This window comes from Roseateles sp. GW821-FHT09H10, from assembly GCF_059415865.1.
Map to the genome: position 1 here is coordinate 54,972 of NZ_JBWKOB010000006.1, position 108,616 is coordinate 163,587.

The 108,616-nt window shown below is 70.3% G+C and carries 108 protein-coding genes (2 of these 108 only partly in view); 49 read left to right on the plus strand and 59 right to left on the minus strand.

All coding sequences use genetic code 11. The features are described 5' to 3' along the window. Positions 1–605: the end of a D-alanyl-D-alanine carboxypeptidase/D-alanyl-D-alanine endopeptidase gene (dacB, locus tag AC07OY_RS24060; protein ID WP_495045110.1), read on the plus strand. Its footprint begins 739 nt before the window's first position; 605 of the gene's 1,344 nt are visible here — the last part of the coding sequence; its start codon lies off the left edge, out of view; the stop codon is at positions 603–605. A gap of 37 nt (positions 606–642) precedes the next feature. Here dacB and AC07OY_RS24065 read toward each other — a convergent pair whose 3' ends face one another. The 6 genes from AC07OY_RS24065 to AC07OY_RS24090 form a co-directional block, all read right to left on the minus strand. Further along, entirely contained in the window at positions 643–801 is a 159-nt protein-coding gene (locus AC07OY_RS24065) for a hypothetical protein (protein ID WP_495045111.1), read from the minus strand. Between the two features lie 24 nt (positions 802–825). Further along, positions 826–2,415, minus strand: a complete 1,590-nt coding sequence (locus AC07OY_RS24070; protein ID WP_495045112.1) for an EAL domain-containing protein — start codon at positions 2,413–2,415, stop codon at positions 826–828. Positions 2,416–2,494: 79 nt separating this feature from the next. After that, complete coding sequence (locus AC07OY_RS24075; RefSeq protein ID WP_495045113.1) at positions 2,495–2,920, minus strand: SET domain-containing protein-lysine N-methyltransferase; 426 nt, start codon at positions 2,918–2,920, stop codon at positions 2,495–2,497. Between the two features lie 57 nt (positions 2,921–2,977). Further along, positions 2,978–3,385 carry a hypothetical protein gene (locus tag AC07OY_RS24080; protein ID WP_495045114.1) on the minus strand — a complete coding sequence of 136 codons (408 nt, stop codon included), beginning with the start codon at positions 3,383–3,385 and terminating at the stop codon, positions 2,978–2,980. A 37-nt stretch (positions 3,386–3,422) separates the two neighbouring features. Continuing rightward, positions 3,423–3,770 (minus strand): zinc ribbon domain-containing protein, encoded by a 348-nt coding sequence (locus AC07OY_RS24085; protein ID WP_495045115.1) that lies wholly within the window; start codon positions 3,768–3,770, stop codon positions 3,423–3,425. Between the two features lie 70 nt (positions 3,771–3,840). Continuing rightward, entirely contained in the window at positions 3,841–4,800 is a 960-nt protein-coding gene (locus tag AC07OY_RS24090; protein WP_495045116.1) for a GlxA family transcriptional regulator, read from the minus strand. Positions 4,801–4,913: 113 nt separating this feature from the next. On the opposite strand from AC07OY_RS24090, the gene AC07OY_RS24095 reads away from it, so the two are divergent. Together AC07OY_RS24095 and AC07OY_RS24100 are read left to right on the plus strand one after the other, a co-directional pair. Next, the gene (locus AC07OY_RS24095) at positions 4,914–5,213 is read left to right on the plus strand and encodes a putative quinol monooxygenase (RefSeq protein WP_495045117.1); all 300 of its coding nucleotides are present in this window, start codon (positions 4,914–4,916) and stop codon (positions 5,211–5,213) included. A gap of 3 nt (positions 5,214–5,216) precedes the next feature. Further along, a complete protein-coding gene (locus tag AC07OY_RS24100; RefSeq protein WP_495045118.1) occupies positions 5,217–5,660 on the plus strand; it encodes a thioesterase family protein in 444 nt (147 codons plus the stop codon). Here AC07OY_RS24100 and AC07OY_RS24105 read toward each other — a convergent pair. Beyond that, positions 5,657–6,157, minus strand: a complete 501-nt coding sequence (locus tag AC07OY_RS24105) for a TspO/MBR family protein (RefSeq protein ID WP_495045119.1) — start codon at positions 6,155–6,157, stop codon at positions 5,657–5,659. The two genes, AC07OY_RS24100 and AC07OY_RS24105, sit on opposite strands and share 4 nt — an antisense overlap. A 205-nt stretch (positions 6,158–6,362) precedes the next feature. Between AC07OY_RS24105 and AC07OY_RS24110 the strand changes: the two genes are divergently transcribed. Beyond that, positions 6,363–6,536: a hypothetical protein gene (locus AC07OY_RS24110; RefSeq protein WP_495045120.1), complete on the plus strand. Its 174-nt coding sequence runs from the start codon at positions 6,363–6,365 to the stop codon at positions 6,534–6,536. Positions 6,537–6,595: 59 nt separating this feature from the next. Here AC07OY_RS24110 and AC07OY_RS24115 read toward each other — a convergent pair whose 3' ends face one another. Further along, positions 6,596–7,096, minus strand: a complete 501-nt coding sequence (locus tag AC07OY_RS24115; RefSeq protein ID WP_495045121.1) for a GNAT family N-acetyltransferase — start codon at positions 7,094–7,096, stop codon at positions 6,596–6,598. Between the two features lie 110 nt (positions 7,097–7,206). On the opposite strand from AC07OY_RS24115, the gene lepB reads away from it, so the two are divergent. The 3 genes from lepB (at position 7,207) to AC07OY_RS24130 (ending at position 9,387) form a co-directional block, all read left to right on the plus strand. After that, positions 7,207–7,893, plus strand: a complete 687-nt coding sequence (lepB, locus tag AC07OY_RS24120; protein ID WP_495045122.1) for a signal peptidase I — start codon at positions 7,207–7,209, stop codon at positions 7,891–7,893. 102 nt (positions 7,894–7,995) lie between these two features. Beyond that, positions 7,996–8,328, plus strand: coding sequence for a hypothetical protein (locus tag AC07OY_RS24125; protein WP_495045123.1), 333 nt, complete (start codon positions 7,996–7,998; stop codon positions 8,326–8,328). Between the two features lie 81 nt (positions 8,329–8,409). Continuing rightward, the gene (locus AC07OY_RS24130; RefSeq protein ID WP_495045124.1) at positions 8,410–9,387 is read left to right on the plus strand and encodes a hypothetical protein; all 978 of its coding nucleotides are present in this window, start codon (positions 8,410–8,412) and stop codon (positions 9,385–9,387) included. Positions 9,388–9,393: 6 nt separating this feature from the next. Here AC07OY_RS24130 and AC07OY_RS24135 read toward each other — a convergent pair whose 3' ends face one another. Then, the gene (locus AC07OY_RS24135; protein ID WP_495045125.1) at positions 9,394–10,677 is read right to left on the minus strand and encodes an ABC transporter permease; all 1,284 of its coding nucleotides are present in this window, start codon (positions 10,675–10,677) and stop codon (positions 9,394–9,396) included. 10 nt (positions 10,678–10,687) lie between these two features. Further along, positions 10,688–11,614 carry an ABC transporter ATP-binding protein gene (locus tag AC07OY_RS24140; protein WP_495045126.1) on the minus strand — a complete coding sequence of 309 codons (927 nt, stop codon included), beginning with the start codon at positions 11,612–11,614 and terminating at the stop codon, positions 10,688–10,690. 202 nt (positions 11,615–11,816) lie between these two features. Between AC07OY_RS24140 and AC07OY_RS24145 the strand changes: the two genes are divergently transcribed. Next, complete coding sequence (locus AC07OY_RS24145) at positions 11,817–12,737, plus strand: helix-turn-helix domain-containing protein (RefSeq protein WP_495045127.1); 921 nt, start codon at positions 11,817–11,819, stop codon at positions 12,735–12,737. A 184-nt stretch (positions 12,738–12,921) separates the two neighbouring features. Here the strand turns inward: AC07OY_RS24145 and AC07OY_RS24150 are convergent, their stop codons facing one another. Beyond that, positions 12,922–14,565, minus strand: coding sequence for a M64 family metallopeptidase (locus tag AC07OY_RS24150; RefSeq protein ID WP_495045128.1), 1,644 nt, complete (start codon positions 14,563–14,565; stop codon positions 12,922–12,924). A gap of 417 nt (positions 14,566–14,982) precedes the next feature. On the opposite strand from AC07OY_RS24150, the gene AC07OY_RS24155 reads away from it, so the two are divergent. Further along, positions 14,983–15,561 carry a GNAT family N-acetyltransferase gene (locus AC07OY_RS24155; protein WP_495045129.1) on the plus strand — a complete coding sequence of 193 codons (579 nt, stop codon included), beginning with the start codon at positions 14,983–14,985 and terminating at the stop codon, positions 15,559–15,561. 16 nt (positions 15,562–15,577) lie between these two features. Here AC07OY_RS24155 and AC07OY_RS24160 read toward each other — a convergent pair whose 3' ends face one another. Beyond that, a complete protein-coding gene (locus AC07OY_RS24160) occupies positions 15,578–16,720 on the minus strand; it encodes an acyl-CoA dehydrogenase family protein (protein WP_495045130.1) in 1,143 nt (380 codons plus the stop codon). 124 nt (positions 16,721–16,844) lie between these two features. Here AC07OY_RS24160 and AC07OY_RS24165 point away from each other — a divergent pair, with 124 nt between their 5' ends. From AC07OY_RS24165 to AC07OY_RS24175, 3 genes are all read left to right on the plus strand, one after another. Beyond that, positions 16,845–19,898, plus strand: coding sequence for a DUF2135 domain-containing protein (locus AC07OY_RS24165; protein ID WP_495045131.1), 3,054 nt, complete (start codon positions 16,845–16,847; stop codon positions 19,896–19,898). A 127-nt stretch (positions 19,899–20,025) separates the two neighbouring features. Then, positions 20,026–21,780, plus strand: a complete 1,755-nt coding sequence (locus AC07OY_RS24170; RefSeq protein ID WP_495045132.1) for a PAS domain-containing sensor histidine kinase — start codon at positions 20,026–20,028, stop codon at positions 21,778–21,780. Beyond that, complete coding sequence (locus tag AC07OY_RS24175) at positions 21,777–22,145, plus strand: response regulator (RefSeq protein ID WP_495045133.1); 369 nt, start codon at positions 21,777–21,779, stop codon at positions 22,143–22,145. Before AC07OY_RS24170 ends, AC07OY_RS24175 begins: the two co-directional genes overlap by 4 nt. Here AC07OY_RS24175 and AC07OY_RS24180 read toward each other — a convergent pair. From AC07OY_RS24180 to AC07OY_RS24220, 9 genes are all read right to left on the minus strand, one after another. Continuing rightward, positions 22,126–22,599 (minus strand): MaoC family dehydratase, encoded by a 474-nt coding sequence (locus AC07OY_RS24180; RefSeq protein WP_495045134.1) that lies wholly within the window; start codon positions 22,597–22,599, stop codon positions 22,126–22,128. The genes AC07OY_RS24175 and AC07OY_RS24180 overlap by 20 nt on opposite strands. A 54-nt stretch (positions 22,600–22,653) precedes the next feature. After that, positions 22,654–23,319: an SDR family oxidoreductase gene (locus AC07OY_RS24185; RefSeq protein ID WP_495045135.1), complete on the minus strand. Its 666-nt coding sequence runs from the start codon at positions 23,317–23,319 to the stop codon at positions 22,654–22,656. Continuing rightward, positions 23,316–23,945: a LysE family translocator gene (locus tag AC07OY_RS24190; protein WP_495045136.1), complete on the minus strand. Its 630-nt coding sequence runs from the start codon at positions 23,943–23,945 to the stop codon at positions 23,316–23,318. The genes AC07OY_RS24185 and AC07OY_RS24190 overlap by 4 nt, the downstream gene beginning before the upstream one ends. Positions 23,946–23,991: 46 nt before the next feature. Next, positions 23,992–24,609 carry a hypothetical protein gene (locus AC07OY_RS24195; protein WP_495045137.1) on the minus strand — a complete coding sequence of 206 codons (618 nt, stop codon included), beginning with the start codon at positions 24,607–24,609 and terminating at the stop codon, positions 23,992–23,994. A gap of 37 nt (positions 24,610–24,646) precedes the next feature. Then, positions 24,647–25,483, minus strand: coding sequence for an SPFH domain-containing protein (locus tag AC07OY_RS24200; protein ID WP_495045138.1), 837 nt, complete (start codon positions 25,481–25,483; stop codon positions 24,647–24,649). After that, positions 25,480–25,659, minus strand: coding sequence for a hypothetical protein (locus AC07OY_RS24205; protein WP_495045139.1), 180 nt, complete (start codon positions 25,657–25,659; stop codon positions 25,480–25,482). The genes AC07OY_RS24200 and AC07OY_RS24205 overlap by 4 nt, the downstream gene beginning before the upstream one ends. A 12-nt stretch (positions 25,660–25,671) precedes the next feature. After that, the gene (locus AC07OY_RS24210; protein ID WP_495045140.1) at positions 25,672–26,220 is read right to left on the minus strand and encodes a hypothetical protein; all 549 of its coding nucleotides are present in this window, start codon (positions 26,218–26,220) and stop codon (positions 25,672–25,674) included. 37 nt (positions 26,221–26,257) lie between these two features. Beyond that, positions 26,258–27,436: an acetyl-CoA C-acyltransferase gene (locus AC07OY_RS24215; protein WP_495045141.1), complete on the minus strand. Its 1,179-nt coding sequence runs from the start codon at positions 27,434–27,436 to the stop codon at positions 26,258–26,260. 104 nt (positions 27,437–27,540) lie between these two features. Beyond that, complete coding sequence (locus AC07OY_RS24220; RefSeq protein ID WP_495045142.1) at positions 27,541–28,344, minus strand: hypothetical protein; 804 nt, start codon at positions 28,342–28,344, stop codon at positions 27,541–27,543. 214 nt (positions 28,345–28,558) lie between these two features. Between AC07OY_RS24220 and AC07OY_RS24225 the strand changes: the two genes are divergently transcribed. Continuing rightward, positions 28,559–29,467, plus strand: coding sequence for a hypothetical protein (locus AC07OY_RS24225; protein WP_495045143.1), 909 nt, complete (start codon positions 28,559–28,561; stop codon positions 29,465–29,467). Positions 29,468–29,507: 40 nt separating this feature from the next. Here AC07OY_RS24225 and AC07OY_RS24230 read toward each other — a convergent pair whose 3' ends face one another. Together AC07OY_RS24230 and AC07OY_RS24235 are read right to left on the minus strand one after the other, a co-directional pair. Beyond that, on the minus strand, positions 29,508–30,311 hold the full coding sequence (locus AC07OY_RS24230; RefSeq protein WP_495045144.1) for a hypothetical protein: 804 nt from the start codon (positions 30,309–30,311) through the stop codon (positions 29,508–29,510). Between the two features lie 20 nt (positions 30,312–30,331). Then, entirely contained in the window at positions 30,332–31,192 is an 861-nt protein-coding gene (locus AC07OY_RS24235) for an AraC family transcriptional regulator (protein WP_495045145.1), read from the minus strand. 138 nt (positions 31,193–31,330) lie between these two features. Between AC07OY_RS24235 and AC07OY_RS24240 the strand changes: the two genes are divergently transcribed. Both AC07OY_RS24240 and AC07OY_RS24245 read left to right on the plus strand, forming a co-directional pair. Beyond that, positions 31,331–32,710, plus strand: a complete 1,380-nt coding sequence (locus tag AC07OY_RS24240; protein ID WP_495045146.1) for a cytochrome P450 — start codon at positions 31,331–31,333, stop codon at positions 32,708–32,710. After that, the gene (locus AC07OY_RS24245; RefSeq protein ID WP_495045147.1) at positions 32,707–33,093 is read left to right on the plus strand and encodes a hypothetical protein; all 387 of its coding nucleotides are present in this window, start codon (positions 32,707–32,709) and stop codon (positions 33,091–33,093) included. Before AC07OY_RS24240 ends, AC07OY_RS24245 begins: the two co-directional genes overlap by 4 nt. Here the strand turns inward: AC07OY_RS24245 and AC07OY_RS24250 are convergent. Together AC07OY_RS24250 and AC07OY_RS24255 are read right to left on the minus strand one after the other, a co-directional pair. Continuing rightward, the gene (locus AC07OY_RS24250) at positions 33,090–33,890 is read right to left on the minus strand and encodes a hypothetical protein (protein ID WP_495045148.1); all 801 of its coding nucleotides are present in this window, start codon (positions 33,888–33,890) and stop codon (positions 33,090–33,092) included. The genes AC07OY_RS24245 and AC07OY_RS24250 overlap by 4 nt on opposite strands. 8 nt (positions 33,891–33,898) lie before the next feature. After that, positions 33,899–34,144 carry a DUF3297 family protein gene (locus AC07OY_RS24255; protein WP_495045149.1) on the minus strand — a complete coding sequence of 82 codons (246 nt, stop codon included), beginning with the start codon at positions 34,142–34,144 and terminating at the stop codon, positions 33,899–33,901. 89 nt (positions 34,145–34,233) lie between these two features. On the opposite strand from AC07OY_RS24255, the gene AC07OY_RS24260 reads away from it, so the two are divergent. From AC07OY_RS24260 to AC07OY_RS24270, 3 genes are read left to right on the plus strand one after another with little or no spacing between them, the layout of a single operon-like run. After that, entirely contained in the window at positions 34,234–34,770 is a 537-nt protein-coding gene (locus AC07OY_RS24260; protein ID WP_495045150.1) for an ECF-type sigma factor, read from the plus strand. Next, positions 34,767–37,310, plus strand: a complete 2,544-nt coding sequence (locus AC07OY_RS24265; RefSeq protein ID WP_495045151.1) for a protein kinase domain-containing protein — start codon at positions 34,767–34,769, stop codon at positions 37,308–37,310. Before AC07OY_RS24260 ends, AC07OY_RS24265 begins: the two co-directional genes overlap by 4 nt. 11 nt (positions 37,311–37,321) lie before the next feature. Further along, complete coding sequence (locus AC07OY_RS24270; RefSeq protein WP_495045152.1) at positions 37,322–37,612, plus strand: hypothetical protein; 291 nt, start codon at positions 37,322–37,324, stop codon at positions 37,610–37,612. Between the two features lie 153 nt (positions 37,613–37,765). Here AC07OY_RS24270 and AC07OY_RS24275 read toward each other — a convergent pair whose 3' ends face one another. Further along, complete coding sequence (locus tag AC07OY_RS24275) at positions 37,766–38,386, minus strand: hypothetical protein (protein ID WP_495045153.1); 621 nt, start codon at positions 38,384–38,386, stop codon at positions 37,766–37,768. A 166-nt stretch (positions 38,387–38,552) separates the two neighbouring features. On the opposite strand from AC07OY_RS24275, the gene AC07OY_RS24280 reads away from it, so the two are divergent. From AC07OY_RS24280 to AC07OY_RS24290, 3 genes are all read left to right on the plus strand, one after another. After that, positions 38,553–38,921, plus strand: a complete 369-nt coding sequence (locus AC07OY_RS24280; RefSeq protein ID WP_495045154.1) for a VOC family protein — start codon at positions 38,553–38,555, stop codon at positions 38,919–38,921. A gap of 82 nt (positions 38,922–39,003) precedes the next feature. After that, positions 39,004–40,419: a M16 family metallopeptidase gene (locus tag AC07OY_RS24285; RefSeq protein ID WP_495045155.1), complete on the plus strand. Its 1,416-nt coding sequence runs from the start codon at positions 39,004–39,006 to the stop codon at positions 40,417–40,419. Positions 40,420–40,436: 17 nt separating this feature from the next. After that, on the plus strand, positions 40,437–41,864 hold the full coding sequence (locus AC07OY_RS24290) for a M16 family metallopeptidase (protein ID WP_495045156.1): 1,428 nt from the start codon (positions 40,437–40,439) through the stop codon (positions 41,862–41,864). Positions 41,865–41,879: 15 nt separating this feature from the next. On the opposite strand, the gene AC07OY_RS24295 is transcribed toward AC07OY_RS24290, so the two are convergent. The 7 genes from AC07OY_RS24295 to AC07OY_RS24325 all read right to left on the minus strand — a co-directional run bounded on the left by AC07OY_RS24295 (position 41,880) and on the right by AC07OY_RS24325 (position 48,394). After that, the gene (locus AC07OY_RS24295; protein WP_495045157.1) at positions 41,880–42,464 is read right to left on the minus strand and encodes a hemerythrin domain-containing protein; all 585 of its coding nucleotides are present in this window, start codon (positions 42,462–42,464) and stop codon (positions 41,880–41,882) included. A gap of 92 nt (positions 42,465–42,556) precedes the next feature. Then, positions 42,557–42,874: a hypothetical protein gene (locus AC07OY_RS24300; protein WP_495045158.1), complete on the minus strand. Its 318-nt coding sequence runs from the start codon at positions 42,872–42,874 to the stop codon at positions 42,557–42,559. 3 nt (positions 42,875–42,877) lie between these two features. Beyond that, complete coding sequence (gene aceK, locus AC07OY_RS24305) at positions 42,878–44,629, minus strand: bifunctional isocitrate dehydrogenase kinase/phosphatase (protein WP_495045159.1); 1,752 nt, start codon at positions 44,627–44,629, stop codon at positions 42,878–42,880. Between the two features lie 13 nt (positions 44,630–44,642). Further along, positions 44,643–45,326: a carbonate dehydratase gene (gene can / locus AC07OY_RS24310; RefSeq protein ID WP_495045160.1), complete on the minus strand. Its 684-nt coding sequence runs from the start codon at positions 45,324–45,326 to the stop codon at positions 44,643–44,645. Further along, a complete protein-coding gene (locus AC07OY_RS24315; RefSeq protein WP_495045161.1) occupies positions 45,323–46,246 on the minus strand; it encodes a pyridoxal-phosphate dependent enzyme in 924 nt (307 codons plus the stop codon). The genes can and AC07OY_RS24315 overlap by 4 nt, the downstream gene beginning before the upstream one ends. Position 46,247: 1 nt before the next feature. After that, positions 46,248–47,426 carry an isovaleryl-CoA dehydrogenase gene (locus AC07OY_RS24320; RefSeq protein ID WP_495045162.1) on the minus strand — a complete coding sequence of 393 codons (1,179 nt, stop codon included), beginning with the start codon at positions 47,424–47,426 and terminating at the stop codon, positions 46,248–46,250. An 83-nt stretch (positions 47,427–47,509) separates the two neighbouring features. Further along, positions 47,510–48,394: a LysR family transcriptional regulator gene (locus AC07OY_RS24325; RefSeq protein ID WP_495045163.1), complete on the minus strand. Its 885-nt coding sequence runs from the start codon at positions 48,392–48,394 to the stop codon at positions 47,510–47,512. Positions 48,395–48,498: 104 nt separating this feature from the next. Between AC07OY_RS24325 and AC07OY_RS24330 the strand changes: the two genes are divergently transcribed. Both AC07OY_RS24330 and AC07OY_RS24335 read left to right on the plus strand, forming a co-directional pair. Beyond that, entirely contained in the window at positions 48,499–49,176 is a 678-nt protein-coding gene (locus tag AC07OY_RS24330; protein ID WP_495045164.1) for a Bax inhibitor-1/YccA family protein, read from the plus strand. 90 nt (positions 49,177–49,266) lie between these two features. Then, positions 49,267–50,151, plus strand: a complete 885-nt coding sequence (locus AC07OY_RS24335) for a hypothetical protein (RefSeq protein ID WP_495045165.1) — start codon at positions 49,267–49,269, stop codon at positions 50,149–50,151. A 16-nt stretch (positions 50,152–50,167) separates the two neighbouring features. Here the strand turns inward: AC07OY_RS24335 and AC07OY_RS24340 are convergent, their stop codons facing one another. The 3 genes from AC07OY_RS24340 to AC07OY_RS24350 all read right to left on the minus strand — a co-directional run bounded on the left by AC07OY_RS24340 (position 50,168) and on the right by AC07OY_RS24350 (position 53,710). Continuing rightward, the gene (locus tag AC07OY_RS24340; protein WP_495045166.1) at positions 50,168–52,144 is read right to left on the minus strand and encodes an OPT family oligopeptide transporter; all 1,977 of its coding nucleotides are present in this window, start codon (positions 52,142–52,144) and stop codon (positions 50,168–50,170) included. 69 nt (positions 52,145–52,213) lie between these two features. Then, positions 52,214–53,131: an SMP-30/gluconolactonase/LRE family protein gene (locus tag AC07OY_RS24345; RefSeq protein WP_495045167.1), complete on the minus strand. Its 918-nt coding sequence runs from the start codon at positions 53,129–53,131 to the stop codon at positions 52,214–52,216. Positions 53,132–53,227: 96 nt separating this feature from the next. Beyond that, on the minus strand, positions 53,228–53,710 hold the full coding sequence (locus tag AC07OY_RS24350) for an Lrp/AsnC family transcriptional regulator (RefSeq protein ID WP_495045168.1): 483 nt from the start codon (positions 53,708–53,710) through the stop codon (positions 53,228–53,230). A gap of 81 nt (positions 53,711–53,791) precedes the next feature. On the opposite strand from AC07OY_RS24350, the gene icmF reads away from it, so the two are divergent. Next, positions 53,792–57,082: a fused isobutyryl-CoA mutase/GTPase IcmF gene (gene icmF, locus AC07OY_RS24355; RefSeq protein ID WP_495045170.1), complete on the plus strand. Its 3,291-nt coding sequence runs from the start codon at positions 53,792–53,794 to the stop codon at positions 57,080–57,082. A gap of 133 nt (positions 57,083–57,215) precedes the next feature. Beyond that, positions 57,216–58,184, plus strand: coding sequence for a hypothetical protein (locus tag AC07OY_RS24360; protein ID WP_495045171.1), 969 nt, complete (start codon positions 57,216–57,218; stop codon positions 58,182–58,184). A 10-nt stretch (positions 58,185–58,194) separates the two neighbouring features. Here AC07OY_RS24360 and AC07OY_RS24365 read toward each other — a convergent pair whose 3' ends face one another. From AC07OY_RS24365 to AC07OY_RS24385, 5 genes are all read right to left on the minus strand, one after another. Further along, complete coding sequence (locus AC07OY_RS24365) at positions 58,195–58,749, minus strand: DUF4124 domain-containing protein (RefSeq protein WP_495045172.1); 555 nt, start codon at positions 58,747–58,749, stop codon at positions 58,195–58,197. Continuing rightward, a complete protein-coding gene (locus AC07OY_RS24370) occupies positions 58,746–59,636 on the minus strand; it encodes an ankyrin repeat domain-containing protein (RefSeq protein WP_495045173.1) in 891 nt (296 codons plus the stop codon). Before AC07OY_RS24370 ends, AC07OY_RS24365 begins: the two co-directional genes overlap by 4 nt. A 101-nt stretch (positions 59,637–59,737) precedes the next feature. Next, a complete protein-coding gene (locus AC07OY_RS24375; RefSeq protein WP_495045174.1) occupies positions 59,738–60,889 on the minus strand; it encodes a GGDEF domain-containing protein in 1,152 nt (383 codons plus the stop codon). A gap of 98 nt (positions 60,890–60,987) precedes the next feature. After that, entirely contained in the window at positions 60,988–62,418 is a 1,431-nt protein-coding gene (locus AC07OY_RS24380) for a serine hydrolase domain-containing protein (protein WP_495045175.1), read from the minus strand. A 40-nt stretch (positions 62,419–62,458) separates the two neighbouring features. Then, complete coding sequence (locus tag AC07OY_RS24385) at positions 62,459–63,457, minus strand: transglycosylase SLT domain-containing protein (RefSeq protein ID WP_495045176.1); 999 nt, start codon at positions 63,455–63,457, stop codon at positions 62,459–62,461. 49 nt (positions 63,458–63,506) lie between these two features. Here AC07OY_RS24385 and AC07OY_RS24390 point away from each other — a divergent pair, with 49 nt between their 5' ends. Further along, a complete protein-coding gene (locus AC07OY_RS24390; RefSeq protein WP_495045177.1) occupies positions 63,507–64,103 on the plus strand; it encodes a YdeI/OmpD-associated family protein in 597 nt (198 codons plus the stop codon). Here the strand turns inward: AC07OY_RS24390 and AC07OY_RS24395 are convergent. The 6 genes from AC07OY_RS24395 to AC07OY_RS24420 are packed head-to-tail and all read right to left on the minus strand — an operon-like array spanning position 64,100 to position 70,614. Further along, on the minus strand, positions 64,100–65,200 hold the full coding sequence (locus tag AC07OY_RS24395; RefSeq protein ID WP_495045178.1) for an ABC transporter ATP-binding protein: 1,101 nt from the start codon (positions 65,198–65,200) through the stop codon (positions 64,100–64,102). The two genes, AC07OY_RS24390 and AC07OY_RS24395, sit on opposite strands and share 4 nt — an antisense overlap. A 2-nt stretch (positions 65,201–65,202) precedes the next feature. Next, the gene (locus AC07OY_RS24400) at positions 65,203–66,012 is read right to left on the minus strand and encodes a carbohydrate ABC transporter permease (RefSeq protein ID WP_495045179.1); all 810 of its coding nucleotides are present in this window, start codon (positions 66,010–66,012) and stop codon (positions 65,203–65,205) included. Next, positions 66,009–66,875, minus strand: coding sequence for a carbohydrate ABC transporter permease (locus AC07OY_RS24405; RefSeq protein WP_495045180.1), 867 nt, complete (start codon positions 66,873–66,875; stop codon positions 66,009–66,011). The genes AC07OY_RS24400 and AC07OY_RS24405 overlap by 4 nt, the downstream gene beginning before the upstream one ends. Then, positions 66,875–68,083, minus strand: coding sequence for an ABC transporter substrate-binding protein (locus AC07OY_RS24410; RefSeq protein WP_495045181.1), 1,209 nt, complete (start codon positions 68,081–68,083; stop codon positions 66,875–66,877). The genes AC07OY_RS24405 and AC07OY_RS24410 overlap by 1 nt, the downstream gene beginning before the upstream one ends. Further along, the gene (locus tag AC07OY_RS24415; RefSeq protein WP_495045182.1) at positions 68,080–70,155 is read right to left on the minus strand and encodes a family 20 glycosylhydrolase; all 2,076 of its coding nucleotides are present in this window, start codon (positions 70,153–70,155) and stop codon (positions 68,080–68,082) included. The genes AC07OY_RS24410 and AC07OY_RS24415 overlap by 4 nt, the downstream gene beginning before the upstream one ends. Positions 70,156–70,212: 57 nt before the next feature. Further along, a complete protein-coding gene (locus AC07OY_RS24420; protein WP_495045183.1) occupies positions 70,213–70,614 on the minus strand; it encodes a RidA family protein in 402 nt (133 codons plus the stop codon). Positions 70,615–70,732: 118 nt separating this feature from the next. Here AC07OY_RS24420 and AC07OY_RS24425 point away from each other — a divergent pair, with 118 nt between their 5' ends. Continuing rightward, complete coding sequence (locus AC07OY_RS24425; protein WP_495045184.1) at positions 70,733–71,641, plus strand: LysR family transcriptional regulator; 909 nt, start codon at positions 70,733–70,735, stop codon at positions 71,639–71,641. 4 nt (positions 71,642–71,645) lie between these two features. On the opposite strand, the gene AC07OY_RS24430 is transcribed toward AC07OY_RS24425, so the two are convergent. Beyond that, entirely contained in the window at positions 71,646–72,038 is a 393-nt protein-coding gene (locus AC07OY_RS24430) for a RidA family protein (protein ID WP_495045185.1), read from the minus strand. A gap of 83 nt (positions 72,039–72,121) precedes the next feature. Between AC07OY_RS24430 and AC07OY_RS24435 the strand changes: the two genes are divergently transcribed. Together AC07OY_RS24435 and AC07OY_RS24440 are read left to right on the plus strand one after the other, a co-directional pair. Beyond that, positions 72,122–73,399, plus strand: coding sequence for a type III PLP-dependent enzyme domain-containing protein (locus AC07OY_RS24435; protein ID WP_495045186.1), 1,278 nt, complete (start codon positions 72,122–72,124; stop codon positions 73,397–73,399). Continuing rightward, the gene (locus tag AC07OY_RS24440) at positions 73,399–74,817 is read left to right on the plus strand and encodes an N-acyl-D-amino-acid deacylase family protein (RefSeq protein WP_495045187.1); all 1,419 of its coding nucleotides are present in this window, start codon (positions 73,399–73,401) and stop codon (positions 74,815–74,817) included. Before AC07OY_RS24435 ends, AC07OY_RS24440 begins: the two co-directional genes overlap by 1 nt. A 168-nt stretch (positions 74,818–74,985) precedes the next feature. Here the strand turns inward: AC07OY_RS24440 and AC07OY_RS24445 are convergent, their stop codons facing one another. Then, complete coding sequence (locus AC07OY_RS24445; protein WP_495045188.1) at positions 74,986–75,426, minus strand: hypothetical protein; 441 nt, start codon at positions 75,424–75,426, stop codon at positions 74,986–74,988. Between the two features lie 310 nt (positions 75,427–75,736). Here AC07OY_RS24445 and AC07OY_RS24450 point away from each other — a divergent pair, with 310 nt between their 5' ends. The 4 genes from AC07OY_RS24450 (at position 75,737) to AC07OY_RS24465 (ending at position 79,830) form a co-directional block, all read left to right on the plus strand. After that, positions 75,737–77,050 (plus strand): TAXI family TRAP transporter solute-binding subunit, encoded by a 1,314-nt coding sequence (locus AC07OY_RS24450; protein ID WP_495045509.1) that lies wholly within the window; start codon positions 75,737–75,739, stop codon positions 77,048–77,050. 263 nt (positions 77,051–77,313) lie between these two features. Next, complete coding sequence (locus AC07OY_RS24455) at positions 77,314–78,519, plus strand: hypothetical protein (RefSeq protein WP_495045189.1); 1,206 nt, start codon at positions 77,314–77,316, stop codon at positions 78,517–78,519. Positions 78,520–78,608: 89 nt separating this feature from the next. After that, the gene (locus AC07OY_RS24460; RefSeq protein ID WP_495045190.1) at positions 78,609–79,109 is read left to right on the plus strand and encodes an AAA family ATPase; all 501 of its coding nucleotides are present in this window, start codon (positions 78,609–78,611) and stop codon (positions 79,107–79,109) included. A gap of 208 nt (positions 79,110–79,317) precedes the next feature. Further along, entirely contained in the window at positions 79,318–79,830 is a 513-nt protein-coding gene (locus AC07OY_RS24465; protein WP_495045191.1) for an FxDxF family PEP-CTERM protein, read from the plus strand. A gap of 148 nt (positions 79,831–79,978) precedes the next feature. Here AC07OY_RS24465 and AC07OY_RS24470 read toward each other — a convergent pair whose 3' ends face one another. Genes AC07OY_RS24470 through AC07OY_RS24485 form a run of 4 tightly spaced genes read right to left on the minus strand, consistent with a single transcriptional unit; the run spans position 79,979 to position 83,693 of the window. Beyond that, positions 79,979–81,301 carry an alpha/beta hydrolase family protein gene (locus AC07OY_RS24470; RefSeq protein ID WP_495045192.1) on the minus strand — a complete coding sequence of 441 codons (1,323 nt, stop codon included), beginning with the start codon at positions 81,299–81,301 and terminating at the stop codon, positions 79,979–79,981. Positions 81,302–81,339: 38 nt separating this feature from the next. Continuing rightward, on the minus strand, positions 81,340–81,597 hold the full coding sequence (locus AC07OY_RS24475) for a hypothetical protein (RefSeq protein ID WP_495045193.1): 258 nt from the start codon (positions 81,595–81,597) through the stop codon (positions 81,340–81,342). A gap of 54 nt (positions 81,598–81,651) precedes the next feature. Continuing rightward, positions 81,652–83,031 (minus strand): sensor histidine kinase, encoded by a 1,380-nt coding sequence (locus AC07OY_RS24480; protein WP_495045194.1) that lies wholly within the window; start codon positions 83,029–83,031, stop codon positions 81,652–81,654. Further along, on the minus strand, positions 83,028–83,693 hold the full coding sequence (locus AC07OY_RS24485; protein WP_495045195.1) for a response regulator transcription factor: 666 nt from the start codon (positions 83,691–83,693) through the stop codon (positions 83,028–83,030). The genes AC07OY_RS24480 and AC07OY_RS24485 overlap by 4 nt, the downstream gene beginning before the upstream one ends. A 107-nt stretch (positions 83,694–83,800) precedes the next feature. On the opposite strand from AC07OY_RS24485, the gene AC07OY_RS24490 reads away from it, so the two are divergent. The 4 genes from AC07OY_RS24490 (at position 83,801) to AC07OY_RS24505 (ending at position 89,606) form a co-directional block, all read left to right on the plus strand. Then, positions 83,801–84,487 (plus strand): chitinase, encoded by a 687-nt coding sequence (locus AC07OY_RS24490; protein WP_495045196.1) that lies wholly within the window; start codon positions 83,801–83,803, stop codon positions 84,485–84,487. Positions 84,488–84,505: 18 nt separating this feature from the next. Next, positions 84,506–87,253: a TonB-dependent receptor gene (locus AC07OY_RS24495; protein ID WP_495045198.1), complete on the plus strand. Its 2,748-nt coding sequence runs from the start codon at positions 84,506–84,508 to the stop codon at positions 87,251–87,253. A 123-nt stretch (positions 87,254–87,376) separates the two neighbouring features. Continuing rightward, positions 87,377–88,498, plus strand: coding sequence for a DUF5009 domain-containing protein (locus tag AC07OY_RS24500; protein ID WP_495045200.1), 1,122 nt, complete (start codon positions 87,377–87,379; stop codon positions 88,496–88,498). 1 nt (position 88,499) lies between these two features. After that, the gene (locus tag AC07OY_RS24505; RefSeq protein WP_495045201.1) at positions 88,500–89,606 is read left to right on the plus strand and encodes a lactonase family protein; all 1,107 of its coding nucleotides are present in this window, start codon (positions 88,500–88,502) and stop codon (positions 89,604–89,606) included. Here the strand turns inward: AC07OY_RS24505 and AC07OY_RS24510 are convergent. Next, positions 89,603–90,793, minus strand: coding sequence for a GGDEF domain-containing protein (locus tag AC07OY_RS24510; RefSeq protein ID WP_495045202.1), 1,191 nt, complete (start codon positions 90,791–90,793; stop codon positions 89,603–89,605). The two genes, AC07OY_RS24505 and AC07OY_RS24510, sit on opposite strands and share 4 nt — an antisense overlap. A 110-nt stretch (positions 90,794–90,903) precedes the next feature. Between AC07OY_RS24510 and AC07OY_RS24515 the strand changes: the two genes are divergently transcribed. From AC07OY_RS24515 to AC07OY_RS24530, 4 genes are read left to right on the plus strand one after another with little or no spacing between them, the layout of a single operon-like run. Further along, positions 90,904–91,797 (plus strand): diacylglycerol/lipid kinase family protein, encoded by an 894-nt coding sequence (locus tag AC07OY_RS24515; RefSeq protein ID WP_495045203.1) that lies wholly within the window; start codon positions 90,904–90,906, stop codon positions 91,795–91,797. A 10-nt stretch (positions 91,798–91,807) separates the two neighbouring features. Then, positions 91,808–92,272, plus strand: coding sequence for a CreA family protein (locus AC07OY_RS24520; RefSeq protein WP_495045204.1), 465 nt, complete (start codon positions 91,808–91,810; stop codon positions 92,270–92,272). After that, complete coding sequence (locus tag AC07OY_RS24525) at positions 92,269–93,426, plus strand: GGDEF domain-containing protein (protein WP_495045205.1); 1,158 nt, start codon at positions 92,269–92,271, stop codon at positions 93,424–93,426. The genes AC07OY_RS24520 and AC07OY_RS24525 overlap by 4 nt, the downstream gene beginning before the upstream one ends. Continuing rightward, a complete protein-coding gene (locus tag AC07OY_RS24530; RefSeq protein WP_495045206.1) occupies positions 93,426–95,012 on the plus strand; it encodes an acyl-CoA dehydrogenase family protein in 1,587 nt (528 codons plus the stop codon). Before AC07OY_RS24525 ends, AC07OY_RS24530 begins: the two co-directional genes overlap by 1 nt. Here AC07OY_RS24530 and AC07OY_RS24535 read toward each other — a convergent pair. After that, positions 95,001–95,765, minus strand: coding sequence for a substrate-binding periplasmic protein (locus AC07OY_RS24535; protein WP_495045207.1), 765 nt, complete (start codon positions 95,763–95,765; stop codon positions 95,001–95,003). The two genes, AC07OY_RS24530 and AC07OY_RS24535, sit on opposite strands and share 12 nt — an antisense overlap. 118 nt (positions 95,766–95,883) lie before the next feature. Between AC07OY_RS24535 and AC07OY_RS24540 the strand changes: the two genes are divergently transcribed. Beyond that, positions 95,884–96,075 (plus strand): hypothetical protein, encoded by a 192-nt coding sequence (locus AC07OY_RS24540; protein WP_495045208.1) that lies wholly within the window; start codon positions 95,884–95,886, stop codon positions 96,073–96,075. Between the two features lie 89 nt (positions 96,076–96,164). Here AC07OY_RS24540 and AC07OY_RS24545 read toward each other — a convergent pair whose 3' ends face one another. Continuing rightward, complete coding sequence (locus tag AC07OY_RS24545) at positions 96,165–96,815, minus strand: response regulator (RefSeq protein ID WP_495045209.1); 651 nt, start codon at positions 96,813–96,815, stop codon at positions 96,165–96,167. A gap of 186 nt (positions 96,816–97,001) precedes the next feature. Between AC07OY_RS24545 and AC07OY_RS24550 the strand changes: the two genes are divergently transcribed. From AC07OY_RS24550 to AC07OY_RS24565, 4 genes are all read left to right on the plus strand, one after another. Then, on the plus strand, positions 97,002–97,331 hold the full coding sequence (locus tag AC07OY_RS24550; protein WP_495045210.1) for a BON domain-containing protein: 330 nt from the start codon (positions 97,002–97,004) through the stop codon (positions 97,329–97,331). A 122-nt stretch (positions 97,332–97,453) separates the two neighbouring features. Next, positions 97,454–97,867, plus strand: coding sequence for a response regulator transcription factor (locus AC07OY_RS24555; RefSeq protein WP_495045211.1), 414 nt, complete (start codon positions 97,454–97,456; stop codon positions 97,865–97,867). Next, positions 97,830–99,299: a CHASE3 domain-containing protein gene (locus AC07OY_RS24560; protein WP_495045212.1), complete on the plus strand. Its 1,470-nt coding sequence runs from the start codon at positions 97,830–97,832 to the stop codon at positions 99,297–99,299. The genes AC07OY_RS24555 and AC07OY_RS24560 overlap by 38 nt, the downstream gene beginning before the upstream one ends. Positions 99,300–99,416: 117 nt before the next feature. Further along, on the plus strand, positions 99,417–99,872 hold the full coding sequence (locus tag AC07OY_RS24565; RefSeq protein WP_495045213.1) for a hypothetical protein: 456 nt from the start codon (positions 99,417–99,419) through the stop codon (positions 99,870–99,872). 6 nt (positions 99,873–99,878) lie between these two features. Here AC07OY_RS24565 and AC07OY_RS24570 read toward each other — a convergent pair whose 3' ends face one another. Continuing rightward, a complete protein-coding gene (locus AC07OY_RS24570; RefSeq protein WP_495045214.1) occupies positions 99,879–102,440 on the minus strand; it encodes an EAL domain-containing protein in 2,562 nt (853 codons plus the stop codon). Between the two features lie 211 nt (positions 102,441–102,651). On the opposite strand from AC07OY_RS24570, the gene AC07OY_RS24575 reads away from it, so the two are divergent. Next, complete coding sequence (locus AC07OY_RS24575) at positions 102,652–103,107, plus strand: hypothetical protein (protein WP_495045215.1); 456 nt, start codon at positions 102,652–102,654, stop codon at positions 103,105–103,107. 502 nt (positions 103,108–103,609) lie between these two features. After that, positions 103,610–105,442, plus strand: coding sequence for a hypothetical protein (locus tag AC07OY_RS24580; RefSeq protein WP_495045216.1), 1,833 nt, complete (start codon positions 103,610–103,612; stop codon positions 105,440–105,442). Here the strand turns inward: AC07OY_RS24580 and AC07OY_RS24585 are convergent. Then, on the minus strand, positions 105,439–106,638 hold the full coding sequence (locus AC07OY_RS24585) for a PQQ-dependent sugar dehydrogenase (RefSeq protein WP_495045217.1): 1,200 nt from the start codon (positions 106,636–106,638) through the stop codon (positions 105,439–105,441). The two genes, AC07OY_RS24580 and AC07OY_RS24585, sit on opposite strands and share 4 nt — an antisense overlap. A gap of 97 nt (positions 106,639–106,735) precedes the next feature. Next, positions 106,736–108,142: a M28 family metallopeptidase gene (locus AC07OY_RS24590; protein ID WP_495045218.1), complete on the minus strand. Its 1,407-nt coding sequence runs from the start codon at positions 108,140–108,142 to the stop codon at positions 106,736–106,738. A 68-nt stretch (positions 108,143–108,210) separates the two neighbouring features. Between AC07OY_RS24590 and fusA the strand changes: the two genes are divergently transcribed. Then, on the plus strand, positions 108,211–108,616 hold the start of the coding sequence (gene fusA, locus AC07OY_RS24595; RefSeq protein ID WP_495045219.1) for an elongation factor G. Its footprint extends 1,652 nt past the window's final position; only the first 406 of its 2,058 coding nucleotides appear in the window; it begins with the start codon at positions 108,211–108,213; its stop codon lies beyond the right edge, outside the window.

A 108,616-nucleotide genomic window follows, 5' to 3' on the forward strand; every position in this document is an offset into this window, starting at 1 on the left:
AGGCTGTCGTCATCGATGCGCCACCGCCCACCGTCGCGCCGACGCAATTCTGGCCAGGACCGACGCTGGGCGAAGCCCTGCGTGACATGAACAAGGCCAGCAGCAATCTGATCGCCCAGCAGATCCTGCTCAGCACCGCCCGCGCCGCCGGCGTGCCGGCGCCCTCGCCCGATACGGCGGCGACCTGGCTGCAGGTCTGGCTGGAGGCCCATGTCGGCACGACGCCACCCAGCCGCGTCGTCAACGGCTCGGGCCTGGCGCGCGAGACCCGCATCAGCCCGGCCCAACTGGCGGCCCTGCTGCGCTGGGGCTGGCAGCAGGCGTGGATGCCGGAACTGCTCGCCTCGCTGCCGGTGGCCGGGCTGGACGGCACGCTGTCACGCCAGCCCGGTCGCTTTGGCGCGGCGGCAGGGCGGGCGCATCTGAAGACGGGCTCGCTGCGCGACGTGGTCGCCCTGGCCGGCATCGTCGACGCGCCCTCGGGCAAGCGCTGGGTGTTGGTGGCGGTCGTCAATCACCCACAGGCCCAAGCCGGGCGGGGCGTGCTGGATGCGCTGTTGCGGTGGGTGGCGCAGGACGCGCCGGAAGGGAAAGCCGGGCGATGAGAACGCGCAGATCGTCAATCAAGGAAAGGCCTTGAGCTCATGTGTACCGCGCCGCCAAGTATTTTTTCCCGGCCACGGCCTTCTCCAATGGGAGTAGCAACTCCTTCTGTTCGGCGAGCTCGAACGCCGGGCCGCCGCCGAGCAAGGCATGCCACCGCTTGGGCTCGATGCTGAAGTACTGCCAGAACATGCCCATGGGAGCGCTCCAATTCAAGGTGCGCTAAGCCGGCGGCACTTCGAGCGGCTCAACGACCTGCGCCGCGAGCCCAGCCTGCAGGTCGGCGAACGCCAGCGGCTTGCTGAACAGCCAGCCCTGGGCGTACTGCACGCCGTGGTCGCGCAGGAAGGCGGCCTGCGCCTCGGTCTCGACGCCCTCGGCAATCATCTCCAGCTTCAGGTCCTTGGCCATCTCGATGATGTGCAGGGCGACCTGGCTGGTGGCCGCCTCGGTGCCGATCTTGTCGACAAAAGACTTGTCGATCTTCAGATAGTCCAGTTCGAAGGTCTCGAGATAGGACAGGCTGGAGTAGCCGGTGCCGAAATCGTCGATGGCGACGCGGATGCCGTCGGCGCGCACCTGCCTGACCATCTCCCGCGCGACGTCGGCGTCCATGAAGCCGCGCTCGGTGGCCTCGACCAGCAGATTGCCGGCCGCCGCGCCGGTCTGCCGCCCCAGCTCGCCCAGCAGCTCCAGCGTGTCGCGCGATTGCAGGTCGGCCGCGGACAGGTTGATGCCGAGGTGGAAATGCGGATGGCGCTTGAACAGCCCGGCGGCATCGCGTCCGGCGAGGCGCAGCACCTCCGCCGTCACGCGCGTGATGAGGCCGCTCTCCTCCGCGACCGGAATGAAGAGGTCAGGCCTGACCAGCTCGCCGCTCGGCCGGCGCCAGCGGATCAGCGCCTCGGCGCCGACCCAGCGCCCCGTCTTCAGGTCGACGATGGGCTGGTAGGCGAGGAAGAACTCCTGGCGGCGCAGCGCTACCTTCAGCACGGCCGGCAGGGCCAGCTGCATGCGCACGGCGCGCAGCAGGGCCCAGACCAGCAGTGCGCTTGCCGCGAGGCCGGCCGGCACCAGCACCAGGGCGGTCGAGCGCGCACGGGCCTCCAGGTGGTGGACGGGCAGCGCGGCCACCACCACCGTCGCATAGCGCGTGGACTTCACGACGGCGACCACCTGCCGCCCCTCGATGAAGCTCGCCTCCTGGCGTCCCTCCAGCGCGTCGATCCAGTCGACGCGGATGGTGCCGCGCGCACTGCGCGTCTGGCGGTTGTCGGGCGTGATGGTCGCGATCGACAGGTCGCCTTCCCGGGTCGACACGTCGATGGGCAGGTCCTTGTGGATGATGGCCGCGAAGCCTTCGCGCTCGACGACGGTGAAGGGCACCCCCTGCGCAAAGGGGAAGACGACGTTGCGACGCACTCTCGAGCCCGTCGACGTCTGAACATCGGGCTTGCCGAGATCGAATTGAACATCGGGGCCCGCGCCTTGCGACGAGCAGATCAGGCGGTCGCCGGACACGCGGCCGATGGCCTGGATGTAGCTTGAGGCCAGATCGATCTTGCGCATCAACGCGAGTTCGGCCGGGCCGCAGGGCTGCGCGCCCGCCTCGGCCAGGCGGGCAATCCCCTGGTAGATCTGGTCGGCCGAGCTGTCCGAACGGTGCAGGGCATCCCGGGCGTAGCCCAGCACGCGGCCCAGCTCGGCTTCTTCACCCTGTCGGTTCGCGATATGCAATGCCAGCAGGATGGGCAGCGCGATCGCCAGCAACCCGGCAATGATGGTGATCAGCGTCGCGGTCGTCTTGGTCATCAGCGGCCTGTGAGCACTCCTGCGGCGGCGATGATGCCATCGGGGGTGTGCATGGCGCGGGTAGTTTTTCCAGCGGGTGTCAGCCGCTGCAGACCTCGACGCCCATGCCGGTGAACCAGGTGTTCTGGTCGGACTCGTGGCCGCCACCGACGGCGTTGTAGTTGACCGTCAGCTCCTCGTCGGCAGCGACATCGCGGATGGCGATGAAGCGCAGCAGCCGGGCATCCGCATCGGCCTCGTAACGCATATTGGCCGGGTTGGCATGGTTGTAGAGGCTGCCATAGCCCAGGGCCAGGCAATGGGTCGACCCGGTGCCGGCCAGCGCGCCCCAGTTGAAGAGCAGCTTGCGGACTTCGCCGGGCACAGAGGCGTAGGAACCAGTAAAGAGCACCACGGGGCAGGCTTCGACGATCTCCCCCTTGGCGTGCGCGCGCACCGCATAGGCGCCGCGGCCCTTGGCGGTGCCGGTGTCCTTGATGTAGACGCTGGGGGAGGAGATGGGCATGGTGGGTCTTTGCTGCGATCTGCGGTTCTAACCCATCCGCCCCTGCAGGCGCAGGCTTCACTGCAACAGGCAGGAACGGGTTCCTTCCGGCGTCAGCGGCTCCCGCGCAGGGTCCTGGCCCGGTCGGATGCGGAACAGCTCGACCTGGCAGGTCCTGCCCAGCAGGGCGTACCTGGCGATATAGGCCTGGCCCGGTTGCGGCACGAAGGAGAAGTCCAGCGAGCACTTGCCGGTCAGGATCCCGCCGCTCACATACCTGACCCAGGTCCGCTCGCCCGAAGGGACGGCCATCTTCCTGAGATCGTCTGCGCCCACCCGCTCCATCGACCCGCAATAGCCCTCCTGACCGACCAGCAGGGTGGTGACGTCACCGACCACGACGAACTGCGAGCGCGGGGCGTCCTGGGCGCTGGCCGTGAAGGTGGCCAGCAGCAGCGCAATGGCGGTGAATAGCTTGGATCGCATGGTGTTCTTCAGGAGGACGTCGTGGTGAGCCCATCCGTCACTTCAGCTCCGCGCCGCACTCGGAGCAGAACTTGGACCTCGAGATGAAGGCGCCCCCTCGGTTGGTTGCACCGCAGGCGTCGCAGAACCGGAAGGAGCGGATGTTGAGCCAAACCGCCCCGACGATCAGCGGGACGAAGGTGTAGAGGGAGGTGATCGGAAAGCCAGCCACCAACGGCACCGCCAGGAAGAGTGTGCCGAGCAGCCCCGCCAGAACGGGGAAGGCCTTTCTCTTGAGGGCTGCATTGCGGCTCCGCCACAAGAACAGGCTCACCATCAGGAAGCCGACCATCAGCGCCATCGCAACGAAATGGGCCTGCGGGGCGTTCGGATCAAAAGTTCGCATCGATGTACTCCCGCCTCCTCCCGTGTCGAGGCCGCGACTATGCCAACAAAGCAAGGGTTCCCCGGCGCATCTAGCCCCGCCCCCTGAGTTCCCTCACCCCCCGCCCCAGCTTGCGCCTCAGCAACGCCCTCAGCGTCACCGCATCCGCATAGCCCACCTGGGCCGCGATAGCCTCGACATCGCTGCGGCTGGTCTGCAGCAGATGCACGGCGCGCTGCACGCGCAGGTCCTGCACATAGGCCAGCGGCGACTTGCCGAGCACGGCCTCCAGCCGGCGCTGCAGCGTGCGCGGGCTGGTCGCCAGCTCGGCCGCCGCGGCGTCGAGTGAAAAACCCTCGGCCAGGTGCTCGCGCGCCCAGCGCTCGAAGCGGGCTACCAGCGGGTCGCTGTGGGCGAGATGGTCGGGGATCACATAGGGAGCCTGCGAGGGCCGCGGATCGACGATGAGGTAGCGGGCCGTCACGGCCGCCAGCTCCGGGCTGACCTGGCGCACCAGCGACAGCGCCAGGTCCATGTGGGCTATTGCCGCCCCGGTGGTGATGAAGTCGCCCGAGGCCACCAGCATGCGTGATTCGTCCAGGCGCACCGCCGGGTAGCGCTCGCGGAACAGCGGGCCCAGCCACCAGGAGACGGTGGCCTCGTGGCCGTCCAGCAGGCCCGACTCGGCCAGCACGAAGCCGCCGATGCAGGCCGCCGCGATGCGCGTGCCGGCGGCATGGCGCTCGCGCAGATGGGCGGTGGCGTCGCGCACCTCGCGCGTGGCCAGGGCCTCGACGAGGGCCGGCGGCATCTTGGCGCCGATGGCGGGCAGCACCAGCCAATCGGCCGCCCCATCGTCCGCCGGCTGCACCGGCACCTGCAGGCCCAGCGCCGTCTGCACGCGGCGGCGCAGGCCGACGACGCGCACGTCGAAGGGCGGCGCCGGCCAGCCCTGGGCGGCAGCCAGCTCGTTGGCGGTGGCCAGGGTGTCGAGAACGGCGGCCAAGCCGGTATCGAAGACGCCGCCAAGGGCCAGGACGGCCATTTTCATGATGGCGTGAATGATATCAAAGTTGTCGTTCGCGACGATACCTCCATGGGCAGCGCCTGCCTAGAGTGCGCAACGTCGATTCCACGACGCCAACCACTCTCAAGGAGTTCCCCATGATCAAGCTCGCCCTGTTCGTCCGCCTCGAAACCCTGCCCGGCAAGGCCGCCGAAGCCCAGGACTTCCTGCACACCGCCCTGGGCATGGCCAACGAGGAAGCGACGACACCGATCTGGTTCGCACTGAAGCTGTCGCCGACGACCTTCGGCGTCTTCGACGCCTTCCACGACGAGGCCGGCCGCCAGCGCCACCTCAGCGGCCCCATCGCCCAGGCGCTGATGAGCAAAGGTCAGGAGCTCTTCGTCTTCCCGCTGAATATCGAGCCCATCGAAGTCCTGGGCCTGAAGAACGCCTGAGCCATGTTCAGCAAGACCTTCTTCGCCGGCTGGGGCGACATGGACAGCAACGCCCATATGCGCAACACCGCCTTCCTCGACCGGGCGGCGGACGTGCGCATGCTGTTCTTCGCCGAAAGCGGCTTCGAGATGAAGGGGTTCGCCGAGCGGCGCCTGGGGCCCGTCATCGCCAAGGACGAAATCGCCTACTTCCGCGAGGTCGGTCTGCTGCAACCCTTCACCGTGACGCTGGTGCTGGCCGGTCTGGCGGCCGACGGCTCGCGCTTCCTGATGCGCAACGACATCCTCGGCGCCGGCGACCGCCTCTGCGCCCGCATCGACAGCACCGGCGGCTGGCTTGACCTGGCGGCGCGCCGGCTGGTCGCGCCGCCGGCCGAGCTGATGGCGGCGCTGAGCACGTTGGAGCGCAGCGCGGACTTTGCCGAGCTGCCGTCCAGCCTGCGTTAGAGCAGGCCGGGGTTGGCCTGCCAGACCGTCCAGGTCAGCACGGAGGCGAAGCCGACCCAGAGCGCGTAGGGCAGCAGCAGCCAGCCCGCCGCGGGGCGGATGCGCCCGAAGGCAAGGGCCGTGGCGATGACGAGGCCGAGCAGCAGCAGCACCTCGCCCATCGCGACGGCGCCGTGGTGCCAGGCGAAGAACAGCCAGGACCACAGTGCATTGGCGCCGAGCTGCACGATGAAGAGGCCCAGGGCGCCGTCCCGGGCCGGCGTCTGCGGCTCGCGCCAGATCAGCCAGGCCGCCACGGCCATCAGCACATAGAGCAGGGACCAGACCGGCCCGAAGACCGCCGCCGGCGGGGCCCAGGACGGCTTGGCGAGCTGCCCGTAGAAGGTCGGCGCCTCGCTGGACGCGATGGCGCCAAGCGCGGCCGCGACAAAGACGATGGCAACCCAGACCAGCAGGCCAACGGCCTGGGCGGAGGTGGAGCGGTGGGACAGCAGCATGGCGTGCCTCCTAACTCTTGAGATCAGCAGTCATGGGGCCACGATAGGGCGCGTGGTGCGGCGGCCGGGACGGCGCAGGCGCGCAATGCCGGTAGGAGGCCACCTACCACCGGCCTCAACGGCGTCCGACCGCCGGCGGCGCGGCGCCTCACTAGAGTGGCCTGACGGGATGGGGCAGACCGCCCCGTCGACGACAGGAGTTGCCATGTCTTTCGCGCTCTACATGTTGGGCTTGGCCGTGCTGCTCGGCGGCGTCGCCTGGGCCTTGATCACCGCCGGCCTGGCAGCCACCTATGTGGCCATCGCCTGCCTCATCGTGGCCGGTGTCGGCATCATGATGGCCGTGTCGCGCACGCGCTTCAAGGATCCCCCGGCCTGAACAGCTCGCTGGTGCGTGCGCCATCGGGTCCATGCGGCCCGCACGCCCTGGCGCCGCTCTCAGCGCGGCGCGGGGCGACGGCAGCGCATCAGCAGGGCCGGGCCGTCGGGTGTGACCACCTCGGCCACGGCCTCGAACCCGGCGGCCGCATAGCAGCGGATGGCGCGCGGGTTGTCCGGCGAGGGGTCGGTCTGTACGACGGTCACGGCCGGGTCTTCGAAGATCCGGTCGACGAAGGCCCTGACCATGGCCCGGCCCACGCCGCGATTCAGCTGGCCCTCGTGCGCCAGGAACTGGTCGATGCCGCGCGCGCCGGGGTCGGTCTCGTCCTCCCACCAGCCGTCACCCGAGCCGAGGACGACGTAGCACTGCAGAAAGCCGACTGCCTCGCCGTCCAGGTGGGCGATGAAGGCCCGCGTCGTGCCGTCGCCGAGGAAGTCCTCGCGCAATTCGTCGATCGGGTCCGCCGGCCCCCACCAGTGGGCGACGTGAGGCCGGCCCAGCCAGCCGTGCAGCATGGGCAGGTCGGCCTCCGCCAGCGGCGTGAATTCGAATGTCATGCCGGTTTGTACCCGCCATTCGCACGCGCCCGCTGCCACTCGCCCCAGCGGCGCCGCCATTCGCCCGCCTGCCCGGCACGCGAGGGTGGCGCAGCCCGAGCATGGCGGCCATGGACATCCGACGCACCCTCCGCGACAACCGCGGCTTCATCCTCTTCCTGCTCAGCTTCGCCCTCTTCCGCACCGCGGTGGCCGACTGGAATCCCATCCCTTCGGGCTCGATGCGGCCGACGCTGCTGGAGGGCGATGTCGTCCTCATCAACCGGCTCGCCTACGACCTCAAGCTGCCCTTGACCGACGTCGTGCTGCTGCCTCTGGGCGAGCCGCAGCGCGGCGACGTCGTCACGCTGAGCTCGCCGGCCGGCGGCACCCGCCTCATCAAGCGCATCGTCGGCCTGCCGGGCGACCGCATCGAGATGCGCGACGACGTCCTCATCCTCAACGGCCGGGCGCTGGGCTATGACAACCGGCAGTCGCGCGGCGAGGCCATCGCGCCGGGCTGGGTCATCGACGCGGTGCGCGCCACCGAACAACTCGAGGGCCGCCCCCACGCCGTGCAGTTCCTGCCGGCCCTGAACTCAAGGCGTAATTTCGCCGAGATCACCGTGCCGGCGGGCGAGTATTTCGTGCTGGGCGACAACCGCAACAACAGCGAGGACTCGCGCTTCATCGGCACCGTGCCGCGCGAGAAGCTGATCGGGCGGGCCCACCATGTCGTCGTGGCGGCGGACTGGCTGGGCGAGGACGGCTGGCGGCTGGCGCCGCGCTTCGAGCGCTGGATCACGGCCATCCGCTGAGCGTGACCCAAGCCACATATTGGCGAGTTCCCGCGATGCCAGGCCCCGGAAGCGGTGTTTTTCGGCAGGCATCGGAACGCTGCCCGGCCTATCTTCACGGCCATGTCGCACCGCCACCGCCGTCCCATCCCCCTGCCCAGCTTCGGCCCGCGCCGCATCGGCCTGGCCGAGGGTTCGACGCGCGTGGTCCTGGATGAGTACTGGACTCCCGAGGACCGGCCCGTGCAGGCCGAACTGCAGCTGCTGGAGCGCTTCTCGGCGCTGATGGCCGCCCAGGGCTGGCCGGCCCATGTGTCGCGCATGGCCTATGACCGCATCTACGCCGGCGAGCGCTTCGGCTTCGCCAAGCGCGTGGGCCGGGGTGAACTGCCCGGCCTGGCCCGGGAACTGATCGCCTGCTGGCGCGCCAGCCGCAGCGAGCCGGTAAAGGGCTGACTCAGCCGCAGCCTGCCCTCATCCTGTTGCTACCCTTTCGCCGATCACGACAGGAGTCGCGACGAGAACAGGGAGAGCCGGATGATCGTTCCCAGCTATTGGGCTGAGGCACATACCTCTTTGACGGTGAAAGGCCGTCGCATGACGCTGCGCCGCTTTGGCTGGTCAGACGAATGCCAGGCCGACGCGCAGACGCAGGCCGAACTGCGCGTCGCCGAGGCCGCTCAACTTGCCGCCAGTGGACAGGCCGTCCAGCACCGCGAAAAAAAGCTGGCCTACAACGGCGCGGAAGGCATCCCCATCCGGGAAGAAGTGTTGAGCCGCCACGGCGAGGCGGTCATCACGCGCAACGCCTATGGGGCGCGCTGCCTCAACGTGCCGGACATGCTGATCGCCGATGTGGACCACGGCTCCAAGCTGGATTGGCGACTCCAGTGGGCCAGCCGCGCGGCGATCCCCGTGATCGCCGGGCTGCTGCTGTTGACGGACCTCGGCTGGATGGCGATCTTCGGGATTCTTGTTGTCGCGATCTTCGGCAAGCTGCTGCTGGATCGGGCTTTGCATTGGCTGGCAGACCAGCTGGAGCCGCCGGCGGCGCGTGCACGTCGCCTCGTTGCCGACTTCCTTGCCCATCACCCCGATTGGCGCCTGAGGGTGTATCGCACGCCCGCGGGCTTGCGCCTGATCGCGACGCACGCCCGTTTGTCGCCGACCTCCGAAGCGACGCGAGCCTTTTTCCATGCCGTTGACGTGGACCCGGTCTACGCGCGGATGTGCCTGCAACAGCACTGCTTCCGCGCCCGTCTCTCGGCCAAGCCTTGGCGTGCCGGCATCAAGGACCACCTGAAACCCAGGCCAGGTGTCTGGCCCATCCGGCCGGAGCGCATGTCGACCCGCGCCGCCTGGGTGGAACGCTACGAAAGCGCGGCGGCCGGCTATGCCGCATGCCGGTATGAAGAGACGCTGGGTGCTGGCGTCGAGGATGAGGGCCTCCTGACGTGGGTTGCGCTGCACGATGCCGACTCCGCCGCCTTGATCACCACCCGGCCGCTCGCCTGAACGCCCTCACTCCTCCCAGCGAAACCGCCACACCGCGATCAGCGCGAACGCCGCGCTGAAGGCCAGCATCACGCCGCTGGGCAGCAGGGCCTCGGCAAAGGGCTGGCCGCGCCAGGTCATGGCGTCCAGCGCATCGACGGCCCAGCGGGTCGGCACGGCCAGCGACACCGTCTGGAGCCATTCCGGGAAGATGAAGGCCGGCACCCAGGCGCCGCCAAGCATGACCATCAAGAGCGTCGCCAGGATGGCCAGGCCGCGCGTGGCCTCGGGCGCGCGGCCCAGGGCCGCGACGAGCAGGCCGAAGCTGGCCGTCAGCAGCGAGAAGCAGACCAGCACCAGCGCAAAGCCGGCCGGGCTGCCCAGCACGCGCACGCCGAAGGCCGCGATGGCGACGACATAGATCACCGCGAAGACCACCAGCGAGATCAGCGTGCTGGCCAGGATGCGGCTGCCCAGCAGCTGGGCGCGCGACAGCGGGGCCGCGCGCAGCCGCTTCCACAGCCCCAGGCGGCGCATCAGCAGCAGTCCCACCGCCAGGTCGACGCCGCTCATCAGGATGAACTGCACGCCCATGCCGGCAAAGGAGTGGGCATAGCTGTTGTAGGCCACCGGCGCCTCGTTGGCGCTGGACTGCACGGCCTCGACCTCGCGTGTCGTGTAGGGCATGGACAGGCCGCCCGCCTGCGGCGCCGAGGCGGCGGCAGCCCCCGCTTCACTGCGCTGCACCTGGCTGATGGCGTCGAACATCTTCACCAGGGCGGCGCGCTGTTCGGCCGGCATGCCGGGCGCCCCGCTGACCTGCTTCTGCATGTCACCCATCGCGGCCGGGCTGAAGCCTTCGCGGCTGACCTCCTGCATGACGGTCTGGGCGAGCAGGCCCCGCACGACGGCCAGGGCGCTGGCCTGGGAGGGATCGAAATGCAGGGCGATCTCGGGCTTGCGGCCGGCGCCGAACAGGGCCTGCCCGGCCTGCTGGCCCAGGCCCGCCGGCAGGATGGCGACGGCGCGCAGCTTGCCGGCGCGCACCTGGGCCAGCAGTTCGGCCTCCTCGCCCACCGTCGTCTTCAGCGACGACTCGGCCTGCAGGGCTGCGACGACGCGCTGCGACAGCGGGCTGTGGTCCTGGTCGACGACACCGACAGGGATGCCGGCCATCTTGCTGCCGCTGCCGAACAGGCTGCCGAAGAAGGCGGCGATGAGGATGGGCGCGACGATGCTCATCAGCACGGCGCGGCGGTTGGAGAAGTGCAGCTTGATCTCTGCACGGACGAGGGCGAGCAGGGCTTGCATGTCGGTCCCTTCAGTCGCGCAGGGCGCGGCCGGTGAGTTGCAGGAAGACGTCTTCGAGGGTGACGCGCGCCGACGCCAGGCCGCGCACCTTGATGCCGCGCTGGGCCAGCGCGGCCAGCATCGGGCCGGTGTCGCGGCCGAGGTCGCCGACGCTGATGTCCAGGCGCTGGCCCGTGCGCGTGACGCCGGCCAGGCCTTGCAGCGCCATGTCGTCCGGCTCGCCATCGATCTCGACCTGCAGCAGCTGCGAGGCCGGCAGCAGTGCGAACAGCTGGGCCTGGGTGCCGCTGGCGACGACGCGGCCATGGTCGATGACGACGATGCGGTCGGCCAGGCGCTCGGCCTCTTCCATGTAGTGGGTCGTGTAGATCAGCGCCTTGCCGGCGCGCTTGAGCATCTCGAGGTTGTCGAAGATGGCATTGCGGCTCTGCGGGTCGACGCCGGCAGTGGGCTCGTCGAGCAGGAGGATCTCGGGGTCGTGGATCAGCGCACAGGCGATGTTGAGGCGCCGCTTCATGCCGCCGGAAAAGGTCGACGGCTTGTCCTTGGCGCGGTCGCTCAGCCCGACCATGGCCAGCACCTCGTCGCTGCGCCGCTTCAGCAGCTCGGGCGCCATCCCGTAGAGAGCGCCGAAGAGCTCGACGTTCATGCGCGCCGGCAGCTCCTCGTAGAGCGCGATGTCCTGCGGCACCAGGCCGATGCGGCGCTTGTAGCCGGCCTCGTCCGAGGCCAGGCTGACGCCGCCGGACAGGGTCACGGCGCCCGCATCGGGCACCGTCAGGCCGCAGATCATGCCCACCGTCGTCGATTTGCCGGCGCCGTTGGGCCCGAGCAGGCCCAGCACCTCGCCCGGCCGCAGCGCGAGGCTGACCTCGTGCACCGCCGTCCTGTCGCCATAGGCCTTGCGCAGGCCGCTCGCCACCAGTACCTCGTTCATGCCGCCCTCCCATCAAGCTGGCCGCATGCTAGGACGGGCGCCCCGGCGTGCCGAGCGGGCTGCGATGGATGGCGAGGGCGCCGCGCCAATCGACAGCCGGCGGCGTGAACGGCCAGGCCTGCCGCCGGGGCAAACCTGCACATGAATCCGGGGACGGCGGTGGATTGCCGGCGCCACGGCCGAGGCGCTAGCGTGTCGCCCCATGCCGCCCCTGCCCCAGGCCAGCCCGCCCGACGACGACCTGCAGCACTGGTGCCGCGCCAGCGGCATCCCGGGGCGGCCCCAGCTGTGCCTGGGGCCGCTGCCGGGCTCCGACGCCGGCGTGGTGCGCTGGTCGGCCCGCGAGCCGGACATGGCGCTGAAGACAGTGCATCCCCACCCGGGCCGCTACCGCATCGCCGTCATGCTGGAGCCGCTGGAATCGCAGATCTGGGTGGCGGGCCGGGCCGTCTGGGGCGGGCTGATCGCGGCCAACCGCTTTCGCATCTGCGCGCCGGGCGCCCGCCAGGACTGGCGGCGTCTGTCAGGCTGCGACATCGTCAACATCTTCATCCCCGAGGCCACCGTCGAAGCGCTGGCCACCGAGCACGGCGGCGTGCCGCGCACGCTGGCCAGTACCGGCTTCGCCGCGGACCGCATGGTCGTGGAGCTGGCCTGGAAGCTGGCCGAGGCCGAACGGCTGGCCGGCCCGCTGGCGCCGCGTTTCTGCGACGGTATCGTGCAGACGCTGCTGGCCTATCTGCTGGAGGCCTACAGCCATGCCGCCAGCCCGCCGGCCGGCCATGGTGGGCTGGGGCATGCACGGCTCGTGCGGCTCAAGGCCTTCATCGCCGAGCGGCTGCACGACGCCATCGCCAACGCCGACCTGGCCGCCCTGTGCTGCATGAGCGAGTCCCACTTCGCCCGCGAGTTCCAGCGCAGCGTGGGCGTCTCGCCGCACCGCTTCGTCACCCAGCAGCGGCTGCAGCGCGCCCAGAAGCTGCTGCGCGAGGGCCGCGAGCCCGTGGCCGCCATCGCGGCGGCCTGCGGGTTTCGCAGCGCCAGCCACCTGTCGCGCGTGTTCGCCCAGCACGTCGGGCAGCCGCCGGGTGCGTGGCGGGCCACGCAATCTGAGCCACGTTGAGTCCGTAGTACCCGGGAATTCGCGGGCCGAGCGCCGGGCCTGCCATGGGCCAGAGGCCCATGGCCTTCCGTCCGACTCCAGTTCGCCTAGCCGGCCCGCCTTGGGCGATGTGCTTGTCGGTCGAACCGGCAAGCATCGCCGTCCCCTCGGGGGACCGGTCAAGGTGCTCCTTGGACGAGAGGCTCTATTTCGGGAAGTTGTAGGTCAGCGTGAACGAGCCCGCGCCCGAAACGCTGTAGACACCGGCGATGTAATAGCCGGCGGGTCCCGTGTAGCTCAGGCTGTCGTTGCTGCCGGTCTGATTGCTGCGCGCCACCTGGGTCCAGGCGTTGTTGACCCAGCGGTAGAGCAGCAGATCGAAGTTGCTCCCCGCCGGGCCGGCGAGCGACATCTTGAAGCTGCCCCCCTGGGCGCTGCTCACATAGTTGCCGCCAGGCTGGTAGCTGATGGCGCCGCTGCCGCTCAGCGAACCGGTGACCTGCGCGCCCGTGCCCGGGTCTCCACCGCCCGGCGCATAGCTGTTGAACACCGCCGCGGCACGGCGCTCGTTGACGGCGTGCCAGGGCTGGCCGAGCTGGCGCATGCGCGAGTTCTCGGTGGGCCGGTAGACGCCGCTGGTGCAGTAGTTGGCGCCCTGGAACAGGCCCACCGTGCCATTGGCATAGCTGCCCGGCTGGGTGGGCACGGCGGTACTGGCGGCGATGAGGTCGCGCCATTTCACGCTGTTGCGCGAGGAGGCCATCGTGACATTGACGGCGCTGGGCTCGCTGCTCGTGCCGCAGCTGCCGTAGTCGTACTCGTCGGCAAGCTGGAAGGCGCTGTGGCCGATCTCGTGCAGCGCGATCTCGATGGCCTGGGGATGCATGGTCATGGTGCCCATCACGCCGAAGCTGGCGCCGCCATAGGTCTGGGTGTTGGCCACGACGATGACGATGTCGCGGCCGTCGGCCGGCGCCACCTGGCCGACGGTGGACATCACCGTCGTTTCATTGGCGCACACCAGCCGCGCCATGCCGTAGCAGCCGACCACCGTGCCCAGCGCGGTGTTGCGCGTGACGCCGTTCTCGGTGACGCCGGACTGCGGGCTGGCGACGTCGACGCGGCGCAGATTGAACTGCTGCTTGTGCGCGGCGAACAGCGGGTCGGCCAGCAGGCCGTTGGCGACCTTGGCGGCATCCGCCTGCCACTTGCCCAGCTCGGCGGCGGTGTAGCCGTCACCGATCAGCACGATGTCCATGCGCGCGCCGGTGGCGCCGCTCTGCCACAGCCAGGCCGAACCGCTGGGCGCGGCGGCGGCGCGCACGCGGCCGGTCGTGGCGGCATCGATATCGGCCCGCGTGAGGCGCAGCATCGGCGTCTGCGCATCAACTGCGGCGCTCATCGCGCGGCCTTCGCGCAGCGCCTGGGCGTGCGTGGGCTGGCGCTCCAGCACGTCCACGCTGGCCAGCGCTGCGGCGTCCGGCACCCGCAGCTCCACCACGCCGCCCTGGCGCGCCAGGGCGCGCGCCTCGACAACACGGCCGGTGCGCGGATCGAAAGTTTCTGCATGCAGCGTGGCGGCGCTTCTCACCGCGCGGCGGAACAGCTCGCGGCCCTGGGCATCGCGGCCTACCAGCACCAGGTCGCCGGCCAGGGCCTCGGCGTCGGCCTGCGCGGGCTGGGCCGCGAAACCGCCGCGCTCGGCGTGCAGCAGTTCGACCTGGCTGGGGCCGGCCTGGCGCAGGCGCAGCAGCAGCGCGTCGGCCTGCGCCAGGGCGGGCGCCGCCGCCAGTGCGGCGACCAGGGCGAGGCGATTGAGTGGGAATGGACGGGCATTCAGGTGCGGCATGGCACGGCTCCTAGCAACGGCGGACGGAGGGCCGCCGGCTGCAACGCAGGCGCCGGCGGGCCAGGCCGTTAGGGCCAGGCGGCGCGATGCTAGGCAGCGCGACCCGCCGCGATGCGGTCCGCGCTCAGCGATTGGCGGATTCCTGCAAGGACAGCAGATTCCTGCAGTCCTTCCGCGGCGGTGCGAAGCGGTGATGCAACGCAAACAAGATCAAAACACCATTCCAAATTTCGTGAATTGGCGGACCAATATTTGGAGCGCACTGCCACGGTGCGGCCTACCAAAAAAATCGATCAGCGTCACAGTTAGGGAGATGCGAAAACAGCAACAGGCGTTACGTTCCGCTACCTCGTCGAAGCCTTCTGTTGACTTGCAACGGCGATGATTTCAAAGTTTCCAGGTACGCCTTTTGCCCTGATGTTTCTCCGCCGTCTCAACCTCGACTCCGATGCCGACCGTCGCATCGCGTCGGATCTGTTTTTGTCCAATCCCGGCTACGAGCTGGAGAACTATGGCCGCCTGCCGAGTGCCGAGACGGCCGAGCCGCTGTGGCAGCGTTTCCCTGCCGAGTGCGCCCCCGAACACCGCCTCACCTTCGCCGCCTTCGAGCATGACCAGCCCATAGGCTTGGTCCAGGTCGGCCTGCACGCGCCCACGCGCGACTGCGCGGCCCTGATGCTGCTGCTGGTGCCCCAGCAGTTCCAGCAGCGTCATATCGGCTGCGAGATCGTCGAGCGGCTGAGCAAGCAGGCGCGGCGCTGGGAAGACATCGCGAACTGGTACATCACGGTGGTGGAGTCCAACACCCGCGCCCTCGCCTTCTGGCGGCACTGCGGCTTCCGCACCAAGACCCAGGGCCTGGCCTGCGAAGGCTTTGCGGCCCCCGTCACGCTGATGACGCGCGCCATCAAGGCGCGCCCCGCCTGCCAGCATTCGCGCGCGCCTGAAAACGCCAGCCAGGTCATCGCCCGGCATCTGTTCGCGCGCCTGACCTGATCAGGCCGCGCCGGCCTCAGGCCAGGGCGCGTCCGATCAGGATCTTCTGCACTTCGCTCGTGCCTTCGTAGATCTGCGTCACGCGCACGTCGCGGTAGATGCGCTCGACCGGGAAGTCGCTGAGATAGCCATAGCCGCCATGGATCTGGATGGCATCCGAGCAGACCTTCTCGGCCATCTCGCTGGCGAAGAGCTTGGCCATGGCTGCCTCCTTCAGGCAGGGCCGGCCGGCATCCTTCAGGCTGGCGGCATGCCAGATCAGCTGGCGCGCGGCCTCGATCTGCATGGCCATCTCGGCCAGCTTGAACTGCACCGCCTGGTGGTTGAAGATGGGCTGGCCGAAGGTGACGCGGTCCTTGCTGTAGCGCAGCGCCGCTTCAAACGCCGCGCGCGCCATGCCAACGCTCTGCGAGGCGATGCCGATGCGCCCGCCCTCCAGGCCCGACAGCGCGATCTTCAGCCCCTGGCCTTCATCGCCGAGGCGGTTGGCGGCCGGCACGCGGCAGTTCTCGAACAGGATCTGGGCCGTGTCGCTGCTGTGCTGGCCCATCTTCTCCTCGATGCGCGCCACCGTGTAGCCGGGCGTGCTGGTCGGCACGACGAAGGCGCTGATGCCCTTCTTGCCGGCCGCCTTGTCGGTCACGGCCATGACGATCGCGACATCGCCATGCTTGCCGCTGGTGATGAACTGCTTGACGCCGTTGAGCACATAGTGGTCGCCATCGCTGTCATTGACACGCTGGGCCGTCGTGCGCAGGCCGCCGGCCTCGGAGCCGACATGGGGCTCGGTCAGGCAGAAGGCGCCCAGCATGTCGCCGCGCGCCAGCGGCTTCAGGAAGCGCTCCTTCTGCTCGTCGTTGGCAAAGGCCATCAGGATGGAACAGACCGGGCAGTTGTTGACGCTGACGACGGTGCTGGTGCCGCCATCGCCCGCGCCGATCTCTTCCAGGATGACGGCCAGGGCCAGGTAGTCCAGGCCCGCGCCGTCCCATTCGGTGGGCACGGCCACGCCGTAGCAGCCCAGGGCGGCCAGGCCCTTCAGCTGCTCGGCCGGAAAGTGGTGGTTCTTGTCCCAGGCCGCGGCGTGGGGGGCGATCTCGGCCTGCACGAAGGCGCGGATGGCGTCCTGTACGGCGAGGTGGTCTTCGGGGAGGAGCATGGGTGGCGCTTTCCGACAACGTTGGGGATGGCGCTATTGTCGACTTGCGCGTTTGCGAACCCGTTCACCCCGTTTGCCCGCCGCCACCGTAGAAGCAGGAGCCACCCGACCACGGAGTTCCTCCATGCCCTCTGCCAGAACGCTTCGCTCACTGCTCGCGCTGTTGACGCTGGCGGCCTCGGCCGCCTTCGCGCTCAGCCCGCCGGTCCAGACACCCAAGCCCCCGCCGCCGATCGCGCCGCCCATGCCGCGCTTCGTCGTGCCCGACGCCGCTGTGCCGCTGACGCTGCAGCGCATGCAGGTGCAGGCCACGCTGGCCGGCACCCAGGCGCAGACGCGCATCGAGCTGGTCGTGCACAACCCCAACCCACGCCAGCTCGAGGCGACGCTGGAGTTCCCGCTGGACGCCGGCCAGAGCGTCGTCGGCTTCGCGCTGGACATCCGCGGCGAGATGATCGCCGCCGTGCCGGTGCCCAAGGACAAGGGCCGCCAGGTGTTCGACGACATCACGCGCCGCCGCGTCGACCCGGCCCTGCTGGAACGCACCGCCGGCAACAACTTCAAGCTGCGCATCTACCCCGTGCCGCCCAACGGCGAGCGACGCGTCACGCTGCAGCTGGCCGAGACCCTGCAGCCCAACCCGCAGGGCCGGCTGCACTACCGGCTGCCGCTGAACTTCGGCCAGCCCATCGGCCAGTTCGAAGGGCGCTTCGACCTGCGCGGCGGCGCCTCGGCCCAGGCCAGCGGCGCCCTGGCCGGCGCGGAGGCCTTCACGCGCGGCGACCAGACCTCGCTGCAGCTGCAGCGCCGCGACTGGCAGCCCCGCGAGGCCCTGGCCCTGAGCTGGGCCGGCAGCGGCGGCGACAGCGTCGTCGTGAACGAGCATGCCGGCGCGGTCTACGCCTATGCCGAGCTCGCCGCCGCCGAGGGCCCGCGCGGCCCGGCCCGTCTGCCGCGCGAGCTCAACCTGGTCTGGGACGCCTCGGGCTCCGGCGCCGAGCGCGACCACGCCCGCGAGTTCGCGCTGCTGGACGCCCTCTTCGCCGCCGCCCGCGACCTGTGCGTGCACCTGACGGTGGCGCGCGACGCCGCCGAGGCCGTGCGCGTCTTCGAGGTTCGCGGCGGCGACTGGCAGGCCCTGCGCCGCACCCTGCAGCAACTGCCCTATGACGGCGCCAGCAGCCCCGCGGCCTGGCTCGCCGGCCTGTCCGCGGCAGCACCTGGAACCCACACGATGAGCCTGCTGTTCAGCGACGGTCTCGCCACCTGGCCGGCCCTGGGCAGCAAGCCGCCCGCCGGCCCGGTGTTCGCCGTGAGCGCCGCCAACCGGGCCGACCTGCCACGGCTGCGCCGCCTGGCCGAGACCAGCGGTGCACGCCTGCTGGACCTGAACCGCATGGACACGGCGGCGGCCCTGGCCGCCCTGACGCGGCCAGGCCTGCGCATCGTCGACATCCGCGGCGAAGGTGTCGAAGGCCTCGAGGACATCGTCGCCGAATCCCTCTATCCGGAGAACGGTCGCTTCGCGATCGCCGCGCGCCAGGGCACGGTCACGGCCCAGATGCTCGTCACCCTGGTCGACGCCCAGGGACGGCGCAGCCAGCGCCGGCTGGACCTGAAGGCGCCGACCGAGGTGGCACCGTCCGACGAAGCCACGCTGCCGCTGGCGGCGCGGCGCTGGGCAGAGCTGCGCGTTGCCGAACTCTCGGCCGACGCGCAGCGCCACCGCGCGCAGATCCGCCGCCTGGGGGAGCAGTTCCGCCTCCTCAGCGACGAGACTTCGCTGATCGTGCTGGACGAGCTGGCCGACTATGTGCGCTACGAGATCGTGCCGCCCACCGCCGCCATGCGCGCGGCCTATCAGCGCAGCCTGGGCCAGCGTGACGCCACGCGCCAGGCCGACCGGGAGCGGCATCTCGAGGGCCTGGTGAAGCGCTTTGCCGAGCGCCAGGCCTGGTGGTCCCGGGAGTTCCCGCAGCGCCCGCCCGAGCCCGTGCCGGCCGTGGCGGCTCAGGCCGGCACGCCACCCCTGCCGCAGGAGCCCAGGCGCCAGCTGCAGGCCTCGCCCGCTCCGGCACCCAAGATGGCCGCCGAGGTGGCTCGGCCCATCAGTGCGCTGCCCGCCGCTCCCGCGCCGGCGGCCCCGGCTCCGGCCCTGGCGCGCGCGGCGGCCCCCGCCCTGCAATCCGCGCAGATGGCCGACGCTCGCGTGATGCGCGAGGAAGCCAGTGGCGGCCAGGCCAACGCCCCCGTCGCCAGCATCGCGCTGCGCGCCTGGGAGCCCAACGCCAGCTATGTGCGCCGCCTGCGCGAGGCGAGCGACGCCGAGCGCTATGCCTTCTATCTGGATGAGCGGCCCGCCTATCCGTCCAGCACGGCCTTCTTCATCGACGCGGCCGAGATCTTCTTCGCCAAGGGCCAGCGCGAACTGGCGCTGCGCGTGCTGTCCAACCTCGCCGAGATGGAACTGGAGAACCGCCACATCCTGCGCATCCTGGCCTACCGCCTGCTGCAGGCCAACGAGACGGCCCTGGCCGTGCCGCTGCTGGAGCGCGTGCGTGAACTGGCGCCGGACGAGCCGCAGTCCTCGCGTGACCTCGCCCTGGCCCTCGCGCCCACCCAGCCCCAGCGCGCCGTCGACCTGCTGTGGGATGTGGCCAGCCGGGCCTGGGACGGGCGCTTCTCCGACATCGACCTGATCGCGCTGAGCGAGCTCAACGCCCTCGCCGCGCGCACGCCGAAGCTGGACTTGTCGCGCGTCGATGCACGCCTGCGCGGCAACCTGCCGCTGGACCTGCGCACCGTGCTGACCTGGGATGCCGACAATACCGACATCGATCTCTGGGTCACCGATCCCGATGGCGAGCGGGCCTATTACGGCAACCGCCTGACACGCCAGGGCGGCGCGATGTCGCGCGACTTCACCGGCGGCTACGGCCCCGAGGAGTTCTCGCTGCGCCGCGCCAAGCCGGGCCGCTACGAGGTGCGCGCCCAGTTCTTCGGCCACCGCCAGCAGCTGGTCTCGCCCTACACGACGCTGATGCTGTGGCTGTCCACCGGCTTCGGCACGCCGGGGCAGAAGGATGAGCGTGTCGTGCTGCGCCTGTCCGGCAGTGGCCAGCAGGTGCTGGTGGGCAGTTTTGAAGTGGCGGGGAATACCGCCAAGTCGACGAATTAGGCACCAGCCGCGGCGGCCGTCCTCAGAATGCATTTCACGGGCGGGCGCCGGCTGGGCATACTCGGCCTTGGTGAGCTTCGCTTCCGCTTCCACTCCAGCTGTCGTGCTGCCACTGGCTGCACGGCGAGTGGCTTGGCTGTTGCTGGGCATGGCGGTGCTGCTGGCCGCGCTGGGCGTGTTCGCCGTGACCGCCCTGTCCGCGGCGCGGGCCTATGTGGCCGGCGAGAGCCAGTGGTCGCGGGCGCAGAAGAGCGCCGCCCTGGCCCTGGTGCTCTATCTGCAGACCGGCGACGAGGCGCAGTACCAGGTCTTCGAGCGAGAGATCGCCATCCCGCTGAACGACCGGCGCGCCCGCGAGGCCATGGACCGCGGCAGCGCGCATGACGACGAAGCGAGACAGGGCTTCATCGACGGGCGCAATCACGCCGACGATGTGGCCGGCATGGTCCGCCTCTACCGCTGCTGCCGCGGCCTGCCCTATATGCGGGACTCGGTGGCCATCTGGCGCGAGGCCGACGAGTTGATCGCCGAGCTGCAGGCGCTGGCCCGCCAGGCACGCACCCTGCCGGCCGCGGAACGCGCGGCGCTGCAGCATCGCGTGCTGGCGCTGGACGCACGCCTGACGCCGCTGGAGCAGCGCTTCTCGGCCAGCCTGGGCCTGGCCTCGCGCCTCACGACGGCGGGCGTCAGCGTGCTGGTCATCGTCAGCGTCCTGCTCTTCGGCCTGGCCGCCGCCGGCCTGGTGATGCGCCGCGCCCGCGAAGACCAGGCCGCCGCCCAGGCCCTGCAGCGCAGCGAGGCGCTGTTCCGGTCGCTGTGGGAGACCAGCATCGACGGCGCCGTCATCATCGACGGCGGCAGCCGCATCCGCTTCGCCAACCCGGCCATCCATGCCCTGCTGGGCCATGCGCCAGGCAGCCTGGCCGGCCAGCCGCTGGCGACGCTGCAGCCGCAGGGCTTGCGCGAGGCGCACGCCACGGGGCTGGCCCGCCACATGGCGACCGGAGAGAAGCGCCTGGACTGGCGCGGCGTCGAGACCCTGGCCCTGCACGCCGACGGCCGCGAACTGCCGGTGGAGGTGCGCTTCTCGCGTTTCGAGCTCGACGGCGAGCCGCTGTTCGTCGGCTTGCTGCACGACATCACCGAGCGCAAGGCCGCCCAGCGGGCCGCGGCGGAGCATCTGCGGCTGCAGGAGTCGGACCGGCTGAAGTCCGAGTTCCTCGCCCGCATGAGCCATGAGCTGCGCACGCCATTGAACGCCATCATCGGCTTCACCGACCTGATCCACGCCGGCCGCAGCGGCCCGGTCAGCGCCGAGCAGCAGCGCCAGCTCAGCTTCGTCGCCAGCTCGGGCCGCCACCTGCTCGCCCTCATCAACGACCTGCTGGACCTGTCGCGCATCGAGTCCGGCCGCCTGGACCTCAGCATCGAAGCCCTGGACATCGCCGCGCTGGCCGCCGAGGTGGCCGGACAGCTGCGCCCGTTGGCCGAGGCACGCGCCCTGGCGCTGAAGCTGGACATGCCGGCACCCCTGCCCTGGCGCGGCGATCGCCGCAAGCTGCTGCAGGTGCTGCTCAACCTGGTCGGCAACGCGATCAAGTTCAGCGAGAAAGGCGAAGTCGAGATCCACGCCCGGCAGCAGGGCGGTGGCCTCGTCATCGCGGTGAGGGACCACGGGCCCGGCGTCCCGCAGGAGCACCGCGCCCTGCTCTTCCAGCCCTTCCGCCGGCTCGAGGGAGGCGTCGCCCATGCCCAGGAGGGCAGCGGCCTGGGTCTGTATCTGAGCGCACAGCTGCTGGGCCGGATGCAGGGCCGCATCCGCCACGAGGCCGCCGAGGGCGGCGGCTCCCGCTTCATCATCGACCTGGAACCCCTGCCATGACGCGCCCCCGCGTGCTGCTGGTGGAAGACAACGCAGCCAACGCCTATCTCGCCCGCTATGTGCTGGAAGGTGCGGGCTTCGAGGTCGAGTGGGTGGGCAATGGCCAGCTGGCCCTGGAAGCGGCAGCCGCGAACCGGCCCGCCATCATCCTGATGGACCTGCGCATGCCCGTGCTGGACGGCTACGAGGCCACGCGCCGCCTCAAGGCCGACCCGGCCCTGCGCGATGTGCCCGTGCTGGCCATGAGCGCCGAGGCCATGCCGACCGAAAAGGCCCGCGCGCTAGCCGCCGGCTGCGCCGCCCACATCGGCAAGCCCATCGACGTGGCGACGCTGGCCGAGGAGGTCAGGCGCTGGCTGACTTGACCAGCAGGGTGCCGCGCCCGACGACGCAGGGATGGGCATGGCGTACCGTCGCCCGCCCGTCCAGCTGCGCCAGCCACCCACCCAGCGTCGCATTCCATTCCACGCTGGCCACGCGCCAGTGCACGATCAGATCCTGCTCGGCGAATACCGGCGCCTTGAAGGCGAAATTGAAGTTCAGGCACAGCAGCTCGCGGGCTTCGCCATCGTCATCGCTGCGCGAGAAGTGGCTGGCCACCAGGCCGATCATCATGGCCGTCGTCTGCTGGCCGCTGGCGATGATCTCGCCGTGGCGGGCCCGCTGGGCCGCCTGCACGTCATGGTGCAGGGGATTGGTGTCGCCGGTCAGGCGGGCAAAGGCGGCGATGTCCTCGCGCGTGAAGCGGATCTGGCGCTCGCAGGTTTCGCCCACGCGGATCAGGGCGGCGGTCTCGGCTTCGGCAAAGGTCGTGTCCATGGACCGAGACCTTAGCGCAGACCAGGGACAGGCCGCGCCGCCGATTAAGGGGACTCACCAGTCCAGGCGCTGCCCGTCGTAGTTGAAGAAACTGCCCGTATCCGCCGGCTTCAGGGTCGCCAGCACGGTGCGCATGCCGGCGATGCTGGTCGTGGCGTCGATGTCGGCACCCGCGCCCCCCATGTCGGTGCGCACCCAGCCGGGGTGGAAGCTCACGACGGTGGCCTTGCCTGCCAGCGTCAGCGCGGCGTCCTTCATCACCGAGTTCACGGCCGCCTTGGAGGCGCGGTAGAGCCAGCTCGCCGCATTGGTGCGCAGCGCGATGGAGCCCATGCGCGAGGAGATGATGGCGACACGCGCTGCCGGCGCCAGGGCTTCGGCGATCTGCGGCAGCAGCCGCATCGGCCCCAGCACATTGGTGTGCATGACCGCATCGAAGTCGGCCTCGGTGGGCGTCTCCAGGCCCTCGGTGCGGGAACCGAAGACCCCGGCATTGATGACCACGACGTCGAAGCTTTCGCCATCGACGAGCCAGGCCAGGCCGGACACGCTGGCGGCGTCGGCCACGTCCAGCTTCAGTGCGCGCGCACCATGGGCGTGCAGGCGCTCCAACGCGGCTTCGTCGCGGGCCGTGGCGGTGATGCGGGCGCCGGCGGCGCGGTACTGGCGGACAAACTCCAGGCCCAGGCCGCGCGAAGCGCCGATGATCAGAACGTTCATGGTTTGGTCAATGCGAGTTTCGCGGCCAGCACGGTGAAGAGGCCGGCGCCGCCGAGGTTGAGGCTGCGCCCCACCCAGGGCCGCGGCTGGCTGCGGCGCAGCGGCGCCACCAGCACGATGAGGGCCAGCAGGAAGAGCAGGCCCTGGACGATGAACCAGGCGCCGAGGAAGAGGAAGGCCAGGGTCTTGTCCGGCGCGGCGGCGTCGATGAACTGCGGCAGCAGCGCGAGGAAGAACAGCGCCACCTTGGGATTCAGCGCATTCGTGAAGAAGCCCTGGCGCACCGTGCGCCACAGCGAGGGCGGCGCGCTGACCTCGGCCGCGGCCGACGCCGGCTTCAGGCCCGCCTTGGCCATGCCCCAGGCGACATAGAGCAGATAGGCCGCCCCCACCAGCTTGACGACCGTGAAGGCCTCGGCCGATGTCGCCAGTAGCGCCGCCAGGCCGAAGGCCGCGGCCAGCGTGTGCAGCACGCAGCCGCCCATGATGCCGACGGCGGCCGCCACGCCCTGGCGCCAGCCGCCGCGCAGCGTGCTGGCCACCGTGTAGGCCATGTCGACGCCGGGGGTTGCGTTGAGGACGAAGACAGTGGCTGAGAACAGCAGGAGGTCGTGGGTGCCGAGCATGGAAGGCCTCAGATGGCGGGGCGTGCGCTGCCTAGTGTCACCTACGTCAACGAGGCGGGGCTTTCGAGGGCTTGCGCGGCGGCATGTCCTCGAGAACCTTCAGCATATCGTTGGCCCGGGCGACAACCCAGGCCTTCGACTCTGCATTCATGAGGCCCGAATGGTGGTCCATCGAGGCCTCGTTCAGTGGAAAGATCCATTCTTCACATACGCCTGCCGCGCTCAGGCTCGGCAGGTCGGCATCCGGCACCTGGGTAGCGACGGCACCAGGCCAGGGGTGGAAGCGGCGACGATCCTGGGTCTGGCGGAGCCGATCGGCTGGCGAGTTGATCCGCGCAAAGACGAGCAACCGTGAGCCGGGCTTGAAGCCCAGCGGCAGCAACACGCGCACTTCAGGCGCTCCACCGCCCTTGAACCAGCGCGCCACCTCCAGCCGCCCGATCGCAGATCCGGTCAGATCCTCATGATTCCCGTCGCTGATTTCAACCAGCCGGCCGACGAAAACGGCGGAGGCTGCGCTGCTGTAGGCCTGCACCTCGGCGACCGGAGCGTCCTTGTGCGGCGGGTATAGCGGCGGACACTTGATCGCCCAGGCGGCATCGACAGCACCGGCACCCAGGGCCAGCAACAGCAGGCAACTGCGGCGCCGGCGGCGAACTGTCATTCAGAGCATCTCCACGGCGGAGGCTCCCGGCAAGGCGCTACTTGCCGACGCTCACCAGCGGCTGCCCGCCCCCACCCAGCAGCACGGTGTTGCCGGCCTTGTTGGCGATGGCCAGGGCCGCGTCGCGCTGCAGCTCGGCAAGCTTGATTTCCTTCAGCGCCGGCGTCAGCGACGCGCTGATGATCTGGTTGGCGCGCGCCTGGCCCTCGGCCTCGACGATGAGGCGTTCAGCCTCGGCCTTGGCAAGCTCGACCTCCTTGCGCTTGCGCTCGATGGCCTGGTCGGTCTCGGCGCGCTGGCGGATGGCGGCCTCGATGGCCGGGTCGGTCAGCAGATTGCGCACATTGACGGCCGTCACGACGAAGGCGCCCTTGTCGGTGCCGTCCAGCTCGGCCTGCAGGCCGGCGCGCACGCGCTCGGACAGCTCGGCCCGCTTGGTGTGCATGGTCGTGGCGTCCATCTCGGCGATGGCCTTGTAGACCGCCTCGCGGGCCTCGCGCGACACGCGGCTGTAGGCGATGACGAGGTCCTTGCTGCCGTCGCGCACGACGTCGGCGTGGCGCACGACATCGCCCTGGTACTTGGTGAACAGCCCCGGAATGGCGGCCGGCATGACCTTGAAGTAGACGTCGATATCCACGTCCTTCATGGTCAGGTTGTCGCGGCTCTTGGGCGTCATGTCGGCCAGCTGGAAGCTGATCTCCTTGGCCGTGAACTCGTCCACCGTCTTGAACAGCGTCATGTAGATGCCGGGCGGCAGCGCCTCGGTGCTGACCTTGCCGAGGGTGCGCTCGACGCCGACGTTGCCGGTGTCGATCTGGGTGCAGCCGGCCAGCAGCGCGGCGAGGGTCAGCAACAGGGGTCTGAGGGTCATAGGACTTTCAGCGCGTTGGAGTGGTAGGCGACGACGAGGGCGGCCAGCAGCACGGCTGCGATCGCCGCCAGGCGCACGCCGTGGCGCGCCCAGCGGTTGAGGCTGGGGCGGCCGCTCAGCTGCCACAGGCCGTAGGCGACGAGGGCGGCGACGAAGAGGAGGATGAAATGACGCACGGGGCGGAGTATCTAGCGGCGCGGCCGGCGTTGCAGCGCAGCTTCAAGTCGCCTGAGCAAGGGTTCCTCCTGCTCCAGCGCGTCCCTCGACCCGGGCACCAGCTTCAACGCCTGCCGGTTGTGGCAAGCCCGCAACTCAACTGCGCTGAGTGACGGAAAGTCGATGTCAGGCCACGGTACTCCCTCGGAGCAGCGGCCTTCGGTGAGCACATCGCATGCAACCTGGCGATAGCGCTGCTGATCGAGCCGTCTCACCATCAACCGGTTACGCTCTTCCAGCGACAGCGCATGTGCGAAGACCAGCAGGCGCTGGCCCGGCTCAATGGATTCCGGCAGCACCAGCCGCACCTGCCCGCCCGCTTCTCCCTTGAACTCGCGTTCCACCGTCACGCGACCAATGGCAAAGGCCAGACGGTCCTGTGGATCGCCTTCGACGTCCCCCACCTTGCCCACGAAGACTGCCGACGCCTGCGCCAGCAGCGTCTCCGGCCAGGGCGGCTCTGAAGGCGAACGCATGCAGGCCAGCGGCCAAGCTTCGGCGGCAACACCACCCAGCGCCAAGGCTGTGAGGAGTTGGCGCCGGCCCCTTGTCATCGAATCAGAGCATCTCGACGGCCAGTGCGGTGGCTTCACCGCCGCCAATGCACAACGCCGCCATGCCGCGCTTGAGGCCACGGGCCTTCAGTGCGCCCAGCAGCGTGACGACGATGCGCGCGCCGCTGGCGCCGATGGGATGGCCCAGGGCCACGGCGCCGCCATTCACGTTGACGATGTCGTGCGGCAGCTTGAACTCGGCCATGGCCGCCATGGTGACGGCGGCAAAGGCTTCATTGACTTCCCACAGGTCGACCTGCCCAGCCTGCCAGCCGGCCTTGGCCAGGGCCTTCTGGATGGCGCCAGCGGGAGCCGTGCTGAACCATTCCGGCGCCTGGGCGTGCACGGCATGGCTGACGATGCGGGCGATGGGCTGCAGGCCGCGGGCCTTGGCGGTGCTCTCGCGCATCAGCACCAGGGCGGCGGCGCCGTCGGAGATGCTGGACGAGGTGGCGGCCGTGATGGCGCCGTCCTTCTTGAAGGCGGGCTTCAGCGACGGGATCTTGTCGAGCTTGGCCTTGAAGGGCTGCTCGTCGAACTTGATGACGGTGTCGCCCTTGGGGCCGGACAAGGTCACCGGTGCCATTTCCCAGTCGAAGGCGCCGCTCTCGTTGGCGGCCTTGGCGCGCTGGGTGGAGGTGATGGCGTACTGGTCCATGGCCTCGCGGCTGAAGCTGTACTTGGCCACGCACTGCTCGGCGAACACACCCATGGCCTTGCCGCGCTCGTAGGCGTCTTCCAGGCCGTCCAGGGCCATGTGGTCGTAGACGGCGCTGGCGCCGTACTTGATGCCCTTGCGGGCGAACATCAGATGGGGCGCATTGGTCATGCTCTCCATGCCGCCGGCCACCATGACCTCGGCCGAGCCGGCCGCCAGCATGTCGTGGGCGAACATCATGGTGCGCATGCCGGAGCCGCACATCTTGCTCATGGTCACGGCGCCGGCCGAGTCCGGCAGGCCGGCCTTGCGCACGGCCTGGCGGGCGGGCGCCTGGCCCTGGCCGGCCATCAGGCAGTTGCCCATCAGCACCTCGTCGACGGCATCGCCCGGCACGCCGGCGCGCTCGACGGCCGCCTTGATGGCGATGGCGCCCAGCTCCCAGCCGGCGAGGCCGGCGAAATCACCCAGCAGGCCGCCGATGGGCGTGCGGGCGGCGGAAACGATGACGATGGGGTCGGACATGGCGATGTACTCCGTTGCGAACTCAGATGCGCCATTTTGACGCCATCAATTGACGTGCACGTCAATCACCGCCGAATGCCTGGGTCATTCGCCGGGACAAGGCCTTAGCGCCGCGGCGCCGAAGGCACGACGCCGCAGTCGATGGATCGGTTTTCGGGGCTGTGGCGCCGCATGGCGTGGCAGAGTTCGGCCCAGAAGCTGCGCGTCCAGGCCGCATGGCGCTGGGCGAAGGCCGGCGTGGCCGGTGCGAAATAGGGCTCCATGGCCGCCACCGGCGTCCACTCGACGAGTTCGGCGCGCTGCTCGGCTGTGAGGGCCTCGCGCACGGTCAGCAGCACATCGAAGCGCTGGGCCTGCAGCATGGCCACCTCGCTGTCGAAGGCGCCTATGGGTTCGACCACCCAGCCCCTCTCCCTGGCCATGGCCTCCTGGATGGAGCCGCCCAGGGCGCCGACGCGCCAGCGCAGCGGCAGCTGCATGCCGTCCCAGCCGGGGTCGGGCGTGCTGCCGGCGCGGCTGAACAGGGTCAGATGACCGAAGGCCAGCGCCCAGGCCATGTCCGGCCGGCCCTGCGCGTCCAGCGGAAAGACATAGGCCCTCAGCCGCTCCGGCGTGACCCCGTAGGCCAGCGCGAAGTGCACTTCCCCCTGGGCCAGCGCCGCACTGAGCCGGCGGGCCGGCAGCCGCACCAGTTCCACCGGGCAGCCCAGACGGCGCGCCGCGTCGCGCACCGCCACGACGGCCGCTCCGGGCGGATCGGCGAACTGCGGACCGTTGCCCATCAGGCTGGGCGGCGCCGCGCGGTCGCTGAAGCCCAGGCGGACGGACTCGGGGCAGGCCTGCGCGGCGGCCAGGGTCGCGCCTCCGGCCAGGGCAGCGGCACAGAGGGCGGAACGCCAGCGCGACATGGCGCCGAGTTTAGGAAGCCGGCCGCAGGCCTGTGCCCGGGTTTGCCCAGAGTCCGGCGATCTCAGCGTCGTGCCGCCTCCGCCGGCACATGGCTGCAGTCCACAGACCGGACATCGGGCAAGAGGCGGTGGTTATGCAGGCGCGACCCCTCAAGAGTGTGGATGTAGGCCCAACGGGCGCTTCCTAATATCACCCGCCAAGGAGGACACAGCCATGCCCAGGAACGACGCCCCTATGCGCTGGGGCTTCTACGTCGCCGGCGTCGGCGCCGCGGCGGCGACCACCTTTTTCGACGGGGTCCGCAACGGTGACGCCTCGGCCATGCGCAAGACGGGCATCGCGCTACGCGCGATGGTGGACGCAGACAGCATTACGACCACGAGCGCCAGCATGATGGCCTTGATGATCTTCTGCTTCGTGGCGGCGCTGATGGTGTTTGCGTACCGTCCGAAGGAGCAGCGCGAGGCTTTCGTGCTGGGCCTGGGCGTACTGGCGGCGCTGGGCCTCACCGTGCCGCCGACGCCGTCCACCGCGTTGCCGTCCGCCACGGCGTCGCCAGCGGCAGCGCCTTCACGCGCAGCGTCGGCCACCACCCGGACTGGCTTCAGTTGGATCGCCACCGCGCACGCACAGCCGACATCCACAGAGCCCGCCAAGGCCGCGCCGGCCGCTGCGGCCAACGTCTGGGTCTTCCTGGACGGCCCGCGGCGCCTGCAGCCGATGGAGACGCGCGTGCTGGTGTTCTCGCTGAACACGCGCTCGACCGTCGTGAATGCGCCGACCAGCCCGGCGTTCATGCTGTCGCTGCCCCCAGGCCGCTACCAGTTCGAGATCAGCCACCTCGGGTACCGGAGCACAGTCTTCAACATCGACCTCGTCGCCGGCCCGCAGGCGGTTCAGTTGCGGATGGAGGCAGTCAACATGGAGCTGCTCAACTTTTTTGGCCCCGCAAAAACCCGACCCAAGTCCAAGCCTGACCTCGCCCAGCGGCTGGACAGCGCCGCCCGCGCCTGCAGCACCACGCGCGACAAGGCGCAGGCCGCCGCGCCGCTCAAGGGCGTGGACAGCCGCTGGCTGGACAACCTCTCCGACGACGCGCGCCGTCTGCTGTGCCTGGCATGAAATGGGGCAGGCGCACGACGGCGGGCTGCAGGGGTAAGCCCTAGCGCCAGGCCGTGGCCGGCACCGTGCCGCATTCGGCCGGCCGGATCTCGGGCTCCAGGCGCCGCACGGCCTGGCAGAGCTGGCGCCAGAAGGCGCGCGACCATTCCGGGTGGCGCTGGGCGAAGGCCGGCGAGGCCGGCGCGAAATAGGGCAGCTTGGCCACGCCCGGCGTCCATTCGACAAGGTCGGCCCGCTGCTCGGGCGTCAGCACCTCGCGCGTGCTCAGCAGCAGGTCGAAGCGGCGCGCCTGCAGCATGGCCGGCCCGCCATCCAGCACGCCGATGGGCTCGGTCGTCCAGCCGCGATCGCGGGCGATGCTGTCCTGCACCGAGCCCGTCAGCACGCCCACGCGCAGCGCCGGCGGCAGGCGCTGCCCGTCCCAGCCGGCATCGACCGGCTCGCCCACGCGGCCGAACAGCGCGAGGTGGCCGAAAACCGGCGCCCAGGCCAGGTCCGGCCGCCCCTGGGCGTCGAGCGGGAACCGCAAGCTGCGCAGCCGCTCCGGCGTGATGCCGAACAGCAGCGCGAGGTCGACCTGGCCCTGGGCCAGCGAGGCCGACAGGCGGCGGTTGGGCAGGCGCACCAACTCGGCCTGGCAGCCCAGGCGCTTCACCGCCTCGCGCACGGCGACGACCTCCCAGCCGGGCGGCTCGGGGAAGCCAGGCCCCGAGCCCAACAGGCCGGGCGGCGAGGCCGCGTCGCTGAAGCCGATGCGCAGCGGCTGCGGGCAGGGGGCGGCGCGGGCCGATGTGGCGGCCCAGCACAGCAGGCAGGCCAGCATCGGGATCAGCGCACGCAACATCGCGCGAGTTTAGAAGCAGCTCAGCGCCACAGCCGATAGGCCCAGAAAGCTTCTTCCGCCTGGATGCGGCGGCGCAGGTCCTCGGGGCTGAAGCCGGTCAGGCGGCGCGTCTCGCGGCAGAGATGGCTCTGGTCGGCATAGTCGTTGTCGGCGGCGATGTCGGCCCAGTTCACGCCCGCGCCGGACTGAGCACCGGCTTCTGCGGCGGCCACCGCGTAGAAGGTGTTCTCGGCCCGCGACACGGCGCGCAGCTCGCGCATCGGCAGCCCGGCCCAGGCCTTGATGCGACGCTCCAGCTGGCGCAGGCTGCGGCCGGCCGCGCTGGTGGCCGCACGCACGGCCAGCGCCTCGGTCCAGGCCGCGTAGCGATGGCCGGGGTGCTGCGTGCCCAGGGCCTGCCAGCGCGGCAGCAGGAAGGCTTCGAGCAGTTGCAGCCGCCCGTCGTCATCGGCGGCGTTCGACATGGCCTCGCCCCAGGCCAGCCAGTCGGCGGGCAGCACGTCGCGCGCGTCGACGACCTGGTTGACGTAGCGGTCCAGCGCGACGCCGGTCAGCGCGATGAAGGCATCCGACAGCAGCAGCAGCTTGAAGGCGCTCATCTCGCCGGGGTTGCGCGTGTGCGTGGGCAGCGTGAACGGCCCGCCGAAAAGCAGGGGCGCATGGCGGCGCTCGGGCGGCGGTGTCGAGAAGCCGGGGGTGGCCAGCCACTCGCTGCTGCCTTCGGCCCACCAGAACAGGGTCACCAGCGGCGACGCGGGAAAGTAGTTCTCGCGCTGCACCGCATCGAGGGCGCGGCCACGGGTGTCACGCATCATGACGCCACGCACGCAGCCGGCCAGGGCCAGCGGCGGCAGCCAGAGGCGGGTCGCTGCGTCTTCCATGTCAGCGGCGCCCGGCCGTCCGAAGCCGCTGACGCGCCCCCTCGGGGGGCCGTGAGCAAAGCGAGCGTGGGGGCTTCATCCGGTCAGTGTCGCATTCGTTCAAGACCATCAGGATCGCCGCGGAGCAGCATGCAGGCCATGACAACACTGACCTGGAACGATCTCCCGAGCCACCCGACGCGCTGGTGGGGCTTCCCCGTGCTGATGGCCATGCGGCGCGACTATCTCGCCGTCATCTCCGCCCAGCGCTCCCTGGGCGACCTGGTGGCGCAGAGCATCCTCGGCGAGCGTGGAGTCGATGTCTTCGACCCCGAGCTGCTGCGCGCCATCATGGTGGACCATGCCGATGCGCTGGTGCGCTGGGCGCGCGGGCCCGAGGTCTTCGCCGAGTTGATGGGCCAGTCCGTCCTCGTCACCGAAGGCGCGACCTGGCAGCGTCAGCGCCGCATGCTGATGCAGGCCTTCACGCCGCGCCGCGTGGCCGGCTACGCGGCGCTGATGACCGAGGCCGCCGCGGCGGGCCTGGACGCGGTGCGCGAGGGCGAGGTCGCGATGGACGAACTCTTCAGCCACCTGACCATGGACGTCATCTCGCGCACCCTGTTCAGCACCCCCATAGGCCGGGACACGGCCGCCGCCGCGCAGGCCGTGCAGGTGCTCAGCGAGACGGCCCTGGCCGAGATGTTCTGGCCCTTCACCCTGCCCGACTGGCTGCCCCTGCCCGGCAAGGCCGCCAAGCGGCGCGCGTCCCGGCTGATCCACGGGCTGCTGGGCGAGCGCATCGCGGCACGGCGGGCGTCGGGCCCGGCTTCGAGTGAAGGGCGCAACGACCTGCTCGGCATGCTGATGGCCCTGCGCGACGAGAGCAGCGGCGAGGCTCTGTCCGAGCAGGAGGTGTACGACCAGTGCATGGTGAGCTTCCAGGCCGGCCACGAGACCAGCGCGACGGCCCTGCTGTGGTGGAGCTGGCTGCTGGCCGCCCATCCGGAAGTGCAGGCGCGGGTGCGCGAGGAGGTCGATGCGGTGCTGGCCGGCCGCATGCCCGCGGCCGAGGACGCGACCGCCCTGCCCCTGCTGTCCGCCACGCTGAAGGAGGCCATGCGCCTGTACCCACCGGTCGCGGCCGTCATGACGCGGCGGCTGACGCGCGACATCACCCTGGGCGACGTGCGCCTGCCCGCGCGCACCCTGGTGCGCGTGACGCCCTGGCTGCTGCACCGCGACCCGCGCTGGTGGCCCGACGAGCCGCTGGCCTTCAAGCCCGAGCGCTTCCTGCCTTCATCGGCAGGACAGGCGTCCCACGAGATCCCGCGCGGGGCCTACATCCCCTTCGGCCTGGGCCCGCGCGTCTGCCTGGGCCAGCATTTCGCGGTGCTGGAGATGACGCTGATCGCGGCCCTGCTGCTGCAGCGCTTCGAGCTCAGTCCCGCCGGCGACGCGCCCGTCCCCCGCATGGCGGTGACACTGCGACCCGCAACACCGCTGCGGCTGCTGCTGACTTCACGGAGACCTGCATGAACGGCTACCTCGTTGCGGCCGCAGCCGTCATCGCGTTGACCGGTTTGGCCCATTCGGTGGGCGGCGAATGGATGATCTTTCGCACGCTGCGCCGCCACGGCGTGGTGCCCAGCGGCGGCCAGCCGGTGTTGCGCGGCTTTCAGACGCGCATCCTGTGGGCCAACTGGCACCTGGTGACCGTGCTGGGCTGGGCGCTGGCGGCGCTGCTGCTGTGGCTTTCGCAACCCGGGCCGCGAGCGGCGTCGGGCGGTGCTCTCGAGCAAGGTGCGGCAGCGGCGCTGGCGGCGGGCGGCACGCTGGTGCTGTGGAGCAACCGCGGCCGTCACCCCGGCTGGGCGGCCTTGTGGACGGCCGCGCTGCTGGTGCTGGCGTCGTTGCGTTAGGGCGAAGGCAATTTCGCGCCGCAGTCCTGGCCGCGCGCTTGCGGCCATAGGCGGCGCGAGCTGATGCAGAGCTCGTGCCAGAAGGTCGCGGTGAACTCGGCATGGCGGCCGAACTGCGCCCGGCTGGCGGCCGCGTGATAGGGCTGGATCAGCACCGGCGGCGACAGTTCCACCAGCGCATCCTCGCCGTGCAGCTGTTCGGGAGGCAGGGATTCGCGCGCCGTCAGCAGCAGCTCGAAGCGCCGCGCCCGCAAGGCCCGCACGCTGTTGTCGAAGGAACTGGCCGCCGCGGCCGGCCAGCCGCGTGTGCGGGCCAGGGCCTCGGCGCTGGAACTGGCCACGACGCCGACCTGCCAGCCGGGCGCCAGTGTCTGGCCATCCCAGGCCCGCAGGGCCGGGCTGCCCGCCAGCGCGTAGAAGCCGACGTGGCCCAGCAGCGGCGCCACCGAGGCGTCCGGCTGGCCGGCGGCGTCCATGGGAAAACGCATGCGCTGCTGCAGCGCGGGCGTGGCGGCGAAGAACAGGCCGAACTCCAGCCGGTTGTTTTCCAGTTCGAGCCCGATGCGCCGGCCCGGCAGGCGCAGCAACTGCAGCGGACAGCCCAGGCGCTGGGCGACTTCGCGCACCGCCTGCACGGCCCAGCCGGGAGGCTCCGCGAACGCCGGGCCAGCACCGTTCAATGCGGGCGGGAAAGGCGTGTCGTTGAAGGCCACGCGCAAGGGCTGCGGGCATTCCTGCGCGCCCGCCACGCCGGCAACCGCCAGCAGCAGCGCAGCCAGGAACGGGCCTGCGCGCATGGTGGATTTCAGCGGTAGAAGGCCTCGACCTGGCCCTTGAGCTTGATGCACAGCGGCCGGCCCTTGCGGTCCAGCGTCTTGCCGGCAGGCACCTTGATCCAGCCCTCGCTGATGCAGTATTCCTCGACGTCCTGGCGTTCCTTGCCGTTGAAGCGGATGCCGATGTCATGCTCGAAGACGGCGGCGACGTAATGGGGGCTGCGCGGGTCGACGCTGAGGTGGTCGGGCAGTTCGGGGCGGGTGGCTTCGGACATGGATTTCTGGGTGCAAGAAGGCAAGGCCGGCATTGTCGCGCGCCAAGCTGGGGATACCGCCCGGCCCCTGGGCGGCCCAGCATCCGGCCATGACCGAGATCACCCAGCTGCTGACAGCCTTGGCCAGCGGCGACGCCGACGCCCGCGACCGCCTCTACACCCTGCTCTACCCGGAACTCAAGCGCCTGGCGCGCAGCCATCTCGCCGGCCATGCGCCGATGACGCTCGAGCCGGCAGCCCTGATCCACGAGGTCTGGCTGAAGAGCGCCGGTCGCGAGGCGGCCCTGCACCGCGCCCAGTTCTTCGCCCACGCCAGCAAGGTCATGCGCAGCGTCATCATCGACCACGTCCGCGAACGCCAGGCCGACAAGCGCGGCGGCGGCGCTCAGGTGACCTTGTCCACCACGGCGCTGGAGCAGCTCGCCCCGCCCGATGTGCTCAAGCTCGACGACGTCATGCAGATGCTGGAGCGCGCCGACGGCCGCGCCCACCAGGTGGTGGAGATGCGCTTCTTCGGCGGCCTGGAGCTGGAGGAGATCGCCGCGCTGCTGGAGGTGTCGGTGCCGACCATCAAGCGCGACTGGCGCAAGGCACGCGCCTTCTTGTTCGACGCTCTGCAAGCATGAACACGTCTGAACGGGCCGGCGCGCTGGCCGCCTTCGACGCCTGGCAGGACGCGAGCCCGCCGGATCGCGAGGCCTTGATGTCGGAGCTGCCGCCCGCACAGCGTGAAAGGCTCGAGGCTCTCATCAACGCCGACCGCGCGGCCGAGGCTGGCGGCTTTCTGGATCAGCCCGCCACCCTGCCCGGCAGCCCCGAACTGGCCGGCCAGGTGCTGGGCGCGTGGACCCTCGCGGCACCGCTGGGCAGCGGCGGCATGGGCGAGGTCTGGCGGGCACGGCGCAGCGACGGCGCCCACCAGGGCGAGGCCGCCATCAAGCTGCTGCACAGCCCCTGGCGCGGCGAAGCGAACCAGGCGCGTTTTCGCCGCGAAGGCGAGTTGCTGGCGCGGCTGACCCATCCGCACATCGCCCGCCTGCTGGACGTCGGCGAGGTGCTGCTCGGCGCGGCGCGCACGCGCTACCTGGTGCTGGAGCTGGTCGAAGGCGAGCGCATCGACCCCTGGTGCGATGCGCGCGGCCTCGGCGTCAGGGAGAGGCTGCAGCTCTTCCTGCAGGTCTGCGACGCGGTGGCCCATGCGCATTCGCGCCTCGTCGTGCACCGCGACCTCAAGCCCGGCAACATCCTCGTGACCGCCGAGGGCGACGTGAAGCTGCTGGACTTCGGCGTCGCCAAGCTGCTGGCCGACGACGCCGGGGCCGAGCTGACCGCCCAGCTGCCCGCCGGACTGACGCCGGAGTACGCCGCGCCCGAGCAGCTGAGCGGCGAACCCGTCAGCACGGCCACCGACGTCTTCGCCCTGGGCCGCCTGCTGTGCCTGCTGCTGACCGGCCAGCGCGAGCCCGGGCCCGCGCTGCGCGGCGACCTCGCCCTCATCGTCGGCCGCGCGCTGAAAGTGCGCCCGGACGAGCGCTATGCCGGTGCAGCGGCCCTGGCCGACGACGTGCGGCGCCACCTGGAGCACCGGCCCATCCTGGCGCGGCCCGACTCGCTGGCCTATCGTGCGTCCCGGTTCCTGCGGCGCTACCGGCTGCAGCTCGCGGCCCTCGGCCTCGTGCTGGCCAGCCTCGTCGCCGGCATGGCCGCCACCGCCTGGCAATGGCGCGAGGCCACGCGCGAGGCCGAGCGCACGCGCCGCGTGCAGAGCGTGCTGACCGAACTGCTCAGCGGCCTGAGCCCCGACACCTCGGGCAGCGCGACGGTGCCGATGATCGAACTCCTGCGGCGCAGCTGGGCCGAGGCCAAGCGGCGGCTGGGCGATGACCCCGCGCTGCTGGCGGAGGTGGCGCGGCCGCTGGGCCTGCTGCTGAACCAGTCGGGCGACATGGCGCTGGCGGCCGAAGCCCTGTCGCTCGCGCACGGCAGGCTGCAGGGCCGGGGCGACGCGGGCCGCGAGGTGGCTTTCGAGCTGGCCAACGCCCGCCGGCGCCTGGACCAGCCGGACGCCGCTCGCGAGTTGCTGACCGCGCTGGTGACTGCCGCACCCGACCCGCGCGATGCGGTGGCCCTGTCCGCCCGAGTCCACCTCGGGGAGATGGCCCGCGATGCCGGCCACCTCGAGGAAGCGCAAGTGATGCTGGAAGGCGCCGAACAGGGCGTGCGGGAGCGCTTCGGCAGCCGCCATGAGCGCTACCGCCGCGTGGCCGACGCGCTGGCGGACCTGGCCCGCACCCAGCAGCGCTGGCCCGACGCGCGGCGCTGGACGCAAGCCCTCATCGAAGCCAGCCAGGACGGCGGGCGCCTGATCCAGGCCCAGGCCCGCATGGCCGCGGCGACCTTGGAGCTGGAGCTGGGCCGCCATGCCACCGCCGTGGAACTGCTGCGGGCGAGCGTTCAGGAGCTGCAGCAGGTGCTGGGTCCGGACGATCTCAACACCGTCTACACGCGTGCCTGGCTGGCTTCCGCGCTGTTCCACCACGGCTTGCCGCGTGAAGCAGCGCTCGCCGGCGAGGCGGCCTGGGATGCGGCCCGCCGCGGCGGCGATGCGCAGGCGACGGCCCTCGTCGGGCTGGTGGCGGCGCGCCACCAGCTCCGCGGCGGCAATGCTGCCGGCGCCGAAGCCCGCCTGCGCCCGCTGCTGGCCGAGCTGCAGGCTGCCGGCGGACCGGCCGCCGACCGTGCGCTGGCCTTGCTGGGCGAAGCCCAGTTGCGGCAAGGCCGCATCACGCAAGCCGTCGAACTGCTGCGCGAGGCCCTGGCCTCGCAGCGCCGGAACCTGGACGCCAAGGACATCGAACGCTGCTGGACGCTGGCGCTGCTGGGCCTCGCGCAGCAGGCCGCCGGACACACGGAAGCGGCCCGCGCGGCCTACGACGAGGCCTTGGCAGTTGGCGAAGCGGGCCTGCCGCCTGCCCACCCCGACCGGGCGCGGCTGCGCGCCCTCGCCGCGCTGGGCCACGGGCGAGACGCCCCGGCCGCGCTCCAGGCCTATGCCGATGCACTCGCCCAGCGCGCCGACGCCAGCGCCGTGCGCGCGCGGCTGCAGGCGCTGCAATCCCCCGCATCCAGTCCGGCGCCGCCGGGCCTGGCCCTGCTGGATTTCTGAAGGAGGACGTGATGAAGCTCAACACCCTGATGGTCTGGACGGCGCTGCTGTGCGCCGCGGTGGCGGCCCAGGCCGCCGAGGTGGCGCCCGCCAAGAGCGCCACACCCGGCAAGGCCGCCAGTTCGCCGACCGTGGTCGGCGGCGCCAAGCCCGCGGGCGCGGCACCCACGGCGGGTGGCAGCGGTGGCGGTGCAGCCACCATAGGCAGCAACACGGGCACGCAGGTCAGTCCCAAGAAGCCCAAGTGCCCCGATCCGCTGAACACCGCCTGCCCGGCGGCGCAGGTGCCGGTAAACAAGTAGCCCATGCGACCTTTGCGGGCCGAGCGCCGGGCCGCTCCCTAGCCGGCCCGCCTTGGGCGATGGGCTTGCGGCTCCATGCCGCGAGCATCGCCGTCCCCTCGGGGGACCGGCCAGACTCGCTCGCGTGCAGCGATGCGAGGCTGGGCGAGGGGTTCATCCTTTCGTCACCACCAGGGTGACCTCGTACTTGCCGCCGTCGCCCGTGATGGTCAGCGTCTTGCTCTTGGGGCCGGCGGCCACGTCGAGCAGGTTGGCGCTGAGCGTGAACTCGTGGGTCGTGCCGACGCGGTCGTCGAAGTTGGGAAAGCCGGTGGGGATGCCGAGGGCGCCGTGGATGTCGGCCTTCAGCTTGGTGACGCGCTGGGCCCGCGTCATGCCGGCCGAGGCGGCCAGCGAGCTGACGACGGCCCCCTTGACCAGCTCGCGCGCCGTGCCCGGCTTGCCGTCGTCATGTTCCATCATGGACACGAGGATGACGGCATTGGCCGGGTTGGCGATGGCCTTGGCCTGGCCCGACGGGCCCCAGGCATTGCGGCGCCAGATGATGAAGGGCATGTCGCTCGGATTGACGCCGGGGATCAGCGGCTGGGTGCTGCGCATCTCGCCCTCGTCGACGTCGCTCCAGGGGCCGTAGAGGGTCACCTCGGCATTGGGCAACAGGGGGTTGCCCAGGTCGACGGCGGTGACGAGGACATAGGGCTCGTCCGAGCCGACCTCGTCGGTCTCGATCTTGCACTTGATGTTCTTCAGGGCGATGGTGACGGGCAATGCCATGGTGGTCTCCAGTGAAGTTGAAGCGCGGCGACATGCCGGCTCGACTTGAAGGACGCAAAGCGCACCCCGCCGTGGATCACCCAGGTGAAAACTACCGCGCACCGCTGCTGACACGCGCTGTCATGCCGCGCGCCGAGCATGGCGCCCAGTTCCCAAGGAGACCGCCATGCAACCCGACTGCCTCATCCTCTATGTGCACAGCCCCGCCGAGAGCGTGCTCTTCTATCGCTCGCTGCTGGGCCGAGAGCCGGTGGAGCAGAGCCCCAACTTCGCGATGTTCATGCTCAACGACAAGACCATGCTGGGCCTCTGGGCCGCTCACGACGTGCAGCCCGTCAGCGGCCAGCGCGGCGGCGGTGCCGAGATCGGCCTCACGGTGGCAACGGACAACGAGGTCCACGCCGCCGTCGCGGCCTGGAAGGCTTCGGGCTGGCCGGTGCTGCAGCCAGCCACGGCCCTGGACTTCGGCTTCACGGCCGTGACGGCCGATCCCGACGGCCACCGCGTGCGGGTGTTCCGGCCGACGCAGGGCTGAAGAGCCAGGGGTTTCCCGGTATGGCCTGCGGCACCCCGCCGCATTGGCCCGACACTGCGGCGTTCGTCGCCCAGGAGACCCCATGTTGAAGACCACTCGCCGCGCGGTGCTCGGCGCCATCAGCGCCGCCGCCCTCGTGCTGACCGCCGGCCCCGCGCTGGCCGCCCCCAAGGACGGCGCCGACCGCTGGCAGATCCCCGTCCACACCAAGAAGCTGGCCAACGGCCTGACCGTCATCATCTCGCCCGACGCGAGCAGCCCCACGGTGGGCATCAGCGTCGTCTACAAGGTGGGCATGCGGCTGGAGCCCAGGAACCGCACCGGCTTCGCCCACCTCTTCGAGCACCTGATGTTCCAGGGCACGCCCAAGGCGCCCAAGGGCGTGTTCGACCAGGTCATCACCTCGGGCGGCGGCAACAACAACGGCTCGACCCGCCCCGACTTCACCAACTACATCGAGACCGCGCCCTCCTCGGCGCTGGAGACCATGCTGTGGCTGGAGGCCGACCGCATGACGACGCTGGACTTCAACCCAGCGACGCTGAAGAACCAGCAGGACGTCGTGAAGGAGGAGATCCGCGTCAACGTGCAGAACCAGCCCTATGGCGGCTTCATGTGGCTGGACATCTCCGACCTCGCCTTCGACAAGTGGGAGAACAAGCACGACGGCTATGGCAGCTTCGTCGACCTGGAAAACGCCAACCTGGATGACGTGCGCGCCTTCCACCGCGACTTCTACGGTCCCAACAACGCGGTGCTGTCCATCGCCGGCGACGTGACGCCGGCCCAGGGCTTTGCGCTGGCCGAGAAATACTTCGGCAAGATCGCCGCCCGCGCCACGCCCAAGCCGACGGACTTCACCGAAGGCCTGAACACCAAGGAACGCCGCCTGACCCAGCCCGACAAGCTGGCCCAGGTGCCGGCCATCGCCTCGGCCTGGAAGCTGCCCGACCGGGCTAGCCGTGACCAGGCCCCGTTCGCCGTGCTCGGCCAGCTGCTGGCCGGCGGCGATGCGTCCCGCCTGTACCAGGGCCTGGTCAAGGGCCGCGAGCTGGCGCTGAACGTGAACTCCCTCTACGGCCTGACCGGCGTGTGGGAATACGACGGCCCCAGCCTCTTCACCGTCTTCGCCCTCTACAAGCCGACCACCAATGCCGACGCGCTGCTGGCCGGCATCGACGAGGAAGTGGCCCGCATCGTCAAGGACGGCGTCGACGCCGCGACGCTGAAGAACCTCAAGACCGCCCTGCTGGCCGATTGGTACAACGGCGTCGAGATGTACCTGTCGCGCGCCGACCGCCTGGCCAAGCTGCAGGCGCTGTGGGGCGATGCCCACGTCATCAACAAGGTGCCGGGCTGGATCGAGGGCGTGACGTCGGCCGACGTGCAACGCGTGGCCGCCACCTATCTGACCCCCGCCAACCGCTCGGTCATCGACCGCAAGCCCGCCGCCATGCTGGCCGCTCCCGCCGCCGCCAAGCCGGCGTCCCAACCCTGATGCCGAGGCTGACGACGATGAAGAAGACCTCCACTCCCGCCTTCCGCCTCGGCCTGATCGCGGCCGCTCTCGCCTTTGCCGGCGCGGCCCAGGCCGCCACCGTGCCCGTGCCCGCCGAGCTGCCGCCCTTCGCCAAGGACAAGCCTCTGGCCGTGCCCAAGATCACCCAGCAGACGCTGGCCAACGGCCTGCAGGTCTGGGTGGTGCCGCGCAACGGCATCCCGCGTGTCGACTATGTGCTGGCCGTGCGCGGCGCCGGCTTTGGTGCCGACGCCGCCGATGCGCCCGGCCGCGCCAAGCTGCTGGCCGGCCTGCTGTCCGAAGGGACGGCCAAGCGCAGCTCCAAGCAGATCGCCGAGGCCGCCCAGGCCATGGGCGGCTCGATCGGGGCCGGTGCCGGCAATGACGGCGTCAGCGTCTTCGCCAACGCCCTGGCCTCGCATGCCGGCGACATGGCCCAGCTGCTGGCCGAGGTGGCCCGCCAGCCCGCCTTCCCCGAGGGCGAGGTGCAGCTCGCCAAGACCAATGCACTGCAGGGGCTGAAGGCCAGCAGCACCCAGCCGGGCTTCCGCGCCGCCAAGGCCCTGGACGGCGCCGTCTATGGCGACCACGCCTACGGCCGCACCCAGGAGACCGAAGCTGCCATCAACGCGCTGACGGCCGAGGGCCTGCGCGCCGAGCACGCCAAGCGCTTCCGCCCCGACCGCGCCCTGCTCGTCATCACCGGCCGCATCGATGCCGCCGCCGCGTTGAAGCTCGCCAAGGACGCTTTCGGCGACTGGAAGGCCAGCGGCGACGCCGCGCCGGAACTCGCCGCGCCCGCCCCGGCCCGCCCCGTGCAGCGCCTGCTGCTGGAGCGCCCCGGCAGCGTGCAGGCCACGCTGCGCCTGGGCCGCCCCGGCATGGCCGCCAGCGGCGACGAGCAGGTCGCCCTGCGCCTGACCAGCACCATCCTCGGTACCGGCTTCTCCAGCCGCATCAACCAGAACCTGCGCGAGGAGAAGGGCTACACCTACGGCGCGCGCGCCGGCGGCCAGTCCTGGCGCGTGGGCGGCGCCATCACCGGCGGCGCCGATGTGCGCAACGAGGTGACGGCGGCTTCGATGACGGAGTACATCAACGAGTACCGCCGCATCGGCGCCGAGCCCGTGCCCGAGGCCGAGATGGCCATGAACAAGCGCTTCATGGCCGGCAGCTACCTCGTCAGCACACAGCTGCAGGGCGCCCTGGGCCGCCAGCTCGCCAACAACTGGCTGGTGGGCCTGCCGGCCGACTTCCTCGGCAAGTTCGTGCCCGCCATCCAGAAGGTCACGGCGGCCGAGGTGCAGGCCATGGGCAAGAAGTACTTCAACCCGGACGAGCAGAGCTGGGTGGTCGTCGGCGATTCGAGCAAGATCGCCGAGCAGCTGAAGGCGTTTGGGGAGTTCAAGGCCTACACACCTTGACGCGCCCTGCAAGCCTCAGCGTGTACGCTGGGGCTTGCTCTTGCCGCGCAACTGGGCGCCGGCCCGCGCATTGCCGCGCGTGGCCGGCTTGTCCGCTGCAGGCTTGGCCGGCTTCACCAGACCCGTCGTCTCCGACACCGCCACCGTCTGGAACTCGTCCGCGTAGTGCTTGCGCATGCGCACGATCTCGCGGCGGTACCTGGCCGCGAGCTGCTTCTTCTTGGCATCGGACAGCAGCCGGCCGGCGACGTGGAAGAACTTGGACTCCTCTTCCTTCAGGTGATGGCGCACCTTGAAGCTGAGGGTCTTGGCGGTCGCGATCCAGCCGTCCTGCTGCTTGTTTCGCACCGACAGATCCTCGAGCAGCTCGTCGACCTGGTGGTGCTCGTGCAGCGCATGGCGCGACGAATCGAGGCCGCCGTCTTCCATCAGCAGCGGCACATACAGGAAGCGCTCCTCGGCCGCGGCATGGGCCATCAGCTCGACCTTGAGTTGCAGGAAGAGCAGTTGGCGCGCGGCCATGTCGCCGCGTGAGGCCGTGAGCTTGCGGCAGAGGTCGCGTTGCAGGTCGTGGCTTTCGCGGATGGCTTCGAAGATCATGCGGTGGTCTCCAGAGGCTGGATGCAGACGCCGCCATGTTGCTGGCTGGCCGGGCTCGCGTCTGTCAGACTGAGCCGCGCGCCAGCCCGGGCTCAGTCCGGCTTTGCGCCCCAGCGGGGCGACTTGAACACCGCGGCCGCCAACAGCCCAAGAACCAGCACGCCCAAGAGCAGCAGCGCCCCTCCCGCCGACAAGGCTTCGAGGGCCTGTTCGACGAACGGGATGGCGTAGGGCTGATCCAGCTTGCCTCCCTCACATGCACCCACCCACGGCCGGTATGAGGCCATGAAGCCCTCGCAAATGCCCACGCCGGCAAGCAGCCAGGCGATGGCGGCCAGCGCCGCCAGGCCGCAGATGACCGCGACTGCAATCGCCCTGTGAAGCGGTGAACGATCGCCGAGCGCCTTCATCCATCAACCTGCCGAAAACCGCCGCGCCGGGTCATAGGGAAACACATCATGCACATGCCCCGCCAGGATGCGCTCCTTGTGCCCCTGCCAGAAGCTGGCGTCCAGCAGATCGGCGTGATGGCGCATGAAGGCCTCGCGCACCTTGGGGTTGCCGAGCAGGAAGGGCGCGAAGGTCTCGGGGAAGACGTCGCGCGGCGCGACGCGGTACCAGACCTCGCCTGACATCTCCTCCTCCTCGTTGCGCGGCGCCGGCACGCGGCGGAAGTTGCAGTCGCTCAGGTACTCGATCTCGTCGTAGTCGTAGAACACCACCTTGCCATGGCGGGTCACGCCGAAGTTCTTCCAAAGCATGTCGCCCGGGAAGATGTTGGCGGCCACCAGGTCCTTGATGGCATTGCCGTACTCGACGACGACGCGCTCGACCTGCTCGGGCGTCGCGTCCTGCAGATAGATGTTGAGGGGCACCATGCGCCGCTCGATATAGACATGCTTGAGCACGAGGTCGTCGCCGCTCTCCTCCAGCAGGCTGGGGCAGAAATGCCTGAGCTCGGCGATGAGCTCTTCCTCGAAGCGGTGGCGCGGGAAGGCCACGCGCGTGTACTCCAGCGTATCCGCCATGCGGCCGACGCGGTCGTGGCTCTTCACGAGCAGGTATTTGCTCTGGATGAGTTCGCGCGTCGTGTCTTTCTGCGGCGGGTAGAAGTCCTTGATGACCTTGAAGACGAAGGGCCAGCTCGGCAGGTCGAAGACCAGCATGACCATGCCCTTGATGCCGGGGGCGATGCGGAAGCGGTCCGAGGAATGGCGCAGGTGATAGAGGAAGTCGCGGTAGAAGAGGTTCTTGCCCTGCTTCTGCAGGCCCAGGGCCGAATAGATCTCGGAGCGCGGCTTGCGCGGCATCAGCGAGCGCAGGAAGGCGACGAAGGCGCTGGGCACCTCCATGTCGACGAGGAAGTAGGCGCGGGCAAAGCTGAACAGGGCGAGCAGGTCGTCTTCGCCGAACAGGGCCGCATCGATGAAGAAGCGGCCATCGCCTTCACGGCGCAGGATGGGCAGGGCGAAGGGCGTCTCGGTGAAGCCGTTGATGATCTTGCCGACGACGTAGGCGCCCTTGTTGCGGTAGAACAGGCTGGACAGCACCTGCAGCTGGAAATTGGCGCGGCGGCGGAAGTCGCCCAGGCGCTGCAGCACGGCGTCCAGCACGCGGCCGACGTCGCGCTGCAGGTCGGCGAACTCGCCGTTCAGCTGGAAGTTGGTGATGACGCGCTGCAGGGTCTCGTGCAGCTTGTCAGGCGCCGGGTAGTAGGCGCGGTAGGTCGGCAGCGCGGCCGGCTCGTCGTTCTCGATGTACTCGGTCGAGACGGCCGGGCGCATGAAGATGAAGTCGTTGTGGAAATAGGCGTGGTGCAGGATGCGCGTGCACACCGAGTTGAAGAAGGTCTCGGCCAGCTCGGGCTGATGGTGGTTGATCAGCAGGCCGATGTAGTGCAGCTTGACCTGCTGCCAGACTTCCATGGGCAGGGTGGACGCCGCGAAACGCGCCTCGAGCAACTCGCTCGCCTCGGCCACGCGGGTGTCGTAGAACTCGATGCGCAGGGCCTGGGCGCGCTGCTGGCCGGCCCAGTCGCCGCGCTCGAAGCGCGCCTTGGCCTCGGCGGAAGTGGCGCGAAAGAGCTTGTAGTGGCGGTCGAACCCGCCCAGCAGGGTCTGGGCGATGCCGAAAGCACGAGAGTCAGTCAGCTGAGTCGGGAACATGCCCCGACTCTAGTCAGCCCACTGTGGCGTAGCGTGCCTTGACGTTGGCCAGCGCGCGGCGGTAGGCCGGGTCCACGTCGGCGGCGGCGCCGGCCGTCAGCGCCAGGTCTTCCAGCAGGCCGTTGTGCAGGCCATAGACCCAACCGTGCACGACGACCTCCTGGCCGCGTTCCCAGGCGTCCTGCACGACGGTGGTGTGGCAGGCGTTGCGCGCCTGCTCCAGCACGTTGAGCTCGCACAGCGCATCGACGCGCTGCGGCTCCGGCACGCCGTTCAGCCACTCGCTGTGCATATGGCGCACGTCCTGCACATGGCGGATCCAGTTCTCCACCAGGCCCACGCGCATGTCGTACAGCGCCGCGCGCACGCCGCCGCAGTTGCTGTGGCCGACGATGATGATGTGGCGCACCTTCAGGTGGTCGACGGCGAACTGCATGACGGACAGGCAGTTCAGGTCGGAGTGCACGACGACGTTGGCGACGTTGCGGTGCACGAAAAGCTCGCCCGGCAGCAGGTCGACCAGCTCGTTGGCCGGCACGCGGCTGTCGGCGCAGCCAATCCACAGGTATTGCGGCGTCTGCTGCTTCAGCAGGCGCGAGAAGAAGCCCGGCTCGCGCGCTTCGGTTTCTGCGGCCCAGCGCTTGTTGTTGTTGAGCAGGTCCTGCAGTTCGTGGTTGTTGTCGTTCATCGTCGTCATGGGTTCATTGTCGCGGGCGCGGCCCAGGAACGGAGCAGTTCCAGCGACACACCCATGCCGCCGCAGACCTCGACGAGAACCCGCTTGAAACCGCCGGCATGGCGATCCACGGCCGCCAATGCGGCCCCGCAGGCGGGCTCGACGAGCACGCGGTGGGCATCGGCGAAGCGCAGGCAGGCCAGCGTGGCTTCGGCATCGCTGACCTGCACGGCCAGCGTCGGATGCGAGCGGGCCAACTCGAAGGCCCGGGCCGCCACGCGGCGCGAACCCAGCGAGGTGGCGATGGAGGTGATGGCGGCCAGGCTGACCAGCTCGCCGGCGTCCAGGCTGGCCTTCAGGCTGGCGGCGCCCTGCGTCTCGACGGCGATGACCGGCACCTCGTTGAGCCCATGGCGGCGCAGGCCTTCGACGATGCCGCAGAACAGCCCGCCGCCGCCGACGGCCGTGATGACGGCGTCGAACTGCAGGCCCGCGTCGACGACTTCATCGATCAGCGTCGAATGGCCGGCCCACAGCAGCGGATGGTCGAAGGGATGCACATAGGCCGCGCCGCGCTCGGCGGCGAGCTTCAGCGCGAATTCATGCGCCTCGTCCCAGACCGCGCCATGGCGCAGCACCTCGGCGCCGCGTTCGGCCAGGCGCTCGGCCACGGCCGCGCTGCTGGTGCTGGGCAGCACGACAGTGACCGGCAGGCCGAGGGACACGGCCGCATGCGTGGCCGCGAAGCCGGCGTTGCCGCCCGAGGCGCAGACGATGGCCTGGGCGCCGTCCACCGCCGATTGCCGCACCAGCCGCCCCACGCCGCGCAGCTTGAAGCTGCCGCTGGGCTGCAGCGCATCCATCTTCAGCCAGACCTCGGGGTGGTCGAACAACCCCGGCGCCGCACGCAGCAGCGGCGCGTTGACGTGCAGGGCCGTCACTTCACATGGTCTCCGCGAACAGCTCCCGGCCGATCAGCATGCGGCGGATCTCGGAGGTGCCCGCGCCGATTTCGTAGAGCTTCGCGTCACGCCACAGGCGGCCCAGCGGGTACTCGTTGATATAGCCGTTGCCGCCGAAGATCTGGATGCCCTCGCCGGCCATCCAGGTGGCCTTCTCGGCCGTCCACAGGATGACGGAGGCGCAGTCCTTGCGCACCTGGCGCACATGCTCGGCGCCCAGCATGTCGAGGTTCTTGGCCACCGTGTAGGCGAAGCTGCGTGCAGCCTGCAGCACGGTGTACATGTCCGCCACCTTGCCCTGGATGAGCTGGAACTCGCCGATGCTCTGGCCGAACTGCTTGCGGTCGTGGATGTAGGGGACGATGTTGTCCATCACGCTCTGCATGATGCCCAGCGGACCGCCGGTCAGCACGGCGCGCTCGTAGTCCAGGCCCGACATCAGCACCCTGGCGCCGCCGTTCAGCGCGCCCAGCACGTTCTCGGCCGGCACCTCGACGTCCTGGAACACCAGCTCGCCGGTGTGCGAGCCGCGCATGCCGAGCTTGTCGAGCTTCTGCGCGATGCTGAAGCCCTTCATGCCCTTCTCGATGAGGAAGGCCGTGACGCCGCGCGCGCCCAGCTCGGGCTCGGTCTTGGCATAGACCACGAGGGTGTCGGCATCGGGGCCGTTGGTGATCCACATCTTGCTGCCGTTCAGCAGGTAGTAGCCGCCCTTGTCCTGAGCCTTGAGCTTCATGCTGATGACGTCGGAGCCGGCGCCCGGCTCGCTCATGGCCAGGGCGCCGACATGCTCGCCGCTGATGAGCTTGGGCAGGTATTTCTTGCGCTGGGCGTCGTTGCCGTTGCGCTTGATCTGGTTCACGCAAAGGTTGCTGTGCGCGCCGTAGGAGAGGCCCACCGAGGCGCTGCCGCGGCTGATCTCCTCCATGGCCACCATATGGGCCAGATAGCCCATGTTGGCGCCGCCGTACTCCTCGGGCACGGTGATGCCGAGCACGCCCAGCTCGCCCATCTTGCGCCACAGGTCCATGGGAAAGCAGTCGCTGCGGTCGATCTCGGCCGCGCGGGGCGCGATCTCTTCGTCGGCAAAGGCGCGTACCGCGTCGCGCAGCGCGTCGATGTCTTCGCCGAGTTGGAAATTGAGGCCGGGCAGATTCATGGGGAGTCTCCTGTCGGCCCGGCTTCAAGGCCGCCGAGCCCTCTTGATTGACGTAAACGTCAACTGTAGCAAGCGCACCTGACTCAGAGGGGTTGCGGCAGCAGCCGCCGCACCAGCGGGTGGCTGATCTTCTTGTCCGTGCCGACGGCATAGAACTGCTCGGCCAGGCCCTCCGCCAGGCCGACGTTGACGACGCCATAGCGACCGGTCAGCGCATCGTCCACCGCCGTCGCGGCGGGGAAGACGCCCAGGCCCTCGCTGCCGAAGGTGGCCAGCAGAGCACTGTCCTCGAACTCACCGGCCACGCGCACGCGCAGGCCCTGCTCGGTGAGCCACTGGTCCAGGCGCGGGCGCAGGGCGGCGTGCGAGGTGGGCAGCAGCAGGGGCACGTCGGCCAGGGAGGCCGGGAAGTCGCGCGCCGCGGCTGCAGCCCAGCGCGGGTGGGCATACCAGGCCACCGGCGACGTGCCCAGCGAATGGCTGTAGACGCGCAGGTTCGGGTTGGGCGGCGCCGGCCGGTCGGCCAGCACGACATCCAGGCGATGCAGGGCCAAGTCGCCCAGCAGGTCATCGAACTCGTCCTCGTGGCAGAGCAGGCGCAGCTGCGGCGTGTCCAGCACGGGGGCGAGCAGGCGCTGGGCCACCAGCTTGGGCAGGCCGTCCGAGATGCCGACGGCCAGGCGCACCGTCGGCACGTCGACGGCCTCGCGCACCCGCTCGGACAGGGTCTCGCCCAGCGAAAAGATCTGGTCGGCCACATCCAGCGCCGCCCGCCCCGCCTCGGTCAGCGTCAGGCCCCGGCCGGCCGGCTTGAGCAGGGCGGCGCCCAGGTTCTGTTCCAGCTCCCGCACCTGGGTCGACACGGTCTGCACCGACAGCCCCAGCTTCTCGGCGGCGCGGGTCAGCCCGCCCTCCTTGGCGACGGCCCAGAAATAGTAGAGGTGGCGGTAGCTGTATTTCAGGCTCATGGTGAATCAGCAAGTTATGTCGAAGCAACTGTTCGTGATTCTCTGCTTTTATTTGCCCCATCGCCTGCCTACGCTAGGGCCGTTTTTCCAACGGAGGTTCTGCCATGCAAACCCGCCCCACCGCCATTGCCGTGCCCTACGGCACCGCCCTTGACCGCGGCACCACCCATCGCGTGCTGCGCAATACCTATGCGCTGCTGTCGATGACGCTGCTGTTCAGCGCCGCCGTCGCAGGCGCCGCCGTCGCCTTCAGCCTGCCCGCGCCCGGCCTCATCCTGACGCTGGTCGTCTATTTCGGCCTGCTGTTCGGCATCCACAAGCTGAAAAACCGCGGCGCCGCCGTCGGCCTCGTGTTCGCGCTGACCGGCTTCATGGGCTGGACCCTCGGCCCCTTGCTGACCCGCACCCTGGCCCTGCCCGCGGGCGGCCAGGCCGTCATGCTGGCCCTGGGCGCGACGGGCGCCGTCTTCCTGGCCCTGTCGGCCTATGCGACGACGACCAAGCGCGACCTGTCCTGGATGGGCGGCTTTCTGTTCGCGGGCATGATCGTTGCCGTGCTGGCCGGCTTGGCCGCGATCTTCTTCCAGATCCCCGCCCTGGCGCTGACGGTCTCGGCCGTCGTGGCCCTGCTGTCGGCCGGCCTGATCCTGTACGAGACGCAGCAGATCGTGAACGGCGGCGAGACCAACTATGTGCTGGCCACCGTCAGCCTGTTCGTGTCCATCTTCAATCTGTTCACCAGCCTGCTGCACCTGTTCGGCTACGGCAGTTCGAACGACTGAGCCTGCCCGCACCAGCGGGATCGTCCGGGCGCAGCGACACCGCCCGGGCTTTAGCATCCCCGCCACAAGACATGTGGCGGGGAGGCCTTTTTGACACTGGTTGACGACGCGTTTTCCAAGCTGGGACTGGATGCGGATGCCGATGCCCGCGCCGTCAAGCAGGCCTATGCCCGGCAGCTCAAGCTGATCGACCAGGCCACCGAGATCGAGGCCTTCCAGGCCCTGCGCGCGGCCTATGAGCTGGCGCTGCAGGCCACACGCCAGGCTGTTCCTGCGGCCCAGGGCGAACCTGCACCCGTCCCGGAAGCTGCGCCGGCAGGCGACCGAGCCGAGCCGGTCAACAGCACCACCCCGACCGAAACGTCCTTCGACGACTTCGCGCGCGGCATGACGGCCGGCCTGGCGAATCCGCAGGAGGCGGCTACGCTGCTGAAGCAGACGCGCGAATCGCTGCTGAGCCTGGAGGCCGGCGCGCGCTTCGAGCAGCAGGTGGCGATGCTGCTGACCCGCGGCTGGCAGCCGGGTCACGAATTCCTGTTCGATGCCGCCGCCGACGCCTTCAACTGGACGGAGGATCGTCGCCACCTGCTCTCGCTGGGCGGCAGCGGCGAACGACTGCAGGAGGCCCTCATCGAGCGGGAGTTCTTCCGCAGCCAGCCCGACGACGTGGTGCATCGCCAGCTCAACCTCGTGCGCCGGCTGCGCGACGCCACGCCGCCCTCCCGCACGCTGCTGAGGGACGAGCAGCTGATGCTGCGTATCCTCGTCCGGCGCTTTCCGCACTGGCTGTTCATGGTCACGCCGATGGCCCATGTCGAGCAATGGCTGGGCGGGCCGGAAGCCGTGCAGGCCGCCCTGGCCATGCCCGATCCCAGCCAGGCCGCCTTTTCCTCCGCCAGCGGTCAGTTCTCGGTCTGGCAGGCCGTCATCCTGGCGCTCTGGCTGGGCTGGATGCTCTGGCGCCATTTCGGCTGATGCCAGAGCAGGTGCATCAGCGCTTCAGCAGCCAGCGGTACAGCCCGATGCCGATGCCGGCAAAGGCCAGCAGCCCCAGCACCTGGCCCGCAGTCGCGAAGTTCTCGCCCACCAGGGCCAACGGCGCGCCGTTGCCCGAGAACACGACGATGGCCGCGAGCAGCACGCCGAGCAGGCTCTCGCCGACGATGAGGCCGGAGGCCAGCAGCACGCCGAGCTGCTTGGTGGCTTCCGGGTCGCGGTTGTAGGAAGCGCGCTTGTCGAACCACCAGCCGGCGACGGCGCCGATGACGATCATCAGCGTGCTGTTCATTGGCAGGTAGATGCCCAGGCCGACGGCCAGCGGCGCCAGATGGGCCTTGCCACCCGAGGCGCGCTTCATGATCTCGTCGACGACGATGCAGGCCAGGCCGATCAAGGCGCCGATGCCGATCAGGTTCCAGTTCAGGTCGCCCTGGATGACGCCCTTGGCCAGGGCCGAGATCAGCGCGGCCTGCGGTGCGGCCAGGGCCTTCTTGGCGTCGGCGCCGGGCGCGCCGGCAAAGCCATAGGCCTGGTTCAGCAGGTCCAGCACCGGCGGGATGACCAGGGCGCCGGCGACGACGCCGATGATGAGCGCGGCCTGCTGGCGCCAGGGCGTGGCGTCGACCAGCTGGCCGGTCTTCAGGTCCTGCAGGTTGTCGTTGGAGATGGTGGCGACGGCGAACACGACGGCCGTCACGAACAGTGCGAAGGCCACCAGGGCCTGGCCGGTGGAGGCCGGCAGCAGCGGCTTCACGATGAGGGCCAGCAGCAGCGACACGCCGATGACGACGAGGATGCCGACGCCCGACAGCGGGCTGTTGGACGAGCCGATCAGGCCGGCCATATAGCCGCAGACGGCGGCGACGAAGAAGCTCATCAGCACGATGTAGACGACACCGCCGACGACGAGCAGGCCGATCTGGTCGCCCAGGCCGGCGGAGGTCGCGAAGCTGGACAGCATGAAGCCGATGGGCAGCATGCAGGCGAGGGTGATGAGGCCGACGGTGCCGATGGGGATGTCACGCTCGTTGCGCGGCAGGGTGTCGGCCTTGCCGGCCTTGCGCACGCGCGCCGACATGGCGGCCGAGTGCAGGCCGGCGACGACGGGCTTGGCCAGCTTGACAAGCGTCCAGATGGCGGCGACGGCGATGCAGCCGGCGCCGATGAAGCGCACCTTCTTGCTCCAGGCGAACAGGGCCACGCCCTCGGCGGCGCCCTCGACGCCGGAGGTGAGCAGGGGCACGCCGCCCAGCCAGGCGATGCAGGCGCCTACCAGGATGGCCACGCCCACCCACAGGCCGACGAGATGGCCGACGGCCAGCAGGGCGAAGCTGAAGTTCAGGTCGAAGCCGGTTGCCGGCCCATTGCCGCCCTTCTCGCCGCCGGGCAGGCGGAAGTAGTGGGCCAGGTTGGCCGCGAAGAGCTGGGTCGCGATGACGATGCTGAAGCCGGCCGACACGACGGTGCCGGCCACGATGGCCGCCAGGCCCTTGCGGTTGGCTTCGCCGCTGTCGGCGGCATGGCCGACCTTGAGCACCTCGGCGCAGGCCACGCCTTCGGGATAGGGCAGGGGCGAGTTGGTCACCAGGGCCCGGCGCAGCGGGATGGAATACATGACGCCGAGCACGCCGCCGAGGGCGCACAGCGTCATCGACATCCAGTAGGGGAAGCCCGTCCACCAGCCGATCATGACCAGGCCGGGCAGCACGAAGATGATGGAGGACAGCGTGCCCGCCGACGAGGCGATGGTCTGCACGATATTGGTCTCGCCGATGGAGTTGCCCGCGGCGCGGCGCAGCAGGGCCATGGCGATGACGGCCGCCGGAATCGACGTCGCGAAGGTCAGGCCGGCCTTGAGGCCGAAGTAGACATTGGCGGCCGTGAAGACCAGGGTGATGAGGATGCCGAGGACGATGCCGCGGGCTGTCAGCTCGGTCCCGAGCGGCGTGTTGGTGGCTGGCGTGGTCACGGTCGGAGGGCGGCAATTGAGATGGGGGCGGATCATGCCCCCTTTCGGTGCCCGGGCCGATCGGGGCCTTCAGCAGGGTTGGACGCCATTCACCGCCAGCAGCACCGAATAGACCGAACTCGTCGCGCAGATGAAGAGGCGGTTGCGCTTGGGGCCGCCGAAGACGAGGTTGGACACCCGCTCCGGCATGGCGATGCGGCCGATCAGCGTGCCGTCGTGGGCATGGCAATGGAGGGCGCGGCCGGCGCTGGTCCAGATGCGGCCCTCGGTGTCGCAACGAAAGCCGTCGTAGAAACCGGTGTCGCAGCTGAGGAAGACGTCGCCGCCGCTGAGCGAGCCATCGGCATCGACGGCAAAGCGGCGCATCGTGCCCCGCTCCACGCCGGTGTCGGCGACGTAGAGCCAGTGCTCGTCCGGCGAGAACGCCAGGCCGTTGGGGTGGACCATGTCGCCGACGACGACACGCAATTCGCCCCGTTCGGGGTCCAGGCGGTAGACGCAGCAGCCCGCCTGCTCCTGCGGTGAACGCACGCCTTCGTAGTCGTCCAGGATGCCGTAGGGCGGGTCGGTGAACCAGAGGCTGCCGTCCGACTTCACGACCACGTCGTTGGGGCTGTTGAGCCGCTTGCCGCCGAAATGCGAGGCCAGCACGGTGATCGAGCCGTCATGCTCGGTGCGCACGACGCGCCGGCCGCCCTGCTCGCAACTGATGAGGCGCCCCTGGCGGTCCAGCGTGTGGCCGTTGGTGTAGCCGGAAGGCTTGCGGAACTCGGCGACCTGGCCCGAGACCTCGCACCAGCTCAGCATGCGCTCGTTGGGGATGTCGCTCCACAGCAGGCGGCGCTGGGCCGGGATGTAGACCGGCCCCTCGGTCCAGCGGCAGCCGGTCGCCAGGCGCTCCAGGCGGGCGCTGCGGCGGATGCAGTCGTCAAAGCGCGCATCCAGGATCTCGAATTCGCAGGGCTCGCTGCCGCTCTCGAAGGCCATCGTCTGTCTTCCATGCAATGAAAGACGGCATCGTCGATTTCGAGCGCTGTCGCCCGGCGGCGTTGCGGGGCGCGCCAACGCCGCGCCGCGGCGATTTCAGTCGCCCAGCGGCAAACCAGCGTCGGGCTTGCAGTCGTCCAGCACGAAGACCGAACGGAATTTGCGGATATTGGCGTCGTCGAAGAACAGCTCGCGCGTCAGCGCCTCGAACTCGGCCACATCGCGGCAGCGGATCAGCAGCAGGAAATCGCTGTCGCCCGCCACATAGAAGCATTGCTGCACCCGCGCCTCTTCGACCATGCGGCGCTTGAAGCCGTCGATGACGGACTTGCGGCTGGCCTCGCGCAACTCCACCTCCACCCAGACCGAAAGGCCAAAGCCCAGCGCCGCCGCATTCAGAAGCAGGCGCTCACCTTGGATGACGCCCGCCTCGCGCAAGCGCCGGATGCGCCGCTGCACGGCGGTGGCCGACAGGCCGATGGCGGTGGCGATGCCCTCGGCCGGCTGGCGCGGCTCGTCCTGCAGGCGGGCCAGGATCTGGCGGTCGAATTTGTCGAGTTCGGGTGCGGAGTCCGTCATGGCGGCGAACCATACCTTTGCGCCCAATTGACGTTAACGTCAACCGACGACCTAGAATCCGGCCCGATCAAGGAGACAGCCATGACCGACCTCTCTAGCGACTACAAAGCGCTGGCCGAGTACCGCCCGACCCACAAGGTCCGTTTCGTCACTGCCGCAAGCCTCTTCGACGGGCATGACGCCGCCATCAACATCATGCGGCGCATCCTGCAAGGCATGGGCGCCGAGGTCATCCACCTCGGGCACAACCGTTCGGTGGACGAAGTCGTCACCGCGGCGCTGCAGGAGGATGCCCAGGGCATCGCCATCTCCTCCTACCAGGGCGGCCATGTCGAGTACTTCAAGTACATGGTGCAGCTGCTGAAGGAACGCGGCGGCGAGCACATCCAGGTCTTCGGCGGCGGCGGCGGCGTCATCGTGCCGGCCGAGATCCGCGAGCTGGCCGAGCATGGCGTGCGCATCTTCAGCCCCGAGGACGGCCAGCGCATGGGCCTGCAAGGGATGATCGGCGAGATGGTGATGAAGGCCGACCAGGACTTCAGCGTCTACGCCCCCCAGCAGCTGTCGGCCATCACGGGTCATTCCGAATCCGCCTGGCGCTCCCTGGCCCAGTTGCTGACCGCGCTGGAGAACGGCAAGGCCGACGCTTCCGTCGTCGACGAGCTGCGCGACCAGGCCAAGAACATCAAGACCCCGGTCCTCGGCATCACCGGCACCGGCGGCGCCGGCAAGTCCAGCCTGACCGATGAGCTGATCCGCCGCCTGCGCCTGGACCAGGGCGACGCCCTGCGCGTGGCCCTCATCTCCATCGACCCCTCGCGCCGCAAGAGCGGCGGCGCCCTGCTGGGCGACCGCATTCGCATGAACGCCATCTCGCCCTGGGGCCAGGGTGCGCGCGTCTTCATGCGTTCGCTGGCCACGCGCGACTTCGGCAGCGAGATCTCCCCCGCCCTGCCCGACGTCATCGCCGCAGCCAAGGTCGCCGGCTTTGACCTCGTCATCGTCGAAACCTCGGGCATCGGCCAGGGCGACGCGGCCATCGTGCCGCTGGTCAATGTGCCCATGTATGTGATGACGCCCGAATTCGGCGCCGCCAGCCAGCTCGAGAAGATCGACATGCTGGACTTCGCCGAGTTCGTCGCCATCAACAAGTTCGACCGCAAGGGTTCGCTGGACGCGCTGCGCGATGTGAGCAAGCAGGTGCAGCGCAACCGCGAAGCCTTCACGGTGATGCCGGACACCATGCCGGTGTTCGGCACCATGGCCAGCCGCTTCAACGACGACGGCGTGACGGCGCTCTACCAGGCGCTGAAGGTGCGTCTGGCCGACCTGGGCCTGAAGTTCAGCGAAGGCCGCCTGCCGCGCGTCGACACCCGCCACAGCACCCACCAGACCCCCATCGTGCCGGCTGCCCGCGTGCGCTACCTGGCCGACATCAGCGACACGGTGCGCAGCTACAAGGCCCGCGCCCGCCGGCAGGCCACGCTGGCTCGCGAGATCCAGCAGCTGGAAGCCAGCCGCGCCATGCTGGAGGCCGCCAACCCCGACAAGAACGGCGCCCGCACCGCGCTGGGCGACCTGGCTGAGCAGCGCAAGGCCAAGCTCGACGGCGATGCCCGCCAGCTGCTGCAGCAGTGGCCCGACATGGTCAAGGCCTATGCCGGCGACGAGTACGTCGTGAAGATCCGCGACAAGGAGATCCGCACCGCCCTCGTCACGCAAAGCCTGTCGGGCACCAAGATCCGCAAGGTCGTGCTGCCCGGCTACGAGTGCCACGGCGAGCTGCTGAAGTGGCTGATGCTGGAGAACGTGCCCGGCAGCTTCCCCTACGCGGCCGGCGTGTTTGCCTTCAAGCGCGAGGGCGAGGACCCGACCCGCATGTTCGCCGGCGAGGGCGACGCCTTCCGCACCAACCGCCGCTTCAAGCTGGTGTCGGAGGGCATGCCCGCCAAGCGCCTGTCCACGGCCTTCGATTCGGTGACGCTCTACGGCGCCGACCCGGCGCCGCGGCCCGACATCTACGGCAAGGTCGGCAACTCCGGCGTCAGCATCGCGACGCTGGACGACATGAAGGTGCTCTACGACGGCTTCGACCTGTGCAGCCCGACCACCTCGGTGTCGATGACCATCAACGGCCCGGCGCCGTCCATCCTGGCCATGTTCATGAACACGGCCGTCGACCAGAACCTCGCCAAGTTCAAGGCCGACAACGGCCGCGAGCCGACGGCCGATGAAGCCGCCAAGATCAAGGACTGGGTGCTGGCCAATGTGCGCGGCACCGTGCAGGCCGACATCCTGAAGGAAGACCAGGGCCAGAACACCTGCATCTTCTCGACCGAGTTCTCGCTGAAGGTCATGGGCGACATCGCCGAGTACTTCGTGCACCACAACGTGCGCAACTTCTACTCGGTGTCGATCTCGGGCTATCACATCGCCGAGGCCGGCGCGAACCCGATCTCGCAGCTGGCACTGACGCTGTCGAACGGCTTCACGTTTGTCGAGGCCTACCTGGCGCGCGGCATGCACATCGACGACTTCGCGCCGAATCTGTCGTTCTTCTTCAGCAACGGCATGGACCCGGAATACACGGTGCTGGGCCGCGTCGCCCGCCGCATCTGGGCCGTGGCCATGCGCGACCGCTACGGTGCCAACGAGCGCTCGCAGAAGCTGAAGTACCACGTGCAGACGTCGGGCCGCAGCCTGCATGCCCAGGAGATCGCCTTCAACGACATCCGCACCACGCTGCAGGCGCTGATCGCCGTCTACGACAACTGCAACTCGCTGCACACCAACGCCTACGACGAGGCCATCACGACGCCGACCGACGAAAGCGTGCGCCGCGCCATGGCCATCCAGCTCGTCATCAACCGCGAGTGGGGCCTGGCCAAGAACGAGAACCCGTCGCAGGGCGCCTTCATCATCGACGAGCTGACCGAACTGGTCGAAGAGGCCGTGCTGCGCGAGTTCGAGCGCATCAGCGAGCGCGGCGGCGTGCTCGGCGCCATGGAGACCGGCTACCAGCGTGGCCGCATCCAGGAAGAGTCGATGCACTACGAGATGCTGAAGCACACCGGCGAATACCCCATCATCGGCGTCAACACCTTTCGCAACCCCAAGGGCGAGGCGGTGCCGGAGCACATCGAGCTGGCGCGCTCGACGGACGAGGAGAAGCAGTCGCAGCTGACCCGCCTGGCCGAGTTCCAGGACCGCCATGCGGCCGAGTCGCCGGCCATGCTGGCGCGGCTTCAGCAGGCCGTCATCGAGAACAAGAACGTCTTCGACGTGCTGATGGAGGCCGTGCGGGTCTGCTCGCTGGGCCAGATCACCGGCGCGCTGTTCGAGGTCGGCGGCCAGTACCGCCGCAGCATGTAAGCGGAATTGCGCAGCGGCGCCCTCGGCGCTGCAAATCGTTGCAACAGGGATCGCAACAGCAAGGCCGCGGCGCTACATTCATTTCCCTAACGTTGCAGTGAACGGCATCGGCCGGCCTGCCCAGGGAGAAGAAATGAATCGAGCGACATTCGCGGGCCTGTGCCTGCTGACGGCGACCTTGTCCGGCTGTGGTGGCGGCGGGCCCGCCAGCAGCGGCTCCCCGCCCATTCCGCCACAGATGGTGATCGTCACCTCGTCACCCCAGAAGTCCAGCATCGGCGTCAACCCGGACAGCGGCACGGTGTCCGTGACCCTTTGGGTCCATGGCTATGCGAATCCGACCAGCGGCTACACGCTGACCTGCGGCGCCGACGTCATCGCCTCCAGCACCAGTTCGCTGGTCCATGACCCGGCGGCGTCGAAGGAGGAATTCGTCATCCGCACCGACTACGACAAGCTGCCCGGCAACAGCGACTGCGAATTCGCCGGCACGGTCACGGCAGACGATCCGGCCGGCGGCAAGCCCGCATCCACACCCTGGTCGCTGAAGTTCAGCACGGCCGCGGCGCAACCTCTGCGCTACACGACCACCGTGGTCGGCATCCTGGGTGGCCGCATGTTCGCCCTCACCGCCACGCCGCCCTATGCCTTGCGGCGCGAGGCCGCCGTCCCGGTCGGGCCGCTGGAGCGGCCGGCGCCCACGCCCTGGCTGCTGGGCACGACACTGACCTCCTCCGGCCTGGTGCCCGTGGCGCTGCAGGCGCATACCGCTGGCGGTCCAGCCGCGGTCTCGGGCCGCTTCAACCCGGTGTCGGGCCACAGCTCCAGCACGCTGAGCACGGATCCCCTGCCCGCCCAGCACGAGTATTCGGGCAGCGGCCCCTTCACGGTGGGCGCGGGCTGGCTGCCCAACGTCGGCGGCGCGGGCCCGGCACCGACGGCCACGGCCAAATACTGGGCCAGTGATGCCAACGGCGGCTGGTTCTATGTCGAAGCCGCCGACCTGGAGACCCTGCTGCACCGCGATGCCACGGGCGCCCCGACGACGGTCTTCCGCGAAGCGGGCGCCCAGTTCGGGCCGCTGCGCAGCTTCTCGAAATAGGCTGGCGCGCCTACAGCCCGCGGCAGCGCTGGTCGAAGGCGGCCGACAGCCGCTCCAGGTCGGCCCGCTCACCAGCCGTCATCTCGGCCTCGCGCAGGCGGCGGGCGCGCAGGTTGTTGCGCAGTTCCACGCACTGGGCGAACTCGCGCTCCTGCCTGGCCTTGGCCTGGGCCAGGGCGCGGCGTTCCTGCATCGAGCGCGAGCGCGCGTCCTCCAGCAGCTGGCTGACCTTGTCATTGGCCTCCTGCTCCTCGGCATAGCAGTCGCGCTGGTAGCGGTAGTCCAGCTGCTGGCGCGTGGCCTCGTCGATGCTGCCGTCGTTGCCGGCCTGGTTGAGCTGCTCGCGCAGGCGCAGGCAGCGCGGGCTCATGAACTGGCTGGCCTCCGGCGCCTTGGGCCCGCTGCGGGCGATCTGCGTGGACTCGGCCTCCGGGCAGGGCCGGTCGCTGAAGGCGACGGTGCCATCGGGCTTGCGGCATTTGTAGACGCCGCTGCCGTCGGCCCGGGCCGCGCCCACCAGCGCGAGCAGGGCCAGGGCGGCCCAGCCCGTGCGGGCCAGGGTCACAGCTTCTGCTCCCGCTCGCTGCCGTAACGGCGCTTGTAGCGGAACTTCTCGAAGTATTCGCGGGCCGTCAGCCCGTCGGCATTGCGCGTCGCTCTCAGGGAGCCGGCGGCCAGCAGGGTGTCGACGATGGCTTCGGAGTTGCCGACCGCGGCCAGGTGCAGCGGCGTGTTGCCCTGGCGGTCCTGGGCGAAGACCGAGGCCTGCAGACGGATCAGCTCCGCCACTGCATCGTGCCGCCCTTCCTCGACGGCCCAGTGCAGGGCCGTGCGTTCCTGGCCGTCCAGCGCATTGATGTCGGCACCGGCCGACACCAGCGGGCCGATGGACTTGAGGGCCGCGTAGTGGATGGGCAGGCGGCCACCGGCGTCGGCGGCGTTGATGTTGAGCCCGCGGCTGGTCAGGAAGATCATGGTCTGGGCATCGACGCCATTGCGCGCGGCCAGATGCATGATGCCGACGCGGTTGGGCGTCTCCTGCTTGGGGTCGAGCTTGAACTCCTCGATGAAGAGCTTCATGCGGTCCAGCGTCGGCTTGGCGGCGGCCTGCTGCAGCAGCGTGCCCTTGTCCATGGCGCCGACATTGCGGGGCTCGGCGCCATGCTTGACCATCCAGCGCAGCGCCGGCAGGCTGCCGGTGGCGGCGTTGTCATAGAGCAGGCGGTTCATGCCGACGGCGCCGACGCGCTTGGCCGTCTTGTCCAGGTCGATCATGCCGCTGGCGTCGGCCAGGCCGCCCACCAGCATCATCTCGCGCAGTTCCGGGCCGAGGCCGGCGACGTCCTGCGTGCTCTGGCGCGCCATGCTGCACCAGGTCAGCAGCGAAATGGTGACGACCAGGGCAGCCGCCCGCAGGCCGATGCCCAGCCAATTGATGCCGTCTCGCTCCAACTTTTCCCCCTGCTTTTCTGGCTGGCCGGATTGTGCAGCAGCCCCCTTGCGAAGCCGGCCCGCCAACTAGACGCCAGCCCCTGAACTCCCCCAATCCGGGGTCAGCGGGCCAGCACGACCCGGTCGCGCCCGCCCCGCTTGGCTTCGTAGAGGGCGGCGTCGGCACGGCTGAACAGCGCCTCGGGTGCTTCGTCGGCGCCGAGGGCATGGGCCACGCCGACGCTGACCGTCACCGGCAGCGGCCCGGCCGCCGTCTCGAAGGGCTGGCTGCCGATGGCCTCGCGCAGGCGCTCGCCCAGGCGCAGCTCGCCGCCGGCTTCCGGGTTGAGCCAGATGACGGCGAACTCCTCGCCGCCCAGGCGCACGGCCAGGTCCATGGGCCTCAGCGTGTCATGCAGGCGCGCGCCGACGCCGCTGAGCACGGCGTCGCCGATCGCATGGCCATGGCTGTCGTTGATGCGCTTGAAATGGTCCACGTCCAGCACGGCCAGCAGCGGCGGCCGCGGCCCGCTGCGCCTGAGCAGGCGGCGCAGGCGCTCGTCGAAGCCGCGCCGGTTCAGCAGGCCGGTCAGCACGTCGATCTCGATGAGGCGCTCGATCTGGCGCAGCGCCCGGTCCTGCAGCAGCAGCAGCATGGCCAGGGCCTGGCCGATGAACAGGGCGATGACGGCCAGCAGGCCTATCGAGTTGTACATCAGCAGTTCGGCCCGCGACTGCGAGATCAGCGGCGACACCGCCAGGCCCCGCGCCACCTCGATGACGGCGCAGACGATGAGGTCGCCGGCCAGCAGCCCCATGGGAAAGCCACGCTGCCCGCGCCAGGCCTGCAGGGCTGCGTGGGCGGCGGGCATGGTCAGCACGGCCGAGGCCAGCAGGGTCAGCGTCAGGGAAGGCCAGAACTGCCCCGTCCACGCCGTCAGCGCGAGGGAGGCGATGCACGTCAGGCCCGTGAACAGCACCGGCCAGCGGCAGCGCAGCGGCAAGCCCAGATAGACGCGCAGGCCCAGCAGCACCATCAGCGTGGCCAGCAGGCTGCCCCAATGGCCCACCACCCACAGCGTGCGCGGCGCGCCCACGGAGATGAAGGTGGCGCGCAGCGCCTGGGTCAGCGCGGCGGCGGCAAAGGCGCCGGCCCAGCACCACAGCGCGCGTTCGTGCTTCAGATGCCAGGCGCCGCCGAGCGTGGCCAGGGCCAGCATCGTGGTGACGAGCTGGAAGACGCGCAGCAGCGTGTCGGCGTGTAGGGGCTCCATCGGCGGCGGGTGGGTGCTCAGCCGGCACGATGCCTGCAGGCGCGCCCTGCGCCGCGGCGCGGCCGGGCCGCGCCATGATTTTTCTCACGCCAGACCGGCTATTCCTTGAGCCTGAGCACCAGCTTGCGCCCCGCCAGGCCCTCGACGCGCACGCTGCCGTCGGCCTGGGCCCGCCAGTCGGCCAGGCCGATGGGGGTGACCAGGGCGGCCCGCGCCATGTCGCCCTGCAGGCCGACGACGAGCAGGCGCTCGGCCGCCGGCTGCGGGCCGGGGTTGACGGTCTTGGCCAGCGCGGCCGGCAGGCCCAGTTCGCCGCGGCACAGCCCGTCGGCGTCGCGGCGGAAGCTGGCGCGGCCCTGCACGGCGGCGCCGTCCAGTTCGCCCTCGAAGCGGCTGGCCTTGAGCGGACAGGCCTGGGGCTGCAGGCCCGGCACCGGCCGACGCAGCGGCGCGCTCAGCAACTCGGCGCTGCGCTCGATGGACGAGGTCCACAGCGCGTTGGACAGCAGGCTGACGCTGGTGCCGGCGTCGGCTCCTTGCGGCCACAGCAGCAGCACGCTGCGCGCGCCCGCCGTCACGCCGGCGTGGTGCACGGTGGGCTGCCCCTCGGCGTCGGTCTCCAGGCGCCAGCCGAAGCCCATCTTGAAGTTGCGCTCGCCGACAGGCTGGCCGGCGTTGTCGAGCACCGGCTGCCACATCCAGTCGCGCGTGGCCGCGTCGACCACCCGCCCCTGCAGCAGCCGGCCGCCCCATTCGGCCAGGGCCGGCGCGCTGCCCGCCAGGCCGGCTCCACCCCAGCTGTAGCTGTAGTCGTGGGCCGAGGCCTCGCCCAGGCCCGTCCAGCCGAAGTCATAGGCCTTGGACATCAGCGGCGAGCTGCCCGTCTCGTCGGGGCCGATGGCCAGGCCGGGCGCCACCTGGATGGCCAGCAGCTCGGGATAGGGCTTGCCCCCGGCGGCCTCCGCGGCCGCGCTCAGCAGCGCGTAGCCCCAGGACGAATAGAGATAGCGGCTGCCCGGCGCCGATTTCAGCGTGCGGCCCTTCAGATGGTCCAGCGCAGCGCGCGCGGTGGCGTAGTGGCTGCCGCCCCGCATCAGGTCGCGCGGCGCCTCGTAGTGCGGCATGCCGCTCAGATGGGCGGCCAGCAGGCGCGGCGTCAGCGCCGCCAGGGCCGGCTCCAGCTCCGGCAGCAGCGCGCCGACGGGTTTGTCCACATCGAGCTTGCCCTGGGCCTTGAGCTGGGCCGCGGCCACCGCGGCGAAGGCCTTGGAAACGCTGGCCAGCCGGAAGCGCGTGTCGGCCTGCACGGGCAGCTTCTTCTCCACGTCACGCAGGCCGCTGCTGCCCTGCCAGCGCAGCTTGCCGCCCTGCCAGACGGCGGCGCCCATGCCCGGCACACCGCTGACTTCGCGCAGCGCATCGAGCAGGGCCTGGGCATGGCGCTCGGGGCTGGCCTCGGCACGCGCCGCCGCCATGGGCAGGCACAGGCACAGGGTGGCCAATGAGGCCGAGGCAACAGTCTTGAGCATGCGGCGCATTCTGCTCAGCCGCTCCACCCCTGCCGAAAGTTCAGCGCGCCTGGATGCTCTGCATCTGCGCCTTCACGCGCAGCAGCATGGGCGAGGTTGCCACCACCTTGGCGTCAAAGGGATGCAGGCGCTGGCCGCCGGTGGCCGCCATGATCTTGCGCACATACAGCCGCGTCTCGGCATAGGGCGGCACGCCGAGGTAGCGGTCCACGGCCCTCTCGCCGGCGTTGTAGGCCGCCACGGCCAGCATCACATCGCCCTCGAAATAAGCCAGCAGCCAGCGCAGATAGGCCATGCCGCCGCGGATGTTCTGCGATGGATCACGCAGCCGCGTGATGCCGAAGCGTGCCGCCGTCTCGGGCAGCAGCTGCATCAGCCCCTGGGCCCGCTTGGGCGACTCGGCCAGTGGATCGAAGTTGGACTCCGTCGCCATGACGGCCAGCACCAGGGCCGGCGCCAGCTGGTACTCGGGTGCCAGCAGCTTCACGTAGTTGACGATGGCCGGCGGCGCCTGCTGGGGCAGGGGCAGCGTGGCCCACAGCGAGACGGGCGATGGCGGCTTGGCACCGCGCACGGGCGGCGGCGCCACCGCCACCGGCGGGTCGGTCTCGGGCGGGCGCAGGCAGGGCGGCGGATCACCGAGCGGCGTGCCGCCCATGCGGTCCAGCATGTTCTGGGCCTGCTCCATGCCCTGCTCGGCGGCGGCGGCGAACAGATGGGCGGCCTCGGCGTCGTTGCGCTGGATGCCGCGTGAGTTGGTCAGCATCCAGCCCAGGCTGTACTGGGCCTCGGCATCGCCATAGCGGGCGGCCCGGCAATAGAGCTTGGCGGCGGCCACCTCGTCGCGCTTGACGCCGTCGCCGTATTCCAGCGCCTTGGCCTCCTGGCGCCAGCGCTCCACCTGGGCCGGCACCACAGGGCCGCGCTCGCCGGGCGGCATGGTCGGGCGGGGCAGCTGCTCCAGCGTCAGGGCGGGGGCCTGGGCCTGGGCCAGCGTCGAGGCCGCGGCGAACAGGAGGAACAACAGCGGGGCGCGCAAGGGTCAGTCCGGAGAGAAGGGTCAGGGGCCGGAAGTCTAGACTGGCCGCATGCCCACCCTCGACCCGCGCATCGACGCCTACCTGGCCACCGTGCCCGCGTTCGCCCTGCCCCTGCTGACGAGGCTGCGCGAGGACGTGCACGCGGCCTGCCCCGATGTCGTCGAGACCATCAAGTGGAGCCGCCCCCACTTCACGCTGGACGGCAAGCTGCTGTGCGGCATGTCGGCCTTCAAGGCGCATTGCGCCTTCGGGTTCTGGGAACGTGAGGGCGCGAGCGAGGGCAAGGGCGGCGCGATGGGCGACTTCGGCCGCATCGAAAGCGATGCCGACCTGCCCTCACGGGCGGAGATGCGCAAGCAGATCAAGGCCAATGCCGCGCTGCTGCTTTCCGGCGCAGCGCGCGCGCAGAAGCCCAACCGCGCGCCGCGGCCTCAGTTGGAAATGCCGGACGACTTCGCCGCGGCCCTCGCCAAGGTCAAGGCGGCGAAGCAGCATTACGACGCCTTCCCGCCCGGCAAGCAGCGCGACTATCTGGAATGGGTGCTGGAGGCCAAGCGCGAGGACACGCGCGCGAAGCGCATCGCGCAAGCCGTGGAGTGGCTTGCCGAAGGCAAATCGCGCAACTGGAAGTACGAGAGCTGCTAGAGGCGCTCCCCGGTCTCCGCATCAAAGATCAGCAGCGCCGCTTCCGGCAGGCGCAGCGTCACAGCATCGCCCGCCTGCAGCGTCGGCCAGCCGGCACAGCGCCAGTGCAGCCGGTGCTCGCCGAGTTGCAGCTGCACCAGGCTGTCCACGCCGGTGGGCTCGACCAGCAGCACCGGTGCCTGCAGCGCCAGCGCCGGCCCGCCCTCCTCCACGCGAAGCGACTCGGCGCGCCAGCCCAGCAGCAGGGGCCGGCCCAGCAGGCGCTCGCGCGGCACGGGCAAGGTGGCCGGGCGCCAGCTCATCGCGCCGGCACCCTGCAGCGTCAGCGTGAACTCGCCCTCGGGCTCCAGCCGCGCGGGCAGCAGGTTCATGGCGGGGCTGGACAGGAATTGCGCGACGAAGAGATTGGCCGGCTGCTGGTAGACCTGCTGCGGCGTGCCGACCTGCTGCAGGCGACCGGCCTTCAGCACCGCGATGCGCTGGCCCAGCGTCATGGCCTCGGTCTGGTCATGCGTCACATAGACGGCGCTGCGGCCGACGCGCTGGTGCAGCAGCTTGATCTCGCTGCGCATCTCGGCGCGCAGCTGGGCGTCCAGATTGGACAGGGGCTCGTCGAACAGGAAGAGGCGCGGCTGGCGGGCCAGCGCCCGCCCCATGGCCACGCGCTGGCGCTGGCCGCCCGAGAGCTGCGCCGGGCGGCGCGCCAGCAGCGCCTGCAGCTGCAGCATGCGCGCCACCTCCAGCACGCGCGCCTCGCGCCTGGCGCGCGGCCAGCCCTGCATCTCCAGACCGAAGCCGATGTTCTCCGCCACGCTCATGTGCGGATACAGCGCATAGTTCTGGAACACCATCGCGATATCGCGCTCGCGCGGGCTCAAGCCTTCGATGCGCCGGCCGTCCAGCTGGATCTCGCCGCTGCAATGCGGCTGCAGCCCGGCCACCACGCCCAGCAGCGACGACTTGCCGCAGCCCGAGGGGCCGACCAGGATCAGCATCTCGCCGGCATCCAGCTCCAGCGTGATGTCGTCCAGGATGGTGTGCTGCCCGACACGGCGCGTGAGCCCGGTGATGCGCAGGCCGCTCTCTTCTTCCGTCATTGCTAACCCTTGACTGCGCCGGCCACCAGGCCGCGTGTGAAATGCCGTCCAGCGAGCAGGTAGACCGCCAGCGTCGGCGCTGCCGCCAGCAGGGCCGCGGCCATCTCCAGCGGATAGGCGCGGGCGCCGGTCTCGGTCTGGGCACTGAGCTGGGCCAGCGCCGCCGTGATGGGCCGCGCCTCCTCCGGGCCGAACACCAGGCCGAACAGATACTCGTTCCAGATCGTCGTGAACTGCAGGATGAGCACGACGACGAAGATGGGCTTGGACAGCGGCAGCACGACGCGCCACAGCAGCCGCCAGAAGCCCGCGCCGTCCAGCCGCGCGGCCTGCAGCAGCTCGTCCGGGAAGGCCAGGAAGTGGTTGCGGAAGAACAGGGCCAGCGGCAGGCTGTAGATGACGTGGATGGCGATCAGCAGGCCCAGCGACCGGTCCAGGCCGAGGCGGGCCATGGTGATGGCCAGCGGCAGCAGATAGACCTTGATCGGCAAGAAGAAGGCCAGCACCAGCAGCAGGCCCACCCAGCGCTCACCGCGGAAGCGGTATTTGCACAGCACGAAGCCGTTCAGCGCCGCCAGCAGGGCCGACAGCAACACGGCCGGCACGGCCAACATCAGGCTGATGCCGAAGCTGCCCGACAGCTTCTCCCAGGCCAGCCGCCAGGCGGCCAGGCCCGGATCGCGCGGCAGGGCGAGAAAGCCCTGCTGGGCCTCGGCCAGGCCCTTGAAGCTGTTCATCAGCATCAGCAGCAGCGGCAGCGCGATGACCAGCGCCGCGCCTGCGGCCAGGAAATAGAGGGCGAGCCGCTTCATGCCGCCACCTTGCGCCGGGACCGCACAACGGCATAGGGCAGCGCGATGGACAGCACCATCATCACCAGCACCATGGCGCTGGCCGCGCCCAGGCCCAGGCGGCTGCGCTCGAAGGCCATCTGGAACATGTAGAAGGCCGGCAGCTCGCTGGCCTGGCCCGGGCCGCCCTCGGTCAGCACGACGACGAGGTCGAAGGTCTTGATGGCCGCCGGCAGCAGCACCAGCAGGGCCGACGCCAAGCTGGGTCCGAGCTGCGGCAGGATGACGCGCCGCAGCAGTCGCCAGCCCGTCGCGCCGTCCAGCCGCGCGGCCTGCAGCATGGACTCGTCGATGCCACGCAGGCCGGCCAGGAAGATGGCCATGACGAAGCCCGTGATCTGCCAGATGGCCGCCACCACCAGCGCGTAGACGGCCATGTCCTCCTGGGCCAGCCAGTCCCAGCGGAAGCTCGTCCAGCCCAGGGCCCGCACGCCCTCGGCCAGGCCCTGCTCGGGATCCATCAGCCAGCGCCAGGCGCTGCCGGTGACGACCATGGACAGGGCCATCGGGTGCAGCCAGACCCAGCGCAGCGCGCCCTCGCCGCGCAGCTTCTGGTCCAGCAGCAGGGCCAGGCCCAGGCCGATGACAAGGGGCAGCACGACAAAGCCCAGGCCGAAGCGCAGCAGATTCCACAGCGCGGCCTGCCAGCGCGGGTCCAGCAGCAGGCGCTCGTACTGCTTCAGGCCGATGAAGTCGCTGCTGGGCAGCAGGTTGGAGCGCGTCAGCGACAGCCAGCCCGTCCACAGCAGGAAGCCGTAGAAGAACACGGCGCCCACGAGCAGCAGCGGGACCAGGCAGGCGAGTGCGGTGCGGCGTTCAGACATCAGTCCACCTGCCGCAGCGCCTGCGCCAGCCGCGTCTGCGCCTGCTGGGCCGTCATGCGCTCGCTGGCCCAGTAGGCCGACAGCACATCGCGCAGGCCGCCGTAGGCGCTCTCGCCCAGGCGGGCACTCAGGGCCAGCACCAGCTCGCCGCGCGCCTCGCCGGCGCGGAAGTCGGCTGCCGAGCGTTGGGCGCAGGTGTTGAATCCGCTCAGGTCGGCATCGCGCCGCACCGGAATGCCCCCCTTGAGCCGTGCCAGCCTGGCCGAGGTCTCGGGCTGCAGCAGCAGGCCGGCCAGGCGCTGCTGGGTCCCGAGGCGCGCGGGCTGGGCGAAGAAGACGAGCCGGTCGAACTCGAAGTAATGCAGGCCGCCATTGCCGGGCGCGGCCGTGCAGTCATAGTCGGCGCCGGGCTGCCAGCCGGCCTTCTGGAATTCGCCATTGGCCCAGTCGCCGGTGAACTGGAACACGGCCTTGCCCTGCAGCAGCAGGGCGGTGGCGCCGGCCCAGTCGCGGCTGACCTGGCCGGCGTCGGTATAGGCCTTCAGCGAGCGGAACTCCACCAGCAGCTCGCGCATGCGCTCACCCGCCAGCAGGGCCGGGTCGGCCTGCACGACGGCGCGCTCGAAGAAGTCGCGCCCGGCGCGGCCCAGCACCACGGCGACGAAGAGGCTCAATTTCTGCCCCGCCGAGCTGCCGATGGCCAGCGGCAGCAGGCCGTGGGCGCGCAGCTGCACGGCGGTCTTGTGGAAGGCATCCCAGTCCTGCGGCACGGCCAGCCCATGGGCACGCAGCAGGCGCTGGTTGCTCCACAGCGTGTTGAGGCGGTGCACATTCAGCGGCACGGCGGCGGGCTTGTGGCGGGCGTCGCGCAGCTCGACGGCCACGGCGTGCGGCAGCGCGGCGGCGAACTGCGCGTCGACGTCGGCACCCAGGTCGGCCAGCGGCACGGCCTCGGCCCAGATACGCAGCGGCTTGTCGGTCTGGGCCAGCGTGGGCGGATGGCCGGACAGGAAGCGCGCCTTCAACAGCGTGTTGGCATTGGAGGAGCCGGCCACGGCCGTCGTCTTCAGGTCGACACCGCCACGCCTGGCCGCCGCGGCCAGTTCATTGACCATGGCGGCTTCGCTGCCCGAGGTCCAGGCATGCAGCAGCTCAAGGTCGGCGGCCTGGGACGCGCCGGCCAGCAGCAGCAAGGCCAGCGCCCTCATGACAGCGCGTCCAGGCGGCGCTGCAGGGGCTGCACCAGGGCCGGCAGCATCTCGTCGACGAGGGCCGCGGCGCTGTGCAGGCAAGTCTGCGCCGCCGCGGGTTTGCGGCAGGCCCACAGCGCCAGGCCCAGCTCGAAGAGTGCGGCCAGAGCGTCAAGCAAGGCCGGCGACACGACGGCCAAACCGCGCCAGGCGGGCAGCTGTGCGCGCGCTTGCGTCAGCGCGGCGAGCCAGGCCGGGGCCGCGTCGCCCAGCTCGGCCATCAGCGGACTTTCGGCGGGCAGGGCATCGGCCAGCCGGTCCAGGGCCTCGCCCTGGTGGTAGCGGCCGGCGCGCTTCTTGGCATGCTGGCGCGCATAGCCCGACCCCGGCTCCAGCCACAGGGCCAGGGCGCGCAGCGCGGCCTGCCCGGCCGGATCGGGGCACAGGGCCGCGAACAGCGGCGCGGCGGGGTCGGCGTCGATGCGCCCGCTGGCGACCAGCCAGCGCCGCGTGGCCGCCAGGCGCCGGCCCAAGGCCTTGTCGTCGGCCGGATCGCTCCACAGCCGCTCGGCGACGGCCAGGGCGCGCGGCCAGCAGCGCAACGCCAGCTGCGGCTCCTCGACCAGCTCCGCCCACAGTGCCGCCTCGCCGCCCAGCACGGGCGTCGGCCGCGGCGCGGCGTCGGCGGGCCAGCCGGCCGCCTCGTCCAGCGGCGTCCATTCGCAGGGTTGGCGCAGCGCGCCGAGACGCAGCCAGCCTGAGCCCCCCTCGCCTTCCGGCCCCCAGAACTCCAGTTCACCGAGATCGCTGTCCACCTGCAGGCGCAGGCCGCCAAGGCGGCGCGGTGCCAGCCATTCGTCCAGCGTGCCGCTGCTGCGCAGATGCAAGCGGGCCTCATCGCCCCACAGCCACAGCCGGCCCTCGACCGCCCAGTTGCCGGCATGGGTACGCAGCGACCAGCCGCGGGCCTCGGCCGGTGGCGGGCCGGGCCGCAGGGGCGGCCGCAGCGGCCGGCGCCAGTGGTAGGCGGCCGGGTGGATCTGGTCGAGATAGAAGCCCGCGCTGCGCAGCCGGCCCGTCAGTCCGGGTGGTGCAAAGCGCAGCGCTTCCTCGCCGCGCCAGCATTGCAGCAGGCTGCCCGGCGGCAATGCCGTGGATTGGCCCATCTCGTCCCAGGCGACCAGCTGGCGGCCATGGCGGCGCAGCACGGCGCCGACGCGGGCGAGGTAGGCCGTCTGCAGTTCGGCCAGGCTGCTGCCGCGCTCCTCGGCCAGTTGCGTCCAGGCGGCCGGCGCCAGCTCGTCGCCGCCGAGGTGGACGAAGCGGTCCGGGAAGACCTCGGCCCATTCGCCCAGCAGCCCGTCAAGGAATTCATACAGGGCACCGCTGTCGGGATCGACCGCGGCGCCAAAGACGCCGAAACCCGGCTGCGGCCCGGCCGGCGCCGGCGCGCACAGCAGTTCCGGGTAGGCCAGGCCCAGGGCCCAGCAATGCCCGGGCAGGTCCAGCTCGGGCACCACGCGGATGCCACGCTCGGCGGCCGCGTCGACCAGCTGGCGCGCCTGCTCCAGCGTGTAGAAGAAGCCGCCGCTGGCGAGCTGCTGCAGGCGTGGATAGCGGCGCGACTCCAGCCGCCAGGCCTGGTCGTCCGTCAGATGCCAGTGCAGCACATTGAGGCGGGCCGCGGCCATGCCGTCGAGCAGGCGCAGCAGGGCCTCGAAGGGCAGCGGCCGGCGCGCCACGTCCACCAGCAGGCCGCGCCAGGGATGGCGCGGCGCATCGGCAACCTGCAGCGCCGGCAGCGTGGCCAGCCCGGCCTCGCGCGCCGCATGCCAGAGCTGGCTCAGGCAGTGCAGGCCATGCTGCCAGCCGGCCGGCGTCGCGGCCTGCAGGCTGGTGGCCGTAGCGGTCAGCCGCAGGCGGAAGGACTCGTCATCGCCAAGCTGCGGCAGCCGCGGCGGCGGGCGCCTTTGCTGCAGGCCGGCCATGCCCTGGGCATCGTCGGCGGGCAAGGCCGGACCGGCGCCGGGCAGCAGGGTCAGGGCTTGAGGCTGGGGCAGCAGGACATCGGCGAACGCGGCAGCGGGCATGCAGCCATCTTCTGCCGGGTCGGCTACGGCGCACCTCAAGCAAATCTGAAGGTTGTCTCAAGACGGCTGTGCCGGCAGCTTCGCGATCACCTTGATCTCGAAGTCGAAGCCGGCGAGCCAGTTGACGCCGACCGCCGTCCAGTTCGGGTAGGGTGCCTGCGGGAAGATCTCGTCCTTGACCTTCAGCACGGTTTCGAACTGCCCCTCGGGATCGGTGTGGAGGGTCGTCACATCGACGAGGTCATCGAGGCCGCAGCCGGCCGCGAGCAGGATGGCCTGGAGGTTGGCAAACGCCAACCTGACCTGGGCCTCGAAGTCAGGCTCGGGCGAGCCGTCCTCGCGACTGCCGACCTGGCCGGAGACGAACAGCAAGCCGTTGGCTCGCACCGCGGGCGAATAGCGGTGCTTTTCGTACAGGGCCTGGCGGCCGGCGGGAAAGACGACGTTGGGTGAGGGCATGGTGAGCTCTTGAACTGCGCATGGATGCGGGAGTCGAAACTCTAGGAATGCCGCGTCTCGCGATCAACAGGCAAGGCGCACAAAGACTGTTTGGCCCGCCCAAACAACAGGAACTCTGATGGATAGATTCGACGCGCTGCAGGCCTTTGTCCGCGTGGTGGAGGCCGGCAGCTTCACCAAGGCCGCGCTGACGCTGCACATGAGCAAGACAACCGTGACCCAGCTGGTGCAGCAGTTGGAGGCGCGGCTGCAGGTGAAGCTGCTGCACCGCACGACGCGCCAGGTGACGGTGACACCCGAGGGCGCTGCCTACTACGAGCGCGTCGTTCGCGTGCTGTCAGACCTGGAAGAGGCCGACACCGACCTGGCAGGCGACCCAGGCGCGCCGAGCGGCCGCCTGCGCGTGGACGTACCCAGCCCCTTCGCCCGACTGGTTCTGATGCCGGCCCTGCCCGGCTTCCATCGCCGCTACCCGGACATCCAGCTCGACATGGGCGTCAGCGACCGCGTGGTGGACGTCATCGGCGACAACGTCGACTGCGTGCTGCGCGGCGGCGAGGTCACGGTGCCGTCGCTGATCGCGCGGCGCGTGGGCGAGCTGGCGCTGGGCGTCTATGCCGCGCCCGCCTATCTGGAGCGCGCGGGTACGCCTTCGCATCCGCTGGAACTTGAAGGCACGCACCAGCGCATCGTCGGCTTCCTGCGCTCCAGCACGGCCAGGGTGGCGACGGTGGCCATGCGGCGCGGCGAAGAAGCGCTGGAGGTGCGCGGCCGCCATGTCGTCTCGGCCGACGACGGCAATGCCTATCTCGCTGCCGGCCTTGCCGGCATGGGCGTGCTCTGGCTGCCCGTCTACATGGCCGAGCCGCATGCGGCGCGCGGCGAGTTGCTGCGGCTGTTCGAGGACTGGCGGGTCGAGCCCATGCCGATGTATCTGGCCTATCCGCCGACGCGCCATGTCAGCCCGCGGCTGCGCGCCTTCATGGGCTGGGTGGACGAGCTGATGGCGACGCTGCCGCCGCGCTGAGGGCTCAACCCACAGGCCGGTAAGCCACCACGTCGATCTCCACCTTGGCCGGAATCATCAGCCGCGACTCGACCGTCGAGCGCGCCGGCTTGCCGCCGGGGAAATAGCCCATGTAGACGCGGTTGAAGGCGCCGAAGTCGCGCGCGTCCTCCAGCCACACCGTCGTCTTGCAGACATCGGCCAGCGTCGCGCCGGCCAGGGCCAGCGCCGCCTCCAGGTTGGCAAACACCTGGCGCGTCTGGGCCTCGACGCCGCCCGCGACGATCTGGCCGCTGGCATCGACCGGCACCTGGCCGGACACATAGACGAAATCGCCGGCACGCACGGCCGGCGACAGGGGGCGGGGCTGGCGGTCGCTGGCCGTGGGCTCGGCGCCGAGGAAGGTCAAAGCAGTCATGGCGCGGCAGTCTGGTGGCCGCGGCCGGGCCGCGCAAGGGCCTCCTTTAGACGCCCTTCAGACAGCGGCGCGATGATGGCGCCATGGACAACCAAGACACACCTCGCGCGGGCTGGCTGGGCCCCTGGCTGAAAGGCTTTCCGGCAGGGCAATCGCCGCTGCCGCTCGCCGACGTGGCCGGGCGCGGCTGGCGCCTGGACGAGCTGCCCACGCCGCTGGCCGTCGTGCGCCAGGCGGCCCTCGCCCACAACATCGCCTGGATGCAGGGTTTCGCGGCGGCGCGCGGCGTGCAGCTGGCGCCGCATGGCAAGACAACGATGAGCCCCGAGCTCTTCCGCCGCCAGCTCGACGCCGGCGCCTGGGGCCTGACCTTCGCCAATGTGCACCAGCTGCGCCTGGGCCTGGCCGCCGGCGCGCGGCGGGCGCTGATCGCCAACCAGGTCGTCGGCGCGGCCGACCTGGCCGCGCTGCTCGAGCTGAGGCGGCGATACGCCGGCGTGGAGCTGGCCTTCTTCGTCGACTCCCAGGCCCAGCTCGACCTGATCGCCACGCACTGGGCCACGCTGAGCGCGGGCGAAGCCCCGCTGGATGTGCTGCTCGAGCTCGGCACCTCGCGCTGCGGCCTGCGCGAGCACGGGCCGGCACTGGCACTGGCGCGAGCGCTCAAGACCCATCCGGCACTGCGGCTGCGCGGCATCGGTTTCTACGAGGGCCTGCAGGTCGTCGGCGAGACCGAACCCGACCGGGCGCTGATGCAGCAATGGCAGGTCCGCATCGAGACCCTGCTGGCCGACATCGAATCGGAAGGCCTCATCGAGGTTCAGCCCTTGTGGCTCAGCGGCGGCGGTTCGGCGCTGTTCGATCTCGTGGCCCCCTTGCTGGCCAGCCGGCCCGAGCGCATCGGCCTGCTGCGTTCGGGCTGCTATGTCTGCCACGACCACGCCCATTACGGCCGCTACATGAAGGCCATGGACGAGCGCATGGGCACGCCGCTGGGCGAGCCCAGCCTGCAGCCGGCGCTGGAGGTGTGGACGCAGGTGCTGTCCTGCCCCGAGCCGGGGCTGGCGATGCTGAACGCGGGCCGGCGCGATCTGTCCTTCGACCAAGGCTGGCCGGTGCCGGCCTGGCATCTGCAGGGCGGTGAACGCGTGAAGCCGCCTTCGGGCTGGCAGGTCACGGGACTGAACGACCAGCATGCCTATCTGCGCTGGGACCCGGCCGAGACTGACGGCCCGGCCGTCGGTGAACGCGTGGCCCTGGGGCCCTCCCACCCCTGCACGACCTTTGACAAATGGGCCTGGATGGCCGTCGTCGACGAGGACGACCGCGTGGTGGACGCGATCACGACGCACTTCGCCTGATGCTGCTGCAGGGGGCACTGATCGTCGACGGCAGCGGCGCGCCGGGGTGGCGGGGCGACCTGCTGATCGAAGGAGGCCGCATTGCCGCACTCGGCACGGCGCTGGCGTTCGACGGCCCACGCCGTGATTGCCGCGGTCTCGTGCTCGCGCCCGGCTTCATCGACGCGCACAGCCATGACGATGCGGCGCTGATCACGTCGCCGGCGATGTTGCCGAAGCTGACCCAGGGCGTGACCACCGTCGTCACCGGCAATTGCGGCATCTCACTGGCGCCGCTGGTGACGGATGAGCCGCCGCCGCCGATGAATCTGCTGGCGCGCGAGCAGTTCCGGCATGCGTCATTTGCGGACTGGCGCGCTGCCGTCGATGCGGCCCGTCCGGCCGTGAATGCTGTCGGCTTGATCGGCCACACCGCGCTGCGGCTGCGCTGCATGCCCGACCTGAATCGCCCGGCCACCGGGGCGGAGCGCGAGGCGATGTGCGCGCTGCTCGGCCAGGCCATGTCGCAAGGCGCCGCCGGCCTGTCGTCCGGTACCTTCTATGCCCCCGCCGCCGCCGCTGACGCCACCGAGCTGCTGGCCCTGGCCCGCGTCGCGGCCCGCCACGGCGGCGTCTATTCCGTGCATCTGCGCAACGAGATGGCCGGCGTGCTGGACGCCATCAACGAAGCCGCCGACTGCGCGCACGCGGCCGGCCTGCCCCTCGTCATCTCCCACCACAAATGCGCCGGCCGCGCGCAGTGGGGCCGCAGCCTGCAGACCCTGGCGCTGATCGAGCGCCTCGCCGAACGCCAGGCCCTGGGACTGGACGTCTACCCCTATCTGGCCGGCTCCACCGTGCTGCGCGAAGACCTGGCCGACGGCCTGACGCCCATCCGCCTGACCTGGAGCGAGGCTCATCCCGAACTGGCCGGGCGCTGGCTGGCCGACATTGCGCGCGACTGGTCTGTCAGCGAACCCGAAGCCGTCGCGCGCCTGCAGCCGGGTGGGGCCTGCTATTTCCAGATGGACGAGGAGGACGTCGACCGCATCCTGACCCACCCGCTGGCCATGATCGGCTCCGACGGCCTGCCGCACGACCGCTTCCCGCATCCGCGGCTGTGGGGCGCCTTCCCGCGCGTGTGGGCCCACTACGGCCGCGAGCGCGGGCTGCTGACGCTGGAGCAGGCCGTGCACAAGATGACGGGGTTGACGGCGCAGCGCTTCGGCCTGAAGGACCGTGGCCTGCTGCGCGAAGGCTTCGCGGCCGACCTCGCGCTCTTCGATGCCGACCGCCTGGCCGACCGCGCCGACTACGGCGCTCCCTGCCTGCCGGCCACCGGGATACAGGCCGTGTGGGTCAATGGGGAATTGGCGCTGGAGGCCGGTGAAGCGCGGGCGCGTGGCGGTCGCGTGCTTGGCTGCCAAAGAACAGGGTAGCCGGCCGCTCGCGCGGCAAGTGCGGGCATGGCGCCGTCGATGTGCCGAGGTTTGGCGCTCCAGCGCAAGAGGGTCAGGTATTGCTTGATCCAGGGCTTGAAACTTGAGCCCTGCCTCCGAGCCTTGCGTGACCCAGCGCCTTCGAGCCTGATGTCTGCGGGGTTGCGCTCATACCTTGGCGAGGAAGGCCGCCGCATCACCCGCTTCACACTTCCAGTCTGCGAAGACGCCGACCAGATTGCATTCCACGCAGCGGCAAGCGATGTAGTACCAGCGCACGTCATGTGTGCCCTCGTACACGGAGACGCCGGACATCAGCTCGAACACCTCGTTCTCGCACACGCACTCGTGCACCTCGGGCGCGGCTTCTTCTGCGTAGTCCGCGCTGTCGCCCATCAGGTGTTCCTGGCCGCAGTCGGTGCAAGTGCGGATCGCCACGCCGGCTTCTTCATCGGTCTGCAGCGCGAAGGTCCGGCACCCGCAATCGCATTTGGACGCGGCAAACCGGGTGGCCTCATGGCGATTCGCAACGCTGTAGCTGCGCAGCTCGGCTTGGGTGTCGCCGGACGTCGTTCCGTACCAGAACTCGCCCTTCTTCGTCAGTGCCATTGATGCTGCTCCATTTTTCAAGGCGGGCTTCCCGGCAGGCCTGACGCCAGGCTCGCCCCGATCGTCTGGATTTTGCCTGGCGGCCCGGTGAGCCGCCGGTCCTTGACCGGCGGCGTCGCCGCGAAAGCGGAGGCAACAGTCTGGCCCGCACGCCTCGAATACGATGGGCCGCTCCCCCATCTGCAAAGACCCAGCCCATGCAATGCCTCGGCATCACGACCATGCCCGCTCAGGACGGCAAGCAGTGACCCCGATTCAGCAATGGCATGCCACCCGCAGCCTGCGCCTGCTGCTGCAGACGCTGCGCGACATGATGGTCTCGATGGGCCCTCTGCTTCTGCTCGGCGGAGGCCTGCTGGTGGCGGCTTACTGGTGGCTGGATCCGCAGCCGCCGCGCCAGGTGAGGCTGGCCACCGGCCCGGCTGGAAGTGCCTATGCCGGCTTCGGTGAGGGCTATGCGAAGGCACTGGCGCGCGAGCGTGTCCAGGTGGAGCTGATTGCCAGCGAAGGCGCGCAGGACGATCTGGCCCATCTGCGCGCCGGCACGGCCGATGTGGGCTTCGTACGCGGCGGCATGGCCGATCCGGTGGCCGACACCGAGGCCGGCATCGTCTCGCTGGGCAGCCTTTTCTACGAGCCGATCTGGATCTTCTATCGCCGCGATCTCGGCATCGCGCGCCGCCAACCCGGCGGCGAACTGCAGCGCCTGGACCAGCTGCGCGGCCTGCGGGTCAATGTGGATCAGGACGGCAGCGGTGTGCCGCAGATTGTTGAGAAGCTGCTGGCGCTGAACCAGCTGAAGCCGACCGATCTGCAGCTGTCCAATCTGGCACCCGACGCCGCCGGCGCGGCCCTGCGCCAGGGCAGCCTGGACGCCACGGTGCTGATCTCGGCGCCGCAGGCCGGCCTGATCCGCGCGCTGCTGCGCGACCCGGCCATGGCGCTGATGGCCTTCGAGCAGAACGAGGCCTATTCGCGCCACCTGCCCTTCCTGTCCACCGTGAGTCTGCCGCGCGGTGTGGTGGACCTGGCGGCCGATCTGCCGCCTCACGACGTACCGCTGCTGGCTACGACCACCTCTCTGCTGGCGCGCGAGCAGACCCACCCTGCGCTGCGCCAGCTGTTCGCACAGGCGGCCCTGGGCCAGCACAGCGGGGCGGGCTGGTTCAATGGCGCGCGCGACTTTCCCAACACCCGTACCAGCGAGCTGCCGGTCAGCGCCGAAGGCGACCGCGCGATCAACGGCACGCCGCCGGCCTGGGCGCGCTACCTGCCCTTCTGGGCCGGCAATCTGCTGGAGCGCATGTGGCTGGTCGTCGGCGGCCTGCTGGTGCTGATGCTGCCGCTGTCGCGCGTCGTGCCGCCGATCTACACCTTCCGCGTGCGCTCGCGCGTGTTCCGCTGGTATGCGCGGCTGCGCGAGGTGGAAGCAAAGCTGGAAACCGGCACAGGCGAGCGCGACGCCTTGCTCGACGAGCTGGACGAGCTGGACCGCGTCACACACGGCATTGCGGTGCCGCTGTCCTATGCCGAAGAGCTTTACGCGCTGCGCAACAACATCCATGCGGTTCGCAAGCGCCTGCTGGCGCAGCGGGCCCGGCCAACGGGCGGACCGACCACCTGAGCAACGAACGGCGGGGCGGCGTGCTGCCTGTCCAATTCGCCCTGCAGTCCGATCCCCGGCATGCGCCGAGTGTCAGGTGGGAAACGCGTCTGCTGCGGGTAGCCCTGTGACGCATCGCTTGACCGCTGGCGCCGCAGGGATCGGTGCTCGTCCCCAGGTCCGCAGCAAAAATCCACCCATCCCATCAACGGATCAGCCATGCCTCCAAGACCTTCATCAGCACCCCTGCGCACCTCGCAGCGCGCTTCGGCTGGCTGCGTCCGATGAGTTACGTCGTCCAGTGCTGGGAGCGTCCCTTTCCAGACACCCTGAAGGCCGCCGCCGCGCTGAATGATCAGCTGTGCGATGCCGCCGGGCCCGAGCCGGCTGTCTTCGCGCATCTGCGCGACGCGCTTCGTCGCGCGCTTCGCGAGGACCCCGCATTCGCCGGCCAGGGATTCGATGGGCTGGACGACGGCGGGCCGGAGGACGGTCAGGTGTTCAGCCTGGGCATTCCGTCGATATTCATCAGCGACTTGCAGCCCTTGCTGGTGCGCGAGGCACTGGCTTTGGGGCTGGTGGTTTTCGACGACCAGGAAGGCGTCTGCTACCACCCGCTGAAGGGCCGCCTGACTCACGAAGGCCCGGAGCCCATCCACCCGGCCGCATTGGTGCCGCATCCCCTTCGCCCAGCCGGCCCTTGGCTCGCTGCGGAGATGGATGTGCAGGCGGCTGAGCCCAACCCGAAGAGCCGCGCCTGGATCGCCCAGCGTCGGCAGGATCCGGCATTCCAGGACGCGCTGCTGGCCAGGCAGGGGCCCTTCGACGGCGGGTTCGACAGCGTCTGGCTGCAGGCCCGACTGCTCAGGCGCCTCGGGCCCTGGTTCGTCGCCCAGGGCTTCGTCGAGAACAGCATCGACAGTGGCTGCACGGAATTCATCCGGGTCACGGAAGGGGGGCTGCAGTGCTGGTCGGCTCAGTCGTTTCTGTGGGGCTCGACAACCACGGGCAGCGGCTCAGGGTTCTCCATCCGCTGCCAGTTGACCCCTTGGCTGCCGGCCGCCTTGGCGAAGATGGAAGGCAGCGGCTTCCCACTGGTGCTGCCACCGCACGAGCGCTGGAACTGGGCGAAGCCCCAGCACAAATCGGACATCACGGTTCTCGTTCAGGATCGCGCCACCCTGGAGCGCTTGCTGGACGACTACCGCTTCATCCTCGATGACGCGTTGGGGCCTTTGCTGACGGCATGCCAAACGCCGCAAGGCATGCTGGCGATCGCGCGTCAGCAGGACGACCCCCACAACCCGCTGGTGCCCACGGCGGCGCTGATGAAGCTGGTGCATTGGGAGGGTGCTCAGGACAACCAGGCCTTGATGCTTCGGCTGCAGCAGCGCATGCGCAAGCACGAGTTTCACCCGGCCATGTTCATCTGGGCAGCCGCCAGATTGCGGGCCTCACCCGAGACGTTCGGCACCCTGCGGCCGGCTTGAAGATCCCGCGGCATCCTGCTTCACCAACGACGGATCCTGTTCCTTCAGGCCGACAGGGCGAGAATGGCACTCCTCACCGGGGAGGCACCATGCCCAAGGTCAACAGGATCGCAACGCGCTTGGACGATATCGCTTTGCCGGCCGACAGCGTCGCGCAACTGCGCAGCGTCGCCTCGGAGCGCGCAGCCACGGTGATCCTGACGGTTCCTCCCGGCGCCAACAGGATGAAGGCTGCCGAAGCCCTGGCCCGCACGATGGGACGCAGTCTCATGCGCGTCGACCTCGGTCAGTTGGTGAGCCGGTTCATCGGCGAGACCGAGAAGAACCTGGAACGCGTTTTCTCGACGGCTGCGGCGAGCGGTGCGGTGCTGTTTTTCGACGAGGCCGATGCCTTGTTCGGCAAGCGCACGGATGTGAAGGACAGCCACGATCGCCATGCCAACCTGGAGGTCGGCTATCTGATTCGGAAGATCGAGACCTTCAGTGGAATCGTCGTCCTCGCCTCCGGCGGGCGGCGGAACCTGGACGCAGGCTTTCTGAGGCGGCTGCGTCACGTCGTCGAGCTTCCCTGGCCGCCCGAGGGGCATTGAAGCGCTCGGCCCTCAGGCCGAGAAGGGCGAGCTGAACAGCAAGCGGACGGGCGGCCCACCCCCTAAGATTTGGGATGTCGAACTGCCTTACAAAGCCGGCGCGCCGCAGCCCGCCTGCCACTGCAAACGCTTGCTGGACAAGGGTTTTCGCTGATGGCATGAAATGTGCATTAGTTCCCGCTGTCGTTCATTTCTCTAGGAAGACATCGTGAATTTGAAATCTCTCGCCCTGGGCAGCGCGCTTTCGCTCGCTGCCATGGCGGCTCAGGCAACCACCAACGACCTCGGCGCACTGGATGCGACGATCACCAGCAGCGGTGGCGTCGCAACCTCGTTCGGTGCCGTCATCAACGACAACTTCACGTTCACCATCTCGTCGGCCTCGACGGTGGAAAGCAACGTGACCACCTTCCTCGGCAACATCAACCCGGCGTTCTACGGCATCTACACCGCCGGTCTCGACGCGCTGGTGGGCACGTCCGACGACGCGCTGGTGGTGGGCCATGGCTTCTCCTCCGTGTCGACCAGCCATTTCGATGTGCTGGCTGCCGGCAGCTACCACTTCAAGGTCTTCGGCCTGTCCAACGCGGCGCTGTCGGCCTATTCGATCTCGGCCATCGCCGTGGCGCAGCCGGTGCCCGAGCCGCAAAGCTATGCGCTGCTGGGCGCTGGCCTGGGCATCGTCGGCTTCGTGGCCTTCCGCCGCCGTCGCGACCACTGAGCTGCATCGCAGGCAACGGCAGCCCCGCTGCTGTTGCAGTCCCTTCGCCGGCAACGGCGCGACAGGGCACTCCCAACCCCGGCCCCGCGCCGGGGTTTTTCATGAGCGGTACCGTCGCCATCCACAAGGCGACGGCATCCGCCTCCGGTCAGCGCGCCTGCTTTTCTGGACGAAGCGCCGAGGCGCGGCCATAGCTGCCTTGCACATGGCCCTTGATCCAGTCCGCCACCAGCTTCAGATAGCCGTCGGTAATGCGTGTCGCCGTGCGCGAGCCGTCCGCATTCACGCTGAACTCCACCATGCCGTGATCGGTGTCGGGAAAGACATAGGCTTCGAACGGGCGGCCCGCGGCGATCTGCTTCAGCAGGATGGCGCGGGTGGTTTCAACGGGCGCCTCGCGATCCTCCTGAGCCAGAACCCAGAGCAGCGGCACCTTCATCCGCCTCAGTACCGCCGTGGCGTCGTGGTCCCAGATGAGTTCCAGGTTGTCGAAGCGCGCCCGGCCTACCCTGCGCAGATCGGCGTCGCTCATGCGCAGCATGTCGCCGCTGTATTCGCCCTGGATGGTTGCGGCCCAGGACGCGGCGCCGATGTCGCGCCGGACCTTGGCCAAGGCCTCGTAGCCCTGCGTGAAATGCGAACGCACGAGCGTGGCCGTGGCCCGCGACAGCCGTTCCACCTTGGCCACCTCCGCGGCGGCCAGCTTCATCTGGCGGGCCTCGTCGAGGAGCTGCTCGCGGTCTTCCTGCACCGGAGAGACGACCAGCCCGAAACCCACGGCCACGAATTCAGCGGGAGACCGCGTGCTCGCCAGCGGTGCGACCCAGCCGCCCTGGCTGCCACCGAAGAAGCCGGCGCGCCCGAAGCGGCCGGCGGCCAGGCGGCGCGCCTCGTGCAGGGCCGACGCCGCATCGTCGGCGAGCAGCTCGAAGTTCTGGGTGTAGTCGCCCGCGGACGCGCCGGTCCCGCGCTTGTCGTAGACGAAGACGGAGATGCCCTGCGCGGCCAGCATGTAGGCATAGACGCTGCCGATCGCCGCGGTCTTCTCGGAGCCGTGCACCATCACGACCAGGGGGCGATTGCGGTCAACATCGCCCGTCGGTTCGACCAGGCGCCCGGCGAGCCGGGTGGCCGCGCTGACGAAGCTGGTGTCGGTCTCGCGGGTGGCGCTGCGCGGCCATTGGCGAACCTCGCCGCTTGGCAGCGTGATGGTCGCCACGTCAGCATCGCAGAAGACGGGCGATCCCGCAGCAGTCGTGCTGCCTCTGCGTCCGTCCCTGAACAGATAGCGCTGGCCGGATCCAGGCGCCGGCACGACCACACCCAACACCACGAAAGCATCAGGGTCCGCGCCATACACACCGGGCCGGCATGCAGTCGCGGCCTGCGTCGGCGCGGCTAACGCGCCCAGCAGCGCAACGACCACCGCGGGGCAAAGCGCGCGGCCACCTTCCTTCATTTTCAAGTTCATCGCATCCCTGCCATCTGTGACGCGGTCCGCGCCTCTGATCAGCCCTTCCTGATGAGCTGGACCCCTATCGCCGCGCTGCCTGTGCCCAGCGCGAGCCACAGCGCCGCAAGCACGCGTGGCCCGGCCTCAGCTCCCAGCAGCTCGGCTGCGATGAGGGAGAGCCCGCACAGGGCTCGGCAGGAGAGGCCTGAGGGCAGTTCTCCGCCGGAGACGGACAGCTGCCGGACGGCGATGGCCATCAGTGCGATGCCCACCGCGAGCGCCAACCAGGCGAGCCATTTGATGCCGCGTGTCATCGCGTTATGTTAGTCGGAGCCAAGCCGGCTTCCAGCATCACCCAGCGGCGGCCCTCAAGCCTCGGTCCGCGGGAATCTGACCTTCACCGTCAGGCCCTGGCCTTGCGGGCCGTCCAGCAGTTCGACGGTGGCGCCATGCTGGGCCGCCGCGCGCTCGACGATGGTCAGGCCCAGGCCGCTGCCGTGGCAGTCCTGATCGACCGCCAGGCGCACGAAGCGCTCGAAGACGCGCTCGCGCAGCTCGGCCGGGATGCCGGGGCCCTGGTCGCTGACGGTCAGCTCGAGGGCGTCGTCAGCCTCCACCAGAGCCACGCTGACGTGGCCGCCCATGGGCGAGTACTTGATGGCGTTGTCGACGAGGTTGTCGACCAGGCTGCACAGGGACTCGCGGTTCAGCCACACGGACAGCTGCTCCGGCGCCACCAGCTCCAGCTCGATGCGCCGCTTCACCGCCAGGCCGCTGGCCAGCGCGATGCGCTCGCGCACCAGGTCGACGAGATCGTGGCGGCCCTTGCTGAGGTCCAGACTGTCCGCGCCCGAGCGGGCCAGGGCCAGCAGCTGGTGCACGGTATGGGTGGCGCGCTGCACGCCCAGTCGCAGCCGCTCCCTGGCCTCGTCGCGGGCGCGCATGTCGGCCTGATCCAGGCCTTCGGCGCTGAGCTGGATGACGGCCAGCGGCGTCTTCAGCTCGTGGGCGGCGTCGGCCAGGAATTCATGCTCGCGGTCCAGGCGCTGCTGCAGCCGCGACATCAGCGAGTTGACGGCATTGACCAGCGGCGCCAGCTCCACATAGCGCGTGGCCGGCAGGGGCGTCAGGTCCTGGGCCGAGCGGGCCGAGATCTGCGCGCCGATGCGCTTGAGCGGCGCGAAGCCGAGGCGGAACAGCAGCCACAACGGCAGGGCCAGCAGCGGCAGGCCGTAGAGCAGCGGCCGCGCGTAATAGCTCAGGCCGGCGAGGCTGAAATGCCAGTCGCCCGGCCTCTCCTGCCAGCGCCGCACGGCGAGCTCGCGGGCGTCGTCGCGCACCTCGGTGTAGAGCCAGCGCTCGTCCTGGCCCGGCACCGATTCGACGGGCAGCACGCGGTCGCGGCCGGTCAGGTCGGGCTTGAGCTCGGCCAGCACGACGTCGCGCTTGAGCACCTGCAGCAGTCGGAAGGGCGTGCGGTGGCCCTTGAGCCGCCATTCGCGATCCAGCATGCCGTCCAGGGCCAGCAGGGCCTGGTCCAGCCGCGCGCTGTCGGCATGGGTGTCGCGCGCGCGCTCCAGCGCCAGCTCGGCCCACAGCATGTTCTCGGCCTGGCCGTTCCTGACCTGCAGAACGCGGATGTCGATGAGCTCGCGCGCGACCAGGAAGAGCCAGCACAGGAAGAGCACGGCGAACACGGCCGCCAGGCTGCGCCGGAACAGCGAGCGCTGTGGCGCCTCTATCGTCACGCCTCGCGCTCGACGAGATAACCGACGCCGCGGACGGTGCGGATATAGCCCTCGCCGATCTTGCGGCGCAGGTTGGAGATGTGCACGTCCAGGCTGCGGCCGTCCATCTGGCTGGGCGAGCGGCTTTCCAGCTGGCGGCGCGTGACGACGCGATCGGGCAGCTTGATCAGCGTCAGCAGCAGGCTGAACTCGGTGCGCGACAGCGGCACGCGCTCCTGGCCGCGGCGCACTTCCATGCGCGGCTCGTCGAGGATGAGGTCGCGCAGCTGCCATTCGGCCTGCTGGACCTCCTCGCCATCGGACAGGCTGCGGCGCGCGACGGCGCGCAGCCGCGCCAGCAGCTCCGAGCCTGCAAAGGGCTTGACGAGGTAGTCGTCGGCGCCGCCGTCCAGGCCGTCCAGGCGGTCCTCGATGGCGTCGCGCGCGGTGATGACGATGAGGGGCAGTTTGCGGTGGTTGCGGCGCAGCGTGCGCAGCAGCTCCATGCCGTCGCCGTCGGGCAGGCCCAGGTCCATGACGACGGCATCGAAGCCGCCCTCGGCGATCCACAGCCGCGCATCCGCGATGCGGCGCAGCCACATCACCTCGTGGTCGGCGTTCTGCAGCAGGGCCTGCAGGGAGCGGCCCAGTTCCAGATCGTCTTCGAGGAGGCAGATGCGCATGGCCCGAATTCTGCCGCCGCTCGCGTTAAGACGGCCTTAACAAGCCATTGAAGCAGCGCATAGGCATGCCGGCAGACAGTCCGCCCCAAGCTGATACGTCCCGTCACATGATTCGTGTACTCACCCGCCTGACCCTGCTGCTGCCGCTGAGCGCCGTGGCCGGCTCGCCCTTCCTGCCCAGCCGCGCGCAGTTCGACGAGCTGTTTCCCGAGCGCATCGCCTTCTACAGCTACGAAGGTTTTGCCGAGGCCGTGCGCCAGACGCCGGGCTTCGCTGACTGGGGCAGCGAGACCGAGAAGCGCCAGGAGATGGCCGCCTTCCTGGGCCAGATCGCGCACGAGTCCGACCAGCTGCGCGCCCAGCGTGAATACAAGCGCGAGAACTGGGGCAAGTACTGCCGCGACGACGCCCGCCTGTCCTGCGCGCCGGGCCAGCAGTACTACGGCCGCGGTCCCATCCAGCTGAGCTGGAACTACCAGTACAAGGCCGCCGGCGACTTCATGGGTATCGACCTGTGGAGCGACCCCGACCGCGTCGCGCGCGACTCCACCGTCGCCTGGCGCACCGCCCTCTGGTACTGGATGACGCAGCCCGGCGAGTCATCCCAGCCCTCCCACGCGGCCGTGCGCGGCGGCGCCGGCTTCGGCGCGACGACGCGCGCCATCAACGGCCCGCTGGAGTGCGACAAGCCCGCCGACCCCGATGCGAAGCGCAAGAACGAGCGCCGCGCCCAGTTCTACAGACACGCCAGCCAGCTGTTTGGCGTCCCCCTACTGCACCCGCTGGGGTGCTGATTCACCCGGAGAGAGAACATGCGAGATAAGAAGACACTGCACCGACAGTCCGCCATCGCAGCCGCCGTGCTGCTGTCCTGTGCCCTGCCCGCGCTGGCGCAGGAGGCCCCGAAGAAGACGGAGAGCCTGGAGGCCGTCGTCGTCACCGGCATCCGCGCCAGCATGGAGAAATCCCTGCAGACCAAGCGCAATGCCGACGCCATCGTCGACGTCATCACCGCTGAAGACGTGGGCAAGCTGCCCGCCACCAACGTCGCCGAGGCGCTGACCACCATCCCCGGCGTCACCATCGACAAGGCCTTCGGCCAGGGCGAGAAGGTCTCCATCCTGGGCACCGACCCGGCCCTCAACCGCACGCTGATCAATGGCCAGACGATTGCCTCGGCCGACTGGTTCATTGCTGACCAGCCGGGTCGCACCTTCAACTACTCGCTGCTGGCACCGCAGCTGATCAACAAGGTCGAGGTCTACAAGTCGCCCGAAGCCTGGCTCGACGAAGGCTCCATCGGCGGCACGGTGAACATCTCCACCCGCAAGCCGCTGGAGCAGAAGGCGCTCACGCTGGCCGGCTCGGTCGGCTACCTCTACAACGACCGCATCGGCAAGGGCGAGCCCACCTTGTCGGGCCTGGTCGGCTGGCGCAACGAGGCCAAGAACTTCGGCCTCATCTTCTCGGCCCAGCGCTCGGAAGAAGGCATCCGCCGTGACGGCGTGGAGTCCTACGGCACGGTCAAGGGCAGCAACTACATCGCCGGCGGCGGCAATGGCGGCTCCATCGGCAACGGGAACTGCGTCGGCAGCTGTGCCACGACGCTGACCGCCAACCCGAATGCCGTCGGCCCCAACGCCACCAGCGCGCACTACTTCCAGCAAAAGCGCGAGCGCGACACGCTGTCGCTGGCTCTGCAGGCCCGCGCCAGCGACAAGCTCGACTTCGAGTTCAACGCCCTCAAGGTGAAGGCCGGCTACGACAACCGCAGCCACTCGATGTTCGCCTTCCAGGGCAATGGCTGGAACAGCCTCGGCACGATGACCGACCTGACCGTGGACGGCGGCGTCATCACCAAGGGCTCGTTCAAGAACGCGCTGCTGGTGTATGACCTGATCGACCGCAAGGCCACGGTGGACACCAAGTCCTACGACCTCAAGGGCAGCTACAAGGACGATCGCTGGTTCGCCTCCTTCCACGCCGGCTTCTCCAAGGCCACCGGCGGCACCAAGCTGCAGGTGTTCGGCGAGTTCCTGGCCCGCTCCAGCTACAGCTACGACCTCACGAGCGGCACGCCCGCGCTGACCATCACCGGACCCAACCCGCTCAAGGACCCGAACGCCTTCCAGATCGACGGCGGCTGGGGCTCCGACCCCACCACGAAGGACACCTGGAACACCGGCTGGGGCGGCAACATGGTCAACAAGCCCACCGTGGACAAGGAGGAGTTCATCCAGGTGGACGGTGGCCTGAAGTTCGACGGCCCCATCTACCAGGTGCGCTTCGGCGCCAAGACCCGCACGCACAACACCACGCAGACGATGGCGGGCGTGACGCTGGCCGCCGTCGCCGGCTATGGCGATGCCAAGGCCAGCCAGTTTTCGCCCAAGCAGCTGCCGGACAACTACCTCAGCGGCTTCGGCAACGTCGGCGACCTGAACCGGCGCTACACCATCGACGGCGAGGCCCTGGCCGGCTACATCCTCAGCGGCAAGTGGCTGGCGCCCTGGCAGACCATGCCGCAACCCACCACGTTCAGCGACCCCTCCTTTGTCGCCAACACCTGGGCGGTCAAGGAAGCCGTCGATGCCGCCTACGTGCAGGCCGACTACGCGCTGAACTCGCTGCGTGGCAACTTCGGCGTGCGCTTCGTGGAAACCACCTCCAACAGCAGCGGCTGGGCCTGCACGGTGTCCACGGGCCAGGCCTGCCCGGCAGACAAGTACGTGCTGACCACGGTGACGAAGAACTACACCAACATCCTGCCCAACCTGAACGTGGCCTACGAACTGGGCAGCAACCTGGTGCTGCGCGCGTCGGCGGCCAAGGTCATGTCGCGCCCGAACTACGGCGACATGTCCAGCTACCTGTGGATCGGCGACCAGACCCTCTCCGGCGGCGGCGGCAACCCCAACCTCAAGCCCTACAGGTCCACCAACCTGGACTTCTCGGCCGAGTGGTACTTCGCCAAGAACGCCATCCTGGCCGGCACCATCTTCAACAAGAAGATCGACGACTACGTGCTCACCACCACGCAGCCGGAGGTGCACTACAACCAGAATCTGAGGGCCAACGCGGTCTACGCCGTGGCGCGCCCCAACAACGCCGGCAGCGCCACCATCAAGGGCGTGAGCCTGGCCTTCCAGGCCAACATCGCCTGGGGCTTCGGTGCGCTGACCACCTACACCTTCTCGGACGCCACGACGAGCACGGCCGGCTCGCACCTGCCGTTCAACTCCAAGCACCAGTACAGCCTCAGCCCGTTCTATGAAAGCGACCGCTTCAGCACCCGCCTGACGTACACCTACCGCTCCAAGTACTACACGCAGGCCGACCGCGGCAACTTCCTGATCACCGATGGCAGCAAGGATCTGGCAGCCAGCGCCAACGTGAAGCTGACCAACCACCTCAGCCTGGGCCTGGATGCGATGAACCTGCTGGACAGCGAGTACCGCAACTACGCGGACGTTGCCGGCGTCGCCAAGACCGAGTTGCTGACCCGCGGCATCTACCGCACCGGCAAGCGCTACCAGGCCGTGCTGCGCTACAACTACTGAGCAGCACCCACCGGGCCGGCCCCCTGCGGGCCGGCCTGTCGTTCCTCGTGGTGGCAGTCTCCTGCCTCTGCTTTTGGGCGGCCCCTGCCCGGGCCGCCCTTTTTTGTTGTGCAATCCGCGCCCATGACTTCAAGCGTCTCCGCCCCCCGCTGGCCCGGCATCGATCTGCTGCGCGGCCTGACCGTCGCGGTGATGATCCTCGTCAACCAGTGGGCCGGCGTGAGCGGCCTGCCCGCCTGGATGAAGCACATGCCGGCCAATGCCGATGCGATGAGCTTCGTCGACATGGTCTTCCCGGCCTTTCTCTTCATCGTCGGCATGTCCCTGCCCTTCGCGCTGCAGGCGAGGCTGGACAAGGAGGGCCGTGCCGGAGCGCTGCGCCATGCGGCCGAGCGTGCGCTCGCCCTGATCGTGACGGGCCTCTTCATGGTCAACGCCGAGATGGCGCCGGCGGGCTTCAACGGCTCGGCCTGGCTGCTGGCAGCCCTGGTGGGCGTCTTCCTCGCCTGGGGCAGCGTGTCCGGCGGGCCGCTGCTGGCCTGGCCGTGGCGGGCGGCGGGTGGCGTCCTGCTGGTGGTGCTGGCCGTCGTCTATCCCGGCGGCATGGGCCTGCACTGGTGGGGCATCCTCGGCCTCATCGGCTGGGCCTATGGCTTGTCGGCCCTGCTCTTCATCGCCGCGCCGCCGCAGGCCCGCCTCGCGCTGGCTCTTGCGGCGCTGCCGGTCTGCGTGGCCTGGTTCGCGCTCGCGGCGCCGCAGGTCGGCGGGGGTGGCCACGCGACCCACACCCTGCTGGTGCTGGCGGGCATGGCTTCGGCGTTGCTGTTGCACGGGCCTCGTCCGCTGCCCAAGGCGACCACCTGGGCCCTGCTGCTGGCCTTCCTGCTGCTGGCCGCCGGCTTCGCGGTGAGGCCGCACTGGCCGCTGTCCAAGATCCTCGCCACGCCGAGCTGGGGCCTGGCCTGCGCCGGCGCCTCGCTGCTGCTCTACCTCGTGCTGCGTCCCATCGCGGACGCCGCGCCAGGCCGCGCCGCCATGATCGTGCTCGGCGACGCGGCCCGCCATCCGCTGCTGGCCTATCTGATTCCCTATGTGCTGGCCGCGCTGACCACGCTCGTGCCATGGAGCTGGCCGGCCGCGCTGAGCACAGGCGCCGCCGGCCTCGCGCGCGGCCTCCTCTTCCTCGCCTGGGTGCTGCTGCTGCTCAGGCTCTCACTGCGCGCCGGTCTGCGGCTGCGCCTCTGACATGAACCGCCGACACCTGCTCACCCTGACCGCCCTGCCGCTGATGCCCGCCCTCGCCGCCCCTTCGTCCCGCTTCCTGCATGTCGGCACCTATGCGCCGGCGGGCCAGGGCCTCTACAGCTTTGCCATTGGTGCCGACGGCGGCCTGAAGCCGCTCGCCGTCACGCCCAACGCCGGCAGCCCGAGCTGGCTGGCCACCGACGGCCGCCGTGTCTATGCCGCCGAGGAAGGTGCCGATCATGTTGCCGTCTACACGCAGGACGGCGCTGGCAAGCTGGAGCTGCTGCAGCGCCTGCCCAGCGGCGGCCGCTCGCCCTGCCAGCTGTCACTGAGCCATGGCCGTGCCTGGGTGGCCCACTACGGCGACGCCCGCTTTGCCGCCCTGGCGCTGCAATCCGACGGCCGCCTCGGCGCCGCCGACAGCTGGCCCAGTTGCAGCGGCGACTGCCGCCCCGGCCCGCAGAAGGCGGCCAAGGCGCCGCCCGGCAGCCAGGCCAACAGCGGCCATGACGCCCCGCATGCCCACATGATCCAGGCCAGCCCCGACGGCCGCTGGCTGCTCGGCACCGACCTCGGCCGCGACCGCCTGCTCGTCTGGCCGCTGACCGCCGCCGCGCCGGCCGCGCCGGCGCAGGAGCTGGCGCTGAGCCCCGGCTCGGGGCCGCGCCACTTTGCCTTCCACCCGCGCGACGCCCAACTGGTCTATGTGCTGCAGGAGGAATCGTCGACGCTGACCACGGTCGAGCTGACGGCCGACGGCCCGCGCCTGCTGGACGAGATCTCGGTACTGCCGTCCGGCTTCGCCGGTACCAACTACGCCTCCGACCTCCTCGTCGCGCCCGGCGGCCGGCATCTCTATGCGCTGAACCGCCTGCACGACAGCATCGCCGTGCTGTCGCTCGCCGAAGCCCGCAAGCCGCGGCTGCTGGATCACCACTGGGTGCGCGGCAACTACCCGCGCAGCGCCTGCATCGCTGGCGCCCATATGTATGTGTGCAACCAGCGCAGCGACCAGCTCAGCCACTTCGACCTGAGCCGACCCGAGGCACCGCGCTTCAGCGGCAAGCAGATCGCCGTGCCCACGCCTGCCGGCGCCTGCGCCCTCTAGCCCACCACCGACTGCAGCGTCGAGTTCCTCATCCAGTCGTCCGCGACGACGACGCGGTTGCGGCCCTTCTGCTTGGCCTGGTAGAGGGCCTTGTCGGCCAGGTGCATCAGCGTCTCGGGCGTGTCGCTGCGCGAGGCCTCGGCCACGCCGGCCGACAGCGTCACGCGCAGCGGCTGGCCGCCATCGCCCTTGAGCTCGAGCGCCTCCACGGCCAGTCGCACCTGCTCGGCCAGATGCTTCGCGCCGGCCACGCCGGTGGCCGGCAGCACCAGGCCGAACTCCTCGCCACCCAGGCGGCCCAGCACGTCGGAGCTGCGCAGCCGCGCCCGCGCACAGGCCGCCACGGCGCGCAGCACGTTGTCGCCGACGACATGGCCGTAGCGGTCGTTGACGCGCTTGAAGTGGTCCAGGTCCAGCATGACGAAGCCCACCGGCTGGTTCTCGCGCCGGCCGCGCTCCAGCGAATGCGCCAGCAGGGACACCGTCGTGTTGTGATTCACGGCGCCGGTCAGGCCGTCGACACTGGCCAGCTCGCGCATCTGCGCGGCCATGCGCTCGAAGCCCGCCAGCACGAAGCCGAAGCCGGCCGCCAGCACGGCCATGAAGGCGAGCATGAAGATGGCGCTGCTCCAGAAGGCCGGCGTGCCGGCCGGCAGGCTGCCGCCCCCCAGCCACCAGGCGGCGAAGGCCGCGCGCAGCAGCAAGGCGGCATTGGCCAGCAACAGCATCACCGCCACGACACGGAAGGAAAGCTCGCCACGCCAGCCCTGGCGCAGGGCCGTCACGGTGGCTGGCAGCAGCAGCACGGCCATGGCGGCCGACATGGCGCCGGCGCGCACCGGCGTGCTGACGTTGAGGATGAAGGGCACGGTCAGCGCGGCGGCGACCAGCAGCCAGTGCTGCCAGACCCTCAGGCCGCGGTTGAGCAGATGCCAGGACACCGCCGACGCGAACCGGGCCAGGCCGGCCATCAGCAGCAGGTTGCCGCCCAGCAGCACCAGCCAGCCGGGCAGCCAGGGCTGCAGCGCGAAGCACAGGAAGCCGCCGCACAGGGCCTTGGCCGCACCGCCGAGGCGCTTCAACTCGCCGCGCTGCAGGCCGCCCCGCCCGGCCAGCTCCAGCAGCAGCGTGAGCAGGCCGAAGCCGACGACGAGCATCAGCACCAGCGTCGGTACATCCAGCGTCATGCGAGGCGCCTCCCTTCCCAGGGTTTGGCCCAGTGTAGGCAGAGCGCCCGCGGCCGTCGCCAGGGTCTGCGCCGATGGCGTGGCCTGGCGGCCACGGCTTCAATGCCGGAGTGAGCGCCCCTTTCCTGACCCCATCCCTGTGCCTGCTGAACCCGCACGCCGCCAATGGTCGCTGCGCCGCCCTCGCCGCGCCGCTGCGCGAGGCCCTGCCCCAGGTGCCCCTGGTGCTGCCCGAGAACGTGGCCGCCGCGCGCCAGCGCCTGCTGGCCCTGCCCGAGGGCAGCCGCGTCATCGTCGCCGGCGGCGATGGCACGGTGCACCAGCTGCTGCCCGCCCTGGTGGCGCGCAAGCTGCAGCTGGCCCTCCTGCCCGGCGGCACCGGCAACGACCTGGCGCGGGCGCTGGGCCTGGCCCGCATGGGCTGGCGCGAAGCCCTGGCCCATGCCCAGCGCGCGCCGGCCTCGGCCATGGACCTGGGCGAGGTCACGACGCCGGAGAGCGGCGCCCAGTTCTTCATGTCCAGCCTGGCGGTCGGCTTCGATGCGGCCATCGCCATCCGCGCCCAGACCGCGCCCCACTGGCTGCGCGGCCAGCCGCGCTATCTGTGGGCCACGCTGAGCGAGATCGGCCGCTTGCGCCCGCATCTGCTGCGCATCGAGGCCGACGGCCGGCTGCTGCACGACGGGCCGATGCTGTTCGCTTCCAGCCTGAACACGCCGAGCTATGGCAGCGGCATGCCCGCCGCGCCGGGTGCGCGCGTGGACGACGGCGAGCTGCAGCTGCTGCGCGTAGGCGCCTTCGGCCGCCTGGGTGCCCTGGCCATGATGCCGCTGCTGCTGGCCGGCCAGCACCTGCGCCACCCGCGCATCGCGCTGTCGGCCTTCCAGACGCTGCGCCTGGGCAGCCCCGCGCCGCTGCCGCTGGCCGTGGACGGCGAGCCCCTGCCCTCGGCAACCGACCTCACGGTCCGGGTCTTGCCGGCGGCCCTCGCCGTCGTTCGCTAGACTGGCCCGCATGAAGCTCGCCGCCGCCCTGCTGCTGCTCGCCAGCACCCTCGCCGGGGCCGAACCCATCGGTTCGGTCGACACTGCATTCAAGCTCATCGGGCCCGACCACAAGGTCGTCGTCGATGCCCACGACGATCCCAAGGTGCAGGGCGTGACCTGCTATGTGTCGCGCGCCAAGACCGGCGGCATCAAGGGCGCCATCGGCCTGGCCGAAGACAAGGCCGAGGCCTCCATCGCCTGCCGCCAGGTCGGACCGATCACGATCGGCCAGCCCCTGCCGGCGCAGGAAGAAGTCTTCAACGAACGCATCTCCCTGGTTTTCAAGCGGCTGCGCATCGTCCGCATGGTCGACGCCAAGCGCAACACCCTGGTCTACCTGACCTATTCCGACCGCCTCATCGACGGCTCGCCCCAGAACAGCGTGACCGCGGTTCCGGTGGCGCGCGAAACCCCGATTCCGGTGAAGAAATGAGTTTCACGGCAGCTCTGTTCGCCCTGATGCCCATGCAGGCGCTGGCCGCTGCGTTGGTGCTGATCACGCTGATCGGCTGGCATGGCGCGAATGCCGGCGGGCGCTGGGCCCAGGTCGGCATGGCGGCGCTGGCCCTCGGCCTGGCCATGGTGAGCCCGACCCATGGCGAGCGCATGGCGGTGCCGGCCCTGCACAGCATCGGCCTGGCCATCATCAGCCTCGGCCTGTCCGCTCTGTGGTGGGCCCTGGGCCTGTGGCTGACGCCGCGGCCGGGACGCTGGCTGATGACCGCGGCGCCTTTAGCGCTCGGCCTCGGCCATGCGCTGCTGGCGGGCGACCACGACCTCGCCCAGACCCTGGCCGACATCGTGCTCGGTGCCCAGCTCGCCTGGCTGGGCGTGGCCCTGACCCTGCCCCAGCGCGCGACCGTGCTGCAGGGCCTGAACAGCCGGCGCTGGCGGACGCTGGGCCTGGCCGCCGTGTTGCCGCTGCTGGCGGCCATGCTGGCCCGCGCCGCGGTCACCCTGCTGGGTGACACGGCGGCACCCTGGCCCGACCTGCTGCTGGCCCTGGCCGGCCAGCTCGCCCTGCTGCTGAGCCTGCCCATGCTGCTGCTGGCCTGGCGCGGCCAGACCGAGGCCGAGCTGGCCCGCCTGGCCCAGACCGACGGCCTGACCGGCCTCATCGACGCGAGCGCCTTCACCCAGCGCTCCATCGACCTGATCTCCATGGCGCGGCGCTACGAGGAGCCCCTGGCCCTGGTGGTGCTGGAGCTGGATGGCTTCGCCACGCTGCAGGCCGAGCGCGACCTGGATTTCGCCGACCGCGCCCTGGCCCTGTTCGCCAGCTGCGTGCAGGCCCAGGGCCGCCTGGGCGACCTGGCCGGGCGCCTGGCCGACGAGCAGTTCGGCGTGCTGATGGCGCGCTGCTTGCCCGAAGGCCCGCAGGCCCTGGACGCGCGCCTGCGCAAGGCCCTGGCCGAGCGCGCGCCGGCCGAGCTGGGCATGCCGCTGTCCTTCAGCGCCGGCTGGGCCAAGCTGCGCCCCGGCGACCGCGGCCTGCCCGACCTGCAGCGCCGCGCCGAGACGGCGCTTTACGAGTCCAAGCGCGCCGGCAAGGGCCAGTTGATGGCCGAGCCCGGGGTTCAAGATTGATGAGCGACAACCTCGTCGACGAATGGGTCGGCCACAACCTGCTCAGCAGCGACCCCGCCCTGCTGGCCGCCCTTCATGAAGCGGCGCCCCAGGCGATCGAGCCGCTGACCCGCTATGGCGCCGAGCTCGGCAGCGCCGAGACCGCCCAGCTGGCGCGCGATGCCAACCGCAACGGCCCCCAGCTGCGCCAGCTCGACGCCCGCGGCCGCCGTGTCGACCTGGTGGACTTCCATCCCGCCTGGCACCAGCTGCTGGCGATGTACCGCCGCCAGGGCCTGGTGGCCGACGTCTTCGCCACCGACACGCCCGGCCGCTGGGCGCGCTTCGCGGCCGGCTGCTATCTGCACGGCCAGGTCGAGGCCGGGTCCCTCTGCCCGGCGACCATGACGCAGGCCGCCATTCCCGTGCTGGCCAGGCAGCCCGAGCTGTTCGCGCCGCTGCGTGACAAGTTCTTCAGCCGCGAGCACGACCCGCTGGACCGGCCGCTGCAAGAGAAGCCGGCAATCTGGGTCGGCATGGGCATGACGGAGAAGCAGGGCGGCTCCGACCTGCGCCGCGTGACGACTGAAGCCCTCGAGCAGGCCGATGGCAGCTATGCCATCACCGGCCACAAATGGTTCTTCTCGGCGCCGACCAGCGACGCCCACCTGGTGCTGGCCCGCACCGAAGCCGGGCCGACCTGCTTCTGGCTGCCGCGCTACACGCCCGACGGCGCCCGCAACGCCGTCCAGGTGATGCGGCTCAAGGACAAGCTCGGCAATCGCAGCAATGCCAGCAGCGAGGTCGAGTTCCACGGTGCCTGGGCGAGGCGGCTCGGCGACGAAGGCCGCGGCATCCCGACGCTGATCGAGATGGCCGGCTACACGCGGCTGAACTGCGTCATCGGCAGCGCCGCGCTGCTGCGCGCCGGATTTGTCCAGGCCCTGCACAACGCCCGCGAGCGCAGCGCCTTCGGCCGCCACCTGGCCGAGCAGCCGCTGATGCAGACCGTGCTGGCCGACCTGGCCTTGGAGAGCGAGGCCGCGATGCGGCTGATGCTGCGCCTGGCGCGCGGCTTCGAGAACAACGAACCAGCCTGGCAGCGGCTGATGACGCCGGCCGCCAAGCTCTGGGTCTGCAAGCGCGCCATCGAATGCACGGGCGAGGCCATGGAGCTGCTGGGCGGCAATGGCTATGTGGAAGACGGCGTGCTGGCACGGCTGTACCGCGAGGCGCCGGTCAACTCCATCTGGGAAGGCTCGGGCAATGTGATGGCCCTGGACGTGCTGCGCGCCATTGCCCGCGAGCCCGACGTGGCCCTGGCCCTGCTCGACGAATTCGCCGCCAGCCCCGATGCGCCGGTGCAGGCCGAAGCGCAGGCCCTGCGCCGCCTGCTGGCCGGCGACCCCGCCGCGCTGGAGGCCCAGGCCCGCCGCGTCGCCCAGGGCCTGGTGCTGTGCGCGCAAGGCCTGCTGATGCGCGAGCAGTCCTCGCCGGCCATGGCCGACGCCTTCATCGCGACCCGCTTCGGCGGCGATGGCCGCATGGTCGGCACGCACGCCCTGCCGCAGGCGGCGCGGATCCTGGACGCCGCCCTAGTCGCCTAGGTAGCGGCGCACGATGCGCGCCTGGGTGCCGTCCTTCTCCAGCGCCTCGCCGGCTTCGCGGTAGCGCTGCACCAGGGCGGCGTCGACCGAACGCTTGCTGAACATGATCTGGGCTGGCTCGTGGGACAGCGCAACGGCCGTGGACACGATGCGGCCCGCCAGCCCCAGTTCGCGCAGCTCCCAACTCGCCGTCGCCTCGCTGGCCAGCACGCCGTCGACGCGGCCGATGTCCAGCATCTGCCACAGGTTGCGGCGCGCTGCGGCCTGGGTCAAGGCGGCGCGAAAGGCCGGGTTGCCCAGCAGCTCCGCGTAGTCGGGGCCATAGACGACGCCGATCTGCACGCCCAGCTTGAACCCCGGCCGCCAGGCCTCCTGCAGGCGCGTGGCGCTGCCGAAGTCGGTCTCGCGGCCGGCCCGCACGAACAGCCGGTTGGCCACCAGCACATGCTGTTCGGCCCAGTGCGCATAGGCCTCGCGCTCGGGCCGGCGCAGCGCGCCCGGCAGCACGTCCAGGCGGCCGGCCTGCAGCTCGACCAGCGCGCGCGCCCAGGGCAGCTCGACCCAGACCGCCTTGCAGCCCATGCGCTGCAGGGTCTGCTCGGTCAGTTCGGCCTGCAGGCCGACGATGCGGCCGGCCGCGTCGCGCATCGTGTAGGGCGGGTCGGGGTTCCAGCGCACGCGCAGCTCGCAGCCGCAGGCCAGTGGCATCGCCACGGCCAGCCAGGCAAGGGTGAGCAGGCGAGACAGGAACATGCCTGCATTGTGGGTGAGGGCAAGCCCTGTCAGAGCGCTCCGACAGGGCACAGCGCTGCTGGCCGATACAGGCGACGACGCTGCGCGGCCATGCTATGGCCCACATCAGGAGACGCCCATGAGCATCGACGCCCCTCTGACGCACAACCCGCTGGCCGAGGCCAATCCCCACCGCCCGCTGTGGTCCACGCTGACGCGCTGGTGGTCGCCGGCCACCTCATCGGCCGCCGATCCGGTACTGGGCTATGAATCGGCCCTGCCCTGGACGCTGGGCGACGACGCGCACACCGACGCTGTCGAGACTCACTGAACATCGAGCCCCACGGCGGTTCAAGCCCGCCACATGGGGCCGCTGATGCCATGTGCCGGCCCGCGCCCAAGCGCGCGCCGGCCATGTCTTTACTGGATCAGCCCGTTCTTCAGCGCGTAATAGGTCAGGTCGCTGTTGGTCTGCAGCTTGAGCTTCTCGAGCACGCGCGTGCGGTAGGTGCTGACCGTCTTGACGCTGAGGAAGAGCGCCTCGGCGATGTGGCCCACGGTCTCGCCCTGGGCCAGGCGCAGGAAGACTTGGAACTCGCGCTCCGACAGCGCCTCGTGAAGGGGCTTGTCGGGCGCGGCGCCGCCGCTGCCGCCCCCCACCACGCTGTCCGCCAGCTGCTCGGCCACCGCCGGGCTGATGTAGCGCCGGCCGCGCGCCACCAGGCGGATGGCATTCGCGATCTCGTCCGGATCGCATTCCTTGTTCAGATAGCCGCTGGCCCCCTGGCGCAGCAGCGTCGTCGCATAGTGCGCCTCCGGGAAGCCGCTCAGGATGAGCACGGGCAGCTCGGGGAAGCGGGCCTTGATGGCCGCCAGCGCATCCACACCGCTCTGGTCGGGCATGGAGATGTCCAGCAGCAGCACATCGACCTCGCCGCCGCGCGCCATCTCCAGCGCGTCATGGCCGCTGGCGCCTTCACCCGTGACGCGCAGGTCGACGTGGTCGGAGAGGAACTGGCGCAGGCCGGTACGCACGATGGCGTGGTCGTCGACGATGCCGATACGGATCATGATGGACGCGGTGTTGAGAGTGGCGCCAGCGTAGCAGTCCGCTGCGCGCGCCGCGAGAGTCGCAGTCCTACATCGGCGCCGGCCGAGTCCGACAGGGCGCCGCGCTTCGGGACTATGCCGCCGCTGTCGGCGCGCCGCGATAGTCATCCCAGCGGTTCCGTGAAGCCGCCATCCAAGGAGAACGCAATGCTGAACAAGTCCGTCATCACCCTCGCCGTCGCTTCCGCCCTCGTGGCCACCCTGGCCGCCACCAGCGGCTGCGCCGTCACCCGCAACCAGGAAACCGTCGGCGCCTATGTCGACGATGCCGCGCTGACCACCCGCGTCAAGGGCAAGTTCGCCGCCGACCCGACCGTCAGCGCGATGGCCATCAGCGTCGAGACGCTGAAGGGCACGGTGCAGCTGTCCGGCTTCGCCAAGTCGCACGAGGAAAAGGCGATGGCTGAAAAGCTGGCGCGTGAGACCTCGGGTGTCGTCGCCGTGCGCAACGACATCGCCGTGCGCCACCCGCAGTAATGGGCTGATCAGGGACTTCCCCTAGGAGAAGTCCTACAGCGCGATGCGCTGCCGGCACTGCCGGCCCGACGCGGAAGCAGTCCATACTCCCACCTCATCTACCCTCGCGCCGCCGTCGGGCCATGCCAGCACTCAAAGCCTTCATCGTCGAAGACAGTCCGGTGATCCTTGAGAACCTGATTGCGACGCTCGAAGAGCTGGCGCAGGTGGAGGTGGTGGGATCGGTGGCCGACGAGGCCGGCGCGGTGCGCTGGATGAGCCGGGACCCCGATGCCAATGCCGACCTCTTCATCGTCGACGTCTTCCTTCGATCCGGCACCGGGCTGGGCGTGCTGCAAGCCGCCCAGCAACTCGGTTTGCGGGCCCGGCGCGTCGTGCTGACCAATTACGCCACCGAGGAAATGCGCCGCCGCTGCGCCAGCCTCGGCGCGGAGCGGGTGTTCGACAAGAGCCGCGAGCTCGACGACCTCATCAGCTATTGCGCTGAACTGGCCGAACATGTCCCAGCAGCGCGCCCTGCAGCCGCAGCCAGTTGAACGGCTGACGGTGCTGCGTCATCTCGATCCCTGGCTGGAAGGTGCCAGCCGCAACCGCGGCCTGGCCGTCGGCTTTGCCGCGCTCGCCGCGGCCGCCGTCATGGGCGTCAGCGAGGCCGCCTTCTGGGGCGCCGACGAGGCGCTCAACCAATCCCAGGCCCGCCACCAAGCCCGCAACGACGGCCTGCGCCTGCGCGAGCTGCTGACCGACGCCGAGACCGCCCAGCGCGGCTATCTGCTGACCGGTCGCGACGACTACCTCGCCCCCATCAAGCTGGCCGAGAAGGAACTGCCCGCGGTGCTGTCCCAGCTGCGGGGCCAGTATGCGAGTTCCGAATGGGAGGCCCTGGTGGCCGACGCCAGCGGCCGCGCCAGCGAGAAGCTCTCCGAGATCCAGCTCGTCGTCAAGCTCTACCGGGAAGGCCAGGACACCGCCTGGCATGGCCTGGTCGAGTCCGACATCGGCCGCGAGAAGATGCAGGCCGTGCGCGATGCCGTCGGCCAGCTCGACCAGCACGAGCTCGCCCAGATCGCCACCGAGCGCGACGCCGTCGTGCGCTCGCTGAACTACGGCCGCATCGGCGTGCATGGCCTGACCCTGCTCAGCCTGTTCGGCCTGGCCATCTTCCTGCGCCGCAACGAAGCCCTGCATGCCGCCCGCCGCGGCCATGCCCAGGAGCTGGCCCAGGAACGCGACCGGCTGGACCGCGAGGTGGCCCGCCGCACCGCCGAGCTGACCGAGCTGGCCCACCACCTGCAGACCGTGCGCGAGGACGAGCGAGCCCACCTGGCCCGCGAGCTGCACGACGAACTCGGTGCACTGCTGACGGCGGCCAAGCTCGACGTCGCGCGCATCCGCCGCATGACGCGCACCAGCGCGCCCGAGATCGACGAGCGCCTGGTGCACATGAGCCAGCTGCTCGACCAGGGCATCGCGCTGAAGCGCCGCATCATCGAGGACCTGCGCCCCTCGGCCCTGTCCAACCTCGGCCTGATCCCGGCGCTGGAGATCCTGACCCAGGAGTTCGCCCAGCGCTCCGGCCTGCAGCTCAGCCTGGAGCTGATGGAAGCCCCGACCGACGAGGCCGGCCGCCTGGCCTTGTACCGCCTGGTGCAGGAGGCCCTGACCAATGTGATGCGCCATGCCAAGGCCAAGCATGTGCGGGTCTCGCTGGCCGAGACCGACGGCTGGCTGCAGCTGCACATCCGCGACGACGGCCAGGGCTTCAACCCGGAAGCCGTCGGTGCCGGCCACCATGGCCTGCTCGGCATGCGCTACCGCATCGAGAGCCTGGGCGGCACGCTGCAGCTGCTGTCCGCCCCCGGCCGCGGCACCCTGGTGCTGGCCCGCCTGCCGCTGCGCGAAGACCCCGAGCCCGAACCGATCGCCGTGACGGCGCCGGGCGAGCTGGGCGGCCCCAGCCTTTCCTGAATTCCTACAGGCCAAGTCTGCCCGGGCCGACACGCCTCGGTCGACCCTGCACCCAAACTTCAAGTCATGTTGCTGCGCCGTCAGAGCGTGCAACGCAGACTTAGTTTGGAGGGCCTCATGCAATTCCCGCAATCTACGCACGCAGAAGGCTGGCACGCGCAGTTGCCGGCCCGTCCGCTGGGCGACATCCCCATCGTCACGCGTGACGCCGACGCGCTGTCGCCGCCGGTAAACAGCCGCCGCTTCCATGCGGCCGCCCTGCTGGTCGCCGTCGCCGCCCTCGGCGCCAGCGCCGGCCTCAACATGGTCGACGACCCGCGCCCGCTGGACGTGCAGATGAGCGTTGCCCTGCACCGTGCCGGCGAGACCCTGCGCGGCTGGCAGGAGCAGCTGTCGCGCGGCCTGCAGGTGTCGCTGCGCGCGGTGGCCGACGGCCGTGAAACCTCCACCCCGGCGGCACCCGCGGACGCCAGCCTCGTCGCCCAGGCCGCGACGCCTGTGGCGAAATCCGATGAAGACGAGGCAGCCGTTCGGGCCGATGTGATGCCGCGCCAGTTGCAGCCGACGCGATAGCCAGGCTCAGGCCGGCACCGCCTCCTGGGCGGTGGCGGCCAGCAGCTCGGCCACCGGCTGGGGCCGGTGCAGCAGAAAGCCCTGCACCTCGCCGACACCCAGGCGCACCAGTTCCAGCAGCACCTCGGGCGTCTCCACGCATTCCGCCACCGTCGTCAGGCCCAGGGTCTGGGCCACGTCGACGAAGCTGCGCACCGCCACCTGGTCCAGCGGATCGGTCATCAGCGCGCGCACGAACTGGCCGTCGATCTTCAACAGGTCCACCGGCAGCGCCTTCAGATAGCTGTAGGAAGAGGCGCCCGCGCCGAAGTCGTCCAGCGCGATGCGCGCTCCCAGGGCCCGCATCTGCTGGATGAAGCGGACCGCCTCGCCGAGCTGGGTGATGACGGCCGTCTCGGTGATCTCCAGGCACAGGGCCCTGGCGCGCGCCGGCCCCAGTTCGGTCAGCAGAGCGCGGGCCTCCTGGTGATAGGCCGCGTCCTGCAGGGTCAGGGCCGACAGATTGATGGACAAGGCCGCGAAGCGCGGCCCGCGGTCGCGCTTGAGCAGGGCCACGGCCTGGCGCAGCACCCAGCGGTCCAGCCGCGGCGCGAAATGGAAACGCTCGGCCGCCGGCATGAAGGCGCCCGGCATCACGCGGCTGCCGTCACGCTCGCGCAGGCGCAGCAGCAGCTCGCCGCGCAACTGCCCGTCGTCCTCGCCCTGGGCCGGCATGACGCGCTGCAGGTCCAGCTCGAAGCGGTCCTCGTCCAGGGCCTGCTGCAGCCGCGTGGCCCAGCGGTGCTCGCTCTGGTGGGCGCGCAGCGTGGCGTCGTTGGGCGCCCACAGCTGCACGCGGTTGCGGCCCTGCTCCTTGGCGATCATGCAGCAGGCGTCGGCCTCGCGCAGGGCCGCGTCAGCATCGGGCCAGCGCCCGTCCAGCGGCGCCACGCCGATGCTGGTGCCGATGCGAAAACGCTGCTCCCCGTGCACATAGCGGTACTGGTCCATCGCGTCGCAAAGCTTCTGCGCGACATGCAGAGCCTCGTCCAGGGAACAGTTCTCCAGGATGGCAGCGAACTCGTCGCCGCCCAGGCGGGCCACGGTGTCGCGGCCGCGCACGCCGGCTTCCAGGCGCCGCGCCACTTCGCGCAGCACCTCGTCGCCGGCGGCATGGCCGCAGTGGTCGTTGATCAGTTTGAAGCGGTCCAGGTCGAAGGCCAGCAGCGCATGGCCGCTGCCGTCGCGCTTGGCGCGCTCCAGCGTGCGGGCCAGGCGCTGGCCGAACTCGACGCGATTGACCAGGCCCGTCAAGCCGTCGTGGCTGGCGCGCCAGCGGATCTCGTCGAACTGGCGGCGCTGCTGGGTGACGTCGCGGAACACCAGCACGGCGCCCAGCACCCGGCCTTCGGCGTCGCGGATGGGCGCCACCGAGTCGTCCACCGCGCGCAGCTCGCCGTCGCGGCTCAGCAGCATGGCGCCCGCCGGCAGGCGCGTCGGCCGGCCGCTGTCCAGGCAGCGCTGCACCGGGTCGGCGATCAACTCGCCGGTCTCCTCGCGCTGGGGCAGGAAGACGCGGCTGGACGGCTGGCCGCGCGCCTCGGTGGCGGCCCAGCCGGTCAGGCGCTGGGCCACGGGATTGAGCCAGGTCACGCGGCCGAGGGCGTCGGTGGTCAGCACGGCATCCGCAATCGACTGCAGCGTCACCTCCAGCAGCTCGTGCTGTTCCTCGAGCTGGCGCTGCAGGCGGCGTGCCTCGCTGACATCCCAGCAGACCCCCGACAGCCGCAGCGGCCGGCCAGCGCCGTCGCGCAGCACGCGGCCCGAGCCGCGCAGCACATGGCTGCTGCCATCAGGCCAGCAGAAGCGCCATTCCCCTTCGAACTGGCGCCCGTCACGCAGGGCCTCGCGCACGGCCGCCGCGGCGGCGCGGCGGTCCTGGGGATGCAGGCGCCGGCGCCAGCGCGCCAGGCTGATCTGCCCCTGGCGCGGCTCGCCATGCAGCTTCCACATGGTGTCGTCCCAGGCCAGCTGGCCATGGCGGCCGTCCTGCAGGTCCAGGCTCCAGACGCCGATGCCGCCACTGTGCGTGGCCAGGGCCAGGCGCTCCAGCGTGCGCTCCAGCTCGGCCCTCACCTCGGCGGGCTCGCTGACGTCCAGCATGACGACGCCGACGCGCCGCCCGGTCTCATCCTCGTCATGGCGGCCGACGACGCGCAGCACACGGCGGCCGCCCTCCAGACCCGTCTCGCAGGGCAGTTCAACGTCCCAGCCTTCGCCATCGGCGGCGGCGCGCTGCAGTGCGGCGTCCAGCATGGCGGCGCCGTCGGGACCAAAGCGTTGCAACAGGGCGGCCAGCGTCGGCACCTGGCCCTTGGGCAGGCCCAGCAGTTCGCAGGCCGAATCCGACAGCGTCAGCTTTTCCGTGTCCGCCTGCCATTCCCAGGCGCCGACACCAGCCAGGCGGCTGCAACGCTCCAGGAAACGGGCGTTCTGCGCCAGCGCCAGCTGGGCGGCGGTGACGGAAGCAGCCAGCCCGGCGCGCTGCGCCTCGTCTGCGGGCACACCCGTCTGCTGGGATTCGCTCATCGATGCTTGCTCCAAGCCAAGAAGGGCAAGCTTGAGTCCCGCCGCCCCGGCCAAGCGTCGGCAGTCCGGGCGCCGGCCTGTAGGACAAGGCCGCATTCGGCGGCCATCGCCGCCTGTCCTACAAGCGCCTCGGCCTCGGGATGACAACCTCCGCGCGCGACGCGGCGTTCACTGGGCACAGCGGCCATGCCGCATTCCTCAGGAGCTCCTCATGACCACGCGCAGCAACCCCGTCACCCGTTGGATCGCCCCGGCCCTGCTGGGCCTGGCCGCCGTGACCGCCCTGCCTGTCGCCCAGGCCGCCGACGTCGGCGTCTCCATCGGTTTCAGCCAGCCCGGCGTCTATGGCCGCGTCGATGTCGGCCGCTATCCCCAGCCGGTGCTGATCGCGCACCAGCCCGTCGTCATCGGCCGTCCGGTCTACCGCGCCGACCCCGTCTATCTGTGGGTGCCGCCCGACCACCGCCGCAACTGGCGCCGCCATTGCGGCCACTACGGCGCCTGCGGCGCTCCCGTCTATTTCGTCGAGGACGGCTGGTACCGCCAGAACGTCGTCGTCTACCGCGACCGCGATCGCGATCGCGACTGGCGCCACGACGACCGCCGTCACCACCATCATCACGGCCGCGGCCACGGGCATGGCCACGGTCACGGCCATCGCGACTGATAGCCGGCAAAAGGCCGCGCCAGCCCCGCAGTTCCGGCCACCGCCGGCGGGCCTGGCGTCCTAAAGTCGGGTCAACCCTGACCGTTGTGCCGCGCCCGCGCGGCTGGCCCGGATGCCCGACTCCGCCTCTGCTTCTCCCGCCCCGTTCCCGCTGACCCCGCCGCCGGCCCCGCGCCGTGTCTCGGCGTATGCCTGGCCTTTCGCCCTGGCCCTGGCCGCCTGCGGCGGCGGCGGTTCCGCCACCAGCGACCCGCCGAGCCCGCCGCCGGCCGAGGCGCCCGCGCCGCTGCCCATGCCGGTGCCCGTGCCGACGCCCAGTCCGTCGCCCTCGCCGTCACCCGCGCCCAGTCCCTCGCCGAGCCCGTCGCCATCGCCGAGCCCCAGCCCGTCGCCCAGCCCGAGCCCGTCCCCGAGCCCGAGTCCATCACCTAGCCCCAGTCCGAGCCCCTCACCGGCGCCCACGCCGACACCGCCGCCGCCCCCGCCTCCCCCGCCACCGCCCGTGTCAGGCGTCGTGGCGGCCGGCCTGGGCCTGAACGCCGGCGCCCTGGTGCGCGTGCTGGATGCCACCGGCAAGGTCGTCGCCGACAAGAAGGCCGTCACCGCCGGCACGGGCGCCTACGGCCCCATCACGCTGACCGGCGCGGGCCCCTACCGCGTCGAAGCCTGCGGCAGCGTCGGCGACAGGCCCGTCTGCCTCTGGGGCGCGACCAACAATGGCGGCACCCTGCACCTGACACCCCTGACCAGCGCCATCGCCGTGCTGGCCAGCGGCCAGCCGCCCGAGACGCTGATGAACGGCGCCGCCCAGGGCCTGAGCGACGCCGCCCTGGCCAGCGCCCAGACGCAATTGCGCACGGCCCTCGCGCCGGCCCTGGCCGACGCCGGCCTGGCCAGCGACTTCGACCTGCTGGCCGGTGCGCTGACGCCCGGCGCCCACACCGGCTATGACCGGCTGCTGGACACGGTCGCCATCGGCCTCGGCTTCGACACCAAGGCCTTCGTGACGCTGAGCTCGCGCCTCGGCTCGGGCACGGCCTATCTTGAAACCGGCACCAGCCAGGGCAGCCTGAGCTTCGACGCGGGCGCCGCCGGCATCGACCTCACCGGCCTGGACGCGCTGGTCGCCAAGCTGGCCACCGCCACGGCCAATATCGTCAATTGCCAGAGCAAGACCATAGGCCTGGAAACCCTCTTCGACGCCAGCGCGCGCGCCAGCGTCGATGCCATTTCGGCGCCCTTCAGCGGGCGCGAGAACGCGGCGCAGCTGGTCTGCCTGCGCATGGACGGCATCCTGGGCGAGGGCGAGAAGATGTTCGGCGGCAAGCTGCTGCCCGCCCTGCTCGGCCGCTGCGATTTCGGCGCCGGCGACCCGCTGTGCCGCATCGGCTTCGTCTACCAGAACACCGCCGGCTTCCAACGCCGTCTCGGCATCGAGCAGGCCGCCGTCAAGCGGCCCACGGGCTGGACCCTGCTCGGCAACCGCCTGGAGGTGCAGGCCACGGCCGCCGCCCGCCTGGTGCTGACGCGCCGCGTCGACAGCGCGGCGCCGGGCGGGTATGCGCGCTATCTCGACATCAGCATCCCGGCCATCACCGCCAGTGGCGGCGGCGTGCTGCAGTGCGCCCGCGTCAGCCAGAAGGACGCAAGCGGCGCCGACGTCGCGCTGGGCCTCTTCAAGAAGGCCGGCGCGGGCGCCTATCTGAGCCTGTGGAGCGTCAGCGCCAGCGACGCCACGCCCAGCCTGGATCCCGCCAGCGGCGCCACGCGCGGCAACAGCATCGTCAGCCTGCCGGTGCCGGCCGGTGCCGCCGGCGACGCCGTGGCGCGCAATTTCGTGCGCGCGGGCCGCGGTCTGAAGATCGAGCTGTTCAAGGACAGCGCCTGCGCCACCCCCCTCGGCGGCCTGGACGGCGACGCGCTGGCCATCGACCTGGCCGGCCAGCTGCCCATCACGGCCAGCGGCCAGAGCGGCCAGCCCTGGCCGGTGCTGGTGGCCAAGGCCGTCACCGACCTGACGGGCATGAAGGGCGCCGTCAACGCCAAGATCAGCTATGGCCCGACCTGGACGCTGCCGCGCGGCGACCTGTTGCCGGACCGCGCCCTGCTCTGCACCGACACGGCCTGCTCGGCCAAGCTCGCCGAACTGGAACTCGGCGTCAGCAGCAAGGGCGCCTTCGCGACGGGGGCTTCGCTGGCCGCCACCGTGGGCAACACGGCCCTGAACACCACCAGCTACAAGCTGCTGCGCATCCTGGGCCGCATGCCCGACGGCCTGGTGCTGCAGCTGGACAGCCAGTCCTGCTCGGCCCAGACCTCCGGCCTGCCCTGCTAACGCGCCACGCGCACCAGCTTGCCGCTGTCGGTGATCATCAGCAGGGCGCCGTCGCCGGCGGGCTTGACGTCGCGGATGCGCTCGCCGAGGTCGGCGAACATCATTTCCCGCGCCGTCACGCTGTCACCAGCCAGCGTCAGCCGCCACAGCGCCTGGCCGGCCAGGGCGCCGACAAAGAGCTGGCCCTGCCACTCGGGGAACATGCTGCCGCTGTAGAAGGCCATGCCGGCCGGCGCGATGGAGGTCGGCACCCAGTAGGTCAGCGGCTCGACAAAGCGTGGCGCATGCGCGCCATTGCCGAGGCGGCAGCCGTCGCCGACCGGATCGCCATAGTTGCAGCCATAGCTGACCGTGGGCCAGCCGTAGTTGGCGCCGGCGCGCGCGATATTGATCTCGTCACCGCCCTGGGGGCCATGCTCGCCGACCCACAGCTCACCGGTCAGTGGATGCAGGGCGGCGCCCTGGGGGTTGCGGTGGCCCAGGCTCCAGATGCCGGCGCGCGCACCGCCGGCGAAGACGGGGTTGTCGGCCGGCATGCTGCCGTCGCGCTGGATGCGCACCACCTTGCCCAGGGTCTGGGCCAGGTCCTGGGCCGGGCTGCCGAGCTGGCGTTCGCCCAGGGTCACGAACAGCGTCTTGTCGCGCGCGAAGACGAGGCGCGAGCCGTAATGGCCGCCGCCGTTGACCTTGGGCGCCTGGCGGAAGATGACCGTCAGGCCCTGCAGCGCATTGCCGACCAGCTGGGCGCGCGCGACCGCGGTGCCGGCCTTGCCCGCCTCAGCACCCGTGCCCGGCTCGGAATAGCTCAGATAGACCCAGGGCGTGCTGGCGAAGTCGGGGTCCAGCGCGATGTCGAGCAGGCCGCCCTGGCCGGCGCTGTCCACGAAGGGGGCGCCGCTGACGGGCTGGCTGCTGACCAGATCGGCCGCCACGCGCACGACGCTGCCGCCGCGCTGGGTGACCAGCCAGCCGCCGTCGGGCAGTTGCACCAGCCCCCAGGGGCTGCTGAGGCGGGCCCCCTGCACCGTGGCACGGGCTGGGCCGGCCGGCGGGGAGGGGGTTGGGGTGGGCGCGGAGGCGGGCGAAGCCACGGGCTCCGCGCCCGTGCCACCACCGCCCCCTCCACAGCCCGCGACGCCGATCACCAGGATCAGCGCAGCCACGCGGGCGCAGGACGGAACGGGCAAGGCGGTCATGCTCATACAAACAAGGCCCTGGCGGTGACGGCGGGGCCATGATGCGCCAAAGCCGCGCGCCGCGCGGTAAGCAAATCTTGCCGTTGGCGACGGCCCGTCAGCGCCGCGGCAGCGGATAGCTGGCCAGGCTGGCAAAGCCCTTCTTCGACACCGCCTGCACGCCGAAGACGACGTTGTCCTTGGACACCGGCAGGGTCACGCGGGTGGACTTGCCCACATCCTTGAATTGCTGCCAGGCGGCCGAATCGGTGTCGCGCCAGACGATGCGGTAGCCGGCGACCTCGGGGTCGTCGCTGGCGGCCCACTCCAGCGTCGAGTCATTGGTCAGCTCGCGGGCATCGAGCCTGACGGCCTTGGGTGGCGCGGGCGCCCAGGCCAGCGTGGCCAGGCCGGCCAGGTTGGCGCGCGTCACGTCGGCCACATAGGCAAAGTCTACGAACTCGGGCAGGTCGCCATAGACGACGCCGCTTTCCGTCCTCGGGTTCTGGTGCTGGTGGGCGAAGTTCTCGAAGGGCTCGCTGATGCGCACGGCCGCATAGCCGCGCTCCAGGAAGGGGATGTGGTCGCCGCCACGCAGATAGCGGTCGCGGCGCTGGATGAGCTGCACGGTGAAGCCCGGCATGGCGGCTTCGGCCGCGGACTTGATGTGGCGACCCAACTGATGGGTCGGCAGGTCTTCGTTGGCGCCGGCCTGAAGCAGCGGCAGCAGCTCGGCCTGCATGGCGGCGACGGACTTGGCGTCGGCTTCGCTGGGCGGGCGGTTGGCGTTGGCGGCCGTCAGCAGGCGAACCAGGGGATCCAGGCCGTCGGCGAACAGGCGCAGCCGCCTGGGGTCGTGCTGGCCGGCATCGCCGCGCGAGCTGCCGATGATGTCGTTGGTGATCATGGCCTCGACGTTGGTGCTGGCCGCGCGGGCCTCGCGCGCCCATTGCGCGGCACCCAGCAGGCCCTGCTCCTCGCCCGGCACGGCCATGAAGACCAGGGTGGCGTCGAACTGGCGCCGTGCCATCACGCAGGCCAGTTCCATGACGGCGGCCGTGCCAGAGGCGTCGTCGTTGGCGCCGGGCGCCTCGCCCAACGCGTCCATGACATCGCTGTTGCGCGAGTCGTAGTGGCCGCTGACGACGAGGACGCGGCCCTTGCTGGCACCGCGGCCCGGCAGCGTCGCCACAACATTGACCAGCTCGGTCGGCTGGTTGACGCGGTTGCCGGCCGGCTCGATGAAGCTCTGTTCCTCCACCTGCAGCCGGCCGCCCGCAAGCTTGGCGCAGGTCGACAGCTCGGCCGTGATCCAGCGCCGGGCCGCGCCGATGCCGCGGGTATCGGAGGCGATGTCGGACAGGGTGTGGCGGGTGCCGAAGCTGACCAGTTTGCGGATGCGCGACTCGATGCGCGCCGGGCTGACCTCGGCCAGCATGGCCTTGAGTTCGTCGGCAGGAAGGGGCTGCTGGGCCTGGGTGGAGGCGGCGAGCAGGGCGAGGGCGGCGGCGGCGAGGCGGTGCATGCAAATGATTCTGCCCTTGCCGGCTCGGCCGGCTTCTTCTACGCTGGGCCCACCACCGAGGAGGTCCGATGAGCGCTGAACAAAGCCTGGATTCACGAGTGAGCGCTATCCGCACGGTCGCGCTGGTCGGCCCCGCGGCCGCTGGCAAGACCCTGCTGCTGGACGCCCTGCTGGCCCATGCCGGCGCCATCCCGCAGGCCGGCAGCATCGAGCGCGGCAGTACGGTCTCCGACCATGACCCGCTGGAGAAACGGCTGGGGCATTCGCTGCAGTCCAGCCTGGCCCACTTCACCCACGGCGGCATCCGCGTCCACGCCATCGACACGCCCGGGGCGGCGGACTTCGTCGGCCAGGCCCTGCCGGCCCTCGAAGCGGCGGACACGGCCATCGTCGTCGTCAACGCCCAGAACGGCATCGAGCTGATGGCCCAGCGCATGCTTGGCGCGGCCGGTGAGCGAGGACTCACAAGGCTCA

What these genes read in the sequence shown, in the direction of transcription:
- AC07OY_RS24065 (WP_495045111.1), bottom strand. Translation starts at nt 801, where the DNA reads ATGGGCATGTTCTGGCAGTACTTCAGCATCGAGCCCAAGCGGTGGCAT.
- AC07OY_RS24070 (WP_495045112.1), bottom strand. Translation starts at nt 2,415, where the DNA reads ATGACCAAGACGACCGCGACGCTGATCACCATCATTGCCGGGTTGCTG.
- AC07OY_RS24075 (WP_495045113.1), bottom strand. Translation starts at nt 2,920, where the DNA reads ATGCCCATCTCCTCCCCCAGCGTCTACATCAAGGACACCGGCACCGCC.
- AC07OY_RS24080 (WP_495045114.1), bottom strand. Translation starts at nt 3,385, where the DNA reads ATGCGATCCAAGCTATTCACCGCCATTGCGCTGCTGCTGGCCACCTTC.
- AC07OY_RS24085 (WP_495045115.1), bottom strand. Translation starts at nt 3,770, where the DNA reads ATGCGAACTTTTGATCCGAACGCCCCGCAGGCCCATTTCGTTGCGATG.
- AC07OY_RS24090 (WP_495045116.1), bottom strand. Translation starts at nt 4,800, where the DNA reads ATGAAAATGGCCGTCCTGGCCCTTGGCGGCGTCTTCGATACCGGCTTG.
- AC07OY_RS24095 (WP_495045117.1), top strand. Translation starts at nt 4,914, where the DNA reads ATGATCAAGCTCGCCCTGTTCGTCCGCCTCGAAACCCTGCCCGGCAAG.
- AC07OY_RS24100 (WP_495045118.1), top strand. Translation starts at nt 5,217, where the DNA reads ATGTTCAGCAAGACCTTCTTCGCCGGCTGGGGCGACATGGACAGCAAC.
- AC07OY_RS24105 (WP_495045119.1), bottom strand. Translation starts at nt 6,157, where the DNA reads ATGCTGCTGTCCCACCGCTCCACCTCCGCCCAGGCCGTTGGCCTGCTG.
- AC07OY_RS24110 (WP_495045120.1), top strand. Translation starts at nt 6,363, where the DNA reads ATGTCTTTCGCGCTCTACATGTTGGGCTTGGCCGTGCTGCTCGGCGGC.
- AC07OY_RS24115 (WP_495045121.1), bottom strand. Translation starts at nt 7,096, where the DNA reads ATGACATTCGAATTCACGCCGCTGGCGGAGGCCGACCTGCCCATGCTG.
- lepB (WP_495045122.1), top strand. Translation starts at nt 7,207, where the DNA reads ATGGACATCCGACGCACCCTCCGCGACAACCGCGGCTTCATCCTCTTC.
- AC07OY_RS24125 (WP_495045123.1), top strand. Translation starts at nt 7,996, where the DNA reads ATGTCGCACCGCCACCGCCGTCCCATCCCCCTGCCCAGCTTCGGCCCG.
- AC07OY_RS24130 (WP_495045124.1), top strand. Translation starts at nt 8,410, where the DNA reads ATGATCGTTCCCAGCTATTGGGCTGAGGCACATACCTCTTTGACGGTG.
- AC07OY_RS24135 (WP_495045125.1), bottom strand. Translation starts at nt 10,677, where the DNA reads ATGCAAGCCCTGCTCGCCCTCGTCCGTGCAGAGATCAAGCTGCACTTC.
- AC07OY_RS24140 (WP_495045126.1), bottom strand. Translation starts at nt 11,614, where the DNA reads ATGAACGAGGTACTGGTGGCGAGCGGCCTGCGCAAGGCCTATGGCGAC.
- AC07OY_RS24145 (WP_495045127.1), top strand. Translation starts at nt 11,817, where the DNA reads ATGCCGCCCCTGCCCCAGGCCAGCCCGCCCGACGACGACCTGCAGCAC.
- AC07OY_RS24150 (WP_495045128.1), bottom strand. Translation starts at nt 14,565, where the DNA reads ATGCCGCACCTGAATGCCCGTCCATTCCCACTCAATCGCCTCGCCCTG.
- AC07OY_RS24155 (WP_495045129.1), top strand. Translation starts at nt 14,983, where the DNA reads ATGTTTCTCCGCCGTCTCAACCTCGACTCCGATGCCGACCGTCGCATC.
- AC07OY_RS24160 (WP_495045130.1), bottom strand. Translation starts at nt 16,720, where the DNA reads ATGCTCCTCCCCGAAGACCACCTCGCCGTACAGGACGCCATCCGCGCC.
- AC07OY_RS24165 (WP_495045131.1), top strand. Translation starts at nt 16,845, where the DNA reads ATGCCCTCTGCCAGAACGCTTCGCTCACTGCTCGCGCTGTTGACGCTG.
- AC07OY_RS24175 (WP_495045133.1), top strand. Translation starts at nt 21,777, where the DNA reads ATGACGCGCCCCCGCGTGCTGCTGGTGGAAGACAACGCAGCCAACGCC.
- AC07OY_RS24180 (WP_495045134.1), bottom strand. Translation starts at nt 22,599, where the DNA reads ATGGACACGACCTTTGCCGAAGCCGAGACCGCCGCCCTGATCCGCGTG.
- AC07OY_RS24185 (WP_495045135.1), bottom strand. Translation starts at nt 23,319, where the DNA reads ATGAACGTTCTGATCATCGGCGCTTCGCGCGGCCTGGGCCTGGAGTTT.
- AC07OY_RS24190 (WP_495045136.1), bottom strand. Translation starts at nt 23,945, where the DNA reads ATGCTCGGCACCCACGACCTCCTGCTGTTCTCAGCCACTGTCTTCGTC.
- AC07OY_RS24195 (WP_495045137.1), bottom strand. Translation starts at nt 24,609, where the DNA reads ATGACAGTTCGCCGCCGGCGCCGCAGTTGCCTGCTGTTGCTGGCCCTG.
- AC07OY_RS24200 (WP_495045138.1), bottom strand. Translation starts at nt 25,483, where the DNA reads ATGACCCTCAGACCCCTGTTGCTGACCCTCGCCGCGCTGCTGGCCGGC.
- AC07OY_RS24215 (WP_495045141.1), bottom strand. Translation starts at nt 27,436, where the DNA reads ATGTCCGACCCCATCGTCATCGTTTCCGCCGCCCGCACGCCCATCGGC.
- AC07OY_RS24220 (WP_495045142.1), bottom strand. Translation starts at nt 28,344, where the DNA reads ATGTCGCGCTGGCGTTCCGCCCTCTGTGCCGCTGCCCTGGCCGGAGGC.
- AC07OY_RS24225 (WP_495045143.1), top strand. Translation starts at nt 28,559, where the DNA reads ATGCCCAGGAACGACGCCCCTATGCGCTGGGGCTTCTACGTCGCCGGC.
- AC07OY_RS24230 (WP_495045144.1), bottom strand. Translation starts at nt 30,311, where the DNA reads ATGTTGCGTGCGCTGATCCCGATGCTGGCCTGCCTGCTGTGCTGGGCC.
- AC07OY_RS24235 (WP_495045145.1), bottom strand. Translation starts at nt 31,192, where the DNA reads ATGGAAGACGCAGCGACCCGCCTCTGGCTGCCGCCGCTGGCCCTGGCC.
- AC07OY_RS24240 (WP_495045146.1), top strand. Translation starts at nt 31,331, where the DNA reads ATGACAACACTGACCTGGAACGATCTCCCGAGCCACCCGACGCGCTGG.
- AC07OY_RS24245 (WP_495045147.1), top strand. Translation starts at nt 32,707, where the DNA reads ATGAACGGCTACCTCGTTGCGGCCGCAGCCGTCATCGCGTTGACCGGT.
- AC07OY_RS24250 (WP_495045148.1), bottom strand. Translation starts at nt 33,890, where the DNA reads ATGCGCGCAGGCCCGTTCCTGGCTGCGCTGCTGCTGGCGGTTGCCGGC.
- AC07OY_RS24255 (WP_495045149.1), bottom strand. Translation starts at nt 34,144, where the DNA reads ATGTCCGAAGCCACCCGCCCCGAACTGCCCGACCACCTCAGCGTCGAC.
- AC07OY_RS24260 (WP_495045150.1), top strand. Translation starts at nt 34,234, where the DNA reads ATGACCGAGATCACCCAGCTGCTGACAGCCTTGGCCAGCGGCGACGCC.
- AC07OY_RS24265 (WP_495045151.1), top strand. Translation starts at nt 34,767, where the DNA reads ATGAACACGTCTGAACGGGCCGGCGCGCTGGCCGCCTTCGACGCCTGG.
- AC07OY_RS24270 (WP_495045152.1), top strand. Translation starts at nt 37,322, where the DNA reads ATGAAGCTCAACACCCTGATGGTCTGGACGGCGCTGCTGTGCGCCGCG.
- AC07OY_RS24275 (WP_495045153.1), bottom strand. Translation starts at nt 38,386, where the DNA reads ATGGCATTGCCCGTCACCATCGCCCTGAAGAACATCAAGTGCAAGATC.
- AC07OY_RS24280 (WP_495045154.1), top strand. Translation starts at nt 38,553, where the DNA reads ATGCAACCCGACTGCCTCATCCTCTATGTGCACAGCCCCGCCGAGAGC.
- AC07OY_RS24285 (WP_495045155.1), top strand. Translation starts at nt 39,004, where the DNA reads ATGTTGAAGACCACTCGCCGCGCGGTGCTCGGCGCCATCAGCGCCGCC.
- AC07OY_RS24290 (WP_495045156.1), top strand. Translation starts at nt 40,437, where the DNA reads ATGAAGAAGACCTCCACTCCCGCCTTCCGCCTCGGCCTGATCGCGGCC.
- AC07OY_RS24295 (WP_495045157.1), bottom strand. Translation starts at nt 42,464, where the DNA reads ATGATCTTCGAAGCCATCCGCGAAAGCCACGACCTGCAACGCGACCTC.
- AC07OY_RS24300 (WP_495045158.1), bottom strand. Translation starts at nt 42,874, where the DNA reads ATGAAGGCGCTCGGCGATCGTTCACCGCTTCACAGGGCGATTGCAGTC.
- aceK (WP_495045159.1), bottom strand. Translation starts at nt 44,629, where the DNA reads ATGTTCCCGACTCAGCTGACTGACTCTCGTGCTTTCGGCATCGCCCAG.
- can (WP_495045160.1), bottom strand. Translation starts at nt 45,326, where the DNA reads ATGACGACGATGAACGACAACAACCACGAACTGCAGGACCTGCTCAAC.
- AC07OY_RS24320 (WP_495045162.1), bottom strand. Translation starts at nt 47,426, where the DNA reads ATGAATCTGCCCGGCCTCAATTTCCAACTCGGCGAAGACATCGACGCG.
- AC07OY_RS24325 (WP_495045163.1), bottom strand. Translation starts at nt 48,394, where the DNA reads ATGAGCCTGAAATACAGCTACCGCCACCTCTACTATTTCTGGGCCGTC.
- AC07OY_RS24330 (WP_495045164.1), top strand. Translation starts at nt 48,499, where the DNA reads ATGCAAACCCGCCCCACCGCCATTGCCGTGCCCTACGGCACCGCCCTT.
- AC07OY_RS24345 (WP_495045167.1), bottom strand. Translation starts at nt 53,131, where the DNA reads ATGGCCTTCGAGAGCGGCAGCGAGCCCTGCGAATTCGAGATCCTGGAT.
- AC07OY_RS24350 (WP_495045168.1), bottom strand. Translation starts at nt 53,710, where the DNA reads ATGACGGACTCCGCACCCGAACTCGACAAATTCGACCGCCAGATCCTG.
- icmF (WP_495045170.1), top strand. Translation starts at nt 53,792, where the DNA reads ATGACCGACCTCTCTAGCGACTACAAAGCGCTGGCCGAGTACCGCCCG.
- AC07OY_RS24360 (WP_495045171.1), top strand. Translation starts at nt 57,216, where the DNA reads ATGAATCGAGCGACATTCGCGGGCCTGTGCCTGCTGACGGCGACCTTG.
- AC07OY_RS24375 (WP_495045174.1), bottom strand. Translation starts at nt 60,889, where the DNA reads ATGGAGCCCCTACACGCCGACACGCTGCTGCGCGTCTTCCAGCTCGTC.
- AC07OY_RS24380 (WP_495045175.1), bottom strand. Translation starts at nt 62,418, where the DNA reads ATGCTCAAGACTGTTGCCTCGGCCTCATTGGCCACCCTGTGCCTGTGC.
- AC07OY_RS24390 (WP_495045177.1), top strand. Translation starts at nt 63,507, where the DNA reads ATGCCCACCCTCGACCCGCGCATCGACGCCTACCTGGCCACCGTGCCC.
- AC07OY_RS24395 (WP_495045178.1), bottom strand. Translation starts at nt 65,200, where the DNA reads ATGACGGAAGAAGAGAGCGGCCTGCGCATCACCGGGCTCACGCGCCGT.
- AC07OY_RS24400 (WP_495045179.1), bottom strand. Translation starts at nt 66,012, where the DNA reads ATGAAGCGGCTCGCCCTCTATTTCCTGGCCGCAGGCGCGGCGCTGGTC.
- AC07OY_RS24405 (WP_495045180.1), bottom strand. Translation starts at nt 66,875, where the DNA reads ATGTCTGAACGCCGCACCGCACTCGCCTGCCTGGTCCCGCTGCTGCTC.
- AC07OY_RS24410 (WP_495045181.1), bottom strand. Translation starts at nt 68,083, where the DNA reads ATGAGGGCGCTGGCCTTGCTGCTGCTGGCCGGCGCGTCCCAGGCCGCC.
- AC07OY_RS24415 (WP_495045182.1), bottom strand. Translation starts at nt 70,155, where the DNA reads ATGCCCGCTGCCGCGTTCGCCGATGTCCTGCTGCCCCAGCCTCAAGCC.
- AC07OY_RS24420 (WP_495045183.1), bottom strand. Translation starts at nt 70,614, where the DNA reads ATGCCCTCACCCAACGTCGTCTTTCCCGCCGGCCGCCAGGCCCTGTAC.
- AC07OY_RS24425 (WP_495045184.1), top strand. Translation starts at nt 70,733, where the DNA reads ATGGATAGATTCGACGCGCTGCAGGCCTTTGTCCGCGTGGTGGAGGCC.
- AC07OY_RS24430 (WP_495045185.1), bottom strand. Translation starts at nt 72,038, where the DNA reads ATGACTGCTTTGACCTTCCTCGGCGCCGAGCCCACGGCCAGCGACCGC.
- AC07OY_RS24435 (WP_495045186.1), top strand. Translation starts at nt 72,122, where the DNA reads ATGGACAACCAAGACACACCTCGCGCGGGCTGGCTGGGCCCCTGGCTG.
- AC07OY_RS24440 (WP_495045187.1), top strand. Translation starts at nt 73,399, where the DNA reads ATGCTGCTGCAGGGGGCACTGATCGTCGACGGCAGCGGCGCGCCGGGG.
- AC07OY_RS24445 (WP_495045188.1), bottom strand. Translation starts at nt 75,426, where the DNA reads ATGGCACTGACGAAGAAGGGCGAGTTCTGGTACGGAACGACGTCCGGC.
- AC07OY_RS24450 (WP_495045509.1), top strand. Translation starts at nt 75,737, where the DNA reads ATGATGGTCTCGATGGGCCCTCTGCTTCTGCTCGGCGGAGGCCTGCTG.
- AC07OY_RS24455 (WP_495045189.1), top strand. Translation starts at nt 77,314, where the DNA reads ATGAGTTACGTCGTCCAGTGCTGGGAGCGTCCCTTTCCAGACACCCTG.
- AC07OY_RS24460 (WP_495045190.1), top strand. Translation starts at nt 78,609, where the DNA reads ATGCCCAAGGTCAACAGGATCGCAACGCGCTTGGACGATATCGCTTTG.
- AC07OY_RS24470 (WP_495045192.1), bottom strand. Translation starts at nt 81,301, where the DNA reads ATGAACTTGAAAATGAAGGAAGGTGGCCGCGCGCTTTGCCCCGCGGTG.
- AC07OY_RS24475 (WP_495045193.1), bottom strand. Translation starts at nt 81,597, where the DNA reads ATGACACGCGGCATCAAATGGCTCGCCTGGTTGGCGCTCGCGGTGGGC.
- AC07OY_RS24485 (WP_495045195.1), bottom strand. Translation starts at nt 83,693, where the DNA reads ATGCGCATCTGCCTCCTCGAAGACGATCTGGAACTGGGCCGCTCCCTG.
- AC07OY_RS24490 (WP_495045196.1), top strand. Translation starts at nt 83,801, where the DNA reads ATGATTCGTGTACTCACCCGCCTGACCCTGCTGCTGCCGCTGAGCGCC.
- AC07OY_RS24495 (WP_495045198.1), top strand. Translation starts at nt 84,506, where the DNA reads ATGCGAGATAAGAAGACACTGCACCGACAGTCCGCCATCGCAGCCGCC.
- AC07OY_RS24500 (WP_495045200.1), top strand. Translation starts at nt 87,377, where the DNA reads ATGACTTCAAGCGTCTCCGCCCCCCGCTGGCCCGGCATCGATCTGCTG.
- AC07OY_RS24505 (WP_495045201.1), top strand. Translation starts at nt 88,500, where the DNA reads ATGAACCGCCGACACCTGCTCACCCTGACCGCCCTGCCGCTGATGCCC.
- AC07OY_RS24510 (WP_495045202.1), bottom strand. Translation starts at nt 90,793, where the DNA reads ATGACGCTGGATGTACCGACGCTGGTGCTGATGCTCGTCGTCGGCTTC.
- AC07OY_RS24520 (WP_495045204.1), top strand. Translation starts at nt 91,808, where the DNA reads ATGAAGCTCGCCGCCGCCCTGCTGCTGCTCGCCAGCACCCTCGCCGGG.
- AC07OY_RS24525 (WP_495045205.1), top strand. Translation starts at nt 92,269, where the DNA reads ATGAGTTTCACGGCAGCTCTGTTCGCCCTGATGCCCATGCAGGCGCTG.
- AC07OY_RS24530 (WP_495045206.1), top strand. Translation starts at nt 93,426, where the DNA reads ATGAGCGACAACCTCGTCGACGAATGGGTCGGCCACAACCTGCTCAGC.
- AC07OY_RS24535 (WP_495045207.1), bottom strand. Translation starts at nt 95,765, where the DNA reads ATGTTCCTGTCTCGCCTGCTCACCCTTGCCTGGCTGGCCGTGGCGATG.
- AC07OY_RS24540 (WP_495045208.1), top strand. Translation starts at nt 95,884, where the DNA reads ATGAGCATCGACGCCCCTCTGACGCACAACCCGCTGGCCGAGGCCAAT.
- AC07OY_RS24545 (WP_495045209.1), bottom strand. Translation starts at nt 96,815, where the DNA reads ATGATCCGTATCGGCATCGTCGACGACCACGCCATCGTGCGTACCGGC.
- AC07OY_RS24550 (WP_495045210.1), top strand. Translation starts at nt 97,002, where the DNA reads ATGCTGAACAAGTCCGTCATCACCCTCGCCGTCGCTTCCGCCCTCGTG.
- AC07OY_RS24555 (WP_495045211.1), top strand. Translation starts at nt 97,454, where the DNA reads ATGCCAGCACTCAAAGCCTTCATCGTCGAAGACAGTCCGGTGATCCTT.
- AC07OY_RS24560 (WP_495045212.1), top strand. Translation starts at nt 97,830, where the DNA reads ATGTCCCAGCAGCGCGCCCTGCAGCCGCAGCCAGTTGAACGGCTGACG.
- AC07OY_RS24565 (WP_495045213.1), top strand. Translation starts at nt 99,417, where the DNA reads ATGCAATTCCCGCAATCTACGCACGCAGAAGGCTGGCACGCGCAGTTG.
- AC07OY_RS24570 (WP_495045214.1), bottom strand. Translation starts at nt 102,440, where the DNA reads ATGAGCGAATCCCAGCAGACGGGTGTGCCCGCAGACGAGGCGCAGCGC.
- AC07OY_RS24575 (WP_495045215.1), top strand. Translation starts at nt 102,652, where the DNA reads ATGACCACGCGCAGCAACCCCGTCACCCGTTGGATCGCCCCGGCCCTG.
- AC07OY_RS24585 (WP_495045217.1), bottom strand. Translation starts at nt 106,638, where the DNA reads ATGACCGCCTTGCCCGTTCCGTCCTGCGCCCGCGTGGCTGCGCTGATC.
- AC07OY_RS24590 (WP_495045218.1), bottom strand. Translation starts at nt 108,142, where the DNA reads ATGCACCGCCTCGCCGCCGCCGCCCTCGCCCTGCTCGCCGCCTCCACC.